The sequence below is a fragment of the Pseudoalteromonas sp. SG45-3 genome, from assembly GCF_014164075.1.
Classification (GTDB): Bacteria; Pseudomonadota; Gammaproteobacteria; order Enterobacterales; family Alteromonadaceae; genus Pseudoalteromonas; species Pseudoalteromonas distincta.
In genome coordinates this window covers 1-115,343 of record NZ_JACJEN010000009.1, presented here as the reverse complement: position 1 = coordinate 115,343, position 115,343 = coordinate 1, and the positions used below count along the sequence as shown (strand labels likewise).

Below are 115,343 nucleotides of genomic sequence, written 5' to 3'. Positions count from 1 at the left end.
ATAAAACGCTTCGCGCGCTGCATTTACTGCGGTGTCTACTTGCGCCGCAGTTGCTGATGATGCCTGCCAAATAACGTCGTTATTTGCAGGGTTTACTGAATTAAATTCTGTGCCTTGGCCTTGTGACCATTGACCATTAATAAATTGTGCAGGATGAGTCATATACTTTCTCCTAAATTAAATCGTGGTTGCACTAACAATATCGCCAGTTTGCAAATGCAATGCATCTGCTACTTCTTGCGATAAAATAAGGCTTTTTGCGCGCTCGTCAAATGTCATTGGTGCAACGGTTGCTCTAAAATCTTCAAGCTTTTCGTTAGCTAGTAACACCATGGTGTCGCCAGTCATTTCGCCAATTTCAACGTTAAAGTTATTTGCATTACGAATCGTCGCAATGTTATCTACTTTTGCTTCAACCGTTGGGCCGCCGTCAAAAATGTCTACATAGCCATTAAACGTAAAGCCTTCGCTTTTTAATAACTCGATTGCTGGGCGTGTGTTGTCGTGTACTTTACCTATTACGGCTTGCGCATCTTTACTTAGCAAATTTACATAAATTGGGTATTTAGGCATTAGTTCAGCAATGAAAACCTTTTGGCCAATACCTGTTAGGTAGTCGGCTGTTGGAAAATCCATTGAGAAAAAGTGCTCTTCAAGCCACTGCCAAAAAGGGCTACTGCCGTTTTCGTCAGACACACCGCGCATTTCTGCAATCACTGTTTGTGCAAAACGCTCTTGATGCTGCTTTATAAACATAAAGCGCGCTTTTGAAAGTAGCTTACCGTTACAATTTTTACGATAGCCATCTTTTAAAAACAATGTGCAAAGCTCTGTAGCGCCTGTGTAGTCGTTACATAGCGTTAAAATATCAACCGCTTTGTATACGTTTAATGTGCGCGAAGAGTGAATCACTTTACTTAAGTGATAATGATAAAATGCATCATCAAGCCCTACAGCAGCTTCAATTGCAGACGTACCTACAACATCACCGGTTTCGCTATCTTCAAGAACAAACAGGTAGCCTTCGTCACCGGGTTGTGACGTTTGCTTAGCAAATGAACTTACAGAATGGTCTATTTTCTTTTGCAATAGTTCTTCGTTTAATGGCAAAGACGTAAAACCATGCCCAGATTCGTGGGCAATTTTCAGTAATGCTGAGTAATCATTTTGCTGGATTGGGCGAAGGATCATCATGAGTCCGCTTGCTCCCTTATAAATAACGGTAAATAGGAATTGCAGGGCAAGCGGTGCTTGCCCTTAATTGGTTGGCTTAAGTCGCTTATGCGTTTACTACGCTTGCTACTGCTTTTTCAAAGCGTGCCATACCTTCGCGAATGTCCGCTTCAGGAATTACTAAAGATGGAGTGAAACGTACTACGTCTGCACCGGCAACTAGTGACATAAGGCCTTGCTCAGTACCTGCCACTAAAAACTCTTTTGCACGACCTTTGTATTGCTCGTTCACTACTGCACCAATTAATAAACCTTGGCCACGGATTTCGCTAAATACGTTGTATTTTTCGTTAACCGCGCTAAGTAGTTCATTAAATAATGCGGCTTTTTCTTTTACGCCAGCCAGTACGTCTGGGGTATTTACTGTATCAAATGCCGCTTCTGCAACAGCACACGCAAGCGGGTTACCGCCATAAGTAGAACCATGTGTGCCTACTTTAAGGTGCTGTGCAATTTCAGTTGTTGTGATCATAGCGCCAATAGGAAAACCGCCGCCAAGTGCTTTAGCCGAAGTTAAAATATCAGGTACTACGTTTAAGCCTTGGTATGCATATAAATCGCCAGTACGACCAACACCTGTTTGAACTTCATCAAAAATAAGCAGTGCGTTATGTTTAGTACATAAATCGCGAACGCCTTGAGCAAACTCATCAGTTGGTGAAACAATACCGCCTTCACCTTGTAGAGGTTCCATCATTACGGCACATGTTTTATCGCTGATAAGTGCTTCAAATGCAGCAAGGTCATTGTAATCACAATGTACAATGTCGCCAGGCTTAGGACCAAAACCATCTGAATATGCAGCTTGGCCGCCAACAGTTACGGTAAAGAATGTACGACCGTGGAAACCTTTGTTGAACGCGATGATTTGTGATTTTTCTGCGCCAAACTTATCAAGTGCAAAACGACGCGCTAATTTAAGCGCGGCTTCGTTTGCTTCTGCGCCAGAGTTGGCAAAGTAAACTTTTTCAGCAAATGTCGCATCAACCATTTTTTTAGCTAGGCGAAGTGCCGGCTCATTGGTCATTACGTTAGATAGATGCCAGATTTTTTCGCCTTGCTCTTTTAATGCGCCTACTAATGCAGGGTGGCAATGGCCAAGACAGTTAACTGCAATACCACCAGCAAAGTCGATAAACTCTCGACCTTGTTGATCCCATACGCGAGAGCCTTCGCCTCGAACAGGAATTACGCTTGAAGGTGCGTAGTTAGGAACCATTACGTGATCAAATAATTCGCGATTGACTGTCATTTTATTTCCTCTTAATTGTGAGCAACACAAAACATCAAAATAGGTGTTTGGTTAATATTTGTAACCAACTTTATAGGCAAGATCAGTAACCTGATAATTGCGCAAAATTGCTTTGTGGTTCAATTTTCAGACGCACATTATTTCAGAATTACTGATATCTGTCTCGTTAAAAACTTTCATGTATCCCTTGAAAATAAAGGGCTAAAGATATTATTTCATAGATAGTGAATAACTATTTGCATAGCTATTTATGCTTATTTTTAGGCAACTAACCGCATGAGTACAGAGGCGCACACGCTTTAATCGGCAAATATGTAATATAACAATAAGATGAGAATGAATGGTTAGTCGCAAAAAAAATTAACAAAAAATTCAGATTTTAGTCAATTTGAATAGCTAAATTGGTAAAATTACTCGATTGGAGGGTTTTTAGTTCCGTTTTAGTGAACTTAAAGTGCGAAAACCAGCTTAGAGCTTCATCAGGTTCAATAAGTTGATGTTCTTTTAAATTAAGATATTGAGAATAGCACCGTGCCTTTAGCATTACTTCTGTTAATGGCAGTAATGTATCGCCCTTATCTACCCCATTTACTAGCTGCTGCATTACCCCTTTAAACGGTAAATATTTAAAAGCCATTTTGTCTATTACCTTAGCGCTTACTTCTATCGATTTATTGCTAAGTAGAGTAGTTAAAAATAGCGGGTCGGGCTGAAGCTCTAATAATGCGGTGTGTAAATCTTTTTGGTTTTCATTTCGGGCTAGCTGTACTTTACGTTGCCATATTTGCTCAAACGTTTTTAAGTACAAGCGCACTAATGCAATTCGCCCTACATCTAAAAGCATACCAAGAGTAAATGCATGTACGTCATTTACATTATTAATTTGTGCAATTTTTTGCGCAGCAATGGCGTTTGCCATGGCACTGTCACGTAAACGACGCTTTAATAACGAAAATGGTTCGGTGCTATGTGGCATCCAATGGCGGGCAGCAAATGTAGGAATAACTAGCTGTAAGTTATCAAGGCCAATATAACGAAGGGCAAGCGATGGTTTATCTACTTTTACAGACGTGTTTTTACTACGTTGATTACGATAGTAAGGTAAATTAACGAGCGTTACTAACTCCCTACCCAACCAGCTTATATCATTAACCAATGGCTCTAAACGCCCTACCGACGCTGACTTTACCGCTAATATATCGAGTATATTGGCAATACCATCTTCAATACCTATGGTGCTATGAATTACGCCATCTATATCTTCGAGCTGCTTATATATAGCTGTTTCAATTGTTTTGTGCAGTTGCTCACTGGCTTGAGCGCGGTACTTATGATGTGCAGTACTGCTTTGCTGGCGTTTATTCTGTGCGGCCACTTCAACCTGCAGCAAGGTACGCTGCTTCATGGGTTCGCCGTAATCTATATCTAATGTATGAATGAAACCAATTTGCTGATGCGCAAAGCTGTGCCCAAGCAATAAGTCATGAGCTCGTTGGCTTAGTATTTTGGCAGTACGCTGCTGGGCTACAAGTTCAGTCATGACATCCATTAATAAAGTATAAAATGCTATGTGTATTATAACATTAGAAGCGAGTTAAAAAGTTATCAAGCAGTTCTAAGCCTTGAGCAGTTAAAATAGCTTCGGGATGAAACTGCACACCTTCGATAGCAAGTTCATTGTGTAACAACCCCATAATTTCGTCAAACTCGCCTTGCTCAGTTTGAGTCCATGCGGTTACTTCAAGCTCTTTAGGCAGAGTTTGCGCTTTAACCACTAAAGAATGATAACGACATACCGTTAACGGATTAGCTAAGCCTTTAAACACCCCTTTATTAGTATGAACTATGGGTGATGTTTTACCGTGCATTACTTTTTTAGCACGTATTACATCTCCACCTAAAGCTTGTGCGATAGTTTGATGCCCCAAGCAAATCCCTAAAATAGGATATTGCCCTTTTAGTTGCTCAACAACATTTAGTGAAATACCCGCTTCGTTAGGGGTGCATGGCCCTGGCGATAACACGATGTGCTGCGGGTTTAACTGTTTTATTTGTGCAATGCTTAGCTCATCATTACGTTTCACTAAAACGTCTTGATCTAAACGCTGAAAATATTGCACTAAGTTGTAAGTAAACGAATCGTAGTTGTCGATCATCAACAGCATTACACAACAGACCTTATAAATTATTGACCACTACTTTACACAAGTGGTACTAAGCGCTGCATTCTACCACTATTAATTAACCAACATAAATTAGCAAAAAGCGTTAAAAATTAACTCTTTTAGCTAAAATGCTTAAAAGCCTTTAGCGGGTATTGGTTTACTAAACTTTAACTCTGGTTAAGAGATTTACTAACGTATTGAATCATGATGATATTTAAATTTATTTTCTCTAGCCAGAGATTCCTTGCACCTTGAGCAATAATATCGAACCCTAAGCTTTTTACGATTAGTTAATACACCTACGTAGGCTGTATACCCCAACAATAAATTATTGACCTCTAAAGTACGTGCATTTATTGATCGCACTATTAAATACTTTGGTGAAATGCCTTACTGAGCAAAATAAACAGATTGTTTGTGCTACATCAAATTAGTGGCTCGATGGTTGAATTATATCTATGTAAGCCCCAGTGTATTATATGAAAGGCAGTAATTCACTTATACAACTCACTTACTTGTGAGCTCATTTATATCCTACTAAGGAGCGAATATGTTAGGCGAAGACCACTCATTAACAAACGACTTTCCAGAGTACTTAAAGACCATTGCCGAGTTAAATGAAAGCGATACTGAATTTGCAAAAAAAGCAGATAAGTACGACAAGCTAGATAAAGAGATTAGAGTGTTAGAGCTCAAAGATGCGCCCATAAGCGATGAGCAAATGCATCTATTAAAACACGAACGTACAGAATTAAAAGATTGGTTATACGAGCGCTTGCAGCAAGAGCAGTAATGCCACTAAAAAAGAGCTCACTGATGAGGTGAGCTCTTTAGATCAATAATGGGTATTTTCTCTAAAACTTTACAAAGCCACCCACAGGTTTCATAAATACACTGCTTGGGCCTGCATAGGCTTGTGCAAACTCTTCTGATAATTGACTAAATACCGTTACTTTATCCATATCAACTACGCTTAAAAATAGTGGGCCACTTTCGCCCCAACCAGCAAGATGCGCTTTAGCAGCATCTTCATCTTGGTAACGCTCGTAAATATGTACATTGCGCTTGTCATCACTTACTGTCCACTCATACACTAAAGTGCCCGCTTCACTTTTAGCCAAAGTAACTAATTGTGCCATTACCAGTAAAAACTCATCGTATTTACCTTCTTTAATTTGGCCTTGTACTGTCCAGGTAACATGCTTTTTCATTATGCTTTACCTAATTTAAGCTGTGCTAAAATACTGTCTAACGTATCTACTAGTTGTTGATTTTTAGCATTATCAAGTGCATCAACATGAGGAGGCGCGAAGCGTCCTGTATCGTTATCAAAATACAGGCCTGCGGCATCTTTAAATTCATCACTAAGCGCTGCGCGACAAAAAATATCTGCGCCAATTTTTAAATCCCCACCATCTATACCGTAAGCGTCTTTTACCATTTTGCTTCCCAGTAAAGATTTAGGGTTTACCGATACAACTAATGGCCCAGTATCTTTAAGCTCAAGCCCTAAATGACGTGACCACATAGTAATAGCCAATTTACTTTGTGCATAAGCCGCACTATCAGAAAGTTCAGTGTTACCCATAAGTGCATTTAAGTTAACGCTTGATTGCGCAGCTGATGACACATTAACCACTCGCGAATCATGACCAAGGACAGGTAATAATAGTTTTGTAAGAAGATATGGCGCAATCGTGTTTACAACAAAGCGAGCATCAAGGCCGTCAATTGTTGTAGCATCAACTAATTGATAAACGCCTGCATTATTAATAAGTACGTCAAGCTGGTTATTATTTTCGGCCAAATCGGCTAATACATTTTTTGCCAAAGTTTGAACTTGGCTCATATCGCTTAAATCAGCAATATAAGTATGTGTACTTGCATTTGGGTATTGCTCGGTTAAAGCTACTTGTAGCGCATTGAGCTTTGCTTGGCTGCGGCCATGTAATAATACGGTATGACCTTGTGCTAATAACATCTTTGCAGTTTCTAGCCCAATGCCATCGGTTGCGCCGGTAAGTAAAATTGTTTTGTTCATGTTGATCTCTCCTTACTTTATTTTCGCTATATTAGCACCCCGACTTACTGCTGATAATTAGGCCAATAGTTGAATCAGTTTATAGAATTAATTGATAAAGCTAAGCCTATGTTAGTTAATATAAAAGCATTCCTTTAAGAGGAAGATGAGTGTTTAAGCTGAATATTTTTTATGCTTTTATTTGAATTACTCAGCAATCATAACTATTGTTTTTAAACCACCTTAATAGTAGTATTTATCATATAAATACACTTTTCGAGAAATAACATGAAAGTTTTAGTCACTGGCGGCATGGGTTACATAGGTAGCCACACATGTATTGCATTGCATGAAGCAGGTATTACGCCTGTTATTTATGATAACTTGTCTAATGCAAGTGCGCGGGTACTTGACCAACTCGAAAAGATTACGGGTACTCGGTTTGAGTTTATTTTGGGCGACATTCAAGACGAGCAACAGTTTAAGCTCGCTCTAAAACACACTAAAGCCGAAGCTGTTTTTCACTTTGCAGCTTTAAAAGCCGTTGGCGAATCTACCGAGCAACCGCTGCGTTATTATCAAAATAACGTGTCGGGCACATTAAGCATGCTACAAAACATGCAAGATGAAGGCGTTAACCATATTATATTTAGCTCATCGGCTACAGTATACGGCGAGCCAGACTACCTCCCTATTGACGAAAAGCACCCTATACGCGCAACGAACCCTTATGGTTGGACTAAAGTCATGGTTGAACAAGCCATGCAAGACGTATGTAATGCCAACAGTCAATTTATGGGTATTGCGCTTCGTTACTTTAACCCAGTAGGTGCACACCCAAGTGGTTTATTAGGTGAAAGTCCTAATGGTATTCCTAATAACTTAATGCCATTTATTGCCCAAACTGCAGTAGGTAAACGTGACGTGGTAAATATTTTTGGTGACGACTACGACACCGAAGATGGCACAGGTGTGCGCGACTATATTCATGTTTTAGATTTAGCTAAAGGTCATGTTGCGGCATTTATGCAGCATAAAACAGATACCACATTTCATGCTTACAACTTAGGCACAGGGCAAGGTTATTCTGTGCTTGATATGATCAACGCATTTAGCGCATCAGCAAATAAAGATATTCCGTATAAGATTGCACCGCGCCGAGCAGGTGATATTGCCTGTAACTACGCCGATGCTACAAAAGCGCAAAACACACTTAACTGGTACGCAGAACTAACACTTAGCGACATGACAAACGACACATGGCGCTGGCAAACTAATTACCCAAGTGGGTTGGAGAGTTAACATGGCTTTATTAGAAAGTACTCACAGACGTAAAAATCCGCTAACGGGTCGTTGGGTATTAGTGTCACCACATCGTAATAACCGCCCATGGTTAGGCGCAACAGAAGCCGTTAACGAAAACGTATTACCAAAACACGATGAAAACTGCCCACTTTGCCCAAGTAATACCCGTGCAAATGGCGACAGTAACCCAGATTATAAATACACACACGTATTTAGAAATGACTTTGGTGCACTCACACCTAATGCCAGCGAGCAATTACAAAGCTTAGAGTCAGACAGTGATTTATTTATTGCCGACGAAGCCAGTGGCGAATGCCGCGTAATTTGTTTTTCTCCAGAGCATAATAAAACACTACCAGAGCTTAGCCAAAACGCATTGCACGAAGTAGTGAAAACCTGGAAACAAAATTACACAGAGCTTGCACAGCAGTACGAATGCGTACAAGTTTTTGAAAATAAAGGCGAGATAATGGGTTGTTCGCAACCTCATCCTCACGGCCAAGTTTGGGCTCACTCGCATTTATCAACCGAAATAGAAGCCGAAGATACCCAGCAGCTCGCCTATTATAAAAAGCATGGCACAGCTATGCTTGCCGATTACGCGCAAAAAGAGCAAGCAGATCAAACACGTGTTGTATTTGAAAACGAACATTGGCTTGTTGTAGTGCCATTTTGGGCAGCATGGCCGTTTGAAACAATGCTAGTAACTAAAGATAACATTCAAAACTTTAGCCAGCTAAACGATGCGCAAACAGACTCTTTGGCTCAGGCACTTAAAGTATTAACCACTAAGTACGACAACGTATTTAATTGCAGCTTCCCATACTCAATGGGATGGCACAATGCACCGGCTAACAGAGGCTCTGATGAGCAACATTGGCGTTTGCATGCCCATTTTTATCCGCCGCTACTTCGCTCTGCTACTGTTAAAAAACACATGGTAGGCTACGAAATGCTAGGCGAAAGCCAGCGCGATTTAAGCGCAGAAACCGCTGCTTCTATTTTAAAAGCAGCCAGTACAACACACTATAAAGATACAGCAGGACACACAGATGAAGCTTAACGAATTCCAACAACAATTTTTGTCACTGTATGGCGCGCCTGCTCAAGGTATTGCAGCAGCACCGGGGCGTGTAAACCTTATTGGCGAATTTACCGACTACAACGACGGTTTTGTTTTACCCTGTTCGTTAGAGTTTCGTACCCAAGTGATGTTTAAAGAGCGCGACGACAATATTATTACTGTGCATTCTTTAAATTACCCAGGCGAAAAAGACAGCTTTAGTGTTGATGAAGAAATCACTGAAGGCCAGTCGCAATGGGGTAACTACATTCGTGCTGTTACTTATGTTCTTAAAAGAGCGGGCTACACACTGCGTGGCGCCGACCTACTTATTGACAGCAACTTACCGCAAGGTAGTGGCTTGTCGTCATCGGCCGCACTAGAAGTTGCTGTAGGCGGTATGTTTAACCATATTGCACAGCTTGGTTTACCGCCAGAGCAAATTGCGCTATTTGGTCAAGAAGCCGAAAACGACTTTATGCATTGCCAATGCGGCATTATGGATCAGCTTATTTCAGCTAAAGGCGAGAATGGTCATGCACTATTAATCGACTGTGAAAACCTCGCAACCAAATCAGTTAAAGTTCCTGATGATTTAAATATTGTTATTGTTAATTCAAACTACCCGCGTAAGTTGGTTGATAGCGAATACAACCAGCGCCGTATTGACTGCGAACAAGCTGCTGTAAAAATGGGTGTAGAAACACTTCGCCAAGCCACCATGGCTGGCCTGCAAGCAGTAAAAGCGACATTAAGCGAAAACGAATATAAACGTGCACACCACGTAATTAGCGAAAACGACCGTGTAATTGCAGCAACTACTGCACTACAAAATAACGATATGGATGCACTTCGCACGCTAATGGCAGCATCGCATCAATCACTTAAACACGACTTTGAAGTAACCGTACCTGCAACCGATGGCTTAGTAGAAATTTGTAAAGAAGCGATGGGCGAGCGTGGCGCAGTTCGTATGACAGGGGGTGGTTTTGGTGGCGCAATTGTATGTTTATGTCGTGATGCGGAAGTACCACTAATTAAAGCAGCGGTAGAAAAGCATTACTTTGAACGCTTTAATTTAAATGCTGATATTTACGTATGTTCAGCGGGTTCAGGATTACAAATTACGTCTTTTTAAATAAACTTAAGGAATAAGCATGGCAAAGGTTAATTGGGGAATTATTGGGTGTGGCAATATAGCTCACACCTTTGCTACAAGCATTGCGCATTGCAGTGATGCACAGCTTATTGGCGCGGCATCAACGAGTATACAGCGCGCTAAAGAATTTGCCACACTGTACAATATTCAAGGCTATGAAAGCTATCAAGCTCTTATGCAATGCCCAAATATAGATGCTATTTATATTGCCAATACCCACGATCAACACTTTAAAACTATCGCCCAATGCTTAAAACACAATAAGCACGTGCTAAGCGAAAAACCAATTACCGTTAATGCTAAGCAGTTGCAAAGTCTCACTGAGCTTGCAAAACAACAAAACTGCTTTTTAATGGAAGGCGTTTGGATGCGATTTTTACCAGCCATAGTAAAATTACAACAGCTCCTAAATGAAGGTGTTATTGGTAATGTGCACAGTGTAAATGCCAACTTTAGTTTACCCGGCAGCTTTGCCGACAGCCACCGATTAATGAACCCTGTAACAGCGGGTGGCGCCCTACTCGATTTAGGTATTTATCCTATTTCGATTGCTGATGTGGTATTTAATAAAGCCCCTAAACACATCAAATCCTTTGTACATAAAAGCACAACCGGCGTTGATGAGCGAAGCACTGCTATAGTTGATTACGGTAACGGGCAATTTGCATCTCTTGCCAGCGCACTGCAGCAAAATGGCCCAACAGAAGCATGTATTAATGGTGAGCTTGGCTATATTCGAATACCTCAGTTTGTAGGTGCACAAAATCTAGAGCTACACATAAAAGACCAAGACCCTCAGTACTTTGAATACAACTTTAGTGACGATGAAAACTTTAAGTTTGAAATTGCACATGTCACGCAGTGTATATTACAAAAACAAACTCAAAGCAGCGTGTTGCCCCTCAGTACTAGCTTACGAGTTATGAACATAATGGATACCTTACGAGCACAGTGGCAGCTGCAATACAGCAATGCCGTCGAGTCGGCTGAACTGACTAATTAAAAAATAAAAATACACAACAAGGACACACAATGACACACACACTCAAGGCGCTTTCAAAAGCCATATTACTTGCAACGTGCAGTTTATCTGCCAGTGTAGCTGTTGCTGAATCTAATAAACCAGAGCAGCTATACCCGCCAATCACTAGCGAAGTACTGCCAGAGCTTGCAGCTAAAGGTAGCTACAATGTAGGTGTGCAAACACTTGATTTAGTTAACCCTGCGCAATTTGACCCCGCTACACAAGGTCAAAAAGATCGTCCTTTAAAAGTAGAGGTGTGGTATCCGGCTGCAAATACAGCAAAAGCGCCACTTAGCAGCTACACAGATGAAACTCGCTCAGGTAAAGAGTTTACTTTGCAAGCCGATGCAATGCGTGATGTCGCCATTAATAATAAAGAGCACTACCCTGTGATAGTGCTTTCGCACGGTTATACCGGTTACCGTACAATTATGTACTACCTTGGCGAGCATTTAGCGTCGCACGGTTACATTGTGGTAGCTATTGACCATACTGACTCAACCAATGCCGATGTTGATTTTAAAAACGCACCGTTCTCTGGCTTTTTTAGCACGCTTATAAATCGCTCACGCGATCAGCAGTTTGTAATTAATTACTTTAATGAGCAAAACAACTTTGCCAGCAAGCAGGTAGATAACAAAAGCGCAGGTGTAATTGGTTACTCAATGGGTGGCTATGGCGCGGTAAATACGATAGGTGGTTGTTACGCTTTTAATGAGCAAACTACGGCTATGTTTACGGGTATGAAAGACCCAGCTCAAATTAAAAAAGTACAGCAATTACTAAACAGCTGCGCTGGTGGACAATACCAAAACCCAAAAATAGACCCTCGTATAAAAGCGATGGTGGCCTTTGCACCATGGGGCGGACAGCACGCTATATTTGATGCCAAAGCAATGGAAAATATTAAAGTACCTTCGCTTTATGTAGCTGGTGACTTAGATGACATTTCAGGCTATGAAGGCATTAAAAGTCTTTATGAACAAACAGGCAGCAAAGATAAGTACATGCTTACTTACAAAAATGCACGCCATAATATAGCACCACACCCAGCCCCTGCTATTGCACAAAGCAGCAGTGAGCTAGATATAGGCCATTACTATGAGCCTTCGTGGTCTATGCGCACACTAAACGAGACCAACAAACACTTTGTACTTGCCATGATGGATTGCCACGTAAAAGGCATAGCCAGCGAGTGTAAATACTTAGATTTACCACAAAACGGCGACCAAGCTGTTGTTGATGGTAAGCCGCTGCCACAGTGGCGCGGGTTTGATAATCGCTTTTCTACCGGTATGGATTGGCAACAAGCTAAACCTCACACCAAGTAATAATAAGCTTTAAGCGGTTGTTTTAATCAATAGCCGCATACGCCCTTAAAATAATGCAAAAATAAAACGCCTTTTATATAAAAGAGTTACCAGCAAATATTGGCGTGTTTATTTTTTAATCTGCTATTTTAAGAAAAAACCATTGCCATTAACTTCGGTTAAAGGCAATCTAGTCATATATAAGATAAGATAAATAACACAAATATCATGTCCAAATACATACTATCAATTGATCAAGGAACCACAAGCTCTCGGGCCATCTTGTTTACAAAAGATGCAGACGTTTTTGGTACAGCACAACAAGAATTTTCGCAGCATTTTCCACAAAATGGTTGGGTAGAACACGACCCTAACGATATTTGGCAAACAGTGCTTAGCACTAGTCGCGAAGTGTTAACTAAAAACGATGTAAAGCCTGAAGAAATTATTGCCATTGGTATCACCAATCAGCGCGAAACCACTTTGGTATGGAACAAAAAAACAGGCAAAACAATTTATAACGCTATTGTATGGCAAGACCGTCGCACCAGTGACTATTGCGAAAGCCTAACAACTGATGAGCTTTGCCAAACAATAAGCGATAAAACAGGCTTACTGCTCGACCCTTATTTTTCGGCCACTAAAGTTCGTTGGATTTTAGATAACGTTGAAGGCGCACGCGAACAAGCCCTTGCAGGTGAGCTCGCCTTCGGTACGGTTGACACTTACCTACTTTGGCAGCTAACTGGCGGTAAAGAGCACCGCACCGATGCAACCAATGCATCGCGCACCATGTTATTTAATATTCACACCCAGCAGTGGGATCAAGAGCTTTTAGAGTTATTCGATATTCCAGAATCTATGCTGCCAGAAGTAATGGATTCTGCTGACGAGTTTGGTTCAACCAGCGCTGATATTTTTGGCGCGCCAATTCGCGTATGTGGTATTGCAGGCGATCAACAAGCTGCGCTTGTAGGACATGCATGTTTTGAACAAGGCATGGCTAAAAGTACTTACGGTACTGGCTGTTTTTTAATGCTTAACACTGGCGAAAAAGCACTGACCTCAGAAAACCGCTTATTGACCACTGTTGCCTACAGATTAAACGGCAAGCCAACTTACGCCATTGAAGGCAGTATATTTATGGCTGGCGCAACTATGCAGTGGATTGTTGAAGGCTTAAAGCTACTTAGCCATGCTGGCGAAAGTGAGTCGATGGTTAAAGATGTACCGCTCGATCATGGTGTTTTTTTAGTGCCTTCATTTACTGGTTTAGGCGCTCCTTACTGGGACCCTAATGCGCGTGGCGCTATTTTAGGGCTAACACGCGACTCTGGTATTAGCACTATTGTTGCTGCAGCGCTGCAATCAGTTGGCTACCAGACCAAAGATTTACAAAAAGCGATGGAGCGTGATGGCCTTCGCCCAAGTGTGCTTCGTGTAGATGGCGGTATGGTAAAAAATAATTGGGTTATGACCTTTTTATCAAATATTTTAGGTGCAACAGTTGAGCGACCAACAGTGACCGAAACCACCTCTTTAGGGGTCGCTTATTTAGCAGGCTTGCAAGCAGGTGTGTACGAGTCAACTGAACAGTTATCTAAAATGTGGACATGCGACCGTCGCTTTGAGCCCACCATGAGTGCCGACGAGCGTAACGATCTATACGCAAAATGGCAGCACTGCGTAGCTCAAGTCTGCTTAACGAATAAAAACTGCCCGCAGTAAATACTAAGTGGTTAAGGCCAGTACTTTAGCCACTTTGCTTTTTTAACTTAGCTAAATGCTAGATTTAAAAGGCATGTTTTACTGCTTTAAATTGAAAATGGATTGGCGTCAAAATTAACGAATAAAAAACTGGGTTTTCTATTGTCAAATGAAAACAGCAGCTTTATGATGCTTATGTCTTATTTATATTACAAATAAAAAGGTTAGCTCGGTGGAATTAGCAGATAACGAATATGACTTACTAGTCATCGGTGGCGGTGTAAACGGCACTGGAATAGCAGCTGATGCAGCTGGCAGAGGGTTAAAAGTTCTATTGTGCGAACAATCAGACCTTGCCTGTGCAACATCTTCAAACAGTTCTAAGCTGATCCACGGCGGTCTGCGCTACCTTGAGCATTACGAATTTAGATTAGTAAAAGAAGCGCTAGCAGAGCGTGAAGTGCTACTTAAAAACGCACCTCATATTATGTGGCCGCTAACCTTTAGATTGCCGCATCAAAAACACCTCCGCCCTGCGTGGATGATTCGTATTGGCTTGTTTATGTATGACAACCTAGCAAAGCGCGAAACACTAGCGGGTTCTCGAAGCATTAAATTTGGTGAAAATAGCGTTTTAGAACCCTCTATTACTAAAGGTTTTGAATACTCAGATGGCTGGGTTGATGACTCTCGCCTAGTCGTTTTAAACGCCCTAGCAGCGCAACAAAAAGGTGCTGTTATTACCACGCAAACTAAGTGTGTAAATGCTAAACGAGAGCAAGGTAAATGGCAGGTAACCCTTGAGCAGCAAAAGAGCAAAGCTAAATACACCATTTCTGCCAAAGGCATTGTTAATGCTGCGGGTCCTTGGGTAGCTAAATTATTTGACGAAGCACTAACAGAAAAATCACCACAAAATATTCGCCTTGTAAAAGGTAGCCACATTGTAGTGCCTCGCATTCACGATGAAAAACAAGCTTATATTTTACAAAATAAAGATCAGCGTATTGTGTTTGTTATTCCGTTTGAAGATGACTTCTCACTTATTGGCACAACCGATGTAGAACACAAAGGTGAAGCACAAGACGTTAAAATTAGTGATGAAGAAATTGATTACTTAATTGATATTACTAATACCTACTTTAAACAACCGATTAAACGCGAAGACATAGTACATACCTTTTCTGGTGTACGCCCATTACTTGATGACGAATCAGTTAATGCACAAGCCGTTACTCGCGATTATAAATTAGAGCTTTCGAGTGATGCTAAGCAAACACCTCTACTGAGTGTGTTTGGCGGAAAAATTACAACTTATCGCAAACTTGCCGAAGCTGCGGTTAATAAGCTTGAAGATTTTTATCCGCAAATGAGCAATGCGTGGACCAAACATAGTCCGCTCCCTGGTGGTGATTTTAGCTCTGTAGAAGCACTTAAATCAGAGCTAAAAGCAAAATACGCATGGCTACCTGAAATAACACTTAAACGCTTTGTACGCACTTATGGTACTCGTGCTAAACATATTTTAGGTAGTGCAACTGGGCTGAGTGATTTAGGCCAAGATTTTGGCCATGGTTTATTTGCAGCAGAAGTAGATTACTTGCTAAATGAAGAGTGGGCAGAAAACGCATACAATATTTTATGGCGCCGCAGCAAATTAGGACTACGTTTTAATGAGGCGCAAGTTGCTGCGCTTAATGATTATATTGAGCATAACCAAGCAGCTAAAAGCGCTTAACTATCAAGTTATAATAACTTCCTGTTAACCCCTTTATAATTTAACCGTTATAAAGGGGTTTATTTTTTTGACTCTAAATTAAATAAATAATTAAAGCCGCTAAGCGTCGCTGTTTTAATATCAAACTCAACACACTTCACACCTATTTGGTTAAGCGCCGTAGTAAAACACTTATTCAGCTGCTTTGTGCCAATCACCACAACTTGCGTATCACTTAATAATTGCCATTCGCTAGCGTGGCGAGCTGCTCGTACATCGCTGCCAATTAATACACCCGACAAATAGGCTTTAGCTTGTACTGGCGTTAACTCCTTTGAAAGCTGGCGGGTACGCACACTAAAAATACCATGTGCCAAGTTACCGCTATCACTACCTAAAGTTAGCTCACAGCCTTGCTCAAATGCTTTAAAGTCAAACTCACCTTCTGCACAGTCGTTAGGAATTAAAACACTTTGATGACATAACAAATCATATAGCTCGCCGGTCATGGCTGTTTTAAAGCAAATGATTTCGCCATTATTTATAAGCACCCATTTGGTATGTGTGCCAGGCAAACAGAGTAATATTTTACCTTGTTGATACTCTGGGTTTTGCTTTAAAAACCCTAAAATTTGCAGCTCTTCGCCGCGCATTACATCAAACAAGCCATTTTGCAGCGTACACTTTGTGCCAGGTAACGCTTTAATAATATGCCCATCGCAATCAAAGCTAACAGCAGCATTAAGTAACCCTTCGGGATTAATTGGGCATTCTAAATAAGGTGTTTCGTGCCAGCCGATGCTTGAGGTAATTTGTCCTGCAATATATATAGGTAAGCTGCCATACTCTTGCTTCCACACCGCAATGGTGTCGATTAGGGTTTGCTCAAAATTTTGATTTGCCTTAACAACGCCAGGGCCATCACGTTGTGCTAATAGTTTAAGTGTTGATTTCGCTCGTACTTCGCACAAATAAGCGCGTAAATGGCTCGTGCCCCAGTCAACAGCAATAAAAAGAAATGAAGTAGCCAAGCTTTAAAGCCTCCCACCGTCAATTTTAATACTTTGCCCGGTGATCATACTGCTTTCATTGGCGGCTAAAAAGAGTGCCAAATTAGCAACATCTTCAGGAGTTACTAATTTTTTAAGCGCCATGGCTTCCATCCACTTAACTTGCTCTTCTTCGGTAAACCAGCTTGCTAGTTGACGGTCGGTAGCCACCCACCCTGGTAAAATAGCGTTAACGCGAATACCAAACTCGCCGTAATCGCGAGCCAGTGCCTTAGTCATACCAATTAGGCCTGCTTTTGCGGTTACATAGCCTGCCATTTGAGGTTGCCCCATAATAGCGTTAATAGAACTAAAGTTAATGATACTGCCCGCTCCATCGCCCTTCATAAAAGACATAGCAACTTGAGAGGCAAAAAATGCAGGGTTTAAGTTTATTTGTAAGCACTGATCCCAGTCTTGCACTGTAACGTCTTCGCTTGCTTGACGGCGATCGTTCGCTACATTATTAACTAGTACATTAATGGCACCAAAAGCGGCGCATGCATCCACAAGTGATTGCTGAAGTGCATGAGAGTCAGTTACATCAACTTGCCTATACCATAGTTTTGCATTGGGTAAATCACGAATAAGCGATTGCGCTGCCTTATCATCAATATCTATAAATGCTACTTTTGCATTTTGGTTTACAAAGGATTTAACCATTGCTCTACCAATGCCTGATGCACCGCCTGTAATAAAAATAACTTTACCAGAAAGACTATGATATTGAGCTAGGGTGTTCAAATTCAACTCTCCATATAGCGCATTTTCAATTTTATTTAAACCCTTTATAAACTTACATTTACAGTATAAAGAGCCAAACTAAGTCGTTATTGCTGTGTTAAAATATTTAGCTAATTAAAAGTTTATATCATATCCTTGAGTACATTAATATGATATATGATATATAATAAAGCAATATATCAACTCGGAATCCTGCGCAATGAAAAGCCAACCCCGTCAAAATTTAACACAACAATTAACCCACGATTTGGGTTTTGCTATTGTGCGTGGTGTTTACCCTGTAAGCGAAGGCCTGCCTTCTGAAGCCGATTTATGTATAAAGTATGATGTAAGTCGCAGCGCTACCCGCGAAGCGGTAAAAATGCTCTCTGCTAAAGGGTTAATTTCATCGCGTCCTAAGCAAGGTATTCGTGTATTACCTGAAAGTAGCTGGAACATGTTTGATACCGACGTACTACGTTGGATTTTAAGCAGTAAGCCATCACTGTCGTTATTAAAAGAGTTTACTCAAGTACGCGTAGCCCTTGAACCACAAGCGGCCGCTCTTGCAGCACTAAATGCAACTGCTGAACAACTCGCTGATATAGATAGTGCCTTAGCCCGTATGGCTGAAGCAGACGAAGGCTTAGACGACCCATTAGAAGCCGACATTGCTTTTCATACCAGCATATTAGTGGCCAGTAACAATCGCTTTTTTGTGCAGTTAACTGAGTTTATTAGTACAGCCCTTAGAGTAAGTATTCGTTATACAAACCATATTAAAGGTGTACCGGGCGCAGATGTTGCTAAGCACGCTGATATTTTAGAGACCATAAAGTCACGCGATCCTGAGCGCGCTAAAAAAGCAGTAGAAACAATTTTAGAAGAAGCACTACAGTTAATTGAATCTAAATTAGTGTAATGTTAGTTCAACATATTATATAAATATTGAGTCCATCGAATTTACTCTTTGCAGTATATTTTATGGACTTTTTTATTGCCTATAAAACTTAAATTACAGGCATTAAAAAATCCGATATCAGTCTCCTGATATCGGATTTTCAATTATTTAAATCAGCTTAATAACTCGGGTTATTAACTAAGATAAAACGCCTTTTTACAGACTAGAATTACAATCCTAATTTCTTCTCAAGATAGTGGATGTTAGTACCACCATTTTGGAAGTTTTCATCTGCAAGAATTCTCTTATGCAAAGGAGTATTAGTTTTAATTCCGTCAATTACTAGCTCGTTAAGTGCATTGCGCGCGCGGGCAATAGCTACGTCACGGTTTTCACCGTAAGTAATTAACTTACCAATCATTGAATCGTAATGTGGTGGAACCGTATAGTCAGCGTAAATATGGCTGTCCCAACGAATACCTAAGCCACCAGCAGGATGGAAACGTGTAATTTTACCCGGTGAAGGGATAAACGTTTCAGGGTCTTCAGCATTAATACGACACTCAATAGCATGACCACGAATAACAACGTCGTCTTGCGTGAATGATAATGGTTGACCCGCAGCAATTTTTAACTGCTCTTTGATTAAATCAATACCAGTAACCATTTCAGTTACAGGGTGTTCAACCTGAATACGTGTATTCATTTCGATGAAGTAAAACTCGCCGTTTTCGTATAAAAACTCAAACGTACCAGCACCGCGGTAACCGATTTCGATACATGCACGTGTACAGCGTTCACCAATAAATTTACGTGTTTCTGCAGTAATACCTGGCGCTGGTGCTTCTTCAACTACTTTTTGGTGACGACGTTGCATAGAACAATCACGTTCACCTAAATGTACTGCATTACCTTGGCCATCTGCTAATACTTGAACTTCGATATGGCGTGGGTTTTCAAGGAATTTCTCCATGTAAACCATGCTATTACCAAAGAACTGCTTAGCTTCTTGCTGTGTTAATGCAATTGAATCAATAAGTTCAGATTCGCTACGAACAACACGCATACCACGACCACCACCGCCACCAGCGGCTTTGATGATTACCGGGTAACCGATTCGTTTAGCGATTTGCATGTTACGTTCTTTATCATCTGATACCGGACCATCAGACCCTGGTACACATGGAACGCCTGCTTTACGCATTGCTGAAATAGCAGAAACTTTATCACCCATAAGGCGAATAGTGTCACCTTTTGGACCAATAAATACAAAACCACTTTGCTCAACTTGGTCGGCAAAATCAGCGTTTTCTGCAAGGAAACCGTAACCTGGATGAATCGCTACAGCGTCAGTTATTTCAGCCGCAGCAATAATGCGCGGGATATCTAAATAACTTTCAGTTGCTGATGGTCTACCAATACAGATGGTTTCATCTGCAAGCAATACATGCTTAAGATCGCGATCCGCCGTTGAATGCACAGCAACCGTTTTGATCCCAAGCTCTTTGCAGGCGCGCAATATACGAAGTGCAATTTCACCTCGGTTTGCAATGACTACTTTATCTAACATTAGAGTTGGCCTTTTAGGTTACGCTATTATTCAATGATGAATAGAGGTTGATCAAATTCTATTGGCTCGCCATTTTCAGCTAAGATAGCTCTTACTGTACCGGCTTTATCTGACTCAATTTGGTTCATCATTTTCATAGCTTCGATAATACAAAGCGTATCGCCAACTTTAACTTGCTGACCAACTTCTACATACGCTGGAGCTTCAGGAGACGCTGCTGCATAGAAAGATCCAACCATTGGTGATTTAACTTGATGGCCAGTAGGTTCTGCTGGAGCTGCTGCTTCAACTGCTACAGGAGCTGCTGCAACTGGAGCTGGGGCTGCTGGCGCCGGTGCATATTGCTGTGGAGCAAATTGCGGGTAACCAGGGCCTGCGCTCATGTTGTTACGGTTAATACGTACTGATTCTTCACCTTCAGTGATTTCTAGCTCAGCAATACCTGATTCTTCTACTAATTCGATAAGCTTCTTTATCTTGCGAATATCCATTACACGACCCGCCTGTTTGTTTGTGTGTTAATTTAAAATTAAATCGAGTTTTTCAACCGGCTCACAGCGGCATTTAATGCTGCGTGGTAACCCATTGCACCTAATCCACATATCACGCCTTGTGCCACATCAGAAAAATACGAATGATGACGAAAGGCTTCACGTGCGTGCACATTACTTAAGTGCACTTCAAAAAACGGAATATCAACACTTAGCAATGCATCACGTAATGCAACGCTTGTATGCGTAAATGCAGCAGGGTTAATTATTATGTAATCAACCGCTTGCCAAGCACTGTGTATTCGCTCAATGAGGGCTTGCTCACTATTACTTTGAAAATGTGCTAACTCAACATCTAGACTATCAGCGGCACTGGTTAGTTCGCTCATAATTTCACTTAGCGTTTGAAAACCGTATTTATCCGGTTCACGCTTGCCAAGCATGTTCAAATTTGGACCATTTATAACTAAAAGGTTAAATTTTGCAGCCATAATACGCGATATATCCTATAAGTAATGAGTTAAGCGGTTGCTAAGTAGTTTTTCGCTTTTAAGTAAGCAGAAAAAAGTAATGTAGCAACAAATTCTCACGTTAACCAACTATTATAGTGATTTCGATGTAAATAGCAGCAAAATACTGGTCCAATCTCTATTTTGGGAACGAAGAACTAGGAGGGAGTCGTAAGCCACTTGGTATATCCAAGTGGCTCTATTGCACTATTATTGTGCGCTGGCGCGCACTGTAGCAAGGTGTTTAGCAAAATCTTCTGCGTTTAAAAAGCCGGTTACACGTTGTGTAGTTAGCTCTTTACCTTGGCTGTTAAAAAACAAAATACTAGGTAAACCAAACACGGTGTACTCTTCCATTAACTCAATTGTTTTATTGTCACTGTTTGTTAAATCAACTTGAATTAGCTGATAATGGCTAAATTCACTTTGCACTTTGGCATCTGGAAACGTGTAATGCTCAAACTCTTTACACGCCACACACCAGTCAGCATATAAGTCGACCATAACCATTCGACCTTCATTACTCGCTTGCGCTACGGCTTCTTTTAGCTCAGCTAAATCCGCCACCTTTTTAAACTCATTACTTTGTGAGCTAACTTGCACAGCTTGTACTGGCCAAAAGTAGTTTTTAGTTAACGTAAACCCTGTCATAACTAATAGCGTTGCAGCAAACCATAATGCAGTTTTTAACTTGCTTTGTGTTTGGCTACTTTGCCAGTGATGTAGGTAAAGTGCCGTTGCTAATGCAAGCACACCTGCCATTAATAATATAATGTCGGCGCTTACTAGTCGCTCAAGTAATATAAGCGGCACAACGAGCATCACAAAACCAAACAAGGTTTTAACTTGCTCCATCCAACCACCTGCTTTAGGCAGCAATTTACCGCCAGATGTACCAAGTAATAAAAGTGGTAACCCCATACCTAAACTAAGCACGTATAGTGTTAAACCACCTACTAAGTAATCACCACTTTGCGCAACAAATAAGAGCGCCGCCGACAGTGGCGCTGTAGTACACGGTGATGCAATTAGCCCCGACAGTACGCCCATTAAAAATACGCCAACGTAGTTGCCGCCTTTTTGATTGTTACTTACTTGGGTTAGCTTGCTCATCATACTGCTTGGCAGTTTAATTTCGTACCAACCAAACATCGACATAGCCAATAATACAAATAGTAAACTAAAGCTAACTAATACAAATGGATGCTGTAAATACCCCTGCACTTGCCCACCAAGCGCCGCAACAACTAAACCAAGCGCTGCATAGGTAACTGCCATACCTTGTATATATACAAACGACAACGCAAACGCTTTTTTAGTTGAAAGGTTTTGCTGACCCGCAATTAAGCTCGACAAAATAGGAAACATAGGGAATACGCACGGCGTAAAAGCAAGGCCTACACCAACAACAAAAAATATAAGTAAATTAGTTATTAAGCCCTGACTTGCTAATTGTTCAGTAAAAGTAAGTTCTTTTTCGGTATCATCCGAATTTGTTGTAGGTTCAGTAGCTGGCTCGTTTAGTGCTGCAAATGTACTTTGCGCTGTTGCCGCTTCATCGGTAGCGCTATTTTGATCTACATTTTTAACCTGTGCACCACTAATAACACTAAGTGGGATGCTGATTACTTCTGGTGGATAGCAAAGCCCTGCTTTTGCACAGCCTTGGTAACGAACCTTAACCACGGCGCCTTCGGTTACATTACTTAGCTTACTAATAACACTCGCGGAATTAAAAAAAACCTCTGTTTTGCCAAAAAATTCATCTTCAATAATTTCGCCACGGCCAGAGTCGCCTACTTGAACGTTTGCACCTTTGGCGATAATTTCTATTTTCTTTTTATATAAATAATAGTCTGGCGCTATATCCCAACCTACAAACAAGGTACTGCCTTGTTGGTCAAAATCAAAAACAAACGCTTGGTCTACTGGTAAAAAAGTCTGTTGAGGAGGCCCAAGTAGATCACCAAGCACATTATTAGTCGCAGCCTTTACGGGTACGGTTAATAATGTAACCAACAATAAAAAGAAAAAACGCATTAATTCAGTACCTCGTCCATCCAATTAAAATACGCCAAATTACCAGTTGAAACTTCTACAACCTGAATCTCTGGCACTTCGTAGCTATGTAGCTCTTTTATTGTTAAAAACACATCGTTCATTTTATCTGCTTTTGTTTTTATAAGTAGCTTGGCTTCAGTTGCTTCTGCTACTTCGCCCTCCCACATATAAATAGAGCCCATGTTAGGTAAAATATTTACACAAGCTGCTAGCTTTTTTTCTACCAACGCCCTTGCTAGGCTGCGTGCTTCTGCTTCGTCTTTGCAAGTCGTAAAAATCATTTTAAAATGCGTAGTCATTATGAACCTATTCTTATTGGACAGTGTCTAGCTTCATAGTATCTGATAGCCGATACAATGTGTAGACGCTTAAATATCAGTAAAATGACTATACCTATGCCCTAACCTTGAAAAGAGACCTAGTCACCCTCATTTATATTTCATCAACTCTTTTGAGTGTCATTATTTAGAGAGCGCTATGTTTAGATTTTTATTTGTGTTGTTTATCATCATCCCTATTATCGAAATCGCCTTACTGATTCAAGTAAGCGATGTGATTGGCGGATTTGCAACAATTGCACTTGTTGTTATTACCGCGATTTTAGGTGCCAAAATGGTTAAAACACAAGGTATGGGTGCGCTGCAAAACGTACAAGCGCAAATGGCGCAAGGGCAAATGCCAGCCAAAGAATTATTTACCGGAATATGCGTTGTAATTGCAGGGGTATTATTACTTACTCCTGGCATTATGACCGACGTGTTTGGGTTACTATTATTAACGCCTGCAATTCGTAACAAACTGGCCGCAGGCCTTGCTAGCCAAGCAACTGTTAGAATGAGCGCAGGTAGGCAACAAGGGCCATCGCCGTTTGCTGGGCAGCAACATGCTGAACGAGAGCAAGGGCAAATGGAACGACCAACGACTATTGATGGCGAATATGAGCGAAAAGATTAAAAATTTATCATTTTTTCTCTTGGAATTTTACACTCTACCCCCATTAATGAATGCAAATTAGAAAAGCTTTTTTCTGTACTGTTCAGAAACTGTTAGGAGAACTAAAAAACATGAACATTCGTCCTTTACAAGATCGCGTAATCGTTAAACGTCTAGAAGAAGAAACAAAATCTGCTGGCGGTATTGTATTAACTGGCTCTGCAGCTGAAAAATCAACTCGCGGAGAAGTTGTAGCCGTAGGTAATGGTCGCGTTTTAGATAACGGTGACGTGAGAGCGTTAGAAGTTAAAGCCGGTGACACTGTGTTATTTGGCTCATATGTTGAAAAAGTTGAAAAGATCGAAGGTCAAGAGTACCTGATCATGCGTGAAGATAATATTTTAGGCATTGTAGGCTAAACCTACTTTTCGTTTATAAACATTTAAGAATTTAGAGGAATTTAAAACATGGCAGCAAAAGAAGTACTTTTTGCAGGTGACGCACGCGCTAAAATGCTAACTGGCGTAAACATCCTGGCAAACGCAGTAAAAGTTACATTAGGTCCTAAAGGCCGTAACGTTGTACTAGACAAATCATTTGGCTCTCCAGTTATCACTAAAGATGGTGTATCTGTAGCAAAAGAAATCGAACTTGAAGACAAGTTTGAGAACATGGGCGCACAAATGGTTAAAGAAGTTGCATCTAAAGCAAATGATGCAGCCGGCGATGGTACAACTACCGCTACAGTACTTGCACAGTCTATTGTTAATGAAGGCCTTAAAGCTGTTGCAGCAGGCATGAATCCAATGGATCTTAAGCGCGGCATCGACAAAGCAGTTATTGCTGCTGTTGCAGAGCTTAAAGCGTTATCTGTTCCTTGTTCTGATACTAAAGCAATTGCACAAGTAGGTACTATTTCAGCTAACTCTGATCAAGAGATTGGTAATATCATTGCTCAAGCAATGGAAAAAGTAGGCCGCAACAGTGGTGTTATTACTGTAGAAGAAGGTCAATCACTTGAAAACGAACTAGATGTTGTTGAAGGCATGCAGTTTGACCGTGGTTACTTATCTCCTTACTTTATCAACAGCCCAGAAAAAGGCACTGTTGAACTAGATAACCCATTTATTCTACTTGTAGATAAAAAAATATCTAACATCCGTGAATTATTGCCAACATTAGAAGCGGTTGCTAAAGCAAGTAAACCACTACTAATCATTGCAGAAGACCTTGAAGGCGAAGCACTAGCTACATTAGTAGTTAATAACATGCGCGGTATTGTTAAAGTATCAGCTGTTAAAGCACCTGGCTTTGGCGATCGTCGTAAAGCAATGCTACAAGATATTGCTGTATTAACTGGCGGTACTGTTATTTCTGAAGAAATCGGCTTAGAGCTTGAAAAAGCAACAGTTGAAGACCTAGGTACAGCTAAGCGCGTAATTATCACTAAAGATGATACAACTATCATTGACGGTGCTGGCGAAGAAGCGGGTATTACTGGTCGTGTTTCTCAAATTAAAGCACAAATTGAAGAAGCTACATCAGACTACGATAAAGAAAAACTTCAAGAGCGCATGGCTAAACTAGCTGGCGGTGTTGCAGTTATCAAAGTAGGTGCTGCTACTGAAATCGAAATGAAAGAGAAAAAAGACCGCGTTGAAGATGCATTAAATGCAACTCGTGCAGCGGTTGAAGAAGGCGTAGTACCTGGCGGCGGTGTTGCACTTGTACGTGCTGCTAGCAAGCTAGTTGATTTAGTTGGCGACAACGAAGATCAAAACCACGGTATTAAAGTTGCACTTCGTGCGATGGAAGCACCACTTCGTCAAATCGTAACTAACGCAGGCGACGAAGCATCAGTTGTAATTAACGCAGTTAAAGGCGGCGATGGTAACTACGGTTACAACGCAGCAACTGGCGAATACAACGACATGATTGAAATGGGTATCCTAGATCCAACTAAAGTAACACGCTCTGCGCTACAGTTTGCAGGGTCTATTGCGGGTCTAATGATCACTACTGAAGCAATGGTAGCTGAAATCCCTAAAGACGAATCTGCTGGTGCACCTGATATGGGTGGCATGGGCGGAATGGGTGGTATGGGCGGAATGATGTGATAAACATCACCGTTTAAGCACCTCGCTTATATAAAAAACCAGCTTCGGCTGGTTTTTTGCTTTTTAGAATAAAAATCATTGATATTGTTTAATTTATACCCATACCTAAGTTGCGTATAACTAAGATTTATATTAAATGGATTTATTAAATAATAACGAAATATTCATCTTCTTTGTTTTTGTTGCTCTTGTGACTGGGTTATTTTCATTCGTAGTTTGGGCTATGCTCAAAATGGTCACGTGGGGTAAAAGTATGTCTAAGGGGGCTTATTTATTTTTAGCATTCTTTCCGCTTATTTCTATTATTCCTATCCCACCACCTACATACGAAAATGTACAAAAAGCAAAATAAGAACAAAGAAAACGCAAAGAAGACTCAGGTGATCCACCCGATGATGAAGACGAACTCGTAAGTTAATTCATATTACATACTGCGGGCATATACCCTACTTGATCGTTTGCTAAATATGATAAAAAGCACATTTATTTAATAGTACGGAGTAAACCAAACATGACTAACGTTCAACAGCATATCGGCAGCATTGCATTAGTTGTTAAGGACTACGGCGATGCCATTGAGTTTTATACTCAAAAGCTCAACTTTGAGTTAGTAGAGGATACTGATTTAGGTGATAGTAAACGTTGGGTATTAATTTCACCTCCAAATTCAAACGGAGCTAATTCGAGCAGAACTAATCTACTGCTTGCTAAAGCCACAACGCCCGAACAAATTAGCGCTATTGGTAATCAAACGGGTGGTCGCGTGTTTTTATTTTTGCATACTAATGATTTCTGGCGAGATTATAATTTAATGCTTTCTAAAGGCGTTACATTTAACGAAGAGCCTAGAGTAGAACCCTATGGCACCGTAGTGGTTTTTGAAGACCTATATGGTACAAAATGGGATTTATTACAGCTTAATAATCAGTGAGATAAAGTGACGCTTAAACTCACGTCACTTTATTAACTAACTCTCTTACAACTGGGAATAAATCACTGGGTAGCATTCCCCTTTGTCCATCTCGCTCACTTGCGATATCACCGGCTTTAGCGTGCAGTGTTACACCATAGCGTGCTGCTTCATCAATAGTTAAACCTTGAGCAAGTAATGCCCCAATAATACCAGTGAGTACGTCGCCACTGCCGCCAACTGCCAGTGCTGGGTTGCCATCTTCACACACCCACGTGTGCTGGGCATTATCTATTAATGTTCCAGCGCCTTTTAATACACAAGTCGCGTTATAGCGCTTGGCGCAAAGGCGGACATAATTAAAGCGGTCTGATTCTATGTCGCTAGTACTAACACTTAGCAGTCGCGAAGCTTCGCCTGGATGTGGCGTAAGTACGCATTGCTCTAACATATACGATGAAGCTTGCTTAGCCAGTAAATTAAGGGCGTCTGCATCTATAACCAATGGCATTTTATTGTTTTGGCAATATTGCATTACTTCATCGAATGTTTGTTGTGCCCACTCGTCTTGCCCAAGCCCTGGGCCAATAACAACGCAGCTTGCCCACTCTAGCGCTTGATGTAAGTTATTACTGCTTACCATAAGCTCTGGTCTGCCAATACTAATAGGCGTTATTGAGCTTTCGTGTGTATACACCCTTACCATGCCAGCACCCGTTCTAAGAGCTGCTTCACTACTTAACCTAATTGCACCTGCAGTACCTTGATTGCCACCAACACATAAAAGCTTGCCATGGCTGCCTTTGTGACTATTGATTGCCCGCGTGGCAATTCCTTTAAAGCTATTAATATTTATCAAGGTTCCTGATGATTGAGCTATACTAGTAAACGCATCGCCAATTGCTAAATCATCAAAAACTAACTTACCGCTATATTGTTTACCTGCCGTCGTTGTGAGCCCTTGCTTTATACCTACAAAAGTAACGGTTGAAGTCGCTTGTACTGCGCACCCTAAAGGCTGTCCTGTATTTGCTTCAATGCCTGATGGAATATCAATGCTTATTACGGGCTTACCACTGTTATTTACAGCGTTAATTATATTCGCAAAATTATCGCGCACGGCGCTATTAAGCCCAGTACCAAGGAGCGCATCAATAACGATATCGCACTCATTAAGAGCATCTTTTGTAAAATGAGAAACCACCCCACCCGCTTCTATCCATAGCTGCTGCGCTTTTGCAGCATCACCTTTTAATGTTTTTTCGGGTTCAGCAGCGCATACTGTTACCTTTTTACCTGATTGCATAATAAGCCTAGCTACAACGTAACCGTCTCCAGCGTTGTTACCATGGCCAACAATGACTAATGTATGCTGCGCATCAAATAACTGCCATTGCTTATATACAGCCTCTCCTGCACGCTGCATTAGTGTAAATAAATCACAATGACTGTTTTTAGCCGCTAAAGCTTCATTGTCTCTTACTTGTTGTGCGGTAAATAAGGTTTTATTAAGCATAAAGGCTCCTTTACTAGGTGATACTTCACCTTATCAAATACTTATATCTAGCGGCTAGTTCTGTTGATAAATTTAAACTGCAATTTTATTTAAAGTCTAACACTCCCGCTTCAACTTGGGCATAGCTCACTTGAGCACGCCTAACTTGAGCAAGGTGAGCTAATTAAAGTATAATGCAGTTAATTAAAGGCTTGGTTTACTTGTAATCCAAGCCTGTTTATTTTTAGGTAGAGAAAAGCATGGCACAAACTCGCGGTAACTTATTTATTTTATCAGCCCCTTCAGGTGCTGGTAAATCAAGCTTAATCAATGCGTTATTAAAAAAACACGCTGACATGAAAGTATCTGTATCACATACAACTCGCGCCCCTCGCCCAGGTGAAAAAAATGGCGTGCATTATCACTTTGTATCTACAGACGAATTTAAAGCGCTTATTGCCAAAGATGACTTTTTTGAATGGGCTCAAGTATTCGATAATTACTACGGCACATCAAAGCAGGCTATTGAGTCGCAACTTGATGCGGGTATTGATGTGTTTTTAGATATTGATTGGCAAGGCGCGCAACAAGTGCGCGAAATAATGCCAAGCGTGAAAACTATTTTTATACTACCTCCTTCAAAAGAAGAGTTAGAGCAACGCTTAAATAATCGTGGCCAAGATTCAGCTGAGGTTATTGCCTCTCGTATGGCAAAAGCACAATCTGAAACATCACATTATAACGAATACGACTATGTAATTGTTAATGATGACTTTGAGAGCGCGCTTGGCGACATAGAAATGATTGTAATGGCTCAGCGCTTAACCCTAAAAGCGCAAGAAGAACGCCATCAAGTTTTACTAAATAGCCTGCTTAAATAATTTAAGTCTATTTAAATCAGGCTTAGACAAGTAAAACTGATAAAAATTGAACACTGGCTATTGGCGAAAGTGGCTGCTTGCAGTAAACTACGTCTTTGATTTAAATTATTTTTGGAGTGCTGTGATGGCCCGCGTAACAGTTGAAGATGCAGTAGATGCAGTTGGTAATCGTTTTGACTTAATTTTAGTTGCGGCTCGTCGTGCCCGCCAAATTGCTGTTGGTGGTAAAACTCCACTAGTAGACCCTGAAAACGATAAGCCAACGGTAGTTGCTTTACGTGAAATTGAACTAGGTTTAGTTGATAGCTCTTCAATGGACTTAATTGACCGTGAAGAACAACAACACCAAGAAGCAGCTGAATTAGCTGCTGTTGCTGCTATTGTTGGTGGCAACCAATAATCGACCTCCCGGTCTGATTTAGCCAACGGCGCAGTATTTCTACTATAGCCGTTGGCAATCCTCTCTTTTCATCGTATATTCGTAGCTTACCTAATTTGCTTCACTAGGGCTGTTTATCTTTCGAGGTTAAATTTGCAGTAGTATGTTTGGTATTTAGGCAAGGCAGAGCCTATGTAGTGTGGTTATTCCCCATAAATAGGCGATAACGCAGCATAAATGCAAAACATGCGCTGCCTAAAGGGTTCTGCCTAGGGGCACTTTACTCTTTGTTGCTCGATTTTTACTTAGCCCGCTAGGCTAAAAACCTCGCGCCGCGATTAAATCGCCCCTAGATTGAACAAATTTTAATCCTGAAAGGTCAACAGGCCCTAGAACATTGGAGTGTGAATGTATCTTTTTGAAGGTCTTAAAAAGAAAATCTCAGAATACTTGCCCGCTGCTGATGTAGAGCTGGTTCAAAAATCTTACGTGGTAGCCCGAGAGGCCCATGAAGGACAAACTCGCTCAAGTGGCGAACCTTACATAACGCACCCAGTAGAAGTAACCCAAATTCTTGCAGGCATGCATCTTGACCATGAAACGCTCATGGCCGCGCTAATGCATGATGTAATTGAAGATACTGATTTTAGTCAACAAGATTTAGCCGAGATATTTGGCGAAACTGTTGCAGAGCTAGTTGAAGGTGTGAGTAAGCTCGATAAGCTTAGCTTTAAAGATAAAAAAGAATTCCAAGCTGAAAACTACCGCAAAATGATTATGGCAATGACTCAGGATATTCGAGTCATTTTAATCAAGCTTGCTGATAGAACACACAATATGCGTACTTTAGGCGCATTGCGCCCAGATAAGCGCCGCAGAATAGCGCGTGAAACACTAGAAATTTACGCACCAATTGCAAACCGCTTAGGTATTCACGATATTAAAAATGAACTTGAAGACTTAGGTTTTCAAGCTTTATATCCTATGCGTCATCGCGCACTTAAATCGGAAGTTGCTAAAGCACGCGGTAATCGCAAAGAAGTTATTACTAATATCCAACATGAAATAGAAGCACGTCTTGAAGAATCAGGCATTAAAGCAACTGTGTCAGGCCGTGAAAAACATTTATATAGTATTTATAAAAAAATGCTTAATAAAGAACTGCTATTTAACGAAGTTATGGATATTTACGCGTTTAGAATTGCAGTTGACTCTATGGATACGTGTTATCGTGTATTAGGTGTAGCTCATAGTCTTTATAAACCTATTGAAACACGCTTTAAAGATTATATTGCAGTACCAAAAACAAATGGTTACCAATCGCTTCATACTTCATTAGTTGGTCCTCACGGTATACCTGTTGAAATTCAAATTCGTACTCATGATATGGATCATATGGCCGACAAAGGTGTAGCGGCGCATTGGATGTATAAAAAAGCAGGTGATGGCGCAGGTAATACTTCGCAGCAACGTGCTCGCCAGTGGATGCAGAGCTTATTAGAGCTTCAGCAAAGTGCGGGTTCATCATTTGAATTTATTGAAAATGTAAAAACTGAGCTATTCCCAGAAGAAATTTACGTATTTACACCAGATGGGCGTATTGTTGAGCTACCAATGGGTGCTACCGCAGTCGATTTTGCTTATGCCGTGCATACAGATGTAGGCAACACCTGCGTAGGCGCTCGCGTTAATCGCAAGCCGCACCCTTTAAGTAGGCCCTTAGATACAGGGCAAACTATAGAAATAATAACAAGCTCAGGCGCTCACCCTAATGCAACATGGCTAAACTTTATTGTTACTGGTAAAGCGCGTTTGGGCGTTCGTAACTACCTTAGAAGCCAGCATCATGAAGAAGCTATGCTTTTAGGGCGCCGCTTACTTGATTCAGCATTAGGTGAAAACAAACTAGATAGCATTGCTGATGAAAATATAGCGAGAGTACTTGAGGAGCACGAACTAACAACGCTTCTTGAATTACTTGTAGAAATTGGCTCTGGTAACCTAATGAGCATGTTAATTGCCAAACGCCTATTACAAAATGACAGTGACGACTTAACTGATATTACCAGCCAAGCCAAAGCGACCATTATTGGTACTGAGGGCATGCTAGTTAATTACTCTAAGTGTTGCCGACCTGTACCTGGCGATGCTATTACAGCTCATGTAAGCCAAGGTAAGGGCCTGACCGTTCACCGCCAAGAATGTAAAAACATCCGTGGCTGGGAAAATGAGCGCTCTAAATACTTAGTTGTAAAATGGGACGATAACCCAGAGAAAGAATATATTGCAGCTCTGAGAGTTGAAATTATTAATCATCAGGGGGCTCTGGCTAAATTAACCAATGTTGTTACTACAACCCAAGCCAATATTGTAGAAATAACCACCGATGAAAAAGAAAGTAATTTATACGTGATAGATTTAGGGGTTACCGTTAAAAACCGTATCCACGTTGCTAACATTATGCGCCGCATTCGCGTTATGCCTGATGTACAAAAAGTCTATCGTAAAAAGTAAAATAGGAAACACATGAATAAAGCATTTATCTCTACCGACAAAGCACCTGCTGCCATTGGCACTTACAGCCAAGCAGTTAAAGTAGGCACCGCTGTTTATTTATCTGGTCAAATTCCATTAGTGCCAGAAACGATGGAAATGATTTCAGAAGACTTTAGTGAGCAAACGCATCAGGTATTTAAAAATATCACTGCGGTATGTGAAGAAGCTGGCGGGCAAATTCAAGATTTAGTGAAAATAAATATTTATCTAACTGATTTATCTAACTTCGCGACTGTAAATGAAGTTATGAGCCAATACTTTAAGCAACCTTACCCAGCGAGAGCTGCATTAGGTGTTCGTGCACTTCCAAAAGGTGCACAAGTTGAAATAGATGGAATAATGGAACTTCCTTCTACCAATTAAGTATTACAGGCTATAGAGCCTCTCTATAGCCTTTTTTTCCCTCTTAGCACTTCGTTCTCTGTGACTTCTTGACTCAAATGTAAATTTCTAGCAATCTGTAGATGTGTTTTAAAAAAACAAACTTAACTTAAGTAGTAAAAAAGGATTAACTCGTGTTTAAGCTTGCCAACAATGGAAATGTTTTACTTGATGTAAAAGAACATATTCCTCCCAGCGCTGCATTTATTTTAGAGGCTCTCGAAAAGTCAGCTTTTTGCGACTGCAAAATAGATCATGACGCTATTAATGATTTTTTTAAAAACGAAAACACACAACACACTCTGGTTGTAGCAACAAAACACAATGCCACTTTAAATGTAACAATTAGCGACGATAAAATGCTGGCCATTGGCGAGCTAACCCTTGCCCAAGGCGGAAAATTATTAAGTTTAGAAGATGCAAAAAAACAACTCGTTAAAGCAGGAATTGTGCGTGGCTATAAGCAAGCATTTTTAGAGTTGCTACTGCAAAAACAGTTTGAGCATACAGCGGGTTCTGTCGTTAAGGGAGTATTAGCTAAAGGTAGGCTACCAAGTGATGGTTTGGCCACTAAACTAATAACAACCGTAGAGACTTTAAAAGACCGTTTAAAAACCCCCAAGCTCAAAGAAGATGGCAGCGTGGATATGCGCGACTTTGGCAAGCTTGCAAGCGTAGAGCCAGGCTCTGTGCTTATTCGCCAACAACCAGCAACCCCTGGTAAAGAAGGCTTCACCGTAATAGGTGACATACTGCCCGCAAAACCCGGAGAAAATAAACAATTAGTAGCAGGCGAAGGCACCGAAATATCAAAGCTAAATCCGCTTGAACTAGTCTCTACTATTGCAGGTGTTCCGGTTGAAATTAATAATGGTATGCGTGTCGACGATATTTTTACCATTTCAGATGTAAACGTAAAAAGCGGCCACATTGACTTTCAAGGCAGTGTTATTGTTACCCGCAATATAGACCCTGGAATGAAAGTAACAGCCAAAGGCGATATTACTATATTTGGCACTGTTGAATCAGGAGAGCTTACCGCAGGCGGAAACATCACCGTTAAACAAGGCATTATTGGCCATCAAAAAGCCGACGAACAATCACTGTCTTGTAAGCTTATTGCGCAAGGTGATATTCACGTCTCTCATTCACAGTATTGCTACCTAGAAGCAAATAATATTTTTATTGATCGCCAAACAAGCCACTGTGTAATGAAAGCTAAACGCTTACTGCAAGTTGGTCAATCCGACTTACCTAAGGGTAAAATATTTGGTGGCGAAATACTCGATGCAACGACCCTCATTGCTGGCGAAATAGGGAATGAATCAGGCGCTAAAATGATTATTAACCTAGCGGCTTCTGGCGCCGAAATAACCGCTGATACTGATAATTGCTTTAAAGACTTAGCTAAAACAGATGCACAGCTAGACACGTTGCAAGCAGCACTAGAAAAAACTGATTTAGTGAAGGATGCCGAAAAGAAAAAACTATTAATTACTAAAATTGGTGCTACTCAAAAGCATTATTGTGAGCAGGCAGAGCAATTAGAAAAACGTCTTTCAAACTTAGATCACGACTTACACGATTTACTTAACGACGCTAATTTAGCGGTAAATTCTGTTTTGCATTCAGGTGTAGAGATTCATATTTTTGATAAAGTACTCAAAACAATCCGCAATTACCCTCCGTGCAACGTTAAACTTTTGAATAACAAAATTGAAATAGAGTTTAAAACAAGCTAAGAACAGAGTGCTCTATTGAGCACTCAAATTAATTCATATTTTAAAGTAAACCGCTTACCTCAGCATGTGTTTGCTGCGGCCATACACCCACTTGTACTTGACCAATATGCTGCTTTTGTAGCAAGAGCATAGCCAAGCGCGACTGCCCTATTCCACCGCCAATTGTTTGCGGAAATTTACTTTGTAGTAGCGCTTTATGCCAATCAAACTCTAAGCGGTCTTCATCTCCAGTTGTACTTAACTGCGCTTTTAAAACCTCAGGACTTACACGTATACCCATTGATGAAATTTCAAATGCGTCTTCAAGTACTGGGTTCCATACTAAAATATCACCATTTAAACCCATATATTGATCGCACGTTGGCGTAGACCAATCATCGTAATCTGGGGCTCTTACATCATGGATTTTGCCATCTCCAAGCACGCCACCAATACCAATTAAAAATACAGCACCATATTCTTGTGCAATGGCTTTTTCGCGCTGTTTAGCGCTAAAGTCAGGGTACATTTTACGTAGCTCTTCACTGTGCACAAACTTAATGTCGTCCGGTAAAAAAGGCGTCAAACCATAAGACTCTCTTACAAAAGCTTCCGTCTCTTTTATCCCTTTATAAATAGATTGAACAGTTTGCTTTAGTGTTGCCAGCGAACGCTCTGTGGTTTCGTTAATTACTTTTTCCCAATCCCATTGATCTACATATACAGAATGAATAGGACTTAATGAATCTTCATCTGGGCGCAAAGCTTTCATTTGAGTGTAAATACCCTCACCAACACCAAAGCCATAAGTTGCGAGTGTTTTACGTTTCCACTTAGCCAATGAATGCACCACTTCGTAGCGGCTATCTGTAATCGCTTTTACATTTACAGCAACTGCGTTTTCATGGCCGCTTAAGTTATCTTGCGTGCCGTCACCTACTTTAGCCAAAATAGGGGCTTGAACCTCAACCAGCCCAAGTTGGGTTTCTAGTTGCTGTGAAAAAAATTGCTTAACTTTACTTATTTGCTGCTGTTGCTGCACATAGTGTGAACTCATAATAATTGGCCTCATTCCCAGTTATTGTTACTTGCTTAATTGATAAAAAGCGCCCTAATGAGCGCCTTTAATGAGGTTAATGTAACGATTTGATGAATTAATTCAATATCCCATAATAAAAATAGCTTTAACATATTAAAACCATCAATTAAGTGGTATAAAAATCATATATTCGATAATTTTATGAGAAAAATATAATGGAAAATTATTTAATCGATAATCTCGATAAACAGATACTTCATGCATTAATGGAAAATGCCCGTACTGCGTACGCCGAATTAGCAAAAAGATTTAATGTAAGCGCTGGGACAATTCACGTAAGAATTGAAAAAATGAAGCAAGCAGGGATCATTACAGGCACCCAATTAACGATTAATACTAAACAGCTAGGCTACGATGTGTGTTGCTTTATAGGTATTAATTTAAATAACGCACGTGATTACCCACAAACACTTATAAAGCTAGAAGCATTGGAGGAAGTGGTAGAGGCTTATTACACAACAGGTAACTACAGTATATTTATAAAGGTAATGACAAAGTCCATTGATCACTTACAAGATGTGCTGATTAATAAAATACAGGCAATAGAAGCTATTCAGTCAACAGAAACTCTTATTTCTCTACAAAATCCAATTAGCCGTACGGTAATGCCTTAACTGCAAAAATCTCGTATAATTGCCGAAAAAAGAGGATAACCATGCAGCAAACTCGCTACCAAAGAATCGAAGACGTACTTTCGCGCCGTCAAACAGACTTAACCGTGTGCTTAGAAGACGTGCACAAACACCATAACTTATCTGCAATAGTACGAAGTGCTGATGCGGTTGGTTGTCATCACGTACATGCTGTATGGCCTGAAAAGCAAAAATGGCTAACTAATAACACCTCAGGCGGCAGTAAAAACTGGCTAGAGACGCACTTACATAGAAATATTGATGATGCTGTTACTGCAATGCGTGAACGCAATCCAGAAATACAAATATTAGCAACTCACTTATCAGAAGATGCCGTTGATTTTAGAGAAGTAGATTACACCAAGCCAACGGCTATTATTGTTGGACAAGAAAAAACAGGGATATCAGAAAAAGCCCTAGAATATGCCGATCAAAATATTATTATTCCAATGCAAGGCATGGTGCAATCACTAAATGTTTCAGTTGCTGCTGCGCTAATATTGTTTGAAGCACAGCGCCAACGCGAGCTGGCTGGTTTATATAATAGAGATATGTTGAGCGCCGAAGTTAAACATCCACTTTACTTTGAAGGCTGCCACCCTATTATCGCAAGGCAGTGTAAACAAAAAAAATTACCTTATCCTGCACTTGATGAAAACGGCGAAATAGTCGCTGACGAGCAATTTTGGCAAGCTTTAAAACATACTTGATGGACTAAAGCTCTGTAAGTACACTTAACTTATTCACAAATAATAAGATTGATATAATTTGTCTAAACCTAGCTTAAATCAATACCCAATTACAGAGCTCAAAGGGGTCGGCCCAAAAATGGCTGAGCGTTTGTTAAAGCTAGGTATTTTAACTGTGCAAGATATGCTTTTTCATTTGCCACTTCGCTATGAAGATCGCACTCGCTTATACGCGATTAATGAGTTGTCACTACATAGCCACGTGAGTGTTGAAGCAACAATTGAAACAAGCCAAATCACGTTTGGAAAAAGGCGCATGCTTGTTTGCCAAATCAATGATGGTACTGGCAGGCTAACACTACGATTTTTTAATTTTACCGCTGCACAAAAAAACGCATTTAGCGCTGGTAAAATAATACGTTGTTTTGGTGAAGTGCGCCGTGGCCGTGTTGGCTTTGAAATGAGTCATCCTGAATACAGCATCAGCGATACCTCTAACGAGCAGCCGGTAGCGACAACATTAACGCCCGTTTATTCAACAACCGAAGGCTTAAAGCAACTATCGATTAGAGCTTTAAGCGAACAGGCTATTGATTTACTAAATAAATACTCAGTAGAAGAACTACTGCCTTCACAGTGGCAGCCATCAAATATGCCGCTAAGTGACGCCCTATTATTACTGCACCGCCCACCAAATAATGTTGATGTAGCTGCATTAGAGCAAGGTACTCACCCTGCTCAACAGCGCCTTGTATTTGAGGAGTTACTTGCTCAAAACCTCAGCTTATTAAAAGTGCGAGAGCAAGGGCAACAAGTTAAAGCCGTGGCATTAAATCCGGTAAACACATTAGAAAGCCAATTTTTAGAGCAACTTCCTTTTGCACCCACAAATGCGCAAAGCCGCGTAGTTGCTGAGATTAAAGGTGACATGCAACACGCGTATCCCATGATGCGTTTAGTACAAGGCGATGTAGGCTCTGGTAAAACCCTAGTAGCAGCACTTAGTGCACTAACAGCCATTGCGCAGGGCTTTCAAGTCGCTTTAATGGCTCCTACTGAAATTTTATCAGAGCAACATGGTGTTAATTTTACAACGTGGTTTAATCAACTAGGTATAACAGTTGCTTGGCTTGGCGGTAAAACAAAAGGCAAAGAGCGCGTAGCAACACTTGAAAAAATAGCCTCTGGTGAAGCGCAAATGATTGTAGGTACTCACGCTTTATTTCAAGATGAAGTTAAGTTTAATAACTTAGTGCTTATCGTTATTGACGAGCAACACCGCTTTGGTGTCCACCAGCGTTTATCACTGCGTGAAAAAGGTAAGTTTGGTGATTGTTACCCTCATCAACTAGTCATGACCGCAACACCCATTCCACGTACACTCGCCATGACCGCCTATGCCGACTTAGAAACCTCTGTGATTGACGAGCTGCCACCTGGGCGTACGCCAATCACAACAGTGGCACTTCCTGATACTCGCAGAGACGATATTATTGCCCGCGTTAAATTAGCGTGTAACGAGCAAGGCCGCCAAGTTTATTGGGTGTGTACACTTATTGATGAATCTGAAGTACTGCAATGCCAAGCAGCGGAGGACAGCGCACTGCAGTTAAAAGAAGCATTACCAGAGCTAAACGTAGGCTTAGTACATGGGCGAATGAAATCAGCTGAAAAACAAGCCATTATGAGCGAGTTTAAGGCAGGTAATATACATGTTTTAGTTGCCACGACGGTTATTGAAGTTGGTGTAGATGTCCCTAATGCGAGCTTAATCATTATAGAAAACCCTGAGCGCTTAGGCTTAGCACAGCTGCATCAGTTACGTGGGCGAGTTGGCCGTGGCGCTACTGCATCGCATTGCGTGCTTTTATACCACGCACCACTGTCTCATACCGCTCAAAAGCGATTAGGTGTACTACGCGATAGTAACGATGGCTTTGTGATAGCAGAGCGCGATTTAGAAATTCGTGGCCCTGGTGAAGTACTCGGTACAAAACAAACAGGGTTAGCCGAGTTTAAAATTGCCGATCTTACCCGCGATAAGCACATCCTCAACCAAGTTAGACCGATTGCACAGCAAATGCTTAAGCAACACCCAGAGGTTGTTGACCCGCTAATTCAACGTTGGTTGGGTAATAAGCAAAATTACGCGCAAGCGTAACCACTCTATTTTCGATATTTTTGAGTTTACTAAGTTAATTTACTAAATTAGCTTACTAAGGATATAAAAAAGTCAGCTCTAAACAATATAGAGCTGACTTCTGATATCTCAATAGAGCAGCATAAAAGCGATTTTCGCCCTTTACTGCTCTTAGTTAAATTTAAGCTTTATTAAGCTCAAATATAAGCGATGTTTGCGGGAATGAAATTGGCATTTGTAAACCAAACTGCATTAGCGCTTCACCTGTAAATGTTTGACCATTTACCGCAGCAATAGAAGATGGGCGATACTCTTCAAATTTTACCGGCCACACTAAATTAAGTGTGTACTGCGCATCGGCATCTAGGCCAACAAAACGAAGCTTATTAGGCGCTGTACGCGGTGTTTCGCGAACGCTGTTATAGGCAAATAACGCTTTTGTTTTTTGCGCATCAATTAAACCAAAGTTAATTGATAAATCGTCGCTATCTAGGCGGTATAAATCGGCAGCATGAATAAACTCACGATGCTCTTTGTGTAGTGCTATTGCCGCTTTAAGTGCATTGTATTCGTGATCGGTCAGCTCACGTGGGTCCATTTCAATGCCCATGTGGCCAAACATTGATACCGCAGCACGCATTTCAATACTTACATTACGCCCTGTGATATGACAATCGCGTGGCCCTACGTGTGCACCCATAACCGACGATGGGAAAAAGAACGAACATCCACGCTGTATTTCAAGGCGATCAAGCGCATCGTTTGAATCTGACGTCCATACACGGTCTGTGTGTGCAAGTACGCCGTAATCTACACGTGCACCACCTGACGAACAGCTTTCTATTTCAAGCCCTGGGTGCGCCGCTTTAATACGGTCAATTAAACGATAAAGTGCTAATGTTTGCTGGTGCACTGCTGGCTTACCATCAAAATTACCCGCATGGTTAATATCGCGGTTCATATCCCATTTAATGTACTTAATAGTTGGGTATTCAACTAAAATATCGTCGATGGCTTTGTATAGGTACTCAACAACCTCAGAGCGCGTTAAATCAAGTACTAGCTGATTTCTAAAGCTTAACTGTTCGTTGTTTTGGGAGCCTAAAACCCAATCAGGATGCGCGCGGTATAAATCACTATCTGGGTTGACCATTTCTGGTTCAAACCAAATACCAAACTCCATACCTAAGCTATTCACATGATCTATAACGGGTGATAAACCATCGGGGTAAATTTTGTAATCTACTGTCCAATCACCTAAACCAGCGTTATCGCCACGGCGGCCTTTAAACCAACCATCATCAAGTACAAAACGCTCAATACCTAACGGCGCTACTTTGTCGGCTAGCTGCTTAAGCGTGTCTACGTCGTGATCAAAGTATATGCCTTCCCATGTGTTGTAATGCACAGGACGTGTTTTTTCACGCTGTGCTTGGCTAAGTAAATTAGCTTTAACAAAACGATGAAAATTACGAGAAAGCGCACTAAAACCTTCACTCGAAAACGAGCCATAAATGCTCGGGCTTTGATATGTTTGACCTTTAGCAAGCATAAGCTCACCAGGAAGTAATAGCTCACCCATTTGTACATAACGACGACCTTCAGCTAAAAGCTCTGCGCGTAGTTTATTGTTACCACTCCACCCTAAATGAAAGCCGTAACATTCGCCGTGTTGCTCGCCTGCATTTTCGTTATGCACTAATAAACCAGGAAATACATCGTGTGATGTTTTGCCTTTACGGTTTTCGCGAACAAAACTACCTAAAACTAAATCAACCGATTGACGTTGAAATTCATTTGACCAACGACCTTCAAAGCTCACTATTTTGCTTACGCTATCTGGTAGCTGAAATGTTGGTGCTGCGCAAAAATTAACGCCCAGTGGTGAGTCACCTAAATTAGTTAATACAGTATGTGCGCTTAGTACATCAGTGTTTTTATCAAGTGTAATGCTGTGCACTACTTCAATACCACGAAGCTTATCTACGCTTACAAATTCAAGTGTTGCGGCTGAAGGCTGACGCACTTCTTGAAGCTCTGGCCCTACTGACCATGCGATTGAGTCGTTTACTAGCTCAAGCCCTGGCGCACCAGTAAAGCCCTCACCGAGTAGTGGAGATAGAGAAATAGGCGCTTCTTCAACCACGGCACATTTTACTTCTTGACGCGTAGCAAGCTGAGTTAGCATTGTTTCTGTTGTTTGCTCAGATAGGCGTTTACCAAAGTACAGTAACGCCGGTGTTTTGCTCTGGCAGTCGAAAATAACGGTGCTGTTTACACTGTCTAATCGATAAAATGATTTAGTGTCGGCCATGATTTTCCTATCCTCTTGTTCATTGTGTGAGTTATAAATATAACGAAAATTAGTAAGCTACACTATTTACTAAATGTATCTCTTTGCTTGAGCCACAATCTATCAGATGGTGACACTCAATAATAATAGTATATATCATACAAATTAGGTTTTGATAGTCTTTACATCGCAAATAGTCAGATAAACTCACTGGAAGTACCACTGTAATAAAAGGTATTAAACTAACCTTTACTTTAAAGCTCTGTTATTGCTTTTAATATATATAAAAAATCGGCCAGAGTTGCCCCATGACCGATTTTGTCAGCTTAAACTATTTACAATCTATTTTTGTACTTGTACTTGTCCTGCGTCATCAAGTGCTGGTGTTTTACCTGCCCACTGCGCATTCAAACCAAATACCACTTTATTTACTATCAATGCAAAAGCTACACATACAATCAGTGTAATTGGCATTAAATGAATGTAATGAATGTCAGTATGTAGTGGTGAGTTTGCAAACGTAAGCATGCCGTACATTACAACACCTAAAATTACTGCTGCAATACCTGCACGTGCATCAACATTTTTAAATAATAAGCCCACTACAAAAATTGAGAATATAGGCATACTTAATAAGCCGTTTAATTGCTGTAGTAAGTTAATAATACTGTCGGCTTGCTGGTAAATTGGTACAAGTACCAGTGTTAAGCTTGTTAGTAGCAATGTTACGTAACCACTTAGCTTTACAACACTTGGCTCTTTATTAAAGTAAGCTTCGTGAATGTCACACACGTATAGTGCTGTAGCTGAATTTAATAAGCTGTTGTAAGTAGAGAGTACAGCGGCTGCCATTGCCGCTGCAAACACACCGGTTAACCATGCTGGCATTACATCACCTACAATTCGACCATAAGCAGCGTCGCCAATATCGCCGTAAAGTTTAAACGAAATAATACCCGGTAATACCACAATGGCAGGGACGATTAAAAAACGAATTCCCGCTGCGGCAAATATACCTTTTTGCGCTTCTTTAACATTAGGAGCAGCCATGGCTCGTTGCGTAATTGTTTGGTTAGTACCCCAGTAATACATTTGAATAAAGATCATACCGGTTAAAAGTGTTGGCCATGGAATAGGTGAATCAGCATCGCCGATGAGTGTTAAGCGCTCCTCAGGAATACCCGTAAAGTCATAATCAATCGCATTTAGTGCTAAAAACACCACTAAAACAGCCATACCCAGTACCAGTAAGCCGTTATAAGTATCAGACACTGCAACTGCACGTAGACCACCAAAAAACGCATAAATAGCACCTACAATGGCAAATGCGGTGGCAATATACATTAGCGGAATATCAACCTTAAACATGGTTTGCATAAACAGCGCACCTGAGTAAATTACCGCTGGCATGTAAATAAGTGCATTACCTAAAAAGAATAATCCCCCAATAACAGCGCGAATATGTTTGTTGTTATAGCGCTTTTCTAAAAGCTCTGTGGTCGTTGTACAGTTGTATTTATAATAAACAGGAATAAACACTTTGGCTAAAATAATTAAGCCAATAATCGCCGCAAGCTCCCACCAAACAAGCAAAGCCATTTGGTTACCATTCATACCCACTAGTTGGTCGGTACTTAAGTTAGTAAGTGTTATTGAACCTGCAACAAACATCCAAGTAAGGCCACCGCCCGCTAAAAAATACTCTTTGGTTTGGCTTTGTCCGTTATTACGATTTTGGCCTCGGCATTTCCAATAAGTAAGGCCACCAATTAAAGCGGTGACAAAAACAAAAACCACCAGCTGTAAAATGTTATCTGACATGTGTGTGTCTCCTACGCGTTACGCGCAATGTCTGTGTAATAAAAAAGTGCACGCTACAGCGCGTGCGCATCTCGACTTAGTTCTAACTTAATTTGCTTTAAAGGCATAAGTTCGGGACGTTGGTTGTGCAGCTTTACCAATGCATTTAACTGAAACAGTGAAATAAGCATACTGTTAAGCACACTTAGGTAACCTTGCTTGTGTAAGTTTGCAACGGTATCGCTATCTAAAGTTTGCAGTTTGTCTTCATCAACGGTGCTCAAACCTTGAATAGTTTGGGTTTCGCCTTGTTCAAACTGCAATACAATATCTATGTTTTTAATAAGCCCTAAGCGCGCTACTTCTTGGGTAAATTGATACGTTTGATAATCATTTTTTAAATCGCTCTCAAGTAGCTTTTGCTGTGAATTTAAAAATAAGCTTGGCTTACCTTTAGCATCAAATAGTGCCTCGCCTTGCTGCGTATTTACGGCTGAGCTTTGATCATCAATCGCAATAAAGTAGTCGCTGCTATTTGCTTCACGGGTCATTAAATAAAGAGGGTGAGTTTGTATACATACCGGTGTGTAAAGTGCCTGCCATTGGTTGTTATTAACCAATAAACTTTGACCTGCACTAAAGCTGGTTAACGCTGATACGGTATAACTACCATTTTGTGTATTACGTGCTAAAAAAATAGGTAAGTCGCAGGCTGCTTTTGCCACTTCGTTAGCTCTTAAATTAACTAAATGCTGCGTTTTTGCATATTCAACACCTGCATTAGGGTTAATTTTTAATGTTTGGTGTTTGGTGTTTACTAGTTCACTAATAGCCATAGTTACACATCCTTAAACTGGGTTAGCCGCTAACCACTGCTCAATATAAGCGCGGTGTGACGGCAAAGTTTGCAACATCTGCTGTGTAAGCTGGCTGTTACGTTCAATTATTTGTTTGGCTTGCGCGTCTTGTGAATACAAATAAGCCTGTTTAGTAAAGTCTGGTTTGAAGCCCATACCATATAAAACGTACTGGTAGCTGGCGGCTGGGAATAACTCTAATGCGCCATGAAAATCTTGAATAAGCGGGCCACGGCTTCCCCAAAGAAGTAAATCTTCTTGCAGGGTTTGTGGAATAGTATTGGGCTGTACATGTGCTTGCCAGTAAGGTTCTGGGCGCTTGGTTAGCATGTAATGCAGCTTTAAAAAGTCGATAATACGCTGCCAGCGGTAATCCATCTGCTCGTTAAAGCGTTTAGCTACTATAGGCATTACTTGTGTATCTGCTGGCATGTGCTCTGCTACAAAGCGTGCTGAAATTTCAACAAGCATAATAGCGGTTGCTTCAAGCGGCTCTACAAACCCTGCTGACATACCCACTGCAACACAGTTTTTATGCCAAAACTTCTCACGGTAGCCCGACTCAAAGCTAATTTTACGGGCAGTTAAACCGTTTGCTGCATCGCCTAAATAGTTTCGTAAGTTTTGCTCTGCTTCATCGTCTGATAAAAATTTGCTTGAATATACATGCCCTACACCACGGCGATGCGTTAAACCTATATCCCAAATCCATCCAGCGTTTTGCGCTGTTGCTATGGTATGGCTGGCTAAGGAGTCATCGTTTTCATCGTAAGGGACTTGCATCGCCAGTGCGCTGTCGTTAAATAGCACGTGGTCCATTTTTTTAAACGGTACGTTGAGCGCTTGGCCTAATAACAATGATGAAAAACCAGTACAGTCTATAAATAAATCGGCGCTTATAATGCGGGTTTGATCTTTTAGAGTAAGCTCATTTATTGCACCATCGTCATCAAGTTTTACCTGATCAACAGTACCAATAATATGCTCTACACCAAGCTTACTTTTACAATGTTGTTTAAGCATTTCTGCAAAAGCGCCGGCATCTAAGTGATAAGCGTAATTACAGTTACCTTGATATTCACCTTGCGCTATACCTCTTGGGGCTAAGCTTGCTTCGCAAATATCATGTTGAAAATTAGTTTGCTGTGCAAAGTCTTCAACATTATCTAAATAAGGGGCTAAATCTATGCGGCCGTAGCCTAGCGGTACAGTAAATGGATGGTAGTAAAAGTCGTTGTTGCCGTGCGTCCAATTTACAAATTTACCACCTTGCTTAAAGGTAGCGTTACAGGCTTTAAATACATCAACTTCACGCAAACCTATTTGCTGAAGTGTGTTTTTCATCGTGGGCCAGGTACCTTCACCTACACCAATTGTTGGAATATCTGACGATTCAACCAACATCACTTTTAAGCCATCACCATTTTTACCTTGGTGATACGAAGCTATAATTGCAGCGCTCAACCATCCTGCTGTGCCGCCACCAATTACTGCGATTGTTTTTATTGTTTTATTCATAATGGACTACTCTTTGAGTATCTTTGATAACGTTTTATACAACAAATGCCCGGTAGGGCATTTGGATTTAATGTGGCTTCATTTTAGCCAATTAGGTTAACTAATATACATTACTGTTAAATTAACCTAATTGGTATTAGCACTAATGTGCTGCAATGAAACAAGAGGCGAGAAGTTCGCCTCAAACATTAATTAAAACGATCCGCGAATACCAAACGCGTAACGTGAGCCATTATCTTCCACTGAATAAATTTGGTTAGCAAAACGACCTGTTTGTACTAACTCTTCTTCAGTGATATTGATGCCTTCTGCAAAAATAGTGAAGTTTTCGTTAATATCGTAGCTTGCACTAATATCCCACTGGCCGTACGTTTCTACGTTCACTGGTTCACCATTGAAGCCGTTATCAACTAAGCGTAAAAAGCCTTCACGGTTGTTAAATGCAACACGTGCTTGCCAGTTGTCTTGCTCATAAAACAATACTAAGTTTTGTGAATCGCCCAAACCTTCAAGTGCAAATGTTTGAGTTGTATCATCACCTACACTAATGTCGCTATTCACAACAGTCGCATTAGCGATAAAACCAAAACCATTTTCAAACATGTGAGTAACACCCACTTCGAAGCCGGTTACAGTTGCAGACTCACCATTTTGAGGACGGCTTACAGTGTAAACTTCTGAGCTACCAATAAGTTCGTCATCTGTTTGGTCTGTACATGTAGTACACGCAAAATCAGGACCTGAACGGTCAGACATTTCGTATGTTTCTGCACCCGTTAATGTAACAATAAAGTCGTCAACTTCTTTACTAAATACTGCAAAGCTAAATAAGTTAGCATCGTTGTAGTACCACTCGTAAGAGATATCCCAGTTTTCTGATTGGAATGGTTTAAGTGCTGGATTGCCACCACTTGCCGTTAAGTTTTGACGACGTGGCTCGTTAAAGTTTGTCGCAGGAGATAACTGAGACATAGTTGGACGAGTAATACTATCGTACGCGGCAAAACGTAAAATCATATTATCTTGTAGCTCAAGCTTAACGTTGAAAGACGGTAGTAAGTTTGAGTAGCTAGTACCTTGTTCAATATTAGTCGCAGGGCCAAATACGTTAGCAAACAATGTCGCATCTGAAGTTGGAACTACATCGCTAATAAAGCTTTGTATTGCAGCAACTTCAATATCAGTTTCTGAGTAACGAGCACCCATATTAACGGTTACTGGCATATCAGCTAAATCAAAACCAAGCGTAAAGTCCATGTATAAACTAGTGATGTCTTCGTTAATTGTGTAACGGTTATTTTGTAGCGTTGGCTCTACTGGGAAACCTTGATCGGCTAAGTAATCAAGCATTTTATCGCCATCGTAGCTATAAAATGTATCGATCAAACCAGGGAAGTAATTACTCGCTGTGTATGCTTCAAAATCAATTTCATCAAGCGGTGCTTGTGTACCGTAACCACAAAATTGACATTGGCTACCAAAAATTTGGAAGCTAGATTTTTCACGCTCTTGGCGATAAGCACCAAAGTTAATACGCTCTACTGGGCCTTTATCTGGCACGTATTCAAAATCGGCTTTTACTTCAGTGATTTCATCTTCATCAGTAAATTGGTTACCAATTTCGTTGTAGTGAAGACGCGCTAGGCTTGGATCTGGCAATGAACCATTTTCAAAGCCATCATGCTGTACGGTAGGAATGCTGCCTGTACCATCAAAAGTATAGCTGTTAATAATACCCACTACGTTAAAACGATCATTACCTGCACGGTCGTTTTCAGCTGTTGAGCGAGATACATCAAATTTTGCTTTTAGTGACTCGTTTACTTGCCAGTCAACATTAATACCAAATGCTTTATTAGTTACATCACGTGAGTTACGTGTATGTGATACAAAGTCACTTGCAGGGTCGCCACTTGGCGCGCCTAAGCCAACTTCTTGAGAGAAAGTTAAAAGCGTACCCGTTTCAGCATCAATTGTTGCGCTGCCTACACGGTCTGGTTCGAACCAAGATGCTAAATCACGCACTGACGAATCAACTTCAAATTTTGAAATCATTCCATCAACCGTAATCGTAACATCGTCAGATGGTGCATATTGAAGTACTAAACTTGCGTTTGTACGTTCACGGTCTTGCTCATCAACTACTTGGTCCCAGTTACGTGGAATGTAGGCATTTTCAAACAATACACCATCAGTTGGGTTAGATATTGTTTGGCCACCGCGCCAACCTGCCGTTAAAATTTGGTTATTTTGAAGTTTACGTTGTTGATTAGTGATGGCAAAAAGCACACCTAGCTTGTCATCGTTAAACGTATTACTTATTAAGAATGATGTTGATGGAGATACTTCTTCAGAAAGGCTTTCGTACATACCTTTAACTGAACCTAAAATATGTAAACCACCAAAATCAAAAGGGCGTGCTGTAGTTACGTTAACCGTACCACCAATGCCGCCTTCTTGAAGCGTTGCAGTATTACTTTTATAAATATCAGCACCGGTGATTTGATCTGCTGCTAATACATCAAAATTGAATTCACGACCTGCACTGTCTGTCGCAATTTGACGACCATTAACAAGTACAGTATTAAATTGTGGACCAAAACCACGAATAGTTACCGCTTGGCCTTCACCACCACTACGGTCAATTGCTACACCTGTAATACGTTGCAGAGACTCTGCTACGTTTAAATCAGGAAATTTACCAAGATCTTCTGCTTTAATCCCGTCTGTAACAACATTAGATGCTTTTTTATCTAACATTGATGAACGTAAGCTGCTGCGGATACCCGTTACTGCGATAACTTCAACATCTTCATTTACTACTGTAGGCGTATTGCCTTCAGCGCCTTGAGCTGCAACGCTTCCGCTTGCCAATATACCAGTGATAGCAATACTGAGCGCGGTTTTCTTGTTGAACGATAACTTATTGTTAATTACCATTTTTTAAAAACTCCTGATTGTGTGTAATCGTTGTGTCGTTGTGGTAGTGCGTATAGTTTCAAATACTATTTATATTATAAATACTTTAAAGCGGCAAAAAGTGCAACCTTTTCCTTAATTATGGATAGCATTCAATTACCGTATACTTTCTTTTAGTTTTCTTTTCATTAACATTAAAGAACTGTATTCACTCAGAAAAAGCGTAAATAATAACCTGTTCGTATTTCTCTGCTGGCAATAAATTAGCCTTTGGGAAATTTTCACGATTTGGCGCATCTGGCCAATTTTGCGCTTCAAAACACAAAGCTTGCCGTGCTTTAAAAGGCGAACCAACAAAGTTTGCGGTATAAAGCTGCATGCCTGGCTGCGTACTTTTAAGGGTTAAACTAACGTTCGTGTGTGGCGAAGTTAATGTAGCCATCGTCTTTAAACTGCTGTCATCATTAAAAATATAGCAGTGATCAAAGCCATTTCCAGCTTCTAGCTGAGGATGAACGGCGCTTAAGGCCTCACCAACTTGAGCTGGCTTAGTAAAGTCAAAGCAGGTACCGAAAACTAAAGCGGCTTCATTAAGTGGAATACTAGTTGTATCAATAGGAAGGTAACGATCGGTATTAATTTGAACAAGATGCTCATTAATTGATTCACTGCCATCAAGATTAAAATAGCAATGGTTGGTAAAGTTAACGAGCGTTTCTTTATTGGTTAGCGCTTTAAAGTGCAGAGTAAGCTCGCCGTTTTTAGCGCTAATAGTTTGCCAAACCTGCAACTCACCGGGGAAACCTTGTTCGCCGTCGGGCGAGCAATAATAAAGCTCAACTTCACTTTCAGTTTGTTTGGTTACTTGCCAAAGTACTTTATTAAAACCTTTAACACCGCCATGTAGGCTATTAGGACCGTTATTTGCCTCTAGTTGATACTGCGTACCAGATAAGTTAAAACGCCCCTTTGCAATACGATTAGCGTATCGACCTACTGTAGCGCCTAAGTAAAATGGGTTTTCAAGATAGTATTGAGGGTCATCGACGCTAAGCGTCATTTCTTGTTTTTTAAATTTAATGCTTTTTATTATTGCGCCAAACGGCAAAATTTCAGCTGCTAAATTCTCACCATCACTGAGCTGAATAACTTGTAAAGGCTGGTTACTGGTAATAGATGTCACACGCATACTCCAATCAAATTACCGAATTAACATTTCCTGTTATAACGGCGCAACAATATATAATATAAATAGTATATAATTGAAGCCTGCAACTCAATCTAAATACGTTAAAATTTCTCGACAAAAATTTATACCTCTTCACTTAATTAAGTGATCTATTTTGAGGAAAGAAAATCGTGTTGATAACAAGGCAAAAATTTCGTTATTTAGTTGTTCTATATCAGAAATTTTTAACGCAGTTATCGTCAGATTTAATCCCTCAAATTGATTAAGTATTATTGAGGATAGGTATTACAGCTGCCATTATTTATTTACACTAATCCAGCTCAGCATGAGCTTATATAAAATATAAGCTTTGTAAGGTTAACTGCCTTGGTAAATATGCTCGTTAAGCGCCGCTTTTTCGTCAATGCTAAGCGCTTGCTTTGATTTAGCAATAAAATCGTACCTCACCATCACAGCTTTTCCTATTGCGCAGCATTTATCGTGTTGCCATGCTTCTTGCCTAAGTGTAAAAGAGCTAGTGCCTATATGCTCTACAGAGGTTTTTACGGTCACTTTGTGGCCATAAAATAATTCGCCCACAAACGACACTTCAACTTTGGCGATAATCAATTTCCAATCATGTGGATTTAAGTCCGGTGTAAAAAACTTAAAAATAGGTCCACGCGCGACTTCAAACCATACAGGGAGTACGGTATTGTTGATGTGTCCGAGTGCATCTGTTTCGCTAAAGCGCGGCATCACTTTTTCAATAAACATAAAAATCCAATAATAATTATATAAAGGTAAACCATGACGGACTTTATACGCGTTATTAATAACGCATTAAGCGATGAGTTTTGCGATGAATTTATTTCCACATTCGCGCAAAGCCCGCATGTAAGACAAGGGGTAACATCGGGCGGTGTCGACTTAAAGAAAAAAGACAGCCACGACCTACACTTAAATAATCACCCCGAATATGCACAACAATTAAAACATATACAACAAACGACTGCACAGCATGTTTTTAAGTATGTTGAAGAGCATATTTTTATGATGATTGGGGCATTTGGCTTAAAGGTTTATCATCCAAAAACAGGCGAAGTAGTCGATTTAACCCAAGAGAATTTTGAAGAAGTGGGTAAACCGCAATTACCCGTTTTAGTTCAGCAAATTTTTAGACTCGGTAACATTCAAGCGCAAAAATACGAAGTAAACAAAGGTGGCTACCCTTACTGGCACAGTGAAGTTTATCCGCAGCTACAGCACAATGAAGCTTTGCATCGCGTGTTGTTATTTATGTTTTACTTAAACGATGTAGAAGAAGGTGGTGAAACAGAGTTTTATTATCAAAACCGTAAAATCGCCCCTCAAAAAGGCACTATGGTAATAGCACCTGGCTACTTTACACATACTCATAGAGGCAATAAGCCAGTATCAAACGATAAGTATATTTTAACCTCGTGGGTATTGTTTAACCGTGCAGAACAAATATATGGTGCGCCTAAGAGTTAGCGCACCAAAATCAGTATTATTTAACCGAGCAGTTCATCAAATAAATTAAACAACTGATCTAGCTCTTCAATGGTGTTGTAGTGCATACAACCAATGCGCACTACGCCGCCTTTATCAAGCACATCTAATTGCTTGCACAACCCTTGCGCGTAAAAATTACCATCCCACACACAAATATGCTGTTTACCTAGAAATTCTGAAACGGCGCGTGGCTCAAGCCCTTCAAAAATTAAAGCAAAAGTAGGTGTACGCTCATTAAGGCGATCAAAATCATCAATACCAAATAACTTAATACGTGGATAATTAACTAAGCGCGTTAAAAAGTGTTCGCTAAGCGCCATTTCGTGCTGCTTAGTTTTAGCAAAAGCAACGCTTAACTTTTCGCGGCGTGAATGGCTATCGTCAAGTTCGCTAATCGCCGCAATGTAATCAACAGCTGCGATAAAACCAGCCATTGCTTCAAAGCTTTGCGTGCCGGTTTCCCAGCGACCTGGTGCTACGTCTTTAGCTGGCTCAACCTTGTAAGGCGTAAACCCGTCTAAATGTTCTTTTTTACCGTAAACCATACCTAAATGCGGACCAAAAAACTTATACGCAGAGCACGCTAAGAAGTCGCAATCAAGTGCTTGCACGTCAACAAGTTCGTGCGGTGCATAATGTACGGCATCAACATAAACAAGTGCACCTACAGCGTGAGCAAGCTCAACAATACGTTTAATATTATTAATTGAACCTGTGGTATTTGAAGCGTAAGTGACCGCTACAAGCTTAGTGTTGCTGTTTAATAAGCTTTCAAATTGCGCCATATCTAAGCTGCAATCAGCTTCGTTAATTAAAGCCGTATTAACTTTAACGTCTTTATCTTCTGCAGCTTGTTGCCACGACGATACATTCGAGAAGTGATCGGCATTGGTTACAACTATTTCATCGCCAGCCTGCCAGTCGCGTGAAATTGCACGGCTAAAACTAAACGTAAGGCTGGTCATGTTTGGACCAAACACAATTTGTTGTGAGCTAGGTGCATTAAGTAAGTCAGCGGCGGCTTGGCGCGCATTCGCCATCAACTCAACCGTTTTATCACTTGAAAAAAACGCGCCACCTAAGTTCGAATTATAATGACCTAAATAAGCTGTCATCGCAGTAAGCACCGATGTTGGTACCTGCGAGCCACCTGGTCCGTCTAAAAATATTGGCGATTTACCATCAACGTTCTGCATTAATGCTGGAAACTGCTCACGTAATTGCGTTATGTTCATGCCTAACTTCCTTAAGACGTTAATACAAAACAATCCAGGTAACCTGGTTTGCTAGCATCAATTTTGTTCATAGGTGTTGCGTTATGCCACACTTGACGGTCGTTTATTAATGCAAACATGCCGTCTTTTATTTCCATTTTAAAACAAGGCTCAGCTTGCTTGTTTTCGTATACAAGCAGTTCGCCACCTTCTAAGTTCTCGTGAGAAACACCGCATATACATACATGGTCAAAACCATCTTGATGCACGCCTTCTGGCGCTGCAGGTGTATCGCTATCAATGGCAAGCATGCGGAACTGATGAATTTCAATATCACGCTGCTCATCAATACCGGTAAGTTGGCGAAACTCATTTACAATGCTTTTCATGCCCTCTGACTCAAGTAAACTTTGCTCTAAATTTTCGTAAGTACGCTCTACATTGCCTTGAAAAGTATTAATTGAATCATCTTGAACAAATGCTTTGGCTTGCTGTAGCTTTATTTCACCATTTTGCATTTTTACTACTGAATAACGACGTTTACGAAAGGCACCATCTGCATAAAGGTTTGCAGGAAGGTTATCAAAAGAAGGTTTAACCAAATCAATATTTGCTTGGTTAACAAAACGTAGTTGCAATAAATTCTGGTTGTTTAATGCTGTCATAAAATCTCGCCTAAAATAATGAGAATATTGATAAGGATTTTAATGCATTTTGATAGGAATTTTTGCGCGATTAATTACTTTAAAAGCAATTTAAGACTAGAGTTAATACAATAATATAAAAAAATAAGCATGAACTATCTAATATTTGTTTTAGCCAATAAAAAACCCGCCGAAGCGGGTTTTTAAACAAACTCTAAAAGTTATACAGCTTGTTGAATAATCACGTTGTCTGCTTTTTTAGTGTAAGCAGGCATACGGTGGAAGTTTAAGTAACGGTAAGTATCTGCAGCCGTTGCATTAATCTTCGCTGCGTATTCTTGGTACTCAGCTGGAGTAGGTAGTTTACCTAAAATAGCCGCTACTGCAGCAAGTTCTGCTGAAGCTAAGAATACGTTCGCGCCATTACCTAAACGGTTAGGGAAGTTACGTGTAGAGGTAGACACAACCGTTGCTTTGTCTGCAACGCGTGCTTGGTTACCCATACATAGTGAACAACCTGGAGTTTCGATACGTGCACCTACACGACCAAAGATACCGTAGTAACCTTCGTCTGTAAGCTGATCTTTATCCATCTTAGTTGGCGGGGCAACCCAAAGCTGAGTTGGGATACGACCTTTAAAGCCATCTAGTAACTTACCTGCTGCGCGGAAGTGACCGATGTTAGTCATACAAGAACCGATGAATACTTCGTCGATTTTCTCGCCAGTAACATCAGATAATAAACGTGCATCATCTGGGTCATTTGGAGCACAAAGGATTGGCTCTTTAATATCTGCTAAATCGATTTCAAGTACATGTTTGTACTCTGCATCAGCGTCAGCTTCCATTAGTTCTGGGTTAGCTAACCAATCTTGCATTGCAGTAATACGACGCTCAATAGTACGTACATCGCCGTAACCTTCAGAGATCATCCATTTAAGCATAACAATGTTTGATTCTAGGTATTCTGCGATAGACTCTTTAGAAAGTTTAACCGCACAACCTGCTGCAGAACGCTCTGCAGATGCATCTGATAGTTCGAACGCTTGCTCAACAGTTAGGTGTTCAACGCCTTCAATTTCTAGTACACGACCAGAGAATTCGTTAATTTTACCTTTTTTCTCAACTGTTAATAAACCTTCTTTAATACCGAAGTAAGGGATTGCATGTACAAGGTCACGTAAAGTGATACCTGGTTGCATTTCACCTTTAAAGCGAATCAAAATTGACTCAGGCATATCAAGAGGCATAACACCTGTAGCTGCTGCGAATGCTACTGCACCCGAACCTGCTGGGAATGAAATACCTAATGGGAAACGTGTATGTGAATCACCACCAGTACCTACAGTATCTGGTAATAACATACGGTTTAACCATGAGTGAATTACACCATCACCTGGGCGAAGTGACACACCGCCACGGTTCATGATGAAATCAGGAAGCGTATGGTGAGTGTTTACATCGATTGGTTTAGGGTAAGCCGACGTATGACAGAAAGACTGCATTGTTAAATCTGCAGAAAAACCTAAACATGCTAAGTCTTTAAGTTCGTCACGTGTCATAGGACCTGTTGTATCTTGCGAGCCAACAGTTGTCATTTTAGGTTCACAGTATTGGCCTGGGCGAATACCTGGAACGTTACACGCTTTACCAACCATTTTTTGCGCTAGTGTGAAGCCTTTTTCAGACACTTCTGTCACTGTTGGTACTTTAAATACATCAGTTGGACCTAGGCCAAGTGATGTACGTGCTTTATCAGTTAAACCACGACCAATGATAAGTGGTATACGACCACCAGCACGAACTTCATCTAAAATTACATCAGATTTAAGTTCAAAAGTTGAGATTACTTTGTCAGTACCGTGGCTCTTAACAACACCTTCGTACGGGTAAATATCGATTTGCTCACCCATGTTAAGCTCATCAACATTTAATTCGATTGGTAATGCACCTGAATCTTCCATTGTATTGAAGAAGATTGGAGCAATTTTATTACCTAGACATACACCGCCAACACGCTTGTTTGGTACGAATGGGATATCATCGCCCATGAACCAAAGTACAGAGTTAGTTGCAGACTTACGAGAAGAACCAGTACCAACAACATCACCTACATATGCAAGTGGTAAGCCTTTAGTTTTTAATTCTTCAAGCTGAGAGATTGGACCTACTTCGCCTGGCTTGTCTGGTGTAATTCCATCACGTTCAATTTTTAGCATTGCTAAAGCATGAAGTGGGATATCTGGACGAGACCATGCATCTGGTGCTGGTGATAAGTCATCAGTATTTGTCTCGCCAGTTACTTTAAATACAGTAACTGAGATCTTTTCAGCAACAGCTGGCTTATTAGTAAACCATTCTGCATTTGCCCAAGACTCAATAATTTGCTTAGCGAATGTATTACCCGCTTTTGCTTTTTCTTCAACATCGTAGAACGCATCAAACATAAGTAATGTATTTGAAAGGCCTTTAACTACGATTGGTGCAAGTGTTTCGTCATCAAGTAGGTCAATCATTGGCGCGATATTGTAACCGCCCAGCATTGTACCTAATAATTCTGCCGCTTTTTCTTTAGAAACAAGTGGAGAATTAGCTTCACCTTTAGCTACAGCTGCTAAAAATCCCGCTTTAATATAAGCAGCATCATCAACACCAGCTGGTATACGCTGAATGAACAAATCTAAAATGAATTCTTCTTCACCTGCAGGTGGGTTTTTTATTAATTCAATAAGATCAGCAGTTTGCTGAGCATCTAATGGCGCTGGTACGATACCTAACGCGGCACGTTCTTCTACGTGTTTACGATATTCTTGTAGCACAATATTGCCCTCTTGGTGACGTGAAAGTATCCGGTAGCGCTTTGGGCGCAAATAAGTTACCCAATACTTATAGTATTCTAACGCGTAATTATAAAGCTTTTATGGATAGATGAAAATCCATCCAGTTGCGCAACTGATTATACCGATTATAAATACTATGAATAGTGGTTGTAGTAAAAACTATTTTCATGAATACTTATTAAGTAAGAATCATTACCATTAACTAATATTAATTTATTACAGGCATAAAAAAACCCAGCACTTGGCTGGGTTTTTATTACAAACTATTTAATTAACGTAAAACTTTAACGTTTTTGATAGTTTTAATATGCGCTTCTACACGACGGTTTTCTGCGTTTGCAGCTTTAGTGTTTGCATCATTTTTAAGACGCTCTTCACCTAAACCAACTGTAGTAATACGGTCTTCAGCAATACCATCAGCAACAAGTTGCTTAGCTACAGCATCAGCACGTTTTTTAGATAACCATTTGTTGTAAGTTGCTTTACCTACAGCAGAAGTGTGACCTTCTAATAGTACTGTTGTATCTGGGTACTCTTTTAAGAATGCAGATACTTTTTCAATATCATTTAAGTATTGAGTAGATACTGCAGAAGCATTGTTAGGGAAAGTCACTAATAAGCTTACTGTTACTTCTTTATCTTCATATAAAGTACAACCAGTACCATCCACAGCATCAGTCATAGGTGTGTTAGCACACTTATCATCTGCATCAGGAATGTTATCGTTATCGCTGTCTACAGGAGCTACAGCTACTTCAACTACTTTAGGCTCTGGAGCTGGTTTTACTGGCTCTACAGGAGCAGAGTTTTGGCCAAATAAGTAGTTAATACCAATTTTAGCACCAACATCTGTGTAACCACGGTCAAGACCTTGGTATACAGCTGTTTCAGCATTTACAAATAAGCCATCTGTAATGAAATGTTGGTAACCAACACCTGCATTTAAGAATGTGTTGTCATCAACTACGTCAATTTCTTTAATACCGAAAAGACCATAGAAAGGACCGCCGTCTAAATGGTAAAGAGCATCAATACCGTAACGCTCGCCATCAATATTGTTACGGTTGCCAGCAACTTTATCAAAAGCATTAAAATCCATGTCTGCATATTCAAGACGTGCGCTCCAGTAATCACTGAAACGGTAACCAGCTTCAACACCCCAGCCAGTTGATTCGTTTACGTCAAGACCGGCTTGGTCACGCATGTTTTTCCAAGATGCGTCATAGTAGTCGCCAAATGCGCCAATGTAGAAACCTTCTTCTTTATCAGCAGCGAATGTAGATGCGCTAGTTGCAGCCAACGCGATTGCAATTGTAAGTGATTTTAATTTCATTGTTTTCTTCCCATTTGAACAATTTTAAATTGTAGCTAATCGATACTAGCTCAATCAGTTTTATATAGACTAACTGAGCCTTTGTTAATCAATACTTAACGAAAAATAAAGTTTATTACTTTTTTCTATGCCTTGTCGCAACACACATCCACTTACTATAGGCGAAATTAAAACTTTATTGAAAAATAAATATAGTAGTTTTTTGTAAATTAGTACTTAGCAAGGAATGTAAGAGCAATTAAATTAAATGCACTTATAAATGCAAAGAAATATTGCTTGGTTTTAATTGTGCGCATAATACCACCAGAATTAGCATTCCCCTAGGTATATGCGCATGTTTGATTAAAAAATGACTCTTTTTAATCATGTGGTTATATTTAAAGTTAAGTATTAAGTACCACAAAAAGTCTGGTAGTCATTATCATTCGTCGGTGGAGAGCAAAACTCTGATAACTCTTCACTGTTAGAATATGGATTGCTGGCTATTTTTATAAAGCGCTGTAGCAACTCGCTGGATCCTGTAGCGTTATATTGTGCAATTATTTCTTCGATCACATGATTTCGCGGTATAACACGAGGATTTGCCGCTCTCATTACTTCATAACTATTATCGTCAGTTAAACTTACCCACCTAGCTCTCCATTCAATTAGCGACTCAGGTACGCTTTTTTCTCCTTTTAAGGATTCAGTAAGCGCATCAAAGGTATTGGTGTAGTCGAGCTGATTATCTTTTAATAGCGTTAACAACTCTGCTATTAACTCGCCACTACTATCGCTAGATTCATTTAAACCCAGTTTTTGTGCCCACATAGCCGTAAACTCAGTATTAAACTGCTCAGCAAAACTATTAATAAATGGCGTCATTAATGAAACAGCTTGCTCGTCATCATCGCTAATGAGTGGTATTAAGCTCTCAGCTAAGCGTGCGCAGTTCCAGTTAGCTATATTAGGTTGATTACCGAATGCATAGCGGCCTTGTTTGTCTATAGAGCTAAATACGGTATCAAAATCAAAGCTATTCATCATGGCACACGGGCCGTAATCAATAGTCTCTCCGCTAACTAGCGTATTATCTGTATTCATTACTCCGTGAATAAAGCCAACACGCATCCAGCTCACAACTAGCTTAACTTGGTTTTTAATCACAGCGCCTAAAAATGCTAAGTATCGCTGCGAACCTGTATCGGTTATTTCTGGGTAGTGTCGCTCTATAGCTAAATCGGCTAAATTTTTAAGCCCTTCAACATCGCCTTGCGTCGCTAAATATTGAAATGAACCAACACGAATATGGCTCGTTGCTACACGCGTAACGATAGCCCCTGCTTGTGGCGGATTACGATAAACCGTTTCGCCACTGCCAACAACCGCTAAGCAGCGTGTGGTTTTAACTCCCAGTGCATGCATTGCTTCGCTCATTACGTATTCACGAATAGCAGGGCCAAGTGCGCAACGTCCATCCCCACCTCTTGAGTAAGGAGTAGCACCAGAGCCTTTTAATTGAATATCCCATAACTGGTTTTCATCATCACTAATAGCGCCCAGTAAGTGCGCTCGTCCATCGCCTAAGCGTGGTGAAAAATGTCCAAATTGGTGCCCAGAGTAACCAAGTGCTACTGCAGGAATCGCCTGTTTTTCGTTACCGCTAAAAGTGCTGGCACGCAAATCAGCCGCAACGTTAATATTAAACTCTTTTGCTAAGCTCTCATTCCACAGTAATAACTGAGGAGAGGCGACACTTGCAGGGAAATCTTCTATTGCGAAGTTTTCTGCAACACCTGTGTATCTTGGCACTAATTTCATTGTAATTCCTATTATTGCTGACTTATACCAACACGGTTGTCACCTACGCCATAAGCAACAATTAAGCTTAACTCTTGCATACTTAAGCCACTTTGCTCTTGCATTTCGTTAAAAAAAGCTTGGGCTGCATTTAGTGACTTTTTAGTTTGTAAGCCGCCGTCTATAATTTTATGGGCACGCAAATAATTCTCTACATCGCGTGATAGCAAAAATGTATCTTTACCAAGTGCACGCAGCGCATAAGGCCCTGTATTTCCGCCTAAACGTGAACCATGTTTTTTTAAATACGCCCACAAACCAATAATATCGTCTGTTGGCCAATTAGCGACAAACTGACTAAAACTGCCATGTTCCCCTGCTATTTCGTGGATCATGTAAGCATTTTCGGTAATTGTTTTTACTTTTTTATAGTTACGAACAATGCGCTCATCCGTTGCTTTTTGTTCCAGCATATCGGGTGGCATCATTAATAACTTATCAACGCTAAAATCCCAAAAAACCTCTCTAAAGCCTGCCCACTTATTATTTATGACTGACCAATAAAAGCCGCTTTGAAATACTTTTCGAGTAAATTCTTCAAGCCAATCGTCGTCACTTAACGTGCTTAGTTGTTTTTTAGATAGCGGTTTTGCAAGTAATAACTTAAGCATTTTTTCAGAGCCTTTTCGCTCTACCGCTCGCTTATAAATATCGCTAAATTTTTCCATACTAATTAAATACCTCACTACTTATATTGCTAGTGTACGAGAAAAGCACCTAATACGTAACCACCCCTCTTTTCGATGAATTAATCTGTATTTAGTCGCTTGACACCTAGACGGCTAAAATGCTTTAATCGCCGTAATTACCCTATTAAAATTGCACAGGTTTGTAAGTTTTACTCTACAAACAGGTGCAAAGGGCTAGAAGAGGTGCGTTATTCAGGTAGCGTATGTTAGGAGCGCAAACTCCAGTGAGCATACGTGAGGGGAATTAACGCCGAGAAGTAACCACTTTTGCGAGGTGTTTATTTCGGGCGACTAGGTTGAACCCTAGCGACTGTCACCAATAGCTGTTTATAAAAAGCAGCTTGTTAGTTTGGTGGAGAGCTTCTGGTCTTAAATATTAAGGCCGTGCGCCCTATTATTTTAAGCCCATTCGCTCTTCGAATTATTAGTTCGAACGACGTTAATGCGGCTCCTTCCATAAAGCTTTTTAACTCTTCGAATAATACCAATTGCATTAAATTAGTTATCGCTAAAATGATCACGTTTTTAATAAAATTGGTACAAATTATAAGTTCGTGAGAGATGATCAACAACTTCAATTTAAACGACTACTCACTGTGGACCGCGCTCGTTACGCCATTTGATCAACACGGCAATGTTGACTACAACACGTTAACTAAGCTGGTTAGCGATCAAGAAGCGGCACATAACGGTATTTTGCTACTTGGCAGTACGGGCGAAGGTTTAGCACTAACGCTAAAAGAGCAAAAAGCCATTGTTGAACACGTATGCCAGCTAAAACCAACAGTACCACTCATGGTTGCTGTGGGCGGTAGTAACTTAAAGCAACAAATTGAGTGGGTTAACTACTGTAATACACTACCAATTCATAGCTTTTTACTTGGCTCACCGCTTTATGCAAAGCCTGGTGCTATAGGTCAAACTCATTGGTTTGAAAGCCTACTAAATGCAAGCGCTCACCCATGTATGCTTTATAACGTACCGGGTCGAAGTGCTGTTAGCATCCCAGTGGCAACAATTCAAAACTTACAAAAAAATAAAAATTTATGGGCGTTAAAAGAAGCGAGCGGCAGTATTGCTCAGTTTGAAGCTTACCGCCAAGCGGCGCCTAATTTAGCTATTTTTAGTGGCGACGATGCGCTAATGCCTTATTTTGCTCAAGCTGGCGCAAAAGGTTTGGTGTCGGTAGCTGCAAACGCATGGCCTGAACAAACTCACGAGTTTGTTAAGCGCAGTTTAAGTGGTCAACACCCTAATTTATTTGCCCAGTGGTCAAGCGCTATTAATAGCCTATTTGCTGTCGCAAACCCTATTCCCGTAAAGGTACTGATGCATTTGCAAGGCCGCTTAAGCAGCCCGCAACTTCGTCCACCTTTAACACACCTTGAGTTAACTCATACCGATTGCATCACAACTGCAAACAACACCATTTTATCTTGGCATTAAATACAGGTTTTTATAATGAGCTGGTTAGAACTATTAAATAATTTAGAATCGGGCGCAGTACGCGCAGCATCGCAAAACGAAAGCGGCCAATGGCAGGCTAACGTAGAAGTAAAGCAAGGCATTTTGGATGCCTTCAAAAATGGCACTAATACTGAGTTTGCAGGTGGTTTTGTTGATAAACATAACTTAGCTCCACAAGAATTTAGTACTGATGATGGCGTACGTATGGTGCCGGGTGGCTCTAGTGTTCGCCGTGGTGCTTATGTTGCTAAAGGCACGATTATTATGCCACCAGCGTATGTAAACATTGGTGCATATATCGACGAAGGCACAATGGTAGATAGCCACGCATTAGTTGGCTCGTGTGCACAAGTAGGTAAAAACGTACATTTAAGTGCTGCAGTTCAGCTTGGTGGTGTACTTGAGCCTATTGGTGCAAGCCCAGTAGTTGTAGAAGACGACGCATTTATTGGCGCTGGCTGTATTATTGTTGAAGGTGTAGTTATTAAAAAAGGTGCAGTACTTGCCCCTGGCGTGCGTTTATCAGCAACTATTCCGGTATACGACTGCGTAAACGAGCGCCAACTAGATAAAGGCGAGCCAATCCCTGAGTACGCTATTGTAATACCAGGCTCTCGCCCTGCGTCAAACGAGTGGGCGCGCGAGCAAGGCCTAAGCATGTCGTGTGCGTTAATAGTTAAATACCGCGACGAAAAAAGCGATGCATCATTATTACTTGAAGAGGTTTTACGATAATGAGCTTTTTGAGCACGCCTATCAAAACCGCTGTAAATACAATTACACAACAACTTGATACACCTTTTTTTGTTTACGATTTAGATCAACTAAACGCGCATCTTGCACGTTTAGTTGCGCAAACCGATGTAAAACTGTGGTACGCGGTAAAAGCAAATCCACTGTCTAAAATTATTCAAAGCTTAGACAGTGCTGGCTTTAATTTTGACGTAGCAAGTAAAGGTGAGCTTGAGCAAGTACTAGCACAAGGTATTAGCTCGCAGCGCGTGCTCAACACAGGGCCTGCAAAAAGCCCTAAACAAATAAAACACTTTATTGAGCGCGGCGTGCGTATATTCGTAGCAGAAAGCCTCAATCAAGTACGTTGGTTAAACCAACAAGCACAACTACAAAACACGCAGTTACAAGTATTACTGCGTGTACAATTACGCTGGCCTGAAGGTGAAAAAAACCCACTGGGCGGCGACAGCCTTACGCCGTTTGGTTTGGGTTGTAATGAATGGCAAGCACTCAATGTAGCTGACTACCCTGCACTTAAGTTCGACGGCCTGCATATTTTTCAGTGGGGCAACATGCTTAGCACGCAAAAACTAAGCGACTTGTGGTCACAAATGATTGCACCTCTTAGCCAACTTGCCAGCGATTTAAATATTAGCCTTAAGATTTTAGATTTAGGTGGCGGTTTAGGTATTCCTTATACACAAAACGAAGCAACACTTGATTGGGATGACTTAATTGCTGCGCTCGCTAAAATTAAAAATGATGCGGGTGTAGAAGAGCTATGGATGGAACTTGGTCGCTATGCCGTGGGCGAATGCGGTCATTACGCAAACCCAGTAGTAGAGCGCAAACAAAACTATAATCAACAGCAAGTAATTTTAAGCGGCGGTATAAATCACTTATTACGCCCTGCTGTTACCAGCCAAGACTTTCCTGCTGCATTACTGCGTGAATCCAGTGCTAAAACTCAAGCGGTCACTTTATACGGCCCACTTTGTACAGCGCTTGATTGCTTGGGTGAACATAACTTACCAAGCGATTTAAATGAGCACGACTGGCTAGTGTTTAGCCAATGCGGTGCTTACGGCTTTACCGAAAGTATGCCGTATTTTTTATGCCATGAGCTAGCTGCTGAGTACACCTTGCAAAACGGTACACTTACCTGTGTTCGCCAAGCCGAAAATGCCAGCCATTATTTAAGGTAACAAGTATGAGTAATACAACACACATTAGCCAAGAGAACATTGTAGTAGGGGAAGTTGCAAACGGCTTACCGCTTACAATTCCTGTGTATCGTTTAAAAGGTGATGGCACAGGGCCAAGTGTTTACATTCAGGCCAATATGCATGGCGCTGAAGTGCAAGGTAACGCAGTTATTTTTCAGCTGCTTGAGCAATTAAAACACCTTAAACTTAGTGGCGATATTACCCTTGTACCTTATGCAAATCCGATTGGCTGTAATCAAAAATCTGGCGAGTTTACCCTTGGCAGGTTCGATCCGATTACGGGCACTAATTGGAATCGCATGTATCACTACAATAAAAATTTAGTGGCACAGTTTGCACAAAATCATACTCAGTATGACGACGCTACATTAAAAAGTAACTTCAAACAGGCACTTATTGACGAAGTAGACAGCAAACTTAACGGCCCTGCTTATTTACTCAATACGGGTAAACGCATTGCGCTTAACTTACAAAAGCTCGCTCATCAAGCTGATATAGTACTCGATTTACACACAGGCCCTATTTCAAGCAAGCATCTGTACTGCCCAACCTATGCAACCGACAGCGCACGTTACTTTAATATTGAACATGTATTGCTTATTCCTAGTGATTTTGACGGCGCTATGGATGAAGCTAACTTTTGCCCATGGTGGCATTTAAGTGATGCGCTTAGCGGACAAGGCCGCGAATTATCAATACCTGTAGAAGCATTTACTGTAGAGCTAGGCAGCCAAGAAAAAATAGACTTAAAAGAAGCATTAAACGATGCAAACAGCATTTTAAGTTACTTAAATCACAAAGGCGTATTACAAAACGCACCGCATACGCCAGCTAATATGACCCGTTATGCATGTAATTTAGATGACTACTTTGCCTATTACGCCCCTATTGGCGGCATGGTTGAATACTTAGCCCCACTTGGCGGGCACATTAAAGCTGGTGAGCCTATTGCCAATATTTTACGCATGGAGCGCTACTTAAGTGAGCAACCATTGCAAACACTTACTCTTGATTGCGATGCAATTGCTATTTTGCACTTTGCCTCAGCGAGTGTTAATCAAGGTACCGAGCTTTATAAGTTTTTTACTAACATATTTGAGCTTTAGCTCACCCTTCTCATTGCGTGAGAGTAATACCAATTGCATTAAATTAGTGATCTATTATAGCGATAAGGAAATAGCTTAATAACAAGGCTAAAATTATGGTACATAGTTGTTCTATATAAATAATTTTTAACGTAGTTAGTGAGCTATTTAATACGCTAGAATGATCATGTTTTTAATAAAATTGGTATAAATTAACTAAAATAGTTAATTTGCATTAGAAAAGCGGCTTAGGCCGCTTTTCTTTTGATCTATACTTACTTTGTATACGTATAGACCTTGTTATAAATACAAATTCAGTAAAAGTTCACCGTTACATATGTAAAAAGACGTTATAATTAAATTAACGCATACAACAACCCAAACTCACAAGGAATTACAATGAGCTGGCGCCACTGGATAACTCTTTCTGCTTTAATTAGTACCGCTACCTTCGCACAAGAAGAAGTTGCTACAAACGAGCAAGATAACGACATCGAGCTTGTAAAACAGTGTATTTTAAATGAGGTAATTGGCGGAGATGGTAAACAGACATTAGACGATCTTCGTAAAAAGTGTTCAGCTCTTGAAGAAAATAAACAACTTACCGCGCTTGATAAACGCCAAGCCCGTGAAGAAGTAGGTAAAAAAAATAGAAATGTAATTACGCCACATAAGCGTAACTATATTTTACCGCTTTCGTACGTATCACACCCAAACGATCGCCCTTTTGATGGTTTTGATGCACTAACAGATGATAACGACGGCGAACCGCTCGACAACCTAGAAGCCAAATATCAGCTATCGATAAAAGTGCCTCTTTACGATGATTTTTCGGATAAAGACCAAGCCATATTTTTTGGCTTTACACTGCAATCATATTGGCAAATTTATAACTCAGAAATTTCGTCTCCATTTCGTGAGACCAACTACGAACCAGAAATATTTTGGATAAATTACCTCGACCCAGAAAACGTATTATGGGGCGACGAAATGGCAATCGCATTAGGTATTTCGCATCAATCAAATGGTCGAAGCCAACCAAACTCACGTTCGTGGAACCGTATTTACGCAGACTTCATTTGGGAAAACAGAGGCTTTGTTTTTAGCTTTAAACCTTGGTACCGAATAGCTGAGGACGAAAAAGAAGATATTTTAGAAGCCAATGGCGACGACAACCCAGACATATACAAATACATGGGTTACTTCGAATTTAGCGGCGCGTATCGTTTTCATGACCATGAATTTAGCTTTATGACGCGTAACAATTTAAATTCAGATAATCGTGGTGCAATTCAACTCGACTGGTCGTTTCCTTTATGGGGTCGCGTTCGTGGTTATGCACAATACTTTAACGGTTATGGCGAAAGCTTAATTGATTACAATGCGGATGTAGAACGTATTGGTGTCGGTATATTATTAACCGATTTGCTGTAATACTCCCTAAGTTTTACGCACAAAAAAGCCAAGCATTGCTTGGCTTTTTTGTGTTTTGAACAGCTAAACAGTTATTTTTTTACTACAAACTGCCCTTCAAATTCTGCAACCACGTTATCACCATCGTAAATAGTTACTGGCACTACGTAACTTGCTTTACCGTCGGTTTCTAAATCGCTTAACTTGCCCTTACAGGTTTGTATATCAACACAACCACGTGGGTCGGTAGTAAGCGGTTTTAAGTACTTAATGTTAGCATCGGCTAATACAATATTACCTTCAAGCCCAGCTTCTTTAAGTGCTAAGTACGTAGCGCCCCAACCTGTTAGCGTGGCCAAGCTATAAATAGAACCTGCAAACATAGTGTTATGTAGGTTTAAGTTAGCGTCTAGGTCGGCGCTGGTTGTAAATTGCCAATCGGTATAGCTTTCTACCTTAATCCCCATCGCGTCACTAATTGGAATAGACTCACGCCACGTATTTTGTAGTACTTGCGTCCAATTAGGGTGACGAAACCAACCTGGCTCAGACGGTTTTTGCTTTACCATTTTAAAGTGTTGTACATCGCCATAAGCTAAGTGCGCTTTTTCTTTTAATTCGTAACCGTGGCGTTTATAAAATTCAAGCGCTCGTTCGCGTGCAAACAATACAAGCTCACCTGCGTTTTGAACCCATGCAATTTTTTCAAGCTCGTGCAGTAAGCGACTACCAATATGCTGGTTACGATTACCCTCTGCAACCGCCATATAGCGCACTTGTGCTTGCTCATGATTGTTAAAGTGCAAACGTGCTACACCTAGCACTTCGCCTTCTTTATTTTTTATAAAGCGGTGCTCAGAGTCTTGTTCCATATCGTCTTGTTCAGAGCCACGTGGCTCGCCCCAAGGCGCGCGTAATACCTGCCAACGCAACTGGTAATACGCTTGCCAATCTTCGCTACTTTGTGGGGTGCTTACCTGAAACATACATACTCCTGTTGTTATATAAGCCGTAAATAAAAGTCAAAAAAGGCTACGGCGCTATACTAATAGTATTGATTATCTACCAAACTAAAAAGCTTAAATAATTAAGTCCGTTGGTATTATTGATGGCAAATACCATACTCCATCTTAAAAAAACTGCAAATACGACTTTGGTGATGGCTGTAAAATAACGTAAAAAATAATGGCAAAGGCCATTGCGCTTTAACGTTGCTAGTTTATGCTGAGAATATGATGGAAAAAATCAATTATATAAATTCACTGACGGGTTTGCTGGGCGATCAATTTATTGAAAATAGCCACAGCATTGGTCAGTTAATCTATTGGCATAAATGCAGTGGCGATCACATTCAAGTACGTGAGCACGAGCAGTTACGCTGGTTACTGATTAACGACACTCTTCAATCTGTTATTGATTTAAATAACCCGGATTTATTACTTTTTCCACACTTATTATGCCTAGGTAAGCATTGGCAGGCGCTTAAGCCGCCACAAAGAGTGTTAGAACTCGGCCTCGGCGGCGGAGCAATTCGTAATTATTTACAACACAAATACCCTAAAGCACAAATAACATCGGTTGAAAAAAACGCCGATATTATTGATTGCTATACCCAATTTTTTTCGTCAAATAAGAATGAGCAATTGCTGTGCGCCGATGCGCAACAGATTTTAAAAAGTGCGCAAAATATTGATTGGATTATTTTAGATTTGTTTAGCCAAATAGATGCACCTCGATTTTTATTTGAAGAGGCATTTTATAAAAAAATTTACTCGGCTTTAAATAACAACGGTGTGCTATTTATTAACTTTTTATCGCAGCATGAGTCGCAATTAAAACAACTTCAACAGCTATTACTCGATGTATTTGGTTGTAACATTAGCCCGCAGAAAATTACGGGCTATGTAAATCATATTGTCGTGGTTACTAAAAAAGTTTAAACAGATAAGTTAAACGTCACGGGCCCATCGTTACACAAGCTTACTTGCATATCGGCACCAAACTCACCGGTGGCTATTGTAAGTCCCAACTCTTTAGCTTGAGCAACAAAGTACTCGTAAAGCTCATTAGCTTGGCTTGGCGTTGCCGCAGATGAAAAGCTAGGGCGCATACCCTTTTTAGTATCAGCCGCTAGCGTAAATTGCGAAACCACCAGTAACTCACCTTTAATATCTTTAAGGCTTAAGTTCATTTTGTCGTTTTCGTCAGTAAAAATACGATAATTACTTACCTTGTGTAAAAGCTTATCGGCCGTTTGCGTATCGTCGTGCTTTTCAACGCCCAGCAACAACAATATACCTTGGCTAATTTCGCCTACCACGTGGTTGTTAATTTCTACTTTGGCATGCTTTACGCGTTGTATTAAACCTTGCATTTAAACTGTGTCCTTTACTGCTGGTTCATCATCTTCTAGTTCAAGTTCTGGTGTTTCTGGAATATCATTTGGGCTAATACATGCTGTAAATTCAGCGCCAAGCAAAACAACTACCCACGATAAATACACCCATACAAACAAAATAGGAATGGTTGCTACTGCCCCGTAAATAACTTCGTACGAAGGAAAATGGCTAATATAAAGTGCAAACCCTTTTTTAGTCAGCTCAAATAAAAGTGCCGCAAAAAAAGCGCCAGGTATTGCTGCTCTGAAAGATACACGCGTATTAGGCACTAAGGTGTAGAGCATAATAAAGCCCACCATCGAAATCCCATACGGCAATAACTTTAACAAAAACCCGCTAAACCCAGGAATACCCTGATCAGCAAACGATACCAAAGATACAATATAAGAGGTAACCCCAATACTCGCTCCGAGTAATACAGGCCCTAAGCTCAAAACCATCCAATACACAGCAAATGAGATCATCATCGGGCGTTTTTTCTTAATTCGCCAAATTCGATTTAGTGTGGCATCTACATTACGTATTAACAGCAAGGCTATTGCAGCTAAAAAGCCAATACCTACCGCCGTCATTTGATTAGCGTTACCGGCAAAGGAGCTAATGTGCTCTCTAATAACATCGGTAGAGGTAGGGACAAAGTTGGTAAACAAAAAGCTCTCAATTTCCATGCGAGTAGATTCAAAGCCCGGAAAAGCTGAAAATATAGCAACACCCACCGCAATTAATGGCACTAACGAAAGAAGGGTTACGTAAGCAAGGTAACCTGCATTAACCGTTATTTGATCGTCTATACACCGATTAAAATACTGCATCCACCAACCAGGCTGCTGGCGTATAAAGGACTTAACTTGCTGTTTGTAATGTGAGAGCTTATCATTCATACAATTGACTTGTGCTTATTTAGTTTTGATTATAATAACAATCAGCGCCATAATTTACAGCACTAACGCTCGTAAACAGGAATTCAAATGAAAAAACAAACATTACTCAGTGTTTCAATGCTTGTAGTAACACTTACTTTAACTGGCTGCCAATCAGCTTATTATTCTGCGATGGAAAAAGTGGGTGTTCACAAACGCGATATTCTTATTGACCGCGTAGAAGAAACCAAAGACTCTCAGCAAGAGTCACAAGAAGAATTTAAATCGGCACTAGAGCGCTTAACGACTCTAATCGATTTTAATGGTGGCGAACTACAAGACACTTATAATCAGTTAAACGACGATTACGAGTCGAGCTTAAATGCCGCTAACGAAGTGTCAACTAACATCAATAAAGTAGAAGACGTGGCAGAAGCCCTGTTTGATGAGTGGGGCGATGAGCTAGAGCAATACAAAAGCGCGTCACTTAAGCGTGAAAGCAGCAAAAAGCTAACCGCGACTAAGCGTCAATTTGATCAGCTATTACGCTCAATGCGCAGCGCAGAGAGTAAAATGGAGCCAGTATTAACCTCGCTTCATGATAACGTTTTATACTTAAAGCATAACTTAAATGCACAAGCGGTATCGGCTATTAAAGGTGAATTCACTAACCTTAAGCGCGATATTCAATTGTTGATGAACGACATGAACAAATCGATTGCCGATTCAAATAAATTTATTGAGCAAATGAATAGCGCTGGCTAATCATTTGTTACTTTAACAAGCCTGCTTAATTGCAGGCTTTTTTATGTTAAAGGGAATACTAAAAGGGATTTACAATGAAACGCTTTTTAATCGCAGCAATGCTCTTATGTATATTAACGGCCTGCGGTGCACCTAATAATATTAATCGTATTACCAGCTCTGACTCAGTTGTTGTTATTAATGATAAGAACGGCCGTTATAAAAATTTATACACAGGTGAAAAAACATATCCCACTACCTGTACTGAAAACTGCTACCCAGCTCACCCAGACTTACTATGCAAAACCGGCAGCGAAAACTGCCAGTACCAAGGTCTGCAAACTAAACCACAACTTAGCACTGGCTATACCGTACGCTGGCTTGGTCACGCTAGTTTTGTTATTAACACTCCAAATGGTCAATGTGTGCTGTTTGATCCGGTAAAAAATCAGTTTGATTCTCCAGTCGCACTTGGCTTTAAACTCGGCGGTGGTATTTATCGTAAAGCAGGCGCTTGGCCTAGTGAGCAAGAACTCGAAAATATTGATGCGGTAATGTATTCGCATATTCATTACGATCATTTTAATAAAGCCGACATACAAAGTATTGGCAATAAACCTCGCTATTTAACACCACTCGGGATGGCCGATAACTTCCCTGCCGGCGGTTTTAACATTACCGAAATGCCGTGGTACTCAACAACCAACATTGACGACTTAGTTATTAGCGCCGTGCCAGCTCATCATTTTAGCGCTCGCGTATTAGTGCCCTTTATTTACGAAGATCACGATAAAGACCTATGGAATGGCTGGTTACTTGAACAAAACGGTAGCACTTTATTTTTTGCAGGCGATACAGGCTACTCAAAACATTTTAAAGACATACAGCAAAAATACGGCGATATCGATATTTGCTTAATGCCAATCGCTTCTTACTACAGTAAAGACGATCCTAACTGGTACCGTTACGTGCACACCACACCTGAAGACGCGCTCAACGCAGCACAAGAGCTTAATTGTAAAGTAATGATACCGTGGGGATACGGTAACTCAAGTTGGAAAATGGGCGACCACAGCAGTCATTCAGCCTTACTTCGCTTATTGCATATGTACAATAAAATGGATTCAAAAGTACCGCTGTATATTTTAAACGAAGGCGAAAGTATTTCACTGTAACTATTTACTTAGCTGTTTTAAGATTGTTATTACATTAAGACAAATCGACAATAAAATTGAGAGATTAATGAAGAAATTAGCACTCGCCTTAAGCTTTTTATTAAGCACGCCAGCAATGGCTATTGATGTTGAACATACATCAACTCCAATTACTATTGATGGCGTATCAGAAAGCGCATGGGATAAAGCCGCTTGGCACGACATGCCTTATCTAATGGATGGCACACTGCCATCAAACGATGCCGACTTTAAAGGGCGTTATCGCTTATTGTGGGATCAAAACTATTTATACCTACAAGCCGATATTGTGGATGACGTTTTAATAGATACACACGCTGATCCAACCTATAAATATTGGGATGACGATGCGCTTGAAGTATTTATTGATAGCGATGCATCGGGCGGTAATCATCAATTTAATCACACCGCTTTGGCGTACCATATTGGCCTTGATAACCAAGCTGCCGATTACGGACCTGATAAAAAAGCTCATTTGTATACTGACCACCTAGTTAGTAACTGGAAGCGCAACACCACCGCGCCCTTTAACATTACCTGGGAAGTAGCAATAAAACTCTACCCTAATGATTATAAAGAAGGGGCTAAAAACACGCCACTTACACTTAGCGAAAAGCAAATAATCGGGTTTATGTTAGCGTATTGCGATAACGATGGCAGTGACGTGCGCGAGCACTTTATGGGCTCACATGAAGTACAACCAGTAAATGGCGACAGAAATCGTGGTTTTATAGATGCCGACGTATTTGGCAAAATAACCTTACTTCCTAAAAAGTAAGTTACTACCAATAAAATAATTGAACATGTATGTTGGGTTGAGCGAAGCGAGACCCAACATACACAGATACTTTGCATTATCGGCTGTTTCAGCTTTCTCTTTCTCTTCTCATTCCCTTCTCCTTGTGCAAAAGATCTTTAAGTAAATTATTCACAAAGAGGTTAAGAGACGCTGCGCTTTTAGAGGTAAATATATTATGGAAATTTCATCTCAAAACAGTAGTCATATAATTTTGAACTAAATACTTTCAACTGACGACTATAGCTAACAGCTCTTATTTTCATCCACAAAAAAGCCGCTGTATTTTGCAATACAGCGGCTTTTAAAATCATTATTCTAAATTAATAGATTATGACTTAGGTGCACGACCCGCACGTTTACGTTCGTTTTCTGTAAGGTGTTTCTTACGGATACGAATGTTTAGTGGAGTAACTTCAACTAGCTCGTCATCATCGATGAACTCAAGCGCTTGCTCAAGTGAGTAGTTAAGGTGCGGAGAAAGCGTTTGCGCTTCATCAGTACCAGATGCACGTACGTTAGTTAACTGCTTGCCTTTAAGGGCGTTAACTGTAAGGTCGTTATCACGGTTATGAATACCGATAACCATACCTTCGTATACTTCAACACCGTGACCGATGAATAAACGGCCGCGCTCTTGTAAGTTGAATAATGCGTTAGTAAGTGCTTTACCAGTTGCGTTTGCAATCATTACGCCGTTCTTACGAACACCGATAGCGCCACCTTTATGAGGACCATAATGATCGAACGTATGGTACATAAGACCAGAACCCGAAGTAAGCGTCATGAAATCAGTTTGGAAACCAATTAAACCACGGCTTGGGATCATGAAGTCTAAACGCATACGGCCTTTGCCATCTGGAGTCATGTTAGTAAGTTCACCTTTACGTAGGCCAACTTGTTCCATAACAGAACCTTGATGCTCTTCTTGACAGTCAATAGTCACTGTTTCAAACGGTTCTTCTAGAACGCCATCTACAGTACGTAAGATAACTTCTGGACGAGAAACTGAAAGCTCGTAACCTTCACGACGCATGTTTTCGATTAAGATACCTAGGTGTAATTCACCACGACCAGAAACACGGAAGCTATCTGGGCTTGCAGTATCTTCAACGCGAAGTGCTACGTTGTGTACTAATTCTTTGTCTAAACGCTCACGGATATTACGTGACGTTACAAACTTACCTTCTTTACCACAGAAAGGTGAGTTATTTACAGAGAATGTCATTGTTACAGTTGGCTCATCAACACTTAGTGGTGGTAATGCTTCAACGTTTCCTGGGAAACAAACTGTGTCAGAAATCTTAAGCTCACCAATACCAGTTACAGTTACGATGTTACCAGCGTAAGCTCTATCAGTGTCGATACGCTCAAGACCTAGGTAGCTTTGTACTGCACCAATTTTACCATTACGTGTAGTGCCATCAGCACTGATAATAGTAACTTGTTGGTTAGGAGCAACAGAACCACGTTTAATACGACCAATACCAACTACACCAACATAAGAGTTGTAATCTAGTTGAGAAATTTGCATTTGGAAGTCACCTTCAGGATCTGCATCCGGTGGTGATACTTCTTCAACGATCATCTTGAACATAGGTTCCATGTTGTCTGATGGTTCGTCTAAATCTAGTGTTGCCCAACCGTTGATTGCTGAAGCGTAGATTACTTTAAAGTCTAACTGTTCGTCAGTCGCGCCAAGGTTGTCGAATAAATCAAAGATTTGATCCATAACCCAATCTGGACGAGCGCCTGGCTTATCAATTTTATTGATAACGACGATTGGCTTTAAGCCTTGCGCGAATGCTTTTTGCGTAACGAAACGCGTTTGCGGCATTGGACCTTCTTGAGCATCAACAAGTAATAATACTGAGTCAGCCATCGAAAGTACGCGTTCAACTTCACCACCGAAATCGGCGTGTCCCGGGGTATCTACGATATTGATATGGTAGTCATTCCAAGAAATGGCTGTGTTTTTAGCCAAAATGGTAATACCACGTTCTTTCTCAATGTCGTTTGAGTCCATCACGCGCTCTTCGTTACCGCCGCGTGTTTCTAATGTACCTGATTGCTCAAGTAGTTTGTCAACCAGTGTTGTTTTACCATGGTCAACGTGCGCGATAATCGCTATATTTCTTAACTGTTCGATGCTCATATATTTACTCAGAGAAATTAAATTCTCATTGATCCTGCAAGATCTACGCACTCATCCACGCTTTCGCGAGATGTCCCAGCATAGGATTTAAAAGGGCGCATATTATCCCTCATTAATGACATGGATGAAAGTTTATCCAATATAAATTTCAAAACTTTCTCAATACTTTTACTAAGTATCTGTTTTATATATGACAATTATATGAATTAAATTTCAAATTTTTTTTGAAAAACAGCCTTTTTGGCTATTTTGCTGATCTTTTTGGTACTCTTTTGCATTTAGGTTATGCTATTTCCGAGCGATTAAATTAGCAGCAAATTGTGCCCTGTAAATTTTGCACCAAAAAGGAAAATTTACGCACCAACATAGTGCGTTTGTACATTCCATTTTGATGCAACGATATTTTTTTAATTTATAAACAGCTAGTTATAAAAATGGCACAAAATCAGCTTAGTAAATCCCAAAGCAATTATGCAGCAATAACAAAACCCAATAGTTGGAGGACACATGTCACAATCGGTTTTAGATTTTATTAAAGAAAATGACGTTAAGTTCATTGATTTACGCTTTACTGACACTAAGGGTAAAGAACAACATGTATCTATTCCTCATCACCAAGTTGATGAAGACTTTTTTGAAGACGGTAAAATGTTTGACGGTTCTTCAATTGCAGGCTGGAAAGGCATAAACGAATCAGACATGGTATTAATGCCAGTTGCTGAATCAATCAAACTAGACCCTTTCACTGAAGAGTCAACATTAATCGTACGTTGTGACGTAGTAGAGCCTTCAACGCTTCAAGGTTATGAGCGCGACCCGCGTTCTGTTGCTAAGCGTGCTGAAGATTACATGCGCTCTACAGGTATTGCAGATACAGTTTTATTTGGCCCTGAGCCAGAGTTTTTCGTATTTGACGACGTTAAATACAAATCAGATATGTCTGGTTCTATGTACAAAATCGATTCTAAGCAAGCTGCTTGGAACTCAGATAAAGAGTATGCAGATGGCAACACAGGTCACCGTCCAGGTATTAAAGGCGGTTACTTCCCAGTTGCTCCTGTTGATGACTTCCAAGATTGGCGTTCAGCTACGTGTCTAGTTCTAGAAGAAATGGGCCAAGTAGTAGAAGCACATCACCACGAAGTTGCAACAGCAGGTCAAAACGAGATTGCTACTCGCTTTAATACAATGGTATTAAAAGCGGATGAAATCCAAGAAATGAAATATGTTATCCATAACATGGCTCACTTATACGGTAAAACAGCAACGTTTATGCCTAAGCCAGTTGTTGGTGATAACGGTTCTGGTATGCATTGTCACCAATCACTTGCTAAAGATGGTGTAAACCTTTTTGCTGGTGATAAGTACGGCGGCCTTTCTGAAGATGCGCTTTACTACATTGGCGGTATCATCAAGCATGCTAAAGCAATTAACGCTTTTGCAAATGCTTCTACAAACTCGTACAAGCGTTTAGTACCAGGTTTTGAAGCACCAGTTATGCTTGCATACTCTGCACGTAACCGTTCTGCATCAATTCGTATCCCAGTGGTTCCATCTGAAAAAGGTCGTCGTATTGAAGTACGCTTCCCAGATCCAACAGCTAACCCATACCTTGCTTTCTCAGCAATGCTTATGGCTGGCCTTGATGGTATCAAAAACAAGATCCACCCTGGCGATGCTATGGATAAAGATTTATATGACTTACCAGCTGAAGAAGCAGCAGAAATCCCAACTGTTGCAGCATCACTTGACGAAGCACTATCTGCACTTAGCGCAGACCGTGAATTCTTAACTCAAGGTGGTGTATTCACTGACGACTTAATCGATGCTTACATCGAACTTAAATCTAAAGAAGTTGAAAAGCTTAACATGACAACTCACCCAGTTGAGTTTGAAATGTACTACAGCTGTTAATTTAGCTGTATAAAATATGTGTGTTCTCAAGCCCGCTTTGCGGGCTTTTTTAATGGTAAAATTAATCAATCTCCACTAAAGTTAAGTTACCGACAAAAATGCAGGGCTGCAGAGTGAACAACAAGATTTTATTACTATTAATTGCTTTAGGATTAAGCAATTATGGTTACGCTGGTGAAACAAAGATATACGCTTGGAAAGATAAAAATGGCGTATTAGTGTTCTCTGACACCCCTCATAAAGGTGCTAAAGAGGTAAAGCTTACCAGCCAAGATCTTAATATGCCTGCAACAAATACTGACATTTTTGACGAGCAACCCCAGCCTCAACAAGCGGGCTTTAGTATTGCCATTTCCTCACCTGATCATAACCAGACTATTCGTGAAAATACCGGCACTGTTTATGTTACTAGCCGAATAAAACCACGCTTTGAAACTGGTTTTACTATACAACTTTTTATTGATGGCAAAGCACATGGCCCAGCCAGTGACAGTTCAACCTTTGCAATAAGAGATGTAGAACGTGGTGAGCACACACTACAATTAAAGCTTTTTAATAGTAAAAACCAAGTTATTGCTATAAGTGAGCCCTGCATATTTTTTATGCACCGAAAAGAGCTAAACCTAAGTAACTAAATTGGGGCATTACTAAACGTGCAGCAGTGTATTTTACTATATAACTTGCTTGTAAATATCCACGCACTAAAATGGTGCAGCTATGATTAATAATAAAAACTTTAGCCCTGAGCTACTCGATGCTATTTGGCAAAATCAAACAACCGCTATCATGTTGCTTGATAAAAACTTCACCGTTGTCTATGCCAATACCAGTACTAGCGAACTGCTTGGCCTTGGTAACAAGCGCCTATTAGATCAGCCTTTCGACAGTCTTTTTAATTACCATTCAATCGATTTGCAGCGTATAGAACAATACTCATTAGTTGAAGGTGTAGATTGCCAGCAGCACAGAGCTGACGTGGTTTTTAGCGATTCTCGCCATGCAAAAGTAGCCGTAAGTACACGACAAATTAAGTTTGATGGCTCACTTTATATTTTATTTGAGTGGCGCCAAACTGATGACGAAATTAAGCACGACCAAGCGTCTAATCAAATGCATCAATATCAAGCAGCCCGAAATCTAATTAGAGGCTTAGCTCACGAAATTAAAAATCCTTTAGGTGGAATTCGCGGAGCGGCGCAGTTATTGCAGTATGAGGTTGATCAACAAGAAAGAGACCAATGTGCTGAACTTATCATTGAGCAAGCTGACCGATTACGCGAATTAGTAGATAGGCTTTTGGGGCCAAATCAGCTTCCGCAAAAATCGTATGGCAATATACATCAATCACTTGAATCGGTTGCACGACTAAGTACGTTAGATAATTGTTCTAACATTAGCTTGGTTAAGGATTACGACCCAAGCATTCCTGATGTATACATTGATCAAGGTAAAATTCAGCAAGTCGTATTAAACATTGTTCGAAATGCTCAGCAGGCGCTTGTAGATGGCGGTGAAATAACAATAAAAACCCGCATTAATCATCAACATCGTCGCCCAGGTAAAGCACCTAAAAAAGCCTTGTTGATTCAAATATCTGATAACGGACCAGGTATTGATCCCAGTATACGTGAAACACTGTTCTACCCTATGATCACCAATAAAGAAGATGGCTCAGGGTTAGGACTCTCAATAGCGCAAACGCTGATAGATCAACATGATGGCTATATAGAGTGTGATAGCTGGCCTGGACATACTGAATTTAATATCTATCTGCCCTTTGCAGATTAATGTTTGGAGTTTGCATGAAAACAGTTTGGCTTGTAGATGATGATGCTTCTATTCGATTTGTACTTGAAAAAGCACTAACCCGTGCAGGGTTTAACGCAGAAAGCTTCGCTAATGCGCAAGATGTATTAAGCGCATTAAAGTTTAGTCAACCTACTGTTTTAGTTTCGGACGTACGAATGCCTGGTATGGACGGTATGGCTTTGCTTGAACTTATTGCAGAGCAAAACCCTGGGCTGCCAGTTATTATAATGACTGCCCACTCAGATTTGGACTCTGCAGTTAATGCATTCCAAAAAGGTGCTTTTGAATACCTAGCTAAGCCGTTTGATTTAAACGAAGCAGTGGCGCTAGTCGAAAGCGCATGCAGAGCAAACTCCACTAAAAAAACTAAGCGAAAGCAAACACCACCAAAAAGTGCGCACATAATTGGTGAAGCACCCGCTATGCAAGAAGTGTTTAGAGCGATAGGTAAACTATCGGCCTCTAGCATGAGCGTATTAATAAATGGCGAATCTGGCACAGGTAAAGAACTTGTCGCCAGCGCCCTGCACAATCATAGCCCACGTAAAGAAAATCAATTTATTGCACTTAACATGGCGGCCATTCCAAAAGAGCTTGTTGAGTCAGAGTTATTTGGCCACGAAAAAGGTGCGTTTACAGGCGCCGATAGCGTACGTAAAGGCCGCTTTGAGCAAGCCAATGGCGGTACACTATTTTTAGATGAAATTGGTGATATGCCACTTGATGTGCAAACACGTTTATTACGCGTACTTGCCGATGGTGAGTTTTATCGCGTTGGTGGCCACCAAAGTATAAAAGTAGATGTGCGTATTATTGCAGCTACGCACCAAAACCTTGAAGATTTAGTTAAACAGGGCAAGTTTAGGGATGATTTATTTCATCGTCTAAATGTAGTACGCCTACGTTTACCGGCTCTTCGAGAGCGTACTGAAGATATAGAAAGCTTATCGCAACACTTTTTACATAAAAGCGCTAAAGAGCTACAAGTAGAAAGCAAAGTACTGAGCCCTAAAGCGACTGATCAATTACGCTTATTTAATTGGCCTGGCAATGTACGCCAATTAGAAAACACGTGTCGCTGGCTAACAGTTATGGCACCGGGGGAACTTGTAAGCGAGCAAGATTTACCGCCGGAGATTCTAGATGCTACACCAACCCAAGAAGAAGGTGATTGGTTAGATGCGTTTCAGCAATGGCTTAATCAAGAGCTAAAACAAGGCAAAGAAAATATTTGGCCTGACATTCAAGCTCAACTAGAAACTCGCTTAATAAAAACAGCCCTGGCTAATTGTTCTGGTCATAAGCAAGATGCTGCTATAAAAATTGGTTGGGGACGCAACACGTTGACCCGAAAATTAAAAGAGCGCAATATTAGCTGATTAAACGCTTTTAACACATTTGGTTATTGATGAAGCTAATCGAACATATTCCATTATTCAAACAAATGGAAATTATAAACAGGCTGCACTTTTTTAAAGAATTTACGCTCAGCGAGCGCCAAGTCTTATTGGAGTCGTTCGGCCTGTTATATTTAGTAAGTCAGCATCAATTTTTATTTAAGCAATACGATAACGACAAGCGTTTGTACATTGTACTTAGCGGCGCATTATTAGTATTTAAGCATAACCATTTACTAGAACTTGGCACTATAGAGCCCGGTGAATTTATAGGTGAAGGTGCCTTTATAAATAACCGAGAGCGCAGTACCAGTGCTCGCGCTAAAACCGACACCATAGTACTTGCCATTACCCCTGAAGCACTCACCCGCTTACCTAATGTTATCCGCGAAAAAATTAAAGACCGAATTATTGAAGGTATGAGCCTGCGTATTGCAAAACTTAGCGAGCATATAGAAATCCACGGTTAGTTCAATCCATATAAACAATTTGCAATGAGCAATCAAGCCAACTGGGCTTATTAACGTGCGCAGTAAAAGTGTAAGTATCTGAAGGCTTGGCACCAAAGGAGGTATTTACAAACGGCTGTGAATGACGATATGTTTGCGAATAGGTTTTATAATAAATAACAACGTAACCGTATAAAAACTCCCAACCTAACCTTACAACAGCGCCACTGGGTAAACTAAAGTCAGCATATTTATCTGTAAATGTGACAAGTAAATCATTGTACTTCTCTTCGCTGCATTGGGTTGTTCGTAACTTTTTAGGCATAACAAAGGTAGTACCCGCCACTATATTCTTTAAATAAAAGCCTATATTGCCATCACCATAAAAGTGATTTGAACGAGTCGTGTAGTTAACTTGTGGCTTGTAACCTAGCTCTTGCATTATAGCCGCAAGTTGCTCAGTTTCTTTAGGATAAATCTTATCACTTGATAAGAGTAATGTGGCTTCACCAAAATCAGGTGGGATTGCCAGCTCTACATATTCATAAGGGAGCGATTGTACTTTTAGCGCAGCATCGAGCTGGTTGCGCTGTTCATCTTGCAAGTTTTCACTAAATACATACACGGTAGGTTGTTGGCACGCAGCTAATAGTAATGCCAACACACATATTAAAATTCCACTTTTCATAGTTACCCCTTTTTGATTACAATTGTAGTCTATTAAAGGTAACTATTTATCGCAATTTAATTTGTTTGGCTATCTAACCAAGCATCAACACTTTTGCGAGTATATAAAACTTCTTTAAACAAACGATGACGTTCAAATTCAAGTTTTGTTTTTCTCGTGGCATCACCACTAACTAAACGGCTATGGGTATCATTGAATTTTGAAATTACAGAAAAACCGCGCTCATCTTGATCAGCTTGCTTTTTTACAGAATTAGCAAGGTGCTCTCTAACATCGTCAGCAGTTAACATACCTGAATTATCTAATCCCATTAGCTCTTTTTTCATTGCTAATCTTACGCCCATTTCCTACTCCATTTAATGAAAAATATTTATTCCGCCAAAGTTTTAGCAATTAGCAGGCCATACGTAAAACTAACTGCAGCAAAGATTACTCTTCAATTGCTTCAGTTTTTTTAAAGACAGATAAAATACATAAAAACTTTCGTCGTTATTTCCCTATTACAATTAGCTAAAGTTACTTGCTTTGGTGCAAAAGTAGCTGCAAGCCTTTATACTACAGCTTGTGCGTTACCCCACCGAGAGCAAATATGAACGAAGAATACATAGAAATAGAATTAGAAGAAGAGCCGATTGAGCTCTGTAAATTATTAAAAGTACTAAACTTAGTTGAAGGTGGCGGCCAAGCTAAAAACCTAATTACTGAAGGCTATGTGGGTGTTAACCATGAAATTTGTACAATTAAACGGAAAAAATTATACAGTGGTGATGTACTAGAGTTTGATGGTGAGTTTTTTAAACTCTCACTAAGTGAAGATGCAATACCTGTAGAAAAACCTGCGGTACAAACTCAAGCAGAGTCAAAGCTAGCTGTACCACAACCAACAAATCAACCAGCTAAAAGTAAGCGTAAGCGAACTAAAAAACCAAAAGTAGATGATAAAACAGGTCGTCGTCCTATTTCATTTGGTTAAGCATTTAAAAGCACTCTTTTTATATAAAAAGGCCAACTTGTATAGTTGGCCTTTTTACTCTTTAATAACCTAATTAATAATAAAAACAAGGTTATAAAATGTCTGTAAACACACCTAAAAATTGGTTTAAACCCGTTCTATGGGCGGCACTCGTATGGAACTTACTTGGCGTTATTGCATTTGCTATGCACATGATGATGACACCCGAAATGATAGGTAAACTTCCGTTAGATCAACAAGCTGCCTACTCTGACATCCCTCTTTGGTCAACCATTGCATTTGCTGTAGCTGTATTTGGAAGCACTTTGGGTTGTCTGTTTTTACTTGCTAAAAACGCGCTGGCAACACCTACTTTTGCGCTATCGCTCGGCGCTATTTTAATTCAGCAATATTATAATTTTGTGGTCATAAATAGTATTGAGCTACTTGGCGCAAGTGCGGTATTTATGCCTATTTTTGTAATCATTATTGCCATCGCTTTACTTTGCTTGAGTATTAAAGGTAAGCAACAAGGCTGGTTACAGTAATTAATAAGGGTCGAAATAACTTTTGACCCTATCTCTTCTTTTAAATCATCTCTTGAAATTAAATTTTTCAGCATCATCTCTACTATAATAACTGTATAAAATTCGTTCTCTAAACGCGATTTTTTACACTGGTATGTACTTTGCAACTCGAACACTACAGAGGTCACTCTTCAAAACATTTTTATAATTCATAAAGGGGCAAATAATGAATAATAGTTTCGATACCCAACATCAGCTCACAATAAATGGTGAGCAATATCATATTCATTCTCTAAAAGGACTTGGCGACAAAGCGAAACGATTGCCCTTTTCCTTAAAAGTACTACTTGAAAACCTTCTTCGTAACGAAGATGGCGTAAATATAAAAGAACAAGACATTCAAGCCCTTCTTAATTGGGATCCTCAAGCAAAGCCTGCATCTGAAGTTGCCTTTACTCCCGCCCGTGTTGTTATGCAAGATTTTACCGGCGTACCCGCTATTGTAGATTTAGCCGCGATGCGTGACGCAATGGAAAAGCTAGGTGGAGATCCTGCAAAAATAAACCCGTTATCGCCTGCTGAACTTGTGATTGACCATTCGGTACAAGTAGATGGCTACGGAGACGATGGTGCATTTGATTTAAATGCAAAACTTGAGTACGACCGAAATAAAGAACGTTATGAATTTTTACGTTGGGGACAAACCGCTTTTGATAATTTAAAAGTAGTGCCACCAGCAACCGGCATTGTTCACCAAGTAAACCTAGAATACTTAGCGCGCGTTGTTTTTAATGAAGAGCGCGACGGAAAAAAATTTGCTTACCCAGATACGCTTGTAGGGACTGACTCTCACACCACCATGATTAATGGCTTAGGCGTGCTTGGTTGGGGTGTAGGCGGCATTGAAGCTGAAGCAGCCATGCTTGGTCAGCCAATTAGCTTACTCATTCCACAAGTAGTAGGTATGAAGCTAAGCGGACGTTTACCTGAAGGTACTACCGCAACCGATTTAGTGTTAACAGTAACCGAAATACTGCGTAATCATGGCGTAGTGGGTAAATTTGTAGAATTTTATGGTGACGGCCTTGCCGACCTACCACTTGCCGATAGAGCAACCATAGCCAATATGGCACCAGAATACGGCGCTACATGTGGTATTTTCCCAATTGATGATGAAACCATTAACTACCTTCGCTTAACAAACCGCGACGAAAAACACTTAAAAGTAATTGAAGATTATGCTAAGCATCAAGGCTTATGGCGTAACGATGGCGACGAAGCTAGCTACACCGATACACTTGAACTTAAATTAGATGATGTTGTACCGAGCCTTGCAGGCCCTAAACGTCCACAAGATAGAATTGCCCTAAACGAAGCTGGCAAAGTTATTGGCGATCATTTAAAAGGCTTCCAAGACGAACGTATGGCTCGTCGCGATAAAAGCGATGAAGAACAAGCTCGCATTGAAAGTGAAGGCCCAACAACAAATCCAGACGAACCAGTTAACGAAGCGCAGTTTATGGGTGCAGCTAAGGTTAAATTTAAAGGCCAAGAGTTTGAGCTAAACGATGGCGCTTGTGTTATTGCCGCAATTACCAGCTGTACCAACACCTCTAACCCAAGTGTTATTTTAGCTGCTGGTTTGGTTGCTAAAAAAGCAAAACAGTTAGGCATTAATGTAAAACCTTGGGTTAAAACATCACTTGCTCCAGGCTCAAAAGTAGTTACCGACTACCTAGAAAAAGCAGGCCTGATGGATGACCTAGAAAGCCTAGGCTTTAACTTAGTTGGCTACGGCTGTACTACGTGTATTGGTAATTCAGGGCCACTTGCAAGTGAAATATCAGACGCGATTCAAAAACATAAATTAGTAGTGAGCTCTATTTTATCGGGTAACCGTAACTTTGAAGGGCGTATTCACCAAGATGTTAAAATGAACTTTTTAGCCTCTCCTCCGCTTGTTGTAGCTTATGCCATTGCAGGTAGAACCGATATTGACGTATACAACGAACCCCTTGCTCAAGATGCTAACGGTAACGATATTTACCTTAAAAACATTTGGCCAAGCGTTAAAGAAGTAAGTGACTTAGTTAAAGAAACCGTAACTAAAGAAATGTTTGAAAAAAGCTACGCTAACGTTTACGAAGGCGATAGCCGTTGGCAGCAAATTAAAATACCGGATGGCAAACTTTACGATTGGGATGATGCATCTACCTACATTAAAAAAGCACCATTTTTTGATGGTATGAAAGTAGAACCACCGGGCATTCCTTCTATTGAAGGTGCACGTTGTTTAGCTAAACTTGGGGATTCAGTAACCACTGACCATATTTCTCCAGCGGGTGCTATTAAAGCAGAAGCGCCAGCAGGTTTATACTTGCAAGATAAAGGTGTAGATAAAGCGCAATTTAACTCGTACGGCTCACGCCGTGGTAATCACGAAGTAATGATGCGTGGAACGTTCGCTAATGTGCGTCTTAAAAACTTACTAGCTCCTGGTACTGAAGGCGGAGTAACACGTACTCAGCCTGGCGATACGCTAGAGAGCATTTATGATGCAGCAATGGAGTATCAAAAAAATAATACTCCACTTATTATTTTAGCGGGCAAAGAATATGGCACGGGTTCATCTCGTGACTGGGCTGCTAAAGGCTCACTTTTATTAGGCGTTAAAGCCGTTGTAGCACAAAGCTACGAACGTATTCATCGCTCTAACTTAATTGGTATGGGTGTACTACCTCTGCAATTTAAAGAAGGTGAAAGCTACGAGTCACACGGGTTAACAGGGCAAGAACAATTTGATATTGATGGCCTGTACGATAAAACCGATGAAGTTACCGTTATTGCTACAAATGCCGAAGGTAAAAAAGTAACCTTGAGTGCAGACGTACGTATTGATACCCCTAAAGAGTGGGATTACTACAAACACGGCGGCATTTTACAATATGTATTGCGTAATATGCTCGACTAACAAAGACAGTAGTTAATACATCTAAAAGCCTAGTTTAGTAATAAGCTGGGCTTTTTTTGTACTGTTTCTTGTCTTAAATCAATGCCAAGTATTTAAAGCCTGTCTACAATAAGCTTACTCTTAGCGAGGTGACTATGTCGCAAATAATGATAATTAGGCTGCTTAAAACATCAATAGTGCTTGGGTTGTGCCTTATCGTGACTGGCCATACGTTAATTGTGTCGAACTACTTTACCGTCGAGCATGATATTAAAGGAATAATTATAGCGGCGGCATGCATTGCTGTAGGCGTGCTGCTGTCGCTTCCCACTAAAATATATTTAACAGTATTATTGATGGAAGCCGAAAAACGTTATTTAAAAAACCATAAAAGCACTCACTCTAAATAATTAAAGTGCACTTAAATTATTAATTTCTTTATTACGTTTTTCTAGTTTGTCTTTTACATTTTCGGCGTCATTAAATAGCTTTTTAACCGAATCTGGGTTCAAAATACTGATCCCCTCTGATGCAGCCGACGTTGTGTTTGGAGTTGAAGAGGTATTTAAAATAGACGTGTCTTCTGCAGCAATAACAGTAATATCTTTAGGATCGAGTTTTACTTCAATACTTTTTGCATGTGGGTTAGGTGTATCAGAAAAGTGCCATTGGCCTGTTTCGTCTTGCCACTTAAAAATTTTACCACTTGAGGTAGCATTTGCAGCAATTGGTTCATCAGAAATACTGCTCGCAATTTTATCGCCAGCTTGCTTAACGCCCAACACTGCTTGGTCCAAAGTATTGCTAGATAGCGCGACCATTTTTTCTTTAATTTGCTGAGATTCACTGCTAATTGATGATGCAGAAAGCCATGTTTGACCATCGGGCTTTTTTAAATAAAACAAAGAGATGACTGCAATAGCCATGATTGATATAGCTAAGTAGGTAAAGTATTTCATAGCGTTCCTGCTTTAATTAATCCTTTAATGCTTTGAGTCTAATAAAAAATACTTAATTAGGCAATTTTTTGTACCCGAATAAAAGAAAATAAAAACGCAGCCGAAGCTGCGTTTTTATTTGCGATTTAACTACATCGTAGTGACGTTAAATACCGTCACCATCCATGTGCAGTCCGCACTCTCGATTTAAACCAAAAAAGCGAGTTTCTTCCTCTGTCATTCCTGGTTCTAACTTACGTGTTGTATGTACGTCACCCATCGACACATAACCTTGTTCCCATAATGGGTGGTAAGGTAAATCATGCTTAGTCAGGTATTGATACACGTCGCGGTTAGACCATTCAATAATCGGGTACACTTTAACGGTACCACGGCTTATTTCTACAAACTGTTTATCAGCACGTGTAGATGATTGATCGCGACGCAAACCACTAAACCACGTGCCCGCTTCGATCTCTTTAAGTGCGCGGGTCATCGGCTCAACTTTATTAAGCTGGTTATATTGCTTAATGCCGTCCTCGCCTTGCTCCCACAACTTGCCAAACTTAGCTTCTTGCCATGCTGGGCTTAGCTGCGCTCTATACACCTTTAAGTTAAGTGATAAACGCTCACTCATTTGTTCAATAAACTGATACGTTTCAGGAAATAAATAGCCTGTATCGGTTAATACAACGGGAATATCTGGACGTTGTGAGGTCATTAAATGCAGCATTACTGCCGCTTGAATACCAAAGCTAGATGATAAAAAAGCCGTATTAGGCAAGTTATCAAGCGCCCATGCAACACGCTGTTCTGCGCTCATATTCGCTAGCAAACCATTAGCATCAGCTAACATAGCCGCTTGGCTTTGTTTATCTAGCTGTAAAATGTTTTTAAATTCACTCATGGTAAATTCCAAACCTCACCAGCGCTTTGGCGCTGGTATTTAATTAAGCGTGAAAATCGGTTACTGATACTTTTACTTCAGCAACTATGCCTTTGCGTATAACAAAGTCACCAAAACACTCACCATCGTTACGCTCTTTTGCCCATTGCCCAATGAGCTTATCGAATGCTTCTAGGTAAACGTCTTCGCCTACGTTCTCAAGGTACAATTTAGGAATACGTGTACCTTCTAAATTACCACCTAGGTAAACGTTGTACTTACCTGGGCCTTTACCCACTAAACCAGCTTCTGCAAGCATTGCGCGGCCACAACCGTTAGGGCAACCTACAACGCGCATAATAATGCTGTCATCTGGTATACCGTGCTTGGCAAGTAATGCTTCAGTTTTTTCTATTAGGCTTGGTAAGTAACGCTCTGCTTCGGCCATTGCAAGTGGGCACGTTGGCAGTGAAACACACGCCATAGAATTTTTACGCTGCTGCGAATCTTTGTCGTCAATCAGGCCATGACTACGAGCAATTTCTTCAATCACGGCTTTTTGATCTGCAGGTACGCCAGCAATAATTAAGTTTTGGTTTGCCGTCATACGCATGTCACCTTGGTGAACTTCTGCGATTTTACGACAACCAGTTTTAAGCGGCTTGCCTGGGTAGTCTAAAATACGACCACTTTGAATAAATAGTGTTAAGTGGTGCTTACCATCAATGCCTTCAACCCAACCAATACGATCGCCACGGTGAGTAAACTCAAACGGACGGCTTGGTGCAAATGTAACGCCTGAGCGTTTTTCTACTTCTGCTTTAAATACATCAACGCCAACACGGTCTAATGTGTATTTAGTTTTTGCATTTTTACGGTTTGAACGATTACCCCAATCGCGCTGCACAGATACAACATGCTCTGCAATTTTTAAGGTATCTTCGAGCGTAATAAAGCCAAAGTCATCAGCCTTACGCGGATACGTAGCCGTATCACCGTGAGTCATGGCAAGGCCACCACCAACAAGTACGTTAAAGCCAACAAGCTTGCCGTTATCAGCAATTGCCACAAAGTTTAAGTCATTCGCATGCACATCAACTTCGTTATTAGGCGGAATAGTTACCGTTGTTTTAAATTTACGCGGTAAGTAGTTAGATCCTAAAATTGGCTCTTCTGTGGTTTCTGCCTTTTCGCCATTTAGCCAAATTTCAGCATACGCTTTCGTTTTTGGTAATAAATGTTCAGAAATTTTTGCAGCCCAGTCGTAAGCTTCTTGGTGTAACTCAGACTCAACAGGGTTAGTAGTACAAAGCACGTTACGGTTAACATCGCCCGCAGTTGCAATAGAGTCTATACCTACGCTGTTAAGCATTTGGTGCATGCCTTTAATATTCGGCTTTAATACACCATGAAACTGAAACGTTTGACGCGTAGTTAGACGAATGCTGCCGTAGCTTGTTTTTTCATCAGCAAACTTATCAATTGCTAACCACTGCTCTGGCTTAATAATACCGCCAGGCATACGTGCACGTAACATTACATTATGTAGCGGCTCTAGCTTTTGCTTAGCGCGCTCACCACGTATATCGCGGTCATCTTGTTGGTACATGCCATGAAAACGTATTAACTGAAAGTTATCGGCAGTAAAACCACCGGTAATTTCGTCTTTTAAATCTTGCTCTATGGTGCCACGTAAAAAGTTACTTTCTCTTTTCAAACGTTCGTTATCAGAAAGTTTTACGTTTTTATCTTGTTCGCTCATTTTAAATCCTAAATTTGTTACAGTGACGGCTGCTAGCTGTTAAATAAAATAAGAAACGTGATTAATACACGTCTTTCTGATAGCGGTTTGCGCTACGCAAATCTTTTAAATATTGCTCTGCGTCTTCATTGCTCTTGCCTGTGTTTTCTTTAACGATATCAACCAAGGCGTTGTGTACATCTTTTGCCATGCGATTTGCATCGCCACAAATATAAAAGTGAGCGCCGGCTTCTAACCACTCAAACACGTCTTTACTGTTACTGCGTAATTTGTCTTGTACGTATACTTTTTCTGCTTGATCGCGGCTAAATGCAACATCTACTTTGTTAAGTAAACCCGATTTTAAATAACCCTGTATTTCTACTTGGTATAAAAAGTCTTGAGTGAAATGTGGGTTACCAAAGAACAACCAGTTTTTGCCTTGTGCTTCACGCGAATCACGCTCTTGTAAAAATGCACGGAACGGCGCAATACCCGTACCTGGGCCTACCATGATCACAGGTGTATCATCGTTAGTTGGTAGGCGGAAATTGTCGTTCTGTTCACTAAATACTTTAACTTTACAACCTTCTTCTGCACGACGAGTTAAGTAACCAGTACAACCACCTAAATGCTCGCTATCAAATGCATCAAACTGCACTAGACCTAGTGTTAAATGTACTTCATCTTCAACCTCAGCTTGGCTAGATGCAATTGAGTACAAGCGAGCTTGTAGTTTACGTAGGCAATCTACTAATGTTTGCGCATCAATTTTTGCTGGATTTTGGCGAATCACATCAAATATTTGGCGAGGTTCAATATACGCACGCATTGCAGCTTTATCTTCTACAAGCTTTAATAATTCAGGCGTACCTGTTGCTGTTGCGTATTTTTCTACAAAACCTGGGTACGACTGAGTCAGCTCTAGTTTTTCAATAAGTGCATCGCGTACGCTTAGCTCTTCATCACCTACTTTTACAATGCTTGTTGCATCTATTTGAGTAAGTGTAAGTACTTCATCAACTAATACATCATCATTTAAAAAGTACACACCTAATGAATCACCTGGCGTGTAAGTAATGTCAGAACCTTCAAGCGAAATTTCAACGTGGCGTACATCTTTAGTTGAGTCGCGACCGGTAATTTTTTGAACAGTTAATAGCTCTGCTTCAAATGGATTTTGTTTTGTATATTGGCTTGCTGCAGAGGTTGGAGCGCCAAATGGCATTGATACAACTTGACCACCAGCGGCATCTTGTTGCGCTTTTAAATCAGGTTCGAATGCGTCAATTGCGCCCGCAATCCATGTTGCAGCTTCTTCTTCATAATCTACATCTAAATCAGCACGTTGATATATGGTCTGTGCACCTAGTTTATTTAAACGCTCTTCAAAGTCTTTTGCTGTTTGGCAGAAAAACTCATAGCTAGAATCACCTAAGCCAATAACGGCTATTTTTACATCGTCTAGTTTTGGTGCTTTTTTAGTTGCTAAAAATTCATAGAGTGTTTCTGCGTCTTCTGGTGGCTCACCTTCACCGTAAGTAGATACAACGATGGTTAAAAACTTTTCTTTTTTCAGGGCTGTTGGTTTGTAATCTGACATGCTAACCAATTTAACCGCTAAGCCGCGCGACTCAGCCTGCTCTTTCATTTTGCTTGCTACGCCTTTTGCGTTACCCGTTTGCGAACCATATAAAATAGTTAGCGCTGCAGCATCTCCTGCAGCCGGTACGCCAGCAGTAGGAGCACCTAATGCAGCTGAGTTAGCATTAGCGGCTAAGTAACCACTTACCCATGCTTGTTGAATTGGATTAAGCTCAGCCACTAAACCTTGCAGCTTTTGTACTTGATCTTGCGATAGCGGGCTTGCCGCAGCATTTAGTTGACCTAACAACATGAATCGATTCCCCATAACCCTGAAAATTAAACACAACACACTTTGTGTATTGTTAAAAATGAGTTTTACCTCATCCAGAGTGTATCTGTTGAGGTTTTCTAAGTATGCAGGATAACGGGCTTAGCATAGATAAAAAAAGAATAGAATCTGCTTTGATATTCCATTTAGTTATTAATTTATAAAAATACCTTCAAAAACAGTTTAAAGAGCAATTATTGCCTTTTACTGCACTTTAAATTAACAATTTTGTAACCAAACTAATGTAGGGTATATTTTACTTTCAAAGTAAAAATAGGAACAATCATGTTACACGGGAAATATAAAAACAAATTACTTAGTACCGCTTTGTTACTGGGCTCATTACCTGTAATGGCCAATGTAACTAATGGCGGCTTTGAGCAATGGTCAGGTAATACACCTGATGCATGGACAACAATAGATGGCGGAATTAGCCTTTCACGATCCACCAGCACAGTTAAAAGCGGTAGTAGCTCTGCTGCTGTCAATGTAACAACAGGATCGCAAAGTAACACTGATTTACTACAACAGGTTGCTGTAGAAGCTGGTAAAACCTATAACTTTTCGGCTGATGTTTACCACACCGAAGGTAAAATTAAAGCGCGCTTATATGTAGACGGCTACCAAGGCTATTCAAATCAAGCACAAACTAACCAATGGCAAACAATTAGCCATAGCTATACAGCAAGCAGTGATAAAACAATTAGTGTTGGGCTTAGGTTTTACGATGTAAGTGGATTTGATGGCAGCGAAGCCGTATACGTAGATAACTTTTTACCAAATGCTGATGGTAGCGCATCAACAAGTTGTACCGACAATAGCCTTACCCTAACGCTTAATACCGATAATTACGGTAGCGAAACTAGCTGGGCCGTAGATAACAATCAAGGTAGCGCAATCGCTAACGGCAGTGGTTACGCATCAAACACACAATATGATGAACAAATATGCCTAACTGATGGTACATACGCACTAGTTATTAGCGACAGCTACGGCGATGGCATGTGTTGTTCAACAGGTAATGGCAGTTATGCGCTTAAGCAAGGCTCTACCACACTTGCTAGCGGTGCAAGTTTTAGTAACACCGACAGCACAGCATTTACTTTAGGCGGTGGCTCTGGTGATGGCGGCTGGACTAATCCAACCCCCACTGGCTACTATGTTACTGCTCAAGGGTTATCGGGTTATACACTAAAAACTGAGCTTTATAATATTATTAAAGATCATAATGCACAGGGTTACTCGGCTATTTGGAATTTTTACGACTCATCAGCACGTGATAAATACTTTGAAAACGATAACAGCATTTTAGATATGTATAGCGAAAAACCAAACGGTTCAGATAGCTACAATTATACTGCTGTGAGCGATCAATGTGGTAACTATAGTGGAGAAGGCGGCTGTTACAACCGTGAGCATTCATTCCCTAAAAGCTGGTTTGGCGGCACTATTGAGCCAATGAACTCAGATGTGCATCATATTTACGCAACCGACGGTTATGTAAACTCAAAACGTAGTAATTTCCCATTTGGTGAAGTAGCAAGCGCTTCATTTACATCAACTAACGGAAGTAAATTAGGTTCTGCCGCAAGTTCATTAAATTACTCTGGTACTGTGTTTGAGCCAATTGACGAATTTAAAGGTGACTTTGCTCGCGCTTATTTTTACATGGCAACGCGCTACGAAAATGTAATAGGCACTTGGCAAACCAAAACGACCTCAAGTAATGCAGTGCTTGATGGTTCAAGCAACAAAGTGTTTGAAAGCTGGGTCGTAGCCATGCTGCTTAACTGGCATAACAGCGATCCTGTAAACCAAATGGAACTTGACCGTAACCAAGCAGCGTTTGAATTTCAAGGTAATCGTAACCCGTATATCGACCACCCTGAATTTGTAGAAATGATTTGGTAAAAGTTAGCTGTTAAAACATAAGCCTTTGCAATTGCAAAGGCTTTACCTTTTAACGTGTAATATTTTTAGAGATATTATGGTTTAAGCTAGTTATAAGAAACAACTGCGATAAGTGACTTTTCAGCTCTGTTTTTCATCAACGTTAAAAGTGAATGATGAAAATCTTGAAATATCACCTCTCCCCATATTCGTGAATAAATACCAAAGTTTGTATTATCTTGAACGGTAGTTGTTAATGTTAGAATTGTATTGCCGCTTTTATCTTCACTTAGCTGATAGCCTCCATAAAGTGGAGAAAAGTATTCACCGCCAAGTTTCACGTGTTTATCGAGTGCGTCATCAGGGATAGCATCAGGGTCTATGTCAAATCTATAAAGCATCTGTTTATTTGGTTGCCAATCCGTAATAACTTCTTTAAATATAACCCCTTTTTGCCATTTACTCGTTCTAATTGCCCCAACACCCGTAGCATTCATATTTGCCTCTAAAGGTTTAGGTACACCTATTAATTGGGTAAGCGAAAATGGCAACTCTTGTGGCTCTATTGTGCTTACATTTGCAAGCTGCTGCCATACACGATTTATAGGTGCTTCAATAACTATAGAGTTGGTGACTTCGTACGTTTTTGATAAATTTAAAAAATTAACTTCAATAGGTGAAAGTAATACAGGAAGCAAAGCAATTGAAAATAAAGAACGGTTAGCATTTTTTGTTTGACGATTATTAATAAAGCCTGCCAGTAAACCGCCAATACTTGCAAAGAGCATAAAGGCAGGTAATGCCATAGCTACACAAATACTGCCTTCAAGTAAAGTAATTACACTTACAAATAAAAAAACAAAAATAGGCTGCCAAGCAATCGTGACCATTTGCCTTTTAGTTAATGCTTTTGATTCATTGTACTCAAAGTGAATACGAATATAGCCAATAGCAACAGGCACTAAAAACATAAATGATATAGAGACTAAGCTACCTAAATTGTAAGCATTGACTAGCTCTACAAATAGCCGCATAAATATGCCGTAAAGCGTACCAAGTAAAATACCAATTAATTTAGGGGAGTTGAGTTGCATCTCTATTCTTTATTGTTGTTATTAACAATCAGAAAGTAACAGAAGTATTATTTCACCACAAATAAAACGAAATTAGCGGCTCCTGCAAACAAATAGCTTGAAATAAAACGGCTTTAACAGCCACTAAGACTAAAGGATAATAACCTACCGTTAACACTATACTGTTAGGTAAATAGTGCTCCGCCTCCTTAATATCACATTCAAGAATATGATTTATAACAACTTTTAATCACCTTCTGTAATTTCATGATTTTTAATGTAAAGCTGTTTTTAAATTAACTGTATTAAAAACAACCATGCACGACCTTTTGCCTATACATAACAGCCTAAAAGCTGATCTACCCTGCATGTTCAATATTCATTTGCTTTAACAAAAGCCGTATTTATTTGATTAAGCAACAATGTTGCAGGAGAACGCATGCAAACTACACCACCCGGTGATGCACCATCAAACACGCACAAGGATGCTCAAAGCTACGAGCAACTTCATAAACCCAGCTCTGAGTTTAATACTCGCGACGAGTATCTCGAACACGAATTACAAATTATGCAGCCTAAGCGCTGGCGTCCTAATTTACCGTTTAGAGATTACCGATTTGAATTTGAAGACACTATTCCTGCAATGGCGGGCACTATTGGTAAAGTGGTTATGGTGGGCGCTATTGCGGCAACATTTGCGGCACCGCTTGGTTTAAGCGATGCATTTGTTTTAGAAAATGTGCGTTATGAATTACTCATTGTTTCTATTTTTATCATTTTATTTTCGGGCTTTATTTTACCTACAGCCAACTTGGCTGGTACTCATGGCCCACTTATTCCACTAATCCCTATTGTTGTTGCTGCTGGCGGCCACCCTATGGCGTTTGGCTTACTCATTGGTGCCTTTGGTTTTATTTTGGCCATAACCAAAGGAGGAAGTATGCTCGCGCGCCTAACCAGTAAAGGTGTGTGTGGCGGGTTGCTCATTTATTTAGGCTTTATTGGTACTATTTCGCAAGTTAAAAAGCTGTTTGCTTGGGCTGAAGCCATTGATATGGCGCATATTGCGTTTATTGTTATTTTAGCCACCATTTTATTGTATGCGCTATTGGAGCACTTTAAAAAGCGTTGGTTAGCCGTGCCGTTAAGCTGCCTTATTGGTGGCGTGGTTGCTTTTGCTTTAGGTGCACCGTTTGAGTTTCATACTGCACCGGGTTTACCAAATATGAACCCAGCATACTGGTGGGGCGAAAACACAGGTTGGATGCTTGGCCTGCCAACGCTTGAAAGCTTTGTTGTTGTACTCCCGTTTGCAGTGCTCGCTGTTGCTATGTGGTCACCTGATTTTTTAGGTCATCAAGTATTTCAAAAAATAAGCTATCCGCAACGTACTGAAAAAGTACAAATGAATATCGACGATACCATGCTGAGCGCATCGGTTAGACAAACATTTGGCTCACTTGCCGGTGGTGCTAACTTTACCTCATCGTGGGGAACCTACATTGTACCTGCCGCTATTGCTAAGCGCCCTATTCCGGCGGGCGCCATTTTAACTGCATTATTTTGTATTATTGCTGGTTTATGGGGTTACCCTATGGATTTAGCCATTTGGCAGCCTGTACTCTGCGTAGCGCTTATTGTGGGTGTGTTTATTCCGCTACTTGAAGCTGGCATGGAAATGACACGCGAAGGCAAAACAACGCAATCAGCCGCTATTGTGGTGTTTGCCTCAACCTTGGTTAATCCGGCTTTTGGTTGGTCGCTTACTATGCTACTTGATAACTTAGGGCTAATTGGTTGTAAAGAGCGCAGCGCTGAGCTAACTAAAATGAGCCGTTGGGTGATTCCACTTATTATGTTTGTACTACTTACCACTGTAATGGCAATTGTAGGCATGTTACCTGGCATACCTGCATTAATGGCTGACTTTAGGCATTAAGCCTTAGCTACTACATCTAATATTCACCCACAAAAAAGCACGGCAATTGCCGTGCTTTTTTGATATTTATTTAACTCGCTTCGATTAGAAGAATGTCAATCACCAACACCCCACCATTCTGGTATAGGGTTTGGTTGAACATTAAAAAGTTCAGATAACTTTTTCACAATATCAAAAGATTTTTTACCATCAATGTGCTTTTCAAGACCTTTTGCTACAGTGCCGAATAGCGGATCAAGAACAACATCTACACCATGAGTACGAGCTAACTTTGCAGCCGGAACGAAGTCAGCATCAGAAGCTATTAGAACCATAGTATCTACAAACTGGCTAAGAGTAAGAGTGGTTATATCTATACCTATACGCGTATCTACGCCTTTTTGTTGAAAATCAGGATGGAAATCCTCAGGCGTGAGTTCGTCAATACGCTTATCCCCTTTTAGCAAACTTTTTTGAGCGTATTCGTTGAGAATCCAACGCTTAGTAGCAGCAAGCTCACCCATTCGCAAAGCAACTTTTCTCGTTTTCGATAGTTGCTGGTGAAGGTCTAGCTGTCGAATAGTTCTAGGATCTGTCTTAAAGTTCTTCGTTCTTGCCCCTCCTTTATCTCCCGGTCGTACAACCGGTTCGCGTAACTGCTCAGTAAAAGGAGGTGCGTCGTAGTAATAAATACGATAGAGAATATCTTTTTTCAAATGGACTTGATGTTGGTCTATGATGTGCAACATTATGGAAACCATATGTTCAGGTAAGACTTTCTGAGCCCCAAAGTATTTCCGGCTAAAGAACTCTACCCGCCTTACAAAGAACCCTCCGTCTACAAAAACTGCAATTTTATTATCCATTTATATGCTCACAAAAACGCAAAAAGCCCGGGACTGCTGATATCCGCTAAAAATATGGATATGAGCTGTGCCGAGCCGATGCATCAAATTTACTGTATGCTGACGATCATGTCAAATATATTTAGCGTTACTGCCAAGAACGCTCAGTAGCCAGTTGTTTTTCAAACGCATCAATTTGTGGGTTTAGTGTTTCGGTTACACCAATAAAATCTAAGCCACTTAATAAGCGCTCTTTTACGTCTTTACGAATATCAAAACTAATTGGTGCAAACTTACTGCTTGTTAGAGTTTGATTTTCAAGGTCGATTTCAATGTTAATATCGTCGTGCTGCTCGCTAAGTACAAACAATTGCTCAAGCGTGTCGGCAGGTAACGCAATGGCTAGCATTTGGTTGTTGCCACAGTTATTAAAGAAAATATCTGCAAAGCTTTCAGCCAAAATAACTTCAAAACCATATTGCTTCAGCGCCCATGGCGCGTGCTCACGAGATGAGCCACAACCAAAGTTGTCGCGCGTTAATAATATTTGCGCGCCTTGGTAGCATGGGCGATTTAAAATAAAGTCAGGGTTTGGCTCACCATTATCTAAGTAACGCCAATCATAAAACAATGCTGCATCAAAACCTTCGCGGCTAGTTGATGTTAAAAACTGCTTAGGAATAATTTGGTCAGTATCTACATTGTTCTTATCAAGTGGAGCCATTAAGCCACTAAAAAATACGCTCATTATGCTTCTCCTCTAATATCAACAAAGTGACCATGTATTGCAGCGGCTGCCGCCATTGCAGGACTAACTAAATGTGTACGCCCACCGCGACCTTGGCGACCTTCAAAGTTACGGTTAGAAGTAGATGCACAACGCTTACCTGCTTCTAGGCGGTCATCGTTCATTGCTAAACACATAGAACAACCAGGTTCGCGCCACTCAAAACCTGCCGCTTTAAAAATATCGGCTAAGCCTTCGTCTTCTGCTTGTTTTTTAACAAGACCAGAGCCCGGTACAATTAACGCTTCAATGCCTGCAACAACATGTTTGCCTTCAACAATTTTTGCAGCAGCACGTAAATCTTCAATACGGCTATTTGTACATGAGCCAATAAATACCGTGTCTACTTTTGCGCTTGATAATTTATCGCCCGCTTTTAAGTCCATGTATTTAAGTGCGCTGCGAATGGCATCGGCTTTAATTAAATCTGGCTCTTTATCTGGATCAGGTATGCACTCATCAACACCAATAACTTGCTCTGGGCTTGTGCCCCAGGTAATTTGCGGCTGAATGTCGTCAGCATTTAGCTCAACAACTAAATCAAAGTGTGCGCCTTCGTCTGTTTTTAAGGTTTCCCAATATTCAACGGCTGCATCAAAATCTGCGCCTTTAGGTGCAAACGGACGACCTTTTAAATAATCATAAGTAATTTGGTCAGATGCAATTAAACCCGCTTTTGCACCCATTTCTATGCTCATATTACATAGCGTCATACGGGCTTCCATTGAAAGCGCTTCAATGCCTGCACCACAAAACTCTGCTACATAGCCTGTGCCACCAGCAGTACCTAACTTGCCAATTACCGCCATAATTAAATCTTTAGCCGTAACTGTTGGACGCAATACACCGTTAATTTGAATTTTTAACGATTTCGCCTTTTTTTGCTGTAGCGTTTGCGTTGCTAATACGTGCTCAACCTCAGACGTACCAATACCATGCGCTAATGCGCCAAACGCACCATGCGTAGAAGTATGGCTATCGCCACATACAATGGTTGTGCCTGGCAAAGTAATACCTTGCTCTGGGCCCATTACGTGCACAATGCCTTGGTTAATTGAGTTTAAATCGTAAAGTACAATACCAAACTCTTTACAGTTTTTATCAAGCGCCATTAATTGATTTTTAGATACTTCGCTTGCGGCATCAAGTGATCGGCTCTTAGTCGATACGTTATGATCCATCGTTGCAAAGGTTTTTTCTGGGCAACGTACAGTACGGTTTTTTTCACGTAGACCTGCAAAAGCCTGCGGAGAAGTAACTTCATGCACTAAATGGCGGTCAATATAAAGTAAGTCGGTTTGCTCATTTATGCTGGCAACGGTATGTGCTTGCCAAATTTTGTCGTATAACGTTTGGGCCACTTGCTAATTCCCTAATCTGTTTGAGTTGCAGCATAACGGTGCTGCAACTTTAATATGTTATTAAATGCGTGAAACGATAGCGGCTGCCACATCGCTTGTGCTGTAACCGGCATTTGGATATATATCTGGCGTGCCTACACCTGCTTCTACAGCTTCTGCTACTGCTTTTTCAATGGTGCGCGCAGCTTCGTCTTGCCCTAGCGAGTAACGTAACATTAATGCGGCACTTAAAATTTGTGCTATTGGGTTTGCAACGCCTTTACCTGCAATATCTGGTGCTGAACCGCCTGCTGGCTCGTACAATCCAAAACCCGATTGATTCAAGCTTGCCGAAGGTAATAAACCCATAGAGCCTGTGATCATGGCGCACTCATCTGACAAAATATCGCCAAATAAGTTATCGCAAAGTAGTACGTCAAATTGGCTAGGCTGTTTAACTAACTGCATAGCGGCGTTATCTACGTAAATGTAATCTAGGCTTACTTCTGGGTAGTCTTTGCTTACTTCGGTGACTACTTCGCGCCATAGTACGCTTGATGCAAGTACGTTTGCTTTATCAACAGAGGTAACATGGTTACTACGTAATTTTGCAGCTTCAAAAGCAAAACGAGCAATACGTTCAATTTCTTTACGTGAGTATGTTTGCGTATCAAAAGCAAACTCTTCTGCGCCTTCACCACTGCGGCCTTTTTCGCCAAAATAAATGCCGCCGGTTAGCTCGCGCACACATAAAATATCAAAACCTTTTTCGCTAATATCAGCGCGAAGTGGTGACGCTGCACTTAATGCAGGTAATAACTGTGCAGGGCGCAGGTTACAAAACAAACCAAAGTGCTTACGAAGCGGCAATAACGATGCGCGCTCAGGCTGCTCGTTTGGTGGTAGGTTTTCCCATTTAGGACCGCCTACCGAACCAAATAAAATAGCGTCAGCGTTTTCACACGCTGCAAGTGTGCTCTCTGGTAATGCTTTACCAAATTCATCAATTGCTGCGCCACCAATTGCATAATGCTCACGGTTCAGGGTAAAACCAAACTTATTGCTCACAGCATCAAGTACTTGTTCTGCTGCTGCCATCACTTCTGGACCAATACCGTCGCCAGCTAATACGGCAACGCTGTAGTTTGTTTTACTCATCCTGCTTTCCTTTGTTGTTTTAAATCAGACACTTTTTGTGCACGATAAATTAAGTTATAAACACGGATCATGGCGCGTACCGACGCTTCAACCACATCCGCTGCAATGCCCGCACCGTGGTAAGGTCGGCCATCGTATTTAGCTATAATATTTACTTGGCCTAATGAGCTTGCACCTTGACCTGTCGCTTCTAAGTTATATTCAATCATTTCAACGCTCATACCGGTTAAGCGCTCAATGGCTGCAAACGAAGCTTCAACTGGGCCATTACCTGTCGCGGCTTCTTGTTTAGCTTCGCCATTAATTCGCATTCCAATCGTAGAGCTTGCTACCGATTGTGAGTTAGAAGCTGAGTTAACAAATTCTAATTGGTATTTTTCGTCTTTGTCGTTAATTTGATTAAAGTAAATCATCGCCTCAAGGTCGTAATCGTATACTGTGCCTTTTTGGTCAGCCAACTCAATAAAGCTTTTATATAAGCCATCCATATCGTAATCAGATTTTTGATAGCCTAACTCTTCTAAGCGATGCTCAATAACATGACGACCCGAACGCGAAGTCATATTTAATTGGTTGCTTGGCACACCCACGCTTTCTGGCGACATAATCTCATAAGTATTTTGCGCTTTTAATACACCGTCTTGGTGAATGCCAGAGCTGTGTGCAAAGGCGTTTTCGCCAACAATCGCTTTATTTGGCTGTACTGGCATATTACAAATTTTAGCCACTTGGCGAGATGCGCGGTAAATTTCTTCACTTTTAATATCTGTGTATACTTTTAAATGGTCTTTGCGCATTTTCATGATCATCGCCACTTCTTCAAGCGAGCAGTTACCAGCCCGCTCACCAATGCCATTAATAGTACACTCAATTTGGCGTGCACCGGCTTGCACTGCAGCCACCGAGTTTGCTACTGCTAAACCTAAATCGTTGTGGCAATGCACACTTAAACGCGCTTTATCAATATTTGGCACGTTATTCATTAAATGGCGGATCATCGCGGCGTATTCGTCTGGCGTTACAAAACCAACGGTATCTGGCAAGTTAATAGTTGAAGCTCCGGCGTTAATTGCCTGCTCAACAATTTTACATAAATCCCAATGCGGCGTACGACCGGCATCTTCACACGAAAATTCAACATCATCAGTATAGTTACGTGCTAATTTAATTGATTTAACAGCCATTGCCGTTGCATCGTCTAGGCTCATACGTAATTTATGTTCAAGGTGCAAAGGGCTTGTAGCAATAAAAGTATGAATACGGCTTTGCTGAGCTGTGCGAAGTGCTTCGCCACAGGCTTCAATGTCTTTAGCAACTGAGCGTGCCAAACCACAAATAATCGGACCTTTTACTTCGGTTGCAATACGTTGCACCGAGCGAAAATCAGCAGGGCTCGAAACCGGAAAACCCACTTCCATCACATCCACATTCAAGCGGCTAATTGTATGTGCTAATTGAATTTTATCATCTTCAGTAAGGCTTGCTTTAAGCGCCTGTTCGCCATCACGTAAGGTGGTATCAAAAATCCATACTTTATCTTGCTCTTGCATAACTGCCCCTCATTCCTATGTTACCCAAATTTCAATTAATCCCAGCCGCGAGATAAAAAAAACCCCGCAATTGCGGGGTTTTTAGTGTTCAACTCGATGCAAACACACTAATCCCCGCTTACTTGCCATAGCAGTAAGAGGTTAAGTTTTAGTGTAATTAAACGAATAATATGCATCTTGTTTTCTTGTGTGTGTGTTCAGTGAAGCCTATTTTTAACATTACAAAGCGACGGAAGCAAGCATAAAAATTCCACAAAACAGATTTAAAAACGATTCAATTGGGTTTTTTAATTCATCCAAGGCACCTATTAAGAATTAAAATAACAAATACATGACTAGTGACGCTTAAATTAATAAGCACTGCAATATACCGTGCTTATATTAACTTTTTACAATTTTTTTAAGCTATGCTTCTTTACTCGTTTCTCTTACGTAATGCCCGGCTCCACGAGTAATATAACGCAGCTGCCAAATAACGCGCTCAATCAATTCGTCGCGTTGCAATCCTTCTATATCGAGCGCTTCTGCACCCGCATTAAATACGAGCGTTACCATAGATTCCGCCTGAATATAGGCATGCATAGCGTTGCACTTAGTTTCACTTTCTAAATAATGAGCCAGCTCTAAAATAAAATGTTTTACCTCGCGTGCTACTGCGGCTCTAAATGCTTTAGAAGTCCCGGAGCGTTCTCGTAGCAACAACCTAAATTGGTTACTTGAGTTATCAATAAACTCCATAAAAGTAACCACTGAGGTATTTATAACACTGCCGCCATCGTTCGCTATTCGTCTACGAGCTTGGCGCATAAGTTGGCGAAGAGTTAAACCGGCTTCGTCTACCATGGTTAAACCTAGCTCATCCATGTCTTTAAAATGACGATAAAAAGAAGTTGGGGCAATACCAGCTTCTCGTGCTACTTCGCGTAAACTTAAATTCGAAAAACTATGATCAGCACTCAGCTGATTAAATGCCGCTTGAATTAACGCCTGTCGTGTTTTTTGTTTCTGTTGTGCTCTAACACCCGACATCAACAGCTCCCTGAATTATTTTATATGAATATTTAGTGATATTAGCTCAATTGTCCAGTCTAATACTTGACGACGAGAGTTTGAAATACTATTTTAGCTTACAGTTGTACGCTGAGATTGAGAATTATGAATAAACCACCGATTATTTGGACAAACGTCCTATTTTTTAGCCTAACCTTTTTGGCGGCTGCCACACTTGTACCTTGGTACGCCATTAGCTACGGATTTACCAGCGCGCATTGGATTGCTTTTGTAGGCTGCATGTTTTATGCGGGCTTATCAATTACTGCCGGCTACCATCGATTATGGGCACATAAAACCTATAACGCACACCCTGCTGTTGAATTTATTTTTGCGCTTGGCGGTGCTTTTGCACTACAAAACAGTGCTTTGCATTGGAGTAGCGATCACCGTATACATCACGGTCAAGTTGACGACCCAATAAAAGACCCTTACGCGGCGACCAATGGTTTTTGGTATAGCCATATCGGATGGATGTTACGTGACTACCAAGGCGATAGCTACGGTGATTATAGTAATTGTCGTGATTTACAGCGCAATAAAATAGTTATGTGGCAACACAAACATTACTTAAAGCTTGTGATTGCTATGAACGTAGGCTTGCCTCTAGCACTTGGTTTATTGGTTGGTGATGTGTGGGGGATGTTAATTCTTGCAGGTTTACTACGCTTAGTACTGAGTCAACACTTTACCTTTTTTATAAACTCAGTTGCACATATTTGGGGCTCTCGCCCATACACCGAAAAAAATACGGCACGTGATAACGGCTTTTTAGCGTTATTTACATACGGTGAGGGGTATCACAACTTCCACCATATTTTTGCAAGCGACTACCGTAACGGTATTAAATGGTTTCATTACGATCCAACAAAATGGATGATCCGCTCTTTAGCAGCTGTTGGTTTAGCCAATAAGTTAAAGCGTACTCCTGTTGAACGTATCGAAAAAGCGAAGGCCGAAACGCTCATGAGCAAAACGCAAACGCGTCTTGCAAAATTGCCTTTAGCACAAGATAAGATTACATTATTACAACAAGAGTACGATTTACTGCTGAAAAAACTGCAAAATTATTGTTCACTACAAAAACAAGTGTTAGAAGTTAAAAAAAATAACATGGCAAAGCAGTGTGAACGCTCAGCATTAATGGCACAATACCATGAGTTGGAAGCCGCCTGGGAAAATCAAAAACAGGCATGGCTAGCACTTAATGCGAGGTTATTAAAAGCCTCTTTTAATTAATTTAGGAGTGGCTGTGGCCAAACAACCAGAACAAAAAAAAGTACCCGTGACATACCAATATGATGCAATAATTATTGGCACGGGTCCTGGCGGTGAAGGTACCGCCATGAACCTTTCAAAAAACGATAAAAAAGTAGCGGTTATTGAACGCCAAGAATCAGTTGGTGGCGGTTGTGTACATTGGGGAACAATTCCTTCAAAAGCGCTTCGCCACTCTGTTAGCCGCTATATTGAATACAAAGCAAATCCGTTATTTAATGTTGGTGAGCGCCCTAGCCGCTTAACATTTCCTGATATTTTACGTCACGCAAGTTCTGTTATTTCTAAGCAATCTAATTTACGTAGTAGCTTTTACGATCGTAACCGCATTCATATGTTTCAAGGTGATGCGAGCTTTGTAGATAAGCACACAATTGAAGTAAAACGAAATGATGGTTCAACTGAGCGACTGACTGCTAAAACGATTGTTATAGCAACGGGTTCACGCCCTTATCGCCCACCAGAGGTAGATTTTACGCATTCTCGTATTTACGAAAGTGACACAATACTTGGCCTTGAGCATGACCCTCATCGTGTACTGATTTATGGTGCAGGTGTAATTGGTTGTGAGTACGCGTCAATATTTAAAGGTTTAGGCGCTAAAGTTGATTTGGTTAATACACGCGATCGACTACTTGCTTTTATGGATGCAGAAATATCTGACGCACTTAGCTATCACTTTTGGAATAGCGGTATTGTTATTCGCCATAACGAAGAGTTTGACCGAATTGAGACGCGTGACGACTGCGTCATTATGCATTTAAAATCAGGCAAACGCGTAAAAGCTGACTGTATTTTATTTGCTAATGGCCGTACTGGTAACACAGATACATTAAACCTTGAAGCCATTGGTTTAAAAGCCGATAGCCGTGGCCAATTAAAAGTTAACGAAACATATCAAACAGAAATTGATAACGTTTACGCTGTAGGTGATGTAATTGGCTACCCAAGCCTTGCTAGTGCTGCGTTTGACCAAGGTCGTATAGCTGCTGATGCAATTGCATGTGGTAACTGCGATGACAGGCTGATTGTTGATATTCCGGCTGGTATTTATACCATCCCAGAAATGAGCTCAGTAGGTAAAACCGAGCAAGAGCTTACAGCCGCTAAAGTACCATATGAAGTTGGCCGTGCTCAGTTTAAGCATTTGGCACGTGCGCAAATTGCTGGTACTGAAGTAGGTAGTTTAAAAATATTATTCCACACTGAAACCAAAGAAGTACTTGGCGTACATTGTTTTGGCGAACGTGCCTCTGAAATTGTTCACATTGGCCAAGCCATTATGGAACAAAAAAATGGTGGCAATAATATCGACTACTTTGTAAATACCACATTTAACTACCCGACCATGGCTGAAGCCTACCGTGTTGCAGCATTAAATGGTTTAAATCGCTTATTTAAATAAGTAGTTTTAAAAGCCTTTATAAATAGGTAACAAAAAACCCGCAACTTAGCGGGTTTTTTACTTTTAAACAGTTTTAAAGCTTGTTTAAGTGACTATTACTTATGGTACTTAGCACTTAGCTCATGTACTGCATTAATGAATACGCCTGCATTTTCAGGGTCTACATCTGGTGTAATACCGTGGCCTAAGTTAAACACGTGGCCATTGCCTGTACCAAAGTCTTCTAAAATAGTGCCTACTTCTTGGCGAATACGCTCTGGTGTACCGTGTAACATAGATGGGTCCATATTACCTTGTAGAGCAACTTTATCACCCACGCGGCGCTTAGCGTCGCTAATATTAATAGTCCAATCAAGACCGATTGCATCACAGCCTGTTGCTGCAATAGCTTCAATCCATTGACCACCATTTTTAGTGAACAAAGTAACCGGTACTTTACGACCGTCGTACTCACGAATTAAGCCATCTACAATTTTATGCATGTATTGTAATGAAAATTCGTTGTAATCGCGCGGGCTTAATACACCGCCCCATGAGTCAAATACCATTAGCGATTGCGCGCCAGCTTTAATTTGAGCATTTAAGTAATCAATAACTGAATCAGCTAACTTATCGAGTAATAAATGAAGTGTTTGCGGCTCTGCAAACGCCATTTTTTTGATTTTACCAAATACTTTGCTGCTACCGCCTTCAACCATATAAGTTGCTAGCGTCCAAGGTGAACCAGAAAAACCAATAAGCGGTACTTCGCCTTTAAGCTCACGACGAATAGTGCTTACTGCGTTCATTACGTAGCCAAGCTCGTCTGTAGGGTCTAACTTTGGAATTTTTTTAACATCAGCAAGAGATGAAATAGGACGTTCGAACTTAGGGCCTTCGCCAGTTTCAAAGTAAAGACCTAAACCCATCGCATCTGGAATCGTTAAAATATCACTAAATAATATAGCGGCATCTAACGGGTAGCGACGTAGTGGCTGCAGTGTTACTTCACATGCAAGCTCAGCATTACGGCACAGGCTCATAAAATCGCCCGCTTGTGCACGTGTAGCGCGATACTCTGGTAAATAGCGTCCTGCTTGGCGCATCATCCATACCGGAGTTACATCAACAGGTTGTTTTGCAAGTGCACGTAAATAACGGTCGTTTTTTAATTCGCTCATGGCGTAAATGATCCTAAGACTTGTATAAATTGTGCAAGATTGTACCACCATATTCTCCGACCCTCTATTGCTTAGGGACGAAAACAGCTTTACCTAGAGGTAGATCAATAGAATAGAGTTTTTTAATCCATTTTGACTATAAAATAAACAAAAATAAATAACATTTAAAACTTTTTATTAATATGTTTGCAACATTACAAAAACCTTGTTATTGTTTGTCCCGCGTTAACAAAAACAATAATAAAAATCTTAAAACAATAAAAATAAATGTTTTAAAATAATAACAATAAAAATCATCTCATAAAAATAAGAAAGCTTGTTATAACAAGTCACTGAAAGAAATTAGACCACCGTAACTGGTGGTTTTTTCTTGCCTAAAATAAAATCCCTCGCCTCGGTTTATATAAAAAGGTACAACCCTCAAAGTAGCTCAACTTTACTTGTTGATATACGCGCAAATTAAATATATCTTGATGTACATAAACTTATTATTTTAAATTAAAAACCAACCCAGCTAGGAGAACAGTTATGCTGACGCGTGTAGAAAAAGCTCAACAGAAATGGGGTGGTAGCCACACAGTAATTGATAAATGGCTAAACGAACGCCAAGAACTTATTGTACTTTACTGCAAAATTGCAGGCTTTACGCCGTACGAAAAGCAAGATCAAGCATTGCCAGAGCCAAAACTAATTGAATCATTTTGCCAGCTTTTAATGGATTACCTATCTGCAGGCCATTTTGAAGTATATGACGATATAGCAAAAGCATGCGAAAAAAAGGGCTTACAAAGCCAAGAGCTTGCAAACTCTATTTACCCGCGTATTTCTAGCACAACCGATGTGGCGTTAGATTTTAATGATAAGTACGCAGAAGTAGACAAAGAAGACTTATTGAAAGATTTTGATAATGACTTATCTGTTATTGGTGAGGCATTAGAAGCTCGTTTTGCACTTGAAGATGAGCTTATTGATAACTTGTTTTCTAATCACACGAATTAATACGTTACTTACACATATTAAAAAAGGGACCTAAGGTCCCTTTTTGCATTTACGCAATAAGCTTATTATTGTGCTGGTGCTTCTTCATTTTGAATTTCAAGTAATTCAACTTCAAATACAAGTGTTGAATTAGCTGGAATCTTACCTAAGTCACGGTCACCGTAAGCAAGTTCTGAAGGAATAGTGAACTTGTACTTAGAACCCACTGACATAAGTTGTAAACCTTCAGTCCAACCCGCAATTACGCGGTTAAGAGGGAAAGTTGTCGGTTCGTTACGCGCATATGAGCTATCAAACTCAGTACCGTCTAATAAAGTCCCTTTGTAGTGTACTTTAACTACATCAGTTGCCACTGGCTTTTCGCCATCGCCTTCGCTAAGTACTTCGTACTGTAGACCCGACTCAGTTACTGTAACGCCTTCTTTTTTAGCGTTGTCAGCTAGGTATTTAGCGCCTGCTTCTTTACTTTTTTCAGACTCTACTTTAGCTTTTTCTTCTTGCTTAGTACGTACTGATGTATCTAGTGCAGTTAATACTTCGCGAATTTTTTCTTCGTCAATTTTTGCATTGCCAGCAAGTGCATCTTCAAAACCACGGATTAAAAGTGCTTGGTCTAGTTCAATACCAATTTCTGTTTTGTCTGCTAGGTCTTTATTTAAAAAGTTACCTACAGATGCACCAATACCGTATGCTTGTTGCTGTTCAACAGTGTCTAATTTAACTTCAGCTTGTTCTTTTTTTGCTTCTTGATTACAAGCTGTAAGCGCTAAAACTGACGCTGCAATCAATGACAATCTAATCGTCTTTTTCATTTTAAATCTCCGACACACTTTGCAGTTGTCATTTTAATGTATTATTACTAGTTAAAGATTAACGGCCCACATGATAGGCTGCTTGTTTAATGACTAAATTCCACATTGTTAGCTAAACTAAAAACATATCCAGTGATTAGACAAACAACCTAGGCATTTAACGCGCCCTAGTCTAACCTCTCAGTCACTAAGAGTTAAGGGGAAATACCTGTAATATGTCGATATTTCGTACTTTTTTAATCGTATTTAGCTGTTTTTTAGCCATCGCCTGTACCGATAAAAAACAACACGCTGTAGCAAGTTACGAACATGCTGCACAAGGTGCGTTTTCATCAACAGTTTCAAACGATGGTAAATACAGTTTGATCTCCTCTATCAACCATGGGGTCGCCCTGTGGGATAATCAACAGCAGGTGCTAAAATACCAATGGTTTCAGCAGCAGTCACAAGACAGCCTAGTGTACGCTGTTGCCATTGCTTTTGATAACAGCGTGGCAGTTACCGCCGAAAAAACCACATTTGCTGTGTGGGATATAACCACAGGCAAAAATAAAGGTTATTACAAAATACAAAAAGCCAGTATTCGCGATATCGCCATTAGCAATCAAGGCCGTAGTGTTTTATACGGCCGTAGCGACGGCGTTGTCGTATTTGTAAACCTAGAAACCGGGCGTCGTATTGAGTTTTTAGGTCATCAAGATAAAGTTAACACCGTTGACCTTTCACCTAACGGACGCTTTGCCTTAAGTGGCTCTAACGATTATGTTGCTTACTTTTGGGATACACGTACAGGTCAAGTAATTCATCGTTTTAATCACCCAACGCGTGTTACCCAAGTGACGCTCGATCCACAAGGTCGCTATGCGTTTACGGCCGATAGTATGGCACAAGCAAATGTATGGAAGCTGACTACAGGTGATCTTGTGAGTAAACTGAAGTATATTGCGCGTCAGAAAATTTTTACTGCTGTGCGTTTTAACGAACAAGGCACTTTGCTTGCAACCGGCTCGCCAAATAAGCGCGTAGATTTGTGGCAAATACCAAGCGGTGAAAAAATTCAAACTTGGCAGGTTACCCCGCGCGAAGGCAGTAAGCCTAAATCGGCGGTGGTGCTAGATGTGACATTTACAGATAACGGTAAGTCGTTGTTAACCGAAAGCTCCAGCGGGATCGCAGAGCGATTTATTATACGAGAGAATAATGAACACAATTGAACATCGCTTAATGGAACTTGAAGCCAAAGTGGCTTTTCAAGACGAAACGATTGAAGTCTTAAATGATGAAATAAAAGTGCACCAACAGCTGTTAGCAAAAATGAAACGCCAAACCGAGCTGCTAGCAGAGAAAATTAAAGAGTCGCAGTCATCATCGTCTATGATGTCTGAAGTACCTGAGCCACCTCCACCGCATTACTAAAACCGGTAAAAATTAGGCAATAAAAAACCGGGTTAGTCGCCCGGTTTAAACACACCAATTACTTGTTCAAATTGGCGAGTAGACGCCTGAACAGCGTTATCGGGTTGCGCCATTTTATGACCACACTCAACACACTCTACTTTTTCAACATCATGTTCTCTGTATAGCATCATAGTATCCATGGCTTTGCAGTCAGGGCACGATGCTCCAGCAATAAATCGCTTCTTTTGTCTCACAACATTTTTCCTGTGGTTTGAACTGTTGTCATTTTATCGTATAACTTCACTTGTTGATACGCTTGATAAGAGCATTAAGTTCTATGTTATGATAGCGCCAACTTAACAAGGGCACAGCAAAGTAACGCATTCATGATCCAAATCTCAGAAATAGAACTACTTCGTGGCGGTAAAGCCTTATTAAAAAACGCATCAGCTACGTTATTCCCAGAACACAAAGTAGGCCTTGTTGGCGCTAATGGCTGTGGAAAATCAACGTTATTTGGTTTACTAAAATCAGAACTACAACTAGATGCCGGTAACTGCAGCATTCCAAAAGATTGGTCTATCGCCTCTGTTAAGCAAGAGACACCTGCCCTTGAAATAAGCGCGATTGATTATGTACTTCAAGGCCACCCAGAATACTACGCAATGCGTATAGCACTGCGTGAGGCCGAGAAAAACAACGATGGCGACACACAAGCTAAAGTACATATTCAGCTTGAAAACATTAAAGGCTATAGCATTGAATCAACCGCCGGTGAGCTATTACACGGCTTAGGCTTTGCCAATAACCTTATAGAAAACCCTGTAAGCTCGTTTTCGGGTGGTTGGCGCATGCGTTTAAACCTTGCCCAAGCATTAATACGCGACGCCGATTTACTATTACTCGATGAGCCAACAAACCACCTTGATTTAGATGCTGTTTATTGGCTTGAGCGTTTTTTACGTGCTTACACTGGCACCCTTGTACTTATATCGCATGACCGTGAGTTTTTAGATGCGGTGGTTGATCAAATTTGGCATGTAGATAAGCAACTTATCAACGTGTACAAAGGTAACTACTCGCAGTTTGAACGCCAAAAAGCTGAGCGCTTACTACAACAACAAGCAATGTTTGATAAGCAACAAGATCAAATTGCGCACCTTGAGCAGTTTATAACGCGTTTTAAAGCAAAAGCCAGTAAAGCTAAACAAGCACAAAGCCGTGTAAAAGCACTTGAACGCATGGAAAAACTAGCGCCGGCACATGCCGACTCGCCATTTAACTTTGAGTTTGCAGAGCCAAAAGCATTACCAAACCCACTAATGACAATAGATAAAGCCAAAGCGGGTTATGGTGACGTCACTATTTTAAATAATATAGAGCTAAACCTTGTACCAGGTAGCCGAATTGCTTTACTTGGTAGAAATGGTGCGGGTAAATCAACGTTAATTAAACTACTTTCTGGTGATTTAGAGCCGCAAGCTGGCGAAGTTATTCAGCATCACGGATTAAATATTGGTTACTTTGCGCAGCATCAGCTTGAATCTCTTGATTTAAAAGCCAGTGCAATAACGCATATACAGCGACTCGATCCTAAAGCTACTGAGCAATCACTACGAGACTTTTTAGGTGGTTTTGCCTTTATTGGCGATAAAGCCCTTGAGCCTGTAGCCCCATTTTCGGGCGGCGAAAAAGCACGTTTAGTACTTGCTATGTTGGTATATCAAAAACCAAACTTATTACTACTCGATGAGCCAACTAACCACCTTGATTTAGAAATGCGCCATGCACTGGTTATGGCACTACAAGGCTTTGAAGGCGCTATGGTTACCGTATCGCATGATCGCCATATGCTTAAAAACACTGCCGACGAGTTTTACTTAGTAGATGATGGCAAAGTAACGCAATTTGGTTACGACTTAGATGCGTATTATCAGTGGTTACTGAATGCCAATAAAGAAGCGGTTAAAGCGCAGCAAAACGACGAGCCTAAAGTAAACCCAGGTGTTAACCGTAAGGAGCAAAAGCGCTTAGAGGCGGAATTTAGAAAAGCCACTCAGCCACTTAAAAAGCAAATTGAAAAGCTGGAAAAGCAACTCGATAAATTCACCGCTGAATTAAGTGAAGTTGAAGTAGCCCTTGGCGACAACGAACTCTACAACGATGACAACAAAGCCAAGCTTAAAGAGTTATTAGCCAAGCAAGCAACCCTTACGCCTAAGCTTAACGACGTTGAAGAAGAGCTACTTATGGCACTTGAAGAAATGGAAGAAAAAGAGCAGGCATTCGCCGATGAACTTGCTCAATAGCGACCATTTTTGGCAGTTTGCGTGCACCTTGTACGCAAAGCCTGATCAACAAACAACCTTGCTGGCACTACAAAACCAGCAAGGAAAAAACGTTAATTTATGCTTATTGCTACTTTATTTAGACTCATTAAATTTAAGTATTAATACCCAACAGTTAAATGAGTTAATAGACGCAATTAGTGAGTTTGATACTCACGCATTACAACCTCTGCGCGTTGCCCGTAGCTATTTAAAAGCTAATCAGAATACGATAAGTGATTACACCACAATACGCGCAGAGTTACTAAGCGCTGAGCTAAAGCTTGAAAAACAACAGCAACATATGTTGATTGAAGCAGTAAATGAGTTTGAATTAATCGAGCATGCAGAACCAAACAATATTGAGCTGTATATGAAAGCCACTTAGGCTGCTAGTTTTTATACCCTCTTCCACTGCTCATTCTCTTTTCTTTGTGCAAAAAACCTTTAAGTGATTTATTCACAAAGAGCTTAAGATGCGCTTCGCTTTTAGAAGAAAATAAACTAAATTACTTAGATATAAATATTGAGCGGTTGTTTTGTTTAGCTGAGGAGTTTATTACCCTGTCCTAATCTTCTTCTCTTTTTCTTTTTTTTGCGCAAAGACCTTTAAGTAATTTACTCACAAAGAGGTTAAGAGGCGCTTCGCTTTTAGAGGAAAACAAACTAAATTACTTAGATATAAATATTGAGCAGTTTGTTGCTCAAGTAGTTTATAGCTCTACCCTCATTTACTTCTCATTCTTTTCTCTTTGTGCAAAAAATCTTTAAGTGGTTTGCTCAAAAAAGTCAAAAGCGCTGCGCTTTAGGGGAAGTGGAAAAGCATGAATTAAGATCAGCTCACTATTTCAAGCAAAAAACTCTCTTAGCTCTCAGTGGTAATAACTTAGTAACCCTTAAAGCATGATCTAAATCAACTTAGCTTCGCTCCTACATCTGCTTATGTAAATAACTTGATCTCGATCACGTTGCAACCAGCAAACACCGCCTATGATTAACCCATCAACAACGAGGGGAACAACTCATGAACGTATTTTTTAGAGACTTTTTTACAGATCCAGTTTTATTTATGTCTTTTGGGTTTTTAACCATCGTTGTTTCTTTGTGTATCTTTTTTGCTTTTTTCTTTTTGAAAAAAATACATGATGCAGAAATTCCCGAACAAAATTAAGCACGACGCACTAAAGCGCCTTATTAGTTTACTAGTTAGGCGCTTTTTATTTTCTGAAGCGAAAAATTTGGTACACTAGCTTTTCGTTTAATACAAAGTGCGTAGTACAAACATGATCTCTCAGTTCAAACCAGCATGGTGGATGACCAATCGTCACGTTCAAACCATAATGCCGCGTTTTTTCCGCCCATTTCACCACACTCGCTACGAACTTGAGCAACTTGATACGCCCGATGGTGACTTTATTGAGCTCGCATGGTCACTTCCACATAATGAAACCGCACCGCTTGCCGTTGTTTTGCATGGCCTTGAAGGCAATATAAATAGCTTTTATGCCAAAGGCATGATGAAGGCGTTAAAAAAACAAGGTTATGCAGTTGTGCTTATGCACTTTAGAAACTGCTCAACTGAAGTAAACCGCCTTCCACGTGCTTATCACAGCGGTGACACCGCCGATTTAGCCTTTTTTATAAATCATCTTAAGCAACAATACCCAGATAGAGCGATGGTTGCCGTGGGCTTTTCGCTTGGTGGTAATGTGCTTGCTAAGTACTTAGGCGAAGAAAATACAAACTGCCCACTCAATGCAGCTGCAGTGGTATCGGCGCCTTATGACTTGTCATCATCAAGTGATGTTATTCGTAAAAGCTTAGGTAAAATTTATCAAAAGTATTTGCTCGATCGCATGAAAAAGTCGATGCAACGTAAATTACCGCAAATTAAGCAGCAAATTCCTATAACTACCGATCAATTAATGAATATTGATGATTTATTAGAGTTCGATAACCAACTTACAGCGCCGTTACATGGCTTTGAAAATGCCCACGATTACTATCGTAAAGCCAGTGCTATGCCGTACTTAAAAGATATCGCTATACCCACACTTATTATTCATGCCAAAGACGACCCGATGCTCTCAATTAAGGCCGTACCGAGTAGGCAAGATGTAAGTGAGCATGTTACGCTGCGCATCTCTGACAAGGGCGGACACGTTGGTTTTATTAGCGGTAAAAACCCATTTAAGCCTATATTTTGGTTAGAGAAAGCCGTGCCATGCTATTTTGGGCAACATGTTTTAGGCAATGCAAACAAAGAGCAATTATGATTATTCCTTTTGAACAACTCGATAAAGACACCCTTTACAACCTAATAGAAAGCTATGTTTTACGTGAAGGCACCGATTATGGCGAAGTAGAAGCAAGCATTGAATCTAAAGTTAACCAAGTTAAGCTACAGCTTAAAAATGGCGAAGCCATGGTGTTTTTTTCAGAGCTTCATGAGTCTGTAACTATTATTTCGAAGGGCGAATTTAAAGCGCTGCAAAGTGAAGAGCATCAAGCACAGTCGTTTGATTAAGGCGTAGTACTTGTAACTTTTGAGTTGAACGTACACAATGGCTTTTTACCCAAAGAGCCAAAACATGATAAAACTCAGCACTCTAGTGGTAGCCATATCACTAGCATTAACTAGCCAAGCCCAAGCAGAACAAACAATAACAGCATCTGAAAAGGCAATTAAGCTCGCTAAAGACACTATTTTAATTGATACCCATATCGACGTACCTTACCGAATTCATAAAAACTGGGTTGATGTAACTAAAGCGACAACTGATGGCGATTTTGACTACCCTCGCGCTGTAAAAGGCGGTTTAAACGCACCGTTTATGTCGATTTATATTCCTGCGCATTTGGAGTTTGAAGGTAAAGGTAAAAGCTATCAGCTAGCCAATCAAATGATTGATAGTATGGAAGCCATAGCCCAGCGCGCGCCCGATAAGTTTGCTATTGCTAGCTCAAGCAGTGATATAGAGGAGCAATTTAAACAAGGTAAGCTCTCTATCGCAATGGGTATGGAAAATGGCTCTCCAATCGAAGGGGATATGAAGAATCTTCAGCATTTTTACGAGCGTGGCATTCGCTACATCACGCTAGCGCACTCGCAAAGCAACCATATTTCGGATTCTTCTTACGATATACGCCGTAAATGGAAAGGCTTAAGCCCATTTGGTAAAAAGCTTGTCACTGAAATGAATAATATTGGTATGTTAATCGACGTTTCGCATATTTCTGATGATGCGTTTTATCAAGTTATGGATCTATCTAAGACACCAGTAATAGCCTCGCATTCATCACTTCGTAAATACACGCCAGGCTTTGAGCGTAATATGAATGACGATATGCTATTGGCGCTTAAAGAAAATGGCGGCGTTATTCAAATCAACTTTGGCTCAAGCTTTGTTACCGCTAAAGCAGGTAGTTGGGGCAAGCAATTAAAAAACACAAAAGAGTCTGCTAAAAAAGAAGGCACTAAGTTAAGCAACGATTTTGATGCTGCGTACCGTGCTAAAAATCCATACCCATTTGCAAGCCTTGAACAGGTGCTTGATCATATTGATCACGTAGTTGAGCTAATTGGTATTGATTATGTAGGTATTGGCTCTGATTATGATGGTGTGGGCGATTCATTACCTATCGGCTTAAAAGATGTATCTAGCTACCCTAATCTTGTTCAAGGTTTAATGGACAGAGATTACAGCGACAAAGATATTAAAAAGATTTTAAGCGGTAATTTATTAAGAGTGTTAAAACAAGCTGAAGAATATGCTAAAAAGCATTAAAGCTTTTATCATATATTAGTAATTGGCTAAAAGACCAAGAGCTAACTCAATATAAGCGCGGCCTAGCCGTGCTTTTTTATATTTAAGAGCTCAGTTATTTTCAGCAGCCTTTTCCCTCGGGTTTCGTAAAACTCAACCCAAGCTACGGCAAGAAAGTTATAACTCAAAGCTAATCACTTTCCTATAGACATTAAAAAAGGCCACCTAAGTGAGCTTTTTATAATAATTAACTTTAACGTTAATTATTACGCTTTGAACGTTACTACAACGCACCTACGCCTAAAGTAAGAGCGCCACCTTCATATGATTTTCCTATGGGCATTAAAAAGCCCGAGACTAAGCTCGGGCTTTTTGGTAACAATTAGCTAGGCTAATAATTACGCTACGATAGTTGCTACAACACCAGCACCTACAGTACGACCACCTTCACGGATAGCAAAACGAAGACCTTCATCCATCGCGATTGGTGCGATTAGAGTTACTG

Annotated in this window: 103 protein-coding genes, 1 pseudogene and 1 riboswitch (1 of these 105 running past the window's edge); of the genes and pseudogenes, 54 read left to right on the top strand and 50 right to left on the bottom strand. The window is 40.5% G+C overall.

Translation table 11 applies throughout. The annotated features are described in order from the left end of the window. The 5 genes from astD to H5126_RS12330 all read right to left on the bottom strand — a co-directional run. Window positions 1-162, bottom strand: the beginning of a protein-coding gene (gene astD / locus H5126_RS12350) for a succinylglutamate-semialdehyde dehydrogenase (RefSeq protein ID WP_182720194.1). It extends 1,308 nt beyond the left edge of the window; only the first 162 of its 1,470 coding nucleotides appear in the window; the start codon lies at window positions 160-162; its stop codon lies off the left edge, out of view. Between the two features lie 15 nt (window positions 163-177). Next, window positions 178-1,194 carry an arginine N-succinyltransferase gene (gene astA / locus H5126_RS12345; RefSeq protein ID WP_024597056.1) on the bottom strand — a complete coding sequence of 339 codons (1,017 nt, stop codon included), beginning with the start codon at window positions 1,192-1,194 and terminating at the stop codon, window positions 178-180. Window positions 1,195-1,279: 85 nt separating this feature from the next. Then, on the bottom strand, window positions 1,280-2,485 hold the full coding sequence (locus tag H5126_RS12340; protein WP_154903751.1) for an aspartate aminotransferase family protein: 1,206 nt from the start codon (window positions 2,483-2,485) through the stop codon (window positions 1,280-1,282). 379 nt (window positions 2,486-2,864) lie between these two features. Then, a complete protein-coding gene (locus tag H5126_RS12335; RefSeq protein ID WP_002958858.1) occupies window positions 2,865-4,025 on the bottom strand; it encodes an HDOD domain-containing protein in 1,161 nt (386 codons plus the stop codon). A gap of 43 nt (window positions 4,026-4,068) precedes the next feature. Then, window positions 4,069-4,650, bottom strand: a complete 582-nt coding sequence (locus H5126_RS12330) for an aminodeoxychorismate/anthranilate synthase component II (RefSeq protein WP_024596662.1) — start codon at window positions 4,648-4,650, stop codon at window positions 4,069-4,071. 550 nt (window positions 4,651-5,200) lie between these two features. Between H5126_RS12330 and H5126_RS12325 the strand changes: the two genes are divergently transcribed. Beyond that, window positions 5,201-5,443 carry a YdcH family protein gene (locus tag H5126_RS12325; RefSeq protein ID WP_002958856.1) on the top strand — a complete coding sequence of 81 codons (243 nt, stop codon included), beginning with the start codon at window positions 5,201-5,203 and terminating at the stop codon, window positions 5,441-5,443. A 61-nt stretch (window positions 5,444-5,504) separates the two neighbouring features. On the opposite strand, the gene H5126_RS12320 is transcribed toward H5126_RS12325, so the two are convergent. Further along, window positions 5,505-5,861 (bottom strand): putative quinol monooxygenase, encoded by a 357-nt coding sequence (locus tag H5126_RS12320; RefSeq protein WP_182720193.1) that lies wholly within the window; start codon window positions 5,859-5,861, stop codon window positions 5,505-5,507. Next, the gene (locus tag H5126_RS12315) at window positions 5,861-6,691 is read right to left on the bottom strand and encodes an SDR family NAD(P)-dependent oxidoreductase (RefSeq protein ID WP_182720192.1); all 831 of its coding nucleotides are present in this window, start codon (window positions 6,689-6,691) and stop codon (window positions 5,861-5,863) included. The genes H5126_RS12320 and H5126_RS12315 overlap by 1 nt, the downstream gene beginning before the upstream one ends. A 267-nt stretch (window positions 6,692-6,958) precedes the next feature. Here H5126_RS12315 and galE point away from each other — a divergent pair, with 267 nt between their 5' ends. From galE to glpD, 7 genes are all read left to right on the top strand, one after another. Then, entirely contained in the window at window positions 6,959-7,972 is a 1,014-nt protein-coding gene (gene galE / locus H5126_RS12310; RefSeq protein ID WP_182720191.1) for a UDP-glucose 4-epimerase GalE, read from the top strand. A 1-nt stretch (window position 7,973) separates the two neighbouring features. Beyond that, window positions 7,974-9,038: a UDP-glucose--hexose-1-phosphate uridylyltransferase gene (locus H5126_RS12305; protein WP_182720190.1), complete on the top strand. Its 1,065-nt coding sequence runs from the start codon at window positions 7,974-7,976 to the stop codon at window positions 9,036-9,038. Then, entirely contained in the window at window positions 9,028-10,176 is a 1,149-nt protein-coding gene (gene galK, locus H5126_RS12300; RefSeq protein ID WP_024606495.1) for a galactokinase, read from the top strand. The genes H5126_RS12305 and galK overlap by 11 nt, the downstream gene beginning before the upstream one ends. 19 nt (window positions 10,177-10,195) lie before the next feature. Further along, window positions 10,196-11,200, top strand: coding sequence for a Gfo/Idh/MocA family protein (locus H5126_RS12295; protein ID WP_182720189.1), 1,005 nt, complete (start codon window positions 10,196-10,198; stop codon window positions 11,198-11,200). 29 nt (window positions 11,201-11,229) lie between these two features. Then, window positions 11,230-12,552 (top strand): dienelactone hydrolase family protein, encoded by a 1,323-nt coding sequence (locus H5126_RS12290; protein WP_182720188.1) that lies wholly within the window; start codon window positions 11,230-11,232, stop codon window positions 12,550-12,552. 207 nt (window positions 12,553-12,759) lie between these two features. Next, window positions 12,760-14,259: a glycerol kinase GlpK gene (gene glpK, locus H5126_RS12285; protein WP_033013631.1), complete on the top strand. Its 1,500-nt coding sequence runs from the start codon at window positions 12,760-12,762 to the stop codon at window positions 14,257-14,259. Window positions 14,260-14,470: 211 nt separating this feature from the next. After that, complete coding sequence (glpD, locus tag H5126_RS12280) at window positions 14,471-15,976, top strand: glycerol-3-phosphate dehydrogenase (protein WP_024603610.1); 1,506 nt, start codon at window positions 14,471-14,473, stop codon at window positions 15,974-15,976. A gap of 59 nt (window positions 15,977-16,035) precedes the next feature. Here glpD and H5126_RS12275 read toward each other — a convergent pair whose 3' ends face one another. Together H5126_RS12275 and H5126_RS12270 are read right to left on the bottom strand one after the other, a co-directional pair. Then, the gene (locus H5126_RS12275) at window positions 16,036-16,986 is read right to left on the bottom strand and encodes a 2-dehydro-3-deoxygalactonokinase (RefSeq protein ID WP_182720187.1); all 951 of its coding nucleotides are present in this window, start codon (window positions 16,984-16,986) and stop codon (window positions 16,036-16,038) included. A gap of 3 nt (window positions 16,987-16,989) precedes the next feature. Continuing rightward, on the bottom strand, window positions 16,990-17,748 hold the full coding sequence (locus H5126_RS12270) for an SDR family NAD(P)-dependent oxidoreductase (protein WP_182692714.1): 759 nt from the start codon (window positions 17,746-17,748) through the stop codon (window positions 16,990-16,992). Window positions 17,749-17,947: 199 nt separating this feature from the next. Here H5126_RS12270 and H5126_RS12265 point away from each other — a divergent pair, with 199 nt between their 5' ends. Beyond that, the gene (locus H5126_RS12265; RefSeq protein WP_024596672.1) at window positions 17,948-18,649 is read left to right on the top strand and encodes a FadR/GntR family transcriptional regulator; all 702 of its coding nucleotides are present in this window, start codon (window positions 17,948-17,950) and stop codon (window positions 18,647-18,649) included. 208 nt (window positions 18,650-18,857) lie between these two features. Here H5126_RS12265 and accC read toward each other — a convergent pair whose 3' ends face one another. From accC to cutA, 5 genes are all read right to left on the bottom strand, one after another. Then, a complete protein-coding gene (gene accC / locus H5126_RS12260; RefSeq protein ID WP_002958843.1) occupies window positions 18,858-20,198 on the bottom strand; it encodes an acetyl-CoA carboxylase biotin carboxylase subunit in 1,341 nt (446 codons plus the stop codon). Window positions 20,199-20,224: 26 nt separating this feature from the next. Further along, window positions 20,225-20,689: an acetyl-CoA carboxylase biotin carboxyl carrier protein gene (gene accB, locus H5126_RS12255; protein WP_002958842.1), complete on the bottom strand. Its 465-nt coding sequence runs from the start codon at window positions 20,687-20,689 to the stop codon at window positions 20,225-20,227. 38 nt (window positions 20,690-20,727) lie between these two features. After that, window positions 20,728-21,180 (bottom strand): type II 3-dehydroquinate dehydratase, encoded by a 453-nt coding sequence (aroQ, locus tag H5126_RS12250; protein ID WP_002958841.1) that lies wholly within the window; start codon window positions 21,178-21,180, stop codon window positions 20,728-20,730. A gap of 228 nt (window positions 21,181-21,408) precedes the next feature. Beyond that, window positions 21,409-23,238, bottom strand: a complete 1,830-nt coding sequence (locus H5126_RS12245) for a protein-disulfide reductase DsbD (RefSeq protein ID WP_182720186.1) — start codon at window positions 23,236-23,238, stop codon at window positions 21,409-21,411. Continuing rightward, complete coding sequence (cutA, locus tag H5126_RS12240; RefSeq protein ID WP_002958839.1) at window positions 23,238-23,558, bottom strand: divalent-cation tolerance protein CutA; 321 nt, start codon at window positions 23,556-23,558, stop codon at window positions 23,238-23,240. Before cutA ends, H5126_RS12245 begins: the two co-directional genes overlap by 1 nt. Window positions 23,559-23,736: 178 nt before the next feature. On the opposite strand from cutA, the gene H5126_RS12235 reads away from it, so the two are divergent. The 5 genes from H5126_RS12235 to H5126_RS12215 all read left to right on the top strand — a co-directional run bounded on the left by H5126_RS12235 (window position 23,737) and on the right by H5126_RS12215 (window position 27,240). Then, a complete protein-coding gene (locus H5126_RS12235; protein ID WP_002958838.1) occupies window positions 23,737-24,213 on the top strand; it encodes an FxsA family protein in 477 nt (158 codons plus the stop codon). 110 nt (window positions 24,214-24,323) lie between these two features. Continuing rightward, window positions 24,324-24,611 (top strand): co-chaperone GroES, encoded by a 288-nt coding sequence (locus H5126_RS12230; protein ID WP_002958836.1) that lies wholly within the window; start codon window positions 24,324-24,326, stop codon window positions 24,609-24,611. Between the two features lie 48 nt (window positions 24,612-24,659). After that, window positions 24,660-26,309 (top strand): chaperonin GroEL, encoded by a 1,650-nt coding sequence (gene groL / locus H5126_RS12225; RefSeq protein ID WP_002958835.1) that lies wholly within the window; start codon window positions 24,660-24,662, stop codon window positions 26,307-26,309. A 136-nt stretch (window positions 26,310-26,445) separates the two neighbouring features. Further along, entirely contained in the window at window positions 26,446-26,661 is a 216-nt protein-coding gene (locus H5126_RS12220) for a hypothetical protein (protein ID WP_182720185.1), read from the top strand. Between the two features lie 159 nt (window positions 26,662-26,820). Further along, window positions 26,821-27,240: a VOC family protein gene (locus H5126_RS12215; RefSeq protein WP_182720184.1), complete on the top strand. Its 420-nt coding sequence runs from the start codon at window positions 26,821-26,823 to the stop codon at window positions 27,238-27,240. Window positions 27,241-27,259: 19 nt separating this feature from the next. On the opposite strand, the gene H5126_RS12210 is transcribed toward H5126_RS12215, so the two are convergent. Then, a complete protein-coding gene (locus H5126_RS12210) occupies window positions 27,260-28,735 on the bottom strand; it encodes an NAD(P)H-hydrate dehydratase (RefSeq protein WP_182720183.1) in 1,476 nt (491 codons plus the stop codon). A gap of 239 nt (window positions 28,736-28,974) precedes the next feature. Between H5126_RS12210 and gmk the strand changes: the two genes are divergently transcribed. The 5 genes from gmk to H5126_RS12185 all read left to right on the top strand — a co-directional run bounded on the left by gmk (window position 28,975) and on the right by H5126_RS12185 (window position 34,653). Next, window positions 28,975-29,595, top strand: a complete 621-nt coding sequence (gene gmk, locus H5126_RS12205; RefSeq protein ID WP_182720182.1) for a guanylate kinase — start codon at window positions 28,975-28,977, stop codon at window positions 29,593-29,595. 124 nt (window positions 29,596-29,719) lie between these two features. Then, window positions 29,720-29,995 (top strand): DNA-directed RNA polymerase subunit omega, encoded by a 276-nt coding sequence (gene rpoZ, locus H5126_RS12200; RefSeq protein WP_002958829.1) that lies wholly within the window; start codon window positions 29,720-29,722, stop codon window positions 29,993-29,995. A 387-nt stretch (window positions 29,996-30,382) separates the two neighbouring features. Beyond that, complete coding sequence (spoT, locus tag H5126_RS12195; RefSeq protein WP_002958827.1) at window positions 30,383-32,488, top strand: bifunctional GTP diphosphokinase/guanosine-3',5'-bis pyrophosphate 3'-pyrophosphohydrolase; 2,106 nt, start codon at window positions 30,383-30,385, stop codon at window positions 32,486-32,488. A gap of 12 nt (window positions 32,489-32,500) precedes the next feature. Further along, window positions 32,501-32,893 carry a RidA family protein gene (locus H5126_RS12190; protein ID WP_002958826.1) on the top strand — a complete coding sequence of 131 codons (393 nt, stop codon included), beginning with the start codon at window positions 32,501-32,503 and terminating at the stop codon, window positions 32,891-32,893. A gap of 152 nt (window positions 32,894-33,045) precedes the next feature. Then, a complete protein-coding gene (locus H5126_RS12185) occupies window positions 33,046-34,653 on the top strand; it encodes a DUF342 domain-containing protein (RefSeq protein ID WP_024595833.1) in 1,608 nt (535 codons plus the stop codon). A gap of 40 nt (window positions 34,654-34,693) precedes the next feature. Here the strand turns inward: H5126_RS12185 and asnA are convergent, their stop codons facing one another. After that, the gene (gene asnA, locus H5126_RS12180; protein ID WP_182720181.1) at window positions 34,694-35,689 is read right to left on the bottom strand and encodes an aspartate--ammonia ligase; all 996 of its coding nucleotides are present in this window, start codon (window positions 35,687-35,689) and stop codon (window positions 34,694-34,696) included. A 197-nt stretch (window positions 35,690-35,886) separates the two neighbouring features. Between asnA and asnC the strand changes: the two genes are divergently transcribed. Genes asnC through recG form a run of 3 tightly spaced genes read left to right on the top strand, consistent with a single transcriptional unit; the run spans window position 35,887 to window position 39,213 of the window. Next, complete coding sequence (asnC, locus tag H5126_RS12175) at window positions 35,887-36,345, top strand: transcriptional regulator AsnC (RefSeq protein ID WP_024595831.1); 459 nt, start codon at window positions 35,887-35,889, stop codon at window positions 36,343-36,345. Between the two features lie 41 nt (window positions 36,346-36,386). Continuing rightward, a complete protein-coding gene (trmH, locus tag H5126_RS12170; protein ID WP_007580009.1) occupies window positions 36,387-37,073 on the top strand; it encodes a tRNA (guanosine(18)-2'-O)-methyltransferase TrmH in 687 nt (228 codons plus the stop codon). 58 nt (window positions 37,074-37,131) lie between these two features. Continuing rightward, window positions 37,132-39,213, top strand: coding sequence for an ATP-dependent DNA helicase RecG (gene recG / locus H5126_RS12165; RefSeq protein ID WP_182712474.1), 2,082 nt, complete (start codon window positions 37,132-37,134; stop codon window positions 39,211-39,213). Window positions 39,214-39,373: 160 nt separating this feature from the next. On the opposite strand, the gene H5126_RS12160 is transcribed toward recG, so the two are convergent. The 7 genes from H5126_RS12160 to H5126_RS12130 all read right to left on the bottom strand — a co-directional run bounded on the left by H5126_RS12160 (window position 39,374) and on the right by H5126_RS12130 (window position 50,524). Next, a complete protein-coding gene (locus tag H5126_RS12160; protein WP_182720180.1) occupies window positions 39,374-41,506 on the bottom strand; it encodes an alpha-galactosidase in 2,133 nt (710 codons plus the stop codon). 321 nt (window positions 41,507-41,827) lie between these two features. Beyond that, a complete protein-coding gene (locus tag H5126_RS12155; protein ID WP_002958818.1) occupies window positions 41,828-43,306 on the bottom strand; it encodes an SLC5 family protein in 1,479 nt (492 codons plus the stop codon). 53 nt (window positions 43,307-43,359) lie between these two features. Beyond that, on the bottom strand, window positions 43,360-44,121 hold the full coding sequence (locus tag H5126_RS12150; protein WP_024594649.1) for a SapC family protein: 762 nt from the start codon (window positions 44,119-44,121) through the stop codon (window positions 43,360-43,362). Between the two features lie 12 nt (window positions 44,122-44,133). Further along, on the bottom strand, window positions 44,134-45,660 hold the full coding sequence (locus H5126_RS12145) for a tryptophan halogenase family protein (RefSeq protein ID WP_182720179.1): 1,527 nt from the start codon (window positions 45,658-45,660) through the stop codon (window positions 44,134-44,136). A gap of 192 nt (window positions 45,661-45,852) precedes the next feature. Then, complete coding sequence (locus H5126_RS12140) at window positions 45,853-48,600, bottom strand: TonB-dependent receptor (protein WP_182692448.1); 2,748 nt, start codon at window positions 48,598-48,600, stop codon at window positions 45,853-45,855. Window positions 48,601-48,787: 187 nt separating this feature from the next. After that, window positions 48,788-49,768, bottom strand: coding sequence for an aldose epimerase family protein (locus tag H5126_RS12135; RefSeq protein WP_220491460.1), 981 nt, complete (start codon window positions 49,766-49,768; stop codon window positions 48,788-48,790). Window positions 49,769-50,125: 357 nt separating this feature from the next. Continuing rightward, a complete protein-coding gene (locus H5126_RS12130) occupies window positions 50,126-50,524 on the bottom strand; it encodes a thioesterase family protein (protein ID WP_182720177.1) in 399 nt (132 codons plus the stop codon). A 33-nt stretch (window positions 50,525-50,557) separates the two neighbouring features. Between H5126_RS12130 and H5126_RS12125 the strand changes: the two genes are divergently transcribed. Further along, entirely contained in the window at window positions 50,558-51,262 is a 705-nt protein-coding gene (locus H5126_RS12125) for a 2OG-Fe(II) oxygenase (protein WP_182720176.1), read from the top strand. A gap of 20 nt (window positions 51,263-51,282) precedes the next feature. On the opposite strand, the gene H5126_RS12120 is transcribed toward H5126_RS12125, so the two are convergent. The 6 genes from H5126_RS12120 to H5126_RS12095 form a co-directional block, all read right to left on the bottom strand. Then, window positions 51,283-52,518 (bottom strand): cysteine desulfurase-like protein, encoded by a 1,236-nt coding sequence (locus tag H5126_RS12120; RefSeq protein WP_154903747.1) that lies wholly within the window; start codon window positions 52,516-52,518, stop codon window positions 51,283-51,285. Between the two features lie 11 nt (window positions 52,519-52,529). Then, complete coding sequence (locus H5126_RS12115) at window positions 52,530-53,162, bottom strand: 2OG-Fe dioxygenase family protein (RefSeq protein WP_002958808.1); 633 nt, start codon at window positions 53,160-53,162, stop codon at window positions 52,530-52,532. A 200-nt stretch (window positions 53,163-53,362) separates the two neighbouring features. Continuing rightward, window positions 53,363-55,960, bottom strand: a complete 2,598-nt coding sequence (acnB, locus tag H5126_RS12110; RefSeq protein WP_182720175.1) for a bifunctional aconitate hydratase 2/2-methylisocitrate dehydratase — start codon at window positions 55,958-55,960, stop codon at window positions 53,363-53,365. Window positions 55,961-56,252: 292 nt separating this feature from the next. Further along, window positions 56,253-57,314: an OmpA family protein gene (locus H5126_RS12105; protein ID WP_154903746.1), complete on the bottom strand. Its 1,062-nt coding sequence runs from the start codon at window positions 57,312-57,314 to the stop codon at window positions 56,253-56,255. Window positions 57,315-57,704: 390 nt separating this feature from the next. Beyond that, window positions 57,705-59,114, bottom strand: a complete 1,410-nt coding sequence (locus H5126_RS12100; protein ID WP_182720174.1) for a YdiU family protein — start codon at window positions 59,112-59,114, stop codon at window positions 57,705-57,707. Window positions 59,115-59,125: 11 nt separating this feature from the next. Next, window positions 59,126-59,821, bottom strand: a complete 696-nt coding sequence (locus H5126_RS12095) for a DNA-3-methyladenine glycosylase I (protein WP_182720173.1) — start codon at window positions 59,819-59,821, stop codon at window positions 59,126-59,128. 191 nt (window positions 59,822-60,012) lie between these two features. After that, window positions 60,013-60,213: riboswitch (Lysine riboswitch) on the top strand. A 190-nt stretch (window positions 60,214-60,403) separates the two neighbouring features. Between H5126_RS12095 and dapA the strand changes: the two genes are divergently transcribed. The 5 genes from dapA to H5126_RS12070 all read left to right on the top strand — a co-directional run bounded on the left by dapA (window position 60,404) and on the right by H5126_RS12070 (window position 65,789). Beyond that, window positions 60,404-61,288: a 4-hydroxy-tetrahydrodipicolinate synthase gene (gene dapA, locus H5126_RS12090; RefSeq protein WP_182720172.1), complete on the top strand. Its 885-nt coding sequence runs from the start codon at window positions 60,404-60,406 to the stop codon at window positions 61,286-61,288. A 15-nt stretch (window positions 61,289-61,303) separates the two neighbouring features. Further along, window positions 61,304-62,044, top strand: a complete 741-nt coding sequence (locus H5126_RS12085; RefSeq protein ID WP_007376223.1) for a 2,3,4,5-tetrahydropyridine-2,6-dicarboxylate N-succinyltransferase — start codon at window positions 61,304-61,306, stop codon at window positions 62,042-62,044. Next, window positions 62,044-63,249, top strand: coding sequence for a PLP-dependent decarboxylase (locus H5126_RS12080; RefSeq protein ID WP_182671864.1), 1,206 nt, complete (start codon window positions 62,044-62,046; stop codon window positions 63,247-63,249). Before H5126_RS12085 ends, H5126_RS12080 begins: the two co-directional genes overlap by 1 nt. A 5-nt stretch (window positions 63,250-63,254) precedes the next feature. Beyond that, entirely contained in the window at window positions 63,255-64,376 is a 1,122-nt protein-coding gene (locus H5126_RS12075; RefSeq protein ID WP_182720171.1) for a succinylglutamate desuccinylase/aspartoacylase family protein, read from the top strand. A 378-nt stretch (window positions 64,377-64,754) separates the two neighbouring features. After that, window positions 64,755-65,789 (top strand): phospholipase A, encoded by a 1,035-nt coding sequence (locus tag H5126_RS12070; RefSeq protein WP_002958796.1) that lies wholly within the window; start codon window positions 64,755-64,757, stop codon window positions 65,787-65,789. Window positions 65,790-65,860: 71 nt separating this feature from the next. On the opposite strand, the gene H5126_RS12065 is transcribed toward H5126_RS12070, so the two are convergent. Beyond that, complete coding sequence (locus H5126_RS12065; protein WP_002961136.1) at window positions 65,861-66,754, bottom strand: bifunctional GNAT family N-acetyltransferase/hotdog fold thioesterase; 894 nt, start codon at window positions 66,752-66,754, stop codon at window positions 65,861-65,863. Window positions 66,755-67,000: 246 nt separating this feature from the next. Here H5126_RS12065 and H5126_RS12060 point away from each other — a divergent pair, with 246 nt between their 5' ends. Next, window positions 67,001-67,708, top strand: a complete 708-nt coding sequence (locus H5126_RS12060; RefSeq protein WP_182674050.1) for a spermidine synthase — start codon at window positions 67,001-67,003, stop codon at window positions 67,706-67,708. On the opposite strand, the gene dtd is transcribed toward H5126_RS12060, so the two are convergent. Together dtd and H5126_RS12050 are read right to left on the bottom strand one after the other, a co-directional pair. After that, window positions 67,705-68,142, bottom strand: coding sequence for a D-aminoacyl-tRNA deacylase (gene dtd, locus H5126_RS12055; protein WP_002961132.1), 438 nt, complete (start codon window positions 68,140-68,142; stop codon window positions 67,705-67,707). The genes H5126_RS12060 and dtd overlap by 4 nt on opposite strands. Next, the gene (locus H5126_RS12050; protein ID WP_002961130.1) at window positions 68,143-69,048 is read right to left on the bottom strand and encodes a virulence factor BrkB family protein; all 906 of its coding nucleotides are present in this window, start codon (window positions 69,046-69,048) and stop codon (window positions 68,143-68,145) included. 87 nt (window positions 69,049-69,135) lie between these two features. Between H5126_RS12050 and H5126_RS12045 the strand changes: the two genes are divergently transcribed. The 3 genes from H5126_RS12045 (at window position 69,136) to H5126_RS12035 (ending at window position 71,742) form a co-directional block, all read left to right on the top strand. Beyond that, the gene (locus tag H5126_RS12045; RefSeq protein WP_149594446.1) at window positions 69,136-69,792 is read left to right on the top strand and encodes a DUF2959 domain-containing protein; all 657 of its coding nucleotides are present in this window, start codon (window positions 69,136-69,138) and stop codon (window positions 69,790-69,792) included. Between the two features lie 74 nt (window positions 69,793-69,866). Further along, entirely contained in the window at window positions 69,867-70,946 is a 1,080-nt protein-coding gene (locus H5126_RS12040; protein WP_182721495.1) for an MBL fold metallo-hydrolase, read from the top strand. Window positions 70,947-71,013: 67 nt separating this feature from the next. Beyond that, window positions 71,014-71,742, top strand: a complete 729-nt coding sequence (locus tag H5126_RS12035; RefSeq protein ID WP_182671860.1) for a CBM9 family sugar-binding protein — start codon at window positions 71,014-71,016, stop codon at window positions 71,740-71,742. A 349-nt stretch (window positions 71,743-72,091) separates the two neighbouring features. Here H5126_RS12035 and typA read toward each other — a convergent pair whose 3' ends face one another. Continuing rightward, window positions 72,092-73,915, bottom strand: coding sequence for a translational GTPase TypA (typA, locus tag H5126_RS12030; protein WP_182721102.1), 1,824 nt, complete (start codon window positions 73,913-73,915; stop codon window positions 72,092-72,094). Between the two features lie 507 nt (window positions 73,916-74,422). Here typA and glnA point away from each other — a divergent pair. The 5 genes from glnA (at window position 74,423) to H5126_RS12005 (ending at window position 79,505) form a co-directional block, all read left to right on the top strand. Next, the gene (gene glnA, locus H5126_RS12025) at window positions 74,423-75,829 is read left to right on the top strand and encodes a glutamate--ammonia ligase (RefSeq protein ID WP_002961121.1); all 1,407 of its coding nucleotides are present in this window, start codon (window positions 74,423-74,425) and stop codon (window positions 75,827-75,829) included. 113 nt (window positions 75,830-75,942) lie between these two features. Then, window positions 75,943-76,464: a DUF4124 domain-containing protein gene (locus tag H5126_RS12020; RefSeq protein WP_182721101.1), complete on the top strand. Its 522-nt coding sequence runs from the start codon at window positions 75,943-75,945 to the stop codon at window positions 76,462-76,464. A gap of 82 nt (window positions 76,465-76,546) precedes the next feature. Beyond that, on the top strand, window positions 76,547-77,617 hold the full coding sequence (glnL, locus tag H5126_RS12015; protein WP_182721100.1) for a nitrogen regulation protein NR(II): 1,071 nt from the start codon (window positions 76,547-76,549) through the stop codon (window positions 77,615-77,617). 14 nt (window positions 77,618-77,631) lie between these two features. Next, window positions 77,632-79,017: a nitrogen regulation protein NR(I) gene (gene ntrC, locus H5126_RS12010; RefSeq protein ID WP_182682457.1), complete on the top strand. Its 1,386-nt coding sequence runs from the start codon at window positions 77,632-77,634 to the stop codon at window positions 79,015-79,017. A gap of 29 nt (window positions 79,018-79,046) precedes the next feature. After that, window positions 79,047-79,505: a cyclic nucleotide-binding domain-containing protein gene (locus tag H5126_RS12005; protein WP_182674046.1), complete on the top strand. Its 459-nt coding sequence runs from the start codon at window positions 79,047-79,049 to the stop codon at window positions 79,503-79,505. A 1-nt stretch (window position 79,506) separates the two neighbouring features. Here H5126_RS12005 and H5126_RS12000 read toward each other — a convergent pair whose 3' ends face one another. Both H5126_RS12000 and H5126_RS11995 read right to left on the bottom strand, forming a co-directional pair. Next, complete coding sequence (locus H5126_RS12000) at window positions 79,507-80,172, bottom strand: hypothetical protein (RefSeq protein WP_182721099.1); 666 nt, start codon at window positions 80,170-80,172, stop codon at window positions 79,507-79,509. A 56-nt stretch (window positions 80,173-80,228) separates the two neighbouring features. Further along, a complete protein-coding gene (locus tag H5126_RS11995) occupies window positions 80,229-80,516 on the bottom strand; it encodes a hypothetical protein (protein ID WP_007582180.1) in 288 nt (95 codons plus the stop codon). Window positions 80,517-80,761: 245 nt separating this feature from the next. On the opposite strand from H5126_RS11995, the gene H5126_RS11990 reads away from it, so the two are divergent. The 4 genes from H5126_RS11990 (at window position 80,762) to H5126_RS11975 (ending at window position 85,011) form a co-directional block, all read left to right on the top strand. Continuing rightward, window positions 80,762-81,145 carry an RNA-binding S4 domain-containing protein gene (locus H5126_RS11990; RefSeq protein WP_182721098.1) on the top strand — a complete coding sequence of 128 codons (384 nt, stop codon included), beginning with the start codon at window positions 80,762-80,764 and terminating at the stop codon, window positions 81,143-81,145. A 98-nt stretch (window positions 81,146-81,243) separates the two neighbouring features. Continuing rightward, the gene (locus H5126_RS11985; RefSeq protein ID WP_182721097.1) at window positions 81,244-81,672 is read left to right on the top strand and encodes a hypothetical protein; all 429 of its coding nucleotides are present in this window, start codon (window positions 81,244-81,246) and stop codon (window positions 81,670-81,672) included. Between the two features lie 205 nt (window positions 81,673-81,877). Then, window positions 81,878-84,622 carry an aconitate hydratase AcnA gene (gene acnA / locus H5126_RS11980; protein WP_182721096.1) on the top strand — a complete coding sequence of 915 codons (2,745 nt, stop codon included), beginning with the start codon at window positions 81,878-81,880 and terminating at the stop codon, window positions 84,620-84,622. Between the two features lie 134 nt (window positions 84,623-84,756). Next, a complete protein-coding gene (locus H5126_RS11975; protein ID WP_182721095.1) occupies window positions 84,757-85,011 on the top strand; it encodes a hypothetical protein in 255 nt (84 codons plus the stop codon). Here H5126_RS11975 and H5126_RS11970 read toward each other — a convergent pair whose 3' ends face one another. The 4 genes from H5126_RS11970 to H5126_RS11955 all read right to left on the bottom strand — a co-directional run bounded on the left by H5126_RS11970 (window position 85,012) and on the right by H5126_RS11955 (window position 90,063). Then, window positions 85,012-85,560 carry a DUF4124 domain-containing protein gene (locus H5126_RS11970; RefSeq protein WP_182721094.1) on the bottom strand — a complete coding sequence of 183 codons (549 nt, stop codon included), beginning with the start codon at window positions 85,558-85,560 and terminating at the stop codon, window positions 85,012-85,014. It lies immediately after the preceding gene. A 145-nt stretch (window positions 85,561-85,705) separates the two neighbouring features. Then, complete coding sequence (locus H5126_RS11965; RefSeq protein WP_002961106.1) at window positions 85,706-86,446, bottom strand: phosphoadenylyl-sulfate reductase; 741 nt, start codon at window positions 86,444-86,446, stop codon at window positions 85,706-85,708. A 43-nt stretch (window positions 86,447-86,489) separates the two neighbouring features. Beyond that, window positions 86,490-88,187 carry an assimilatory sulfite reductase (NADPH) hemoprotein subunit gene (cysI, locus tag H5126_RS11960; protein ID WP_182721093.1) on the bottom strand — a complete coding sequence of 566 codons (1,698 nt, stop codon included), beginning with the start codon at window positions 88,185-88,187 and terminating at the stop codon, window positions 86,490-86,492. A 61-nt stretch (window positions 88,188-88,248) separates the two neighbouring features. After that, on the bottom strand, window positions 88,249-90,063 hold the full coding sequence (locus tag H5126_RS11955) for an assimilatory sulfite reductase (NADPH) flavoprotein subunit (RefSeq protein WP_182721092.1): 1,815 nt from the start codon (window positions 90,061-90,063) through the stop codon (window positions 88,249-88,251). Window positions 90,064-90,366: 303 nt separating this feature from the next. Between H5126_RS11955 and H5126_RS11950 the strand changes: the two genes are divergently transcribed. After that, window positions 90,367-91,992: an endonuclease gene (locus H5126_RS11950; protein ID WP_182721091.1), complete on the top strand. Its 1,626-nt coding sequence runs from the start codon at window positions 90,367-90,369 to the stop codon at window positions 91,990-91,992. A gap of 86 nt (window positions 91,993-92,078) precedes the next feature. Here the strand turns inward: H5126_RS11950 and H5126_RS11945 are convergent, their stop codons facing one another. Next, window positions 92,079-93,065: a hypothetical protein gene (locus H5126_RS11945; protein ID WP_182721090.1), complete on the bottom strand. Its 987-nt coding sequence runs from the start codon at window positions 93,063-93,065 to the stop codon at window positions 92,079-92,081. Window positions 93,066-93,483: 418 nt separating this feature from the next. Here H5126_RS11945 and H5126_RS11940 point away from each other — a divergent pair, with 418 nt between their 5' ends. After that, window positions 93,484-94,983 (top strand): DUF3360 family protein, encoded by a 1,500-nt coding sequence (locus H5126_RS11940; protein WP_182721089.1) that lies wholly within the window; start codon window positions 93,484-93,486, stop codon window positions 94,981-94,983. Between the two features lie 95 nt (window positions 94,984-95,078). Here H5126_RS11940 and H5126_RS11935 read toward each other — a convergent pair whose 3' ends face one another. From H5126_RS11935 to fabR, 6 genes are all read right to left on the bottom strand, one after another. Continuing rightward, window positions 95,079-95,828, bottom strand: a complete 750-nt coding sequence (locus tag H5126_RS11935) for an NYN domain-containing protein (protein WP_010555451.1) — start codon at window positions 95,826-95,828, stop codon at window positions 95,079-95,081. A gap of 127 nt (window positions 95,829-95,955) precedes the next feature. Continuing rightward, the gene (gene leuD / locus H5126_RS11930; protein WP_024604173.1) at window positions 95,956-96,555 is read right to left on the bottom strand and encodes a 3-isopropylmalate dehydratase small subunit; all 600 of its coding nucleotides are present in this window, start codon (window positions 96,553-96,555) and stop codon (window positions 95,956-95,958) included. Then, entirely contained in the window at window positions 96,555-97,955 is a 1,401-nt protein-coding gene (leuC, locus tag H5126_RS11925; RefSeq protein WP_007376377.1) for a 3-isopropylmalate dehydratase large subunit, read from the bottom strand. Before leuC ends, leuD begins: the two co-directional genes overlap by 1 nt. Window positions 97,956-98,015: 60 nt before the next feature. Then, entirely contained in the window at window positions 98,016-99,092 is a 1,077-nt protein-coding gene (leuB, locus tag H5126_RS11920) for a 3-isopropylmalate dehydrogenase (RefSeq protein WP_007376376.1), read from the bottom strand. Then, complete coding sequence (gene leuA / locus H5126_RS11915) at window positions 99,089-100,642, bottom strand: 2-isopropylmalate synthase (RefSeq protein ID WP_182721088.1); 1,554 nt, start codon at window positions 100,640-100,642, stop codon at window positions 99,089-99,091. The genes leuB and leuA overlap by 4 nt, the downstream gene beginning before the upstream one ends. A 405-nt stretch (window positions 100,643-101,047) precedes the next feature. Next, window positions 101,048-101,671: an HTH-type transcriptional repressor FabR gene (gene fabR / locus H5126_RS11910; RefSeq protein WP_002961087.1), complete on the bottom strand. Its 624-nt coding sequence runs from the start codon at window positions 101,669-101,671 to the stop codon at window positions 101,048-101,050. A 126-nt stretch (window positions 101,672-101,797) separates the two neighbouring features. Here fabR and H5126_RS11905 point away from each other — a divergent pair, with 126 nt between their 5' ends. Both H5126_RS11905 and sthA read left to right on the top strand, forming a co-directional pair. After that, window positions 101,798-102,931, top strand: coding sequence for a fatty acid desaturase (locus H5126_RS11905; RefSeq protein ID WP_008138662.1), 1,134 nt, complete (start codon window positions 101,798-101,800; stop codon window positions 102,929-102,931). A 13-nt stretch (window positions 102,932-102,944) separates the two neighbouring features. Beyond that, window positions 102,945-104,375, top strand: coding sequence for a Si-specific NAD(P)(+) transhydrogenase (sthA, locus tag H5126_RS11900; RefSeq protein WP_007378904.1), 1,431 nt, complete (start codon window positions 102,945-102,947; stop codon window positions 104,373-104,375). A 95-nt stretch (window positions 104,376-104,470) separates the two neighbouring features. On the opposite strand, the gene hemE is transcribed toward sthA, so the two are convergent. Further along, window positions 104,471-105,535, bottom strand: a complete 1,065-nt coding sequence (gene hemE / locus H5126_RS11895) for a uroporphyrinogen decarboxylase (protein ID WP_002961084.1) — start codon at window positions 105,533-105,535, stop codon at window positions 104,471-104,473. 528 nt (window positions 105,536-106,063) lie between these two features. Between hemE and rsd the strand changes: the two genes are divergently transcribed. Further along, a complete protein-coding gene (gene rsd, locus H5126_RS11890) occupies window positions 106,064-106,534 on the top strand; it encodes a sigma D regulator (RefSeq protein ID WP_138489928.1) in 471 nt (156 codons plus the stop codon). 65 nt (window positions 106,535-106,599) lie between these two features. Here rsd and fkpA read toward each other — a convergent pair whose 3' ends face one another. After that, the gene (gene fkpA / locus H5126_RS11885; RefSeq protein ID WP_004335950.1) at window positions 106,600-107,346 is read right to left on the bottom strand and encodes an FKBP-type peptidyl-prolyl cis-trans isomerase; all 747 of its coding nucleotides are present in this window, start codon (window positions 107,344-107,346) and stop codon (window positions 106,600-106,602) included. 215 nt (window positions 107,347-107,561) lie between these two features. Here fkpA and H5126_RS11880 point away from each other — a divergent pair, with 215 nt between their 5' ends. Both H5126_RS11880 and H5126_RS11875 read left to right on the top strand, forming a co-directional pair. Beyond that, window positions 107,562-108,560, top strand: coding sequence for a WD40 repeat domain-containing protein (locus H5126_RS11880; RefSeq protein ID WP_138489926.1), 999 nt, complete (start codon window positions 107,562-107,564; stop codon window positions 108,558-108,560). Continuing rightward, window positions 108,547-108,762: a SlyX family protein gene (locus H5126_RS11875; RefSeq protein WP_004335946.1), complete on the top strand. Its 216-nt coding sequence runs from the start codon at window positions 108,547-108,549 to the stop codon at window positions 108,760-108,762. The genes H5126_RS11880 and H5126_RS11875 overlap by 14 nt, the downstream gene beginning before the upstream one ends. Before the next feature lie 32 nt (window positions 108,763-108,794). Here H5126_RS11875 and H5126_RS11870 read toward each other — a convergent pair whose 3' ends face one another. After that, window positions 108,795-108,998 (bottom strand): YheV family putative zinc ribbon protein, encoded by a 204-nt coding sequence (locus H5126_RS11870; RefSeq protein WP_007378899.1) that lies wholly within the window; start codon window positions 108,996-108,998, stop codon window positions 108,795-108,797. Window positions 108,999-109,130: 132 nt separating this feature from the next. Here H5126_RS11870 and H5126_RS11865 point away from each other — a divergent pair, with 132 nt between their 5' ends. The 6 genes from H5126_RS11865 (at window position 109,131) to H5126_RS11840 (ending at window position 114,859) form a co-directional block, all read left to right on the top strand. Continuing rightward, window positions 109,131-111,053, top strand: coding sequence for an ATP-binding cassette domain-containing protein (locus H5126_RS11865; RefSeq protein WP_182721468.1), 1,923 nt, complete (start codon window positions 109,131-109,133; stop codon window positions 111,051-111,053). Further along, a complete protein-coding gene (locus H5126_RS11860) occupies window positions 111,037-111,459 on the top strand; it encodes a TIGR02444 family protein (protein WP_182721469.1) in 423 nt (140 codons plus the stop codon). The genes H5126_RS11865 and H5126_RS11860 overlap by 17 nt, the downstream gene beginning before the upstream one ends. Window positions 111,460-112,095: 636 nt before the next feature. Next, a complete protein-coding gene (locus tag H5126_RS11855; RefSeq protein WP_004335931.1) occupies window positions 112,096-112,242 on the top strand; it encodes a hypothetical protein in 147 nt (48 codons plus the stop codon). 112 nt (window positions 112,243-112,354) lie between these two features. Beyond that, the gene (locus tag H5126_RS11850) at window positions 112,355-113,347 is read left to right on the top strand and encodes a hydrolase (RefSeq protein ID WP_024595257.1); all 993 of its coding nucleotides are present in this window, start codon (window positions 112,355-112,357) and stop codon (window positions 113,345-113,347) included. Beyond that, window positions 113,344-113,598, top strand: a complete 255-nt coding sequence (locus H5126_RS11845; RefSeq protein ID WP_007378894.1) for a YheU family protein — start codon at window positions 113,344-113,346, stop codon at window positions 113,596-113,598. Before H5126_RS11850 ends, H5126_RS11845 begins: the two co-directional genes overlap by 4 nt. 64 nt (window positions 113,599-113,662) lie before the next feature. Beyond that, window positions 113,663-114,859 carry a dipeptidase gene (locus H5126_RS11840; protein WP_182721470.1) on the top strand — a complete coding sequence of 399 codons (1,197 nt, stop codon included), beginning with the start codon at window positions 113,663-113,665 and terminating at the stop codon, window positions 114,857-114,859. Between the two features lie 377 nt (window positions 114,860-115,236). On the opposite strand, the pseudogene H5126_RS11835 reads toward H5126_RS11840, so the two are convergent. Next, window positions 115,237-115,343: pseudogene (locus H5126_RS11835) on the bottom strand (elongation factor Tu); the annotation flags it as partial.

Excerpts from the sequence above, each read along its gene's own strand:
- H5126_RS12135 (WP_220491460.1), bottom strand. The coding sequence starts at position 49,768 with ATGCGTGTGACATCTATTACCAGTAACCAGCCTTTACAAGTTATTCAG.
- fkpA (WP_004335950.1), bottom strand. The coding sequence starts at position 107,346 with ATGAAAAAGACGATTAGATTGTCATTGATTGCAGCGTCAGTTTTAGCG.
- H5126_RS12245 (WP_182720186.1), bottom strand. The coding sequence starts at position 23,238 with ATGCGTTTTTTCTTTTTATTGTTGGTTACATTATTAACCGTACCCGTA.
- leuA (WP_182721088.1), bottom strand. The coding sequence starts at position 100,642 with ATGCAAGAGCAAGATAAAGTATGGATTTTTGATACCACCTTACGTGAT.
- typA (WP_182721102.1), bottom strand. The coding sequence starts at position 73,915 with ATGAGCATCGAACAGTTAAGAAATATAGCGATTATCGCGCACGTTGAC.
- H5126_RS12000 (WP_182721099.1), bottom strand. The coding sequence starts at position 80,172 with ATGAAAAGTGGAATTTTAATATGTGTGTTGGCATTACTATTAGCTGCG.
- H5126_RS12035 (WP_182671860.1), top strand. The coding sequence starts at position 71,014 with ATGAAGAAATTAGCACTCGCCTTAAGCTTTTTATTAAGCACGCCAGCA.
- glpK (WP_033013631.1), top strand. The coding sequence starts at position 12,760 with ATGTCCAAATACATACTATCAATTGATCAAGGAACCACAAGCTCTCGG.
- H5126_RS12045 (WP_149594446.1), top strand. The coding sequence starts at position 69,136 with ATGAAAAAACAAACATTACTCAGTGTTTCAATGCTTGTAGTAACACTT.
- glnL (WP_182721100.1), top strand. The coding sequence starts at position 76,547 with ATGATTAATAATAAAAACTTTAGCCCTGAGCTACTCGATGCTATTTGG.
- H5126_RS12155 (WP_002958818.1), bottom strand. The coding sequence starts at position 43,306 with ATGTCAGATAACATTTTACAGCTGGTGGTTTTTGTTTTTGTCACCGCT.
- H5126_RS11975 (WP_182721095.1), top strand. The coding sequence starts at position 84,757 with ATGTCGCAAATAATGATAATTAGGCTGCTTAAAACATCAATAGTGCTT.
- H5126_RS12290 (WP_182720188.1), top strand. The coding sequence starts at position 11,230 with ATGACACACACACTCAAGGCGCTTTCAAAAGCCATATTACTTGCAACG.
- trmH (WP_007580009.1), top strand. The coding sequence starts at position 36,387 with ATGCAGCAAACTCGCTACCAAAGAATCGAAGACGTACTTTCGCGCCGT.
- H5126_RS12095 (WP_182720173.1), bottom strand. The coding sequence starts at position 59,821 with ATGGAAAAATTTAGCGATATTTATAAGCGAGCGGTAGAGCGAAAAGGC.
- H5126_RS12265 (WP_024596672.1), top strand. The coding sequence starts at position 17,948 with ATGAAAAGCCAACCCCGTCAAAATTTAACACAACAATTAACCCACGAT.
- leuB (WP_007376376.1), bottom strand. The coding sequence starts at position 99,092 with ATGAGTAAAACAAACTACAGCGTTGCCGTATTAGCTGGCGACGGTATT.
- H5126_RS12120 (WP_154903747.1), bottom strand. The coding sequence starts at position 52,518 with ATGAACATAACGCAATTACGTGAGCAGTTTCCAGCATTAATGCAGAAC.
- acnA (WP_182721096.1), top strand. The coding sequence starts at position 81,878 with ATGAATAATAGTTTCGATACCCAACATCAGCTCACAATAAATGGTGAG.
- H5126_RS11880 (WP_138489926.1), top strand. The coding sequence starts at position 107,562 with ATGTCGATATTTCGTACTTTTTTAATCGTATTTAGCTGTTTTTTAGCC.
- H5126_RS11990 (WP_182721098.1), top strand. The coding sequence starts at position 80,762 with ATGAACGAAGAATACATAGAAATAGAATTAGAAGAAGAGCCGATTGAG.
- leuD (WP_024604173.1), bottom strand. The coding sequence starts at position 96,555 with ATGAGCGTATTTTTTAGTGGCTTAATGGCTCCACTTGATAAGAACAAT.
- H5126_RS12320 (WP_182720193.1), bottom strand. The coding sequence starts at position 5,861 with ATGAAAAAGCATGTTACCTGGACAGTACAAGGCCAAATTAAAGAAGGT.
- H5126_RS11950 (WP_182721091.1), top strand. The coding sequence starts at position 90,367 with ATGTTACACGGGAAATATAAAAACAAATTACTTAGTACCGCTTTGTTA.
- spoT (WP_002958827.1), top strand. The coding sequence starts at position 30,383 with ATGTATCTTTTTGAAGGTCTTAAAAAGAAAATCTCAGAATACTTGCCC.
- H5126_RS12050 (WP_002961130.1), bottom strand. The coding sequence starts at position 69,048 with ATGAATGATAAGCTCTCACATTACAAACAGCAAGTTAAGTCCTTTATA.
- aroQ (WP_002958841.1), bottom strand. The coding sequence starts at position 21,180 with ATGGCTGCAAAATTTAACCTTTTAGTTATAAATGGTCCAAATTTGAAC.
- H5126_RS12315 (WP_182720192.1), bottom strand. The coding sequence starts at position 6,691 with ATGAACAAAACAATTTTACTTACCGGCGCAACCGATGGCATTGGGCTA.
- H5126_RS12040 (WP_182721495.1), top strand. The coding sequence starts at position 69,867 with ATGAAACGCTTTTTAATCGCAGCAATGCTCTTATGTATATTAACGGCC.
- dapA (WP_182720172.1), top strand. The coding sequence starts at position 60,404 with ATGATCAACAACTTCAATTTAAACGACTACTCACTGTGGACCGCGCTC.
- H5126_RS12335 (WP_002958858.1), bottom strand. The coding sequence starts at position 4,025 with ATGACTGAACTTGTAGCCCAGCAGCGTACTGCCAAAATACTAAGCCAA.
- H5126_RS12060 (WP_182674050.1), top strand. The coding sequence starts at position 67,001 with ATGATGGAAAAAATCAATTATATAAATTCACTGACGGGTTTGCTGGGC.
- H5126_RS12070 (WP_002958796.1), top strand. The coding sequence starts at position 64,755 with ATGAGCTGGCGCCACTGGATAACTCTTTCTGCTTTAATTAGTACCGCT.
- asnA (WP_182720181.1), bottom strand. The coding sequence starts at position 35,689 with ATGAGTTCACACTATGTGCAGCAACAGCAGCAAATAAGTAAAGTTAAG.
- H5126_RS12325 (WP_002958856.1), top strand. The coding sequence starts at position 5,201 with ATGTTAGGCGAAGACCACTCATTAACAAACGACTTTCCAGAGTACTTA.
- galE (WP_182720191.1), top strand. The coding sequence starts at position 6,959 with ATGAAAGTTTTAGTCACTGGCGGCATGGGTTACATAGGTAGCCACACA.
- H5126_RS11985 (WP_182721097.1), top strand. The coding sequence starts at position 81,244 with ATGTCTGTAAACACACCTAAAAATTGGTTTAAACCCGTTCTATGGGCG.
- H5126_RS12295 (WP_182720189.1), top strand. The coding sequence starts at position 10,196 with ATGGCAAAGGTTAATTGGGGAATTATTGGGTGTGGCAATATAGCTCAC.
- H5126_RS12160 (WP_182720180.1), bottom strand. The coding sequence starts at position 41,506 with ATGGCCGACACTAAATCATTTTATCGATTAGACAGTGTAAACAGCACC.
- H5126_RS11940 (WP_182721089.1), top strand. The coding sequence starts at position 93,484 with ATGCAAACTACACCACCCGGTGATGCACCATCAAACACGCACAAGGAT.
- H5126_RS12105 (WP_154903746.1), bottom strand. The coding sequence starts at position 57,314 with ATGAAATTAAAATCACTTACAATTGCAATCGCGTTGGCTGCAACTAGC.
- H5126_RS12305 (WP_182720190.1), top strand. The coding sequence starts at position 7,974 with ATGGCTTTATTAGAAAGTACTCACAGACGTAAAAATCCGCTAACGGGT.
- rsd (WP_138489928.1), top strand. The coding sequence starts at position 106,064 with ATGCTGACGCGTGTAGAAAAAGCTCAACAGAAATGGGGTGGTAGCCAC.
- H5126_RS11945 (WP_182721090.1), bottom strand. The coding sequence starts at position 93,065 with ATGCAACTCAACTCCCCTAAATTAATTGGTATTTTACTTGGTACGCTT.
- accC (WP_002958843.1), bottom strand. The coding sequence starts at position 20,198 with ATGTTAGATAAAGTAGTCATTGCAAACCGAGGTGAAATTGCACTTCGT.
- fabR (WP_002961087.1), bottom strand. The coding sequence starts at position 101,671 with ATGTCGGGTGTTAGAGCACAACAGAAACAAAAAACACGACAGGCGTTA.
- H5126_RS12150 (WP_024594649.1), bottom strand. The coding sequence starts at position 44,121 with ATGGCTATTAGTGAACTAGTAAACACCAAACACCAAACATTAAAAATT.
- H5126_RS11955 (WP_182721092.1), bottom strand. The coding sequence starts at position 90,063 with ATGTTGTTAGGTCAACTAAATGCTGCGGCAAGCCCGCTATCGCAAGAT.
- H5126_RS12210 (WP_182720183.1), bottom strand. The coding sequence starts at position 28,735 with ATGCTTAATAAAACCTTATTTACCGCACAACAAGTAAGAGACAATGAA.
- H5126_RS11855 (WP_004335931.1), top strand. The coding sequence starts at position 112,096 with ATGAACGTATTTTTTAGAGACTTTTTTACAGATCCAGTTTTATTTATG.
- H5126_RS11860 (WP_182721469.1), top strand. The coding sequence starts at position 111,037 with ATGAACTTGCTCAATAGCGACCATTTTTGGCAGTTTGCGTGCACCTTG.
- H5126_RS12005 (WP_182674046.1), top strand. The coding sequence starts at position 79,047 with ATGAAGCTAATCGAACATATTCCATTATTCAAACAAATGGAAATTATA.
- H5126_RS11905 (WP_008138662.1), top strand. The coding sequence starts at position 101,798 with ATGAATAAACCACCGATTATTTGGACAAACGTCCTATTTTTTAGCCTA.
- H5126_RS12125 (WP_182720176.1), top strand. The coding sequence starts at position 50,558 with ATGACGGACTTTATACGCGTTATTAATAACGCATTAAGCGATGAGTTT.
- accB (WP_002958842.1), bottom strand. The coding sequence starts at position 20,689 with ATGGATATTCGCAAGATAAAGAAGCTTATCGAATTAGTAGAAGAATCA.
- H5126_RS11875 (WP_004335946.1), top strand. The coding sequence starts at position 108,547 with ATGAACACAATTGAACATCGCTTAATGGAACTTGAAGCCAAAGTGGCT.
- H5126_RS12330 (WP_024596662.1), bottom strand. The coding sequence starts at position 4,650 with ATGCTGTTGATGATCGACAACTACGATTCGTTTACTTACAACTTAGTG.
- rpoZ (WP_002958829.1), top strand. The coding sequence starts at position 29,720 with ATGGCCCGCGTAACAGTTGAAGATGCAGTAGATGCAGTTGGTAATCGT.
- H5126_RS12190 (WP_002958826.1), top strand. The coding sequence starts at position 32,501 with ATGAATAAAGCATTTATCTCTACCGACAAAGCACCTGCTGCCATTGGC.
- H5126_RS12130 (WP_182720177.1), bottom strand. The coding sequence starts at position 50,524 with ATGTTTATTGAAAAAGTGATGCCGCGCTTTAGCGAAACAGATGCACTC.
- dtd (WP_002961132.1), bottom strand. The coding sequence starts at position 68,142 with ATGCAAGGTTTAATACAACGCGTAAAGCATGCCAAAGTAGAAATTAAC.
- H5126_RS11865 (WP_182721468.1), top strand. The coding sequence starts at position 109,131 with ATGATCCAAATCTCAGAAATAGAACTACTTCGTGGCGGTAAAGCCTTA.
- H5126_RS11850 (WP_024595257.1), top strand. The coding sequence starts at position 112,355 with ATGATCTCTCAGTTCAAACCAGCATGGTGGATGACCAATCGTCACGTT.
- groL (WP_002958835.1), top strand. The coding sequence starts at position 24,660 with ATGGCAGCAAAAGAAGTACTTTTTGCAGGTGACGCACGCGCTAAAATG.
- H5126_RS11935 (WP_010555451.1), bottom strand. The coding sequence starts at position 95,828 with ATGGATAATAAAATTGCAGTTTTTGTAGACGGAGGGTTCTTTGTAAGG.
- H5126_RS12085 (WP_007376223.1), top strand. The coding sequence starts at position 61,304 with ATGAGCTGGTTAGAACTATTAAATAATTTAGAATCGGGCGCAGTACGC.
- H5126_RS11970 (WP_182721094.1), bottom strand. The coding sequence starts at position 85,560 with ATGAAATACTTTACCTACTTAGCTATATCAATCATGGCTATTGCAGTC.
- cysI (WP_182721093.1), bottom strand. The coding sequence starts at position 88,187 with ATGAGCGAACAAGATAAAAACGTAAAACTTTCTGATAACGAACGTTTG.
- hemE (WP_002961084.1), bottom strand. The coding sequence starts at position 105,535 with ATGAGCGAATTAAAAAACGACCGTTATTTACGTGCACTTGCAAAACAA.
- H5126_RS12215 (WP_182720184.1), top strand. The coding sequence starts at position 26,821 with ATGACTAACGTTCAACAGCATATCGGCAGCATTGCATTAGTTGTTAAG.
- H5126_RS12340 (WP_154903751.1), bottom strand. The coding sequence starts at position 2,485 with ATGACAGTCAATCGCGAATTATTTGATCACGTAATGGTTCCTAACTAC.
- H5126_RS11995 (WP_007582180.1), bottom strand. The coding sequence starts at position 80,516 with ATGGGCGTAAGATTAGCAATGAAAAAAGAGCTAATGGGATTAGATAAT.
- H5126_RS12080 (WP_182671864.1), top strand. The coding sequence starts at position 62,044 with ATGAGCTTTTTGAGCACGCCTATCAAAACCGCTGTAAATACAATTACA.
- H5126_RS12075 (WP_182720171.1), top strand. The coding sequence starts at position 63,255 with ATGAGTAATACAACACACATTAGCCAAGAGAACATTGTAGTAGGGGAA.
- H5126_RS12140 (WP_182692448.1), bottom strand. The coding sequence starts at position 48,600 with ATGGTAATTAACAATAAGTTATCGTTCAACAAGAAAACCGCGCTCAGT.
- ntrC (WP_182682457.1), top strand. The coding sequence starts at position 77,632 with ATGAAAACAGTTTGGCTTGTAGATGATGATGCTTCTATTCGATTTGTA.
- glnA (WP_002961121.1), top strand. The coding sequence starts at position 74,423 with ATGTCACAATCGGTTTTAGATTTTATTAAAGAAAATGACGTTAAGTTC.
- H5126_RS11965 (WP_002961106.1), bottom strand. The coding sequence starts at position 86,446 with ATGAGTGAATTTAAAAACATTTTACAGCTAGATAAACAAAGCCAAGCG.
- gmk (WP_182720182.1), top strand. The coding sequence starts at position 28,975 with ATGGCACAAACTCGCGGTAACTTATTTATTTTATCAGCCCCTTCAGGT.
- H5126_RS11840 (WP_182721470.1), top strand. The coding sequence starts at position 113,663 with ATGATAAAACTCAGCACTCTAGTGGTAGCCATATCACTAGCATTAACT.
- H5126_RS12115 (WP_002958808.1), bottom strand. The coding sequence starts at position 53,162 with ATGACAGCATTAAACAACCAGAATTTATTGCAACTACGTTTTGTTAAC.
- cutA (WP_002958839.1), bottom strand. The coding sequence starts at position 23,558 with ATGACTACGCATTTTAAAATGATTTTTACGACTTGCAAAGACGAAGCA.
- astA (WP_024597056.1), bottom strand. The coding sequence starts at position 1,194 with ATGATGATCCTTCGCCCAATCCAGCAAAATGATTACTCAGCATTACTG.
- H5126_RS12100 (WP_182720174.1), bottom strand. The coding sequence starts at position 59,114 with ATGAAATTAGTGCCAAGATACACAGGTGTTGCAGAAAACTTCGCAATA.
- H5126_RS12230 (WP_002958836.1), top strand. The coding sequence starts at position 24,324 with ATGAACATTCGTCCTTTACAAGATCGCGTAATCGTTAAACGTCTAGAA.
- H5126_RS12065 (WP_002961136.1), bottom strand. The coding sequence starts at position 66,754 with ATGTTTCAGGTAAGCACCCCACAAAGTAGCGAAGATTGGCAAGCGTAT.
- galK (WP_024606495.1), top strand. The coding sequence starts at position 9,028 with ATGAAGCTTAACGAATTCCAACAACAATTTTTGTCACTGTATGGCGCG.
- H5126_RS12220 (WP_182720185.1), top strand. The coding sequence starts at position 26,446 with ATGGATTTATTAAATAATAACGAAATATTCATCTTCTTTGTTTTTGTT.
- H5126_RS12235 (WP_002958838.1), top strand. The coding sequence starts at position 23,737 with ATGTTTAGATTTTTATTTGTGTTGTTTATCATCATCCCTATTATCGAA.
- asnC (WP_024595831.1), top strand. The coding sequence starts at position 35,887 with ATGGAAAATTATTTAATCGATAATCTCGATAAACAGATACTTCATGCA.
- H5126_RS12145 (WP_182720179.1), bottom strand. The coding sequence starts at position 45,660 with ATGAATAAAACAATAAAAACAATCGCAGTAATTGGTGGCGGCACAGCA.
- H5126_RS11845 (WP_007378894.1), top strand. The coding sequence starts at position 113,344 with ATGATTATTCCTTTTGAACAACTCGATAAAGACACCCTTTACAACCTA.